This is a genomic window from Coprobacillus cateniformis, assembly GCF_009767585.1.
Lineage (GTDB): Bacteria > Bacillota_I > Bacilli_A > Erysipelotrichales > Coprobacillaceae > Coprobacillus > Coprobacillus cateniformis.
In genome coordinates this window covers 1,585,817-1,701,159 of record NZ_WSNW01000001.1, presented here as the reverse complement: position 1 = coordinate 1,701,159, position 115,343 = coordinate 1,585,817, and the positions used below count along the sequence as shown (strand labels likewise).

Below are 115,343 nucleotides of genomic sequence, written 5' to 3'. Positions count from 1 at the left end.
AAAAGAATGTGAACAAGGAGTGTTAAAAACATACATCTTAACATTGTTTTAGCATGATACCCACCACCATAATATCTAACCCAATAAAATAGAACGAGAAAACATAATGTCCAAAGCAATTGATGAAATAATAATCCCATGATAATAACCATTACAAAAGCCGCTAAATTTGATATGATCAATTGCAATCCATAATTATATAAATCTTGTTCATTAGGTAAGATCTTATGTTTTTTGATGAGACTATCTATTATCATTTGTGATATTTTCTGTAACATAGCATCACCTTTCTTATCTTATCATTATAAATTTTATTTTTCCTTTTGATGTGACACAAACCCCCAAAATCTGCTACACATTCATAAAATTAGTTGTGAAAAGAAATATAAATATAACTAATAAAGGTATCTTCTGTTATCTGTTTTTTATATATTCCATTATATAGATTAACTTTTTCTTGAATAATTGTTAGACCTAGTCCTTGATGTTCTCCACCTTTATGGCTTACCCAATCGATATTGTGATTAACAATAGGGTTTTTGACCTGTATAATTAATTCATTGAGAGAATACTCGATATATATATTGATTTCTTTTTGATTTGTTTTTAATGTTTCTTCTATTGCATTATCAAGAAGATTAAATAATATTGAACAGAGGTCTGTGACTTTCATATGTCCATCTTCAATACTTTTTACAACACAGTGAAATTTAATTTGATCTTTATATTGAGCGTATTTTGTATTAATAATGGCATCTATATATGGATTTTGAGTATGAATGAGTTTGTCAATGGATTTTAATTCTTGAATAACTTCATTATATAATTGATGACTATGTTCAAGATTCAGATATTGAATAGTTTCCAATTTGTTTTTAATATCATGTTTAAATTTCTTTATTTCTTCTTGATTCTTTATGTGAAGATTAATATTTTGAAGAATCATATTATTCATTTGGTTTTTTGTTTTTTCTACTTCTTTTTCTCTATATATATTCATTGTTTGATGAAGTAAGATATGAAAACAGGTGTAAAGAATAATAATGAAAAAGAAGATAAGAAGAACATGACTGTCATCATAAACAATATATTGTGATAATAACATCACTATCAAGATGACAATAATAATGATAAGGTTGTAGAAACATATATATTGTTGAGGAAGATAAGCATTTTTTATATTGGTTATTTTGATAAGATATTTCATTATCAAAAATGATATCATAACGATTATGAATATAATTATGATTCTCATAAATCCTACTGCATAAAGATCAGAAAAATCGAGATGAAAAATATGTATACTCATTCTATTTATGATTAAAGATATAAACCCATACAAACAATAATAACTACTTATTACAAAACCAACCAATGCATAATTATATATAATATTCTTATATACTTGTATTTCAATATAGAGCAAAATTAGATTCAATAATATTCCTAAATATGGAATATCATATACTACTAATTGTCCTAAGAGGTGACCAATAAGATATGTTATTATAAAGTTTATAAATGATAGAAACACGATTCTGATAATAATTCTTTGACTATCTTTTTTAATTAACTGATAAAAGATATAACCAATAACCGTTTCATAAATCAAACAATATAAATACTCTAAAACCATATCCCTCCTCTTCTTTCTACGTATTCATCTATTAATCTATAATATCTATTGCTAGATATGGGCAAACACCTATGTTTCCCCTTTAAAAGGACTCCCTTATCTTTAGTTATTGATAGGATATGCTTCCAATTTATATATGTATTTTTGTTAATACCTAAAAATTCATATTGATAATGTTTCATAAAAGCAGATAAACTGACTCTTTTCATGATATATTTATTTGATTTTGTATAAAGCCAGATATCTCTTTTTTCATATTTTACATAAATAACCTCATTAACATCTAATAGCGTAATATTACTATTATAATTAATCTGAATAAAAGAATCTTTTAGGCGAGTATATATATCTTGAAATTGATTTTGAAAGAAAACTTCTATATTCTCTTTTAATACGAACTTATAAACATTATGGTCAATACAATCCGCCATTCTATCTGCGTGAGAAGTTATGTAAATAATGGGAGTATTATAAAAATGCTTATGAACAAATTCTATACCATCGGTTTCTCTTAGATCTATATCCATAAAGATAAGATGGAAATTGATTTTCTCTTTTTCTTTTAATAGTTTTTCACATGTTAAAAACTTGTATATCTCTATATCATTATAGTAGTCTGTCTTAAGCATTTGTGAACTGATTAATTGAAGAAAAGCCCATTCATCATCAACTATTGCAATATTAAACATTCATTATCTTCCTTAGCATATTGAATTTTAAGTGCTTCATTAATATGTTTTAATGCTTCTGGATCAAGGGATAGAAGATATTGATTTATAAAAGGATATTCTGCAAGTACAGATATTGAACTTTCATGAACATACATATTATATTTTTTAGTATCTTCTCCTATTATATAATTGATTGGCACGTGAAAGTATTGACTAATGATTTTTAATGTTTTTATATCTAATGAGTCTATATTTTTCTCTATTCTACTTACTGTTTGCTGAGACATACCTATCTTGTCTCCAAACTCCTCCTGTGTCAAACCACATTGTTCTCTTAACTCTTTTATTTTCGACATACTTATTCACCTCATATTTCATTATAAAGTAAACACATACATCAATTTACTCACATTTATTGTTTTCGTACTCATAAAATGAGTATTCACATATATTCGTCAACAAATTGTATCTAATTGATAATAATTAAGAGCTGTCCTGTATTCTACTAAAAACTGTATATCTTTTTATACCATAATCACTAAATTTTTCATTACTTATAATTTTTATAGAATTTATTAAGATGATCATAATGCTTCACCAAACACCTTTACACTTTTCATATCAGATAATTTAAATATAAAAACTATGTCTTCAATCACACCATATGATTATTACAAATCAAGAATGTAATTCAATACATAGTTTATACCTAAGCTAATTGTTTCCTTAACTTTACTTCTTTTTCTTTCCACCTTGTTTTAATTAATATATTTATTAAATAAATAACAAATAATTCTCCCATATACACCAATCCAAAAGAACTTTTCAAAAATAAGAAAATCTTTCCAATATATGGTATATGGTAAATGTATTCTCCAATAATATCACTTCTTTTGGTTTCATAATTATCAAAGAAATCTTTACCTTCAGCTTGTGTCCTATAATAAGTATTCCCATCATTACCTATCTGTGTTTCCCTAAAATAGTGAGTTAATAAAATATTTTCACCAAATCGATCAGCTTCAAATGTTACAATTGTATCTGGTTGAATTGTCTTTTCAACAGGTATGAGTTTTGTAAGAACAAGTGAGTAAGTCGGAATTTTCGGCTCCATACTATCTGACAAAACAGTATAAAGACGATAGCCTGTTACTTCTGCCACTTTATCAGGAAAGTATATGATGAGTGTAAAACAAAAAATAAGTTCAATTATAAATACTTTATGTATAATTTGAAGAAATGGTTTGAAATAACGCATGATATACCTCCTTTCATGAGTAAAAAAACCGTCATAAGACGGTTGATTTTATTATTGTAATGTTCCTTTCACAGAAACTTTTAAAGTTTCACCTGCTAAAGATGCATCTTTGACTGACACCTTAACATTATAAGTATTTGTTGCTTCAACTTTAGAATCAACATTTCCAGTCAAACCATTATCAGCACCATCTTGTGTAATTTCTATTGTAGCTTTTGATGAATCTATAGGTTGATCACTTGAATCAGTTAATATTGGTTGAAGTGTTAATGTACTGACTTTACTATTATTATCAACAACATTAAATTCAACTGTACTTGTGTATGATGGAAGTGTATCACCTAAAACTCTACTTTCTTCACTAAAAGTTGTTAATGTTCCTGCTTGTACTGTTACTGGTGTTCCAACAACCAAATTTGCTACATCAGATGTATCTTCTAATTGATCCCATGCTGCGAATGTTCCTGCTGAAGTTGCAACAATTGCTACTGCTGTCGCGAATGTTAAAATTGTACTCTTTTTCATATTATTTTTTCTCCTTTTTTATACAAATGATATTAGGAATGTTATTCCTTAATACATCTTAATTGTATTCCAAAAAAGTTAGATTGTATAATACTTAAATTGAAATGCCTAGTTATATCAATTTATACATAACTAAATATAATCATAGTTTTCATGCAAAATATCTAAAAATACTTGACCTGCATTTGATATTGTATCACGTTTTCGTTTAATAATAACAAAGTTCATTGTGATTCCACTATTCTCTATTTCGATACTCTTTATATGCGAATATTTTAATTCCTCCACCTGCCATTTATTCCCTAACATCAAGGCATCTGCATGATTTATCATATTGATTATAGCATGATAATTGCTCATTATAATACTTCTTTTGAACTCTGATAAGGCAAAGCCATCTATCGATAATGATAAATTTAAATTTGAGAAAAAGTCATATGGTAAGTGAATACGTGGATATTCAAAAAATTCTTTTATATTTACAATTTCTTTATGTGCAAGGGGATTATTTTCACTTATATGTACATATAAAGGACCACTTCCTAATATTTGTACTTCAATATCTTTAACTTCAGCCATCTTTTTAAAGATTGATAATTGGTAGTTATTCAAGATTGTAATTCCTATTTCAGATTTCATATCAATTACATTTTGAAGAACCTCTTCAGCAGTTGTCTCTAAAAACTTGATTTCTGTTTCAGCACTGCTTATACGTTTATAAAAATTCAAAATCATATCATCTTTTAAAAATAAAGAATCTACAGAAATAGATAACTGACTATAAATTTGTTCAGCATCTAATTCCTTTAATCTTTCAAGGACCTGAAATTGATTCAAAATAGATCTTGCATAATAATATAACATTTTCCCAGTCGGTGTAAGTGTCACACCTCTATTGTTTCTTATAATCAATGCTTTCCCCATATCTTCCTCTAAAGCATGGATAGAGCGACTTAAATTAGGCTGAGATATATATAATTTTTCTGCTGCTTTATTTATGCTTCCACAATCTACAACTTCTATAAACTGAAATAACTGTTCTTTTCTCATGATATCCTCCTACATTTCATTTTCATTTTATCATATTTATGAAATACACAAAATAAAATATTCTCTTTAAAAAGAAAAGCAGGCTCATGAAATGAACCTACTTTCTCATTATTTAATTTTTGTTCCATTAGGTAAGCTTTCAACAGATACAAGTTCTAATAACTTTTTCTTAGAACCAGCTAAAATCATTCCTTGTGATTCTACACCACGTAAAACTGCTGGTTTTAAATTAGATACAACAATAACTTTCTTACCAATCATATCTTCTGGACTATAGAAATCAGCAATTCCTGATACAATTTGTCTAACTTCTTTTCCAATGTTAATTTGAGAAATAAGTAATTTATCAGCATCTGGATGCTTTTCACATTTTTCAACTGTTCCAACAGTTAATTCTATTTTAGCAAAATCATCAATAGTAATTTGATTCTCATCTTCTTTTTGTTCTTGTTTTTTAGGTTGTAGTGCTTCTACTTTCTTTTCAACCTCTTTTGGATCTAATCTTGCAAATAATTGTTGTGGTTTATCAGTCACTTTATTTCCCACTGGATATAATCCAAAAGTACTTAAATCTTTGAAATCTCTTAGATCAGTATGAATTTGATCTAAAATTTTTGTAGAAGTTGATGGCATAAATGGTTCTAGTGCAATTGCTGCAAAACGAATAGCTTCTATCAAATTATAAAGAACAGTAGCTAAACGTTCTTGTTTGTCAGTTTCTTTAGCAAGAGCCCAAGGCATTGTATCATCAATATATTTATTTGTTCTTCTTAACAAAACAAAAATTTCGTCTAATGCTTTAGATGCTTTGAACTCATCCATTAAATCTTGTACTTTCTTTGGCATAGCTAAAGCAATTTGCTTTAACTCATCATCAACTTCTTCATATACTTCTGGATTTGTCACAACACCATCAAAATATTTATTTGTCATTGCAATTGTTCTATTAACCAAGTTTCCTAAAATATTAGCTAAATCAGAATTAATACGCTCTACTAATAGATCCCATGTAATACTTCCATCATTATCATAAGGAATTTCATGTAAAACATAATATCTTACGGCATCTACACCAAAGATTTGAACCAAATCATCAGCATAAATTACATTTCCTTTCGATTTAGACATTTTGCTTTCCCCTTGTAATAACCAAGGATGTCCGAACACCTGTTTAGGCAACGGAATGTCTAGTGCCATTAGCATAATTGGCCAATAAATTGTATGAAACCTTACAATATCCTTACCAATTAAATGTAAGTCAGCAGGCCAATATCTTTTATACAGTTCTCCATGATTTCCATCCACATCATAACCAAGACCAGTAATATAATTTGTCAATGCATCAATCCATACATAAACGACATGTTTAGGATCAAAATCAACTGGAATAGACCAAGTAAATGTTGTACGTGATACACATAAATCTTGTAAACCAGGTTTTAAGAAGTTATTCATCATTTCATTCTTTCTTGAAACAGGTTGAATAAACTCTGGATGATTTTCAATATGTTGAATTAAACGATCTGCATATTTAGATAACTTAAAGAAATAAGCTTCTTCCTTAGCATCATGAACAGGTCCCCCACAATCAGGACATTTGCCATCAACAAGTTGTGATTCTGTAAAAAACGATTCACATGCTGTACAATATTTACCCTCATAGTGTCCTAAATAAATATCACCTTGATCATATAATTTCTTAAATATCTTTTGGACTTGCTTAATATGATACTCATCTGTTGTTCTCATAAATTTATCATATGATGAATCCATTAAATCCCAAATATTTTTAACAACCGCTGCTTTTTCATCAACAAATTGTTTAGGAGGGATTCCTGCTTCTTGCGCTTTCAATTCAATCTTCTGGCCATGTTCATCAGTTCCAGTTTGAAAATAAACATTATATCCTTCTTGTCTTTTACTTCTTGCAATAGCATCTGCTAATATAATTTCATATGTATTCCCAATATGTGGTTTTCCTGAAGTATAAGTAATTGCTGTTGTTAAATAATAATCTTTTGGATTTTTCATGTTTGTTCTCTCCTTCCAAATAAAAAAACGCCCCTATAAAAGGACGTTAAATACGCGGTACCACCTTTTTTACACCGAAGTGTCTCTCATTACTTTAACGCAGTTAACGTTTATCTCTAACTATTCAAGATAACAGCTCCCAGACCATTCTCATAAAATTTCTGTCCTGATTTTCACCAACCATCAGTTCTCTAAAACATCCTTTTAATCTCTTCTGTTCTTTGCTTTTTCTATCTTTAACCTTAACAAATATCACTTTTATTGTCAATATCATCTCATATATTTTTAACGCTTTTTTATCTTTTAGACAATTTATTAATTCTATTCAAGATATAAATGAATACCTTCTATTGAGAAACTGTATTTATCTTTGTACTTTGTTTTATATGCTTCATAATTGAAGATTTCATCATCAAGTCTTGTTGATAAGTCCTCAATTCTTATGTACAAAATCTTATCTCCTTTCAATAAACATTTTAACCTTGTTTCATCACCACGTTGTGGCGACAATATGATATCACTTATTTCATTTTGCATAAGTGTAGGAACATCTTTGAATCCTTCAGCGAATTGTTTTAGTAATTTTTCCTCTTTAAATTCACTGACATAAGGTAATGATTTTAATAAACTTATTCTATCTTGATCAGTCGTTTTAATAATATTTCCAATATTATTAATTTCATATATATCTTTATTTATTTTTGCATATGCAATTGGCTGTGCTTCTTGCACTTCAATCTTTATATTCCCTACCCAGTCACATTGAACTGTAGCTTCTTTAATAGCCGGTAATAGTTTTATTTGCTTTTCTATTTTATGAGTATTCATAAACATATAGTATGATGATTGACTGATTGTAATATGTTCAAGTATTTCTTCTTTCTCAGTAAGAGAATTACCACTTATATGTATAGATTTTACTTTTGAATAATCACTTATTAAATAAAATGCAAGTATGATCAAAAGACATAATACTAATAAGATTTTGACTTTTCTTTTCAGTTTCTTTTTCTTTCTTTGTTTTAATGTTTTACGAACTGGATTTTCGTCATATTCATGATATACTGCATTCATTCTTGTTTCACCCTTTCCTGTTGTTTTATTCTAACACAAATCGTTTTGAAAGACTATGCGAATTACGCTATAATGAAAATAACTATTAATAGGAGGAATATTATGGATATTACACAGTTAGTTGATTCCCAACGTCAATATTTTATGACACATGATACGAAAAATATTCAAATGCGTATAAAAACAATTCAGAACATAAAACAATGGATAACTCAAAATGAAGATAAGATTATAATAGCTTTAAAGAAAGACCTCAATAAGCATGCTACTGAATCTTATATGGCTGAAATTGGATTGGTTTTAAGTGAAATAAATTATCAATTAAAACATATAAAAAGATGGTCGAAAAATAAAAAAGTATGGACTCCCTTGGCTCAGTTTTATGGAGTTAGTTATGAAACTTATGAACCTTATGGCGTTACACTTGTTATGAGTCCCTGGAATTATCCTTTTATGTTATCAATCGAACCTGCTATTGGTGCTATTGCAGCTGGAAACACTGTTATTATTAAACCAAGCGCCTATGCACCTCATGTCTCTCATATTATTAAACAAATGATTCATGAAACTTGTCATGAGAAATATGTAGCTGTTGTTGAGGGTGGTCGAGAAGAAAATATAGCATTACTTGAGCAACGTTTTGATTATATCTTTTTTACTGGAAGTGTTGAAGTTGGTAAACAAGTGATGGCTAAAGCTAGTCGCTATTTAACTCCAGTGACATTGGAACTTGGTGGAAAGAGTCCTTGTATTGTTGATGATGCTCATAGTTTAAAATTAGCTGCCAAGAGAATTGCCTTTGGTAAGTTTTTAAATGCTGGACAAACATGTGTCGCGCCAGATTATTTGTTAGTGAGAGAGAACTTAAAAAAGCCGTTTATAGACTATATAAAACAATATATTTTAGAATTCTTTGGTGATAACCCACTTGAAAATGATCAACTTGTTAAGATTATTAACCAAAAACATTTTGAAAGACTCACCCACCTTCTTGAAAATCAAGATATTATTATTGGAGGAAAAGGAAATCTACAAACTTTGAAGATTGAACCTACACTTGTTGATCATATTGATAGTGATAATCCCTTAATGAAAGAAGAAATCTTTGGACCAATTCTTCCTATTATCACATATCATTCAATTGATGAAGTCATAGATTTCATCAACAAAAGAGAAAGACCTCTTGCCTTCTATATATTCTCAAGTCATAAAGATGTTCAAAACAAACTTTTAAACTCTTGTAGTTTTGGAGGTGGATGTATTAATGATACCATTATCCATCTTGCAACAAGCCAACTTGGATTTGGTGGTGTTGGACATAGTGGCATGGGTTCATATCATGGCAAAAAGAGTTTTGAAACCTTCTCTCATACGAGAAGTCTTGTTAAGAAAGCAACATGGATTGATCTCCCATTTAGATATTACCCTTATACGACATTTAAAGAAAAAATGATTCGTCTATTTGAAAAGTAAACGAAACCTTAAAAGCAGTTCAAAAATCTCTCAAATTGAACTGCTTTTTATATTAACTTACTTATTTAATTATTCACTTTATGATGTGGTGCATAGCTATTATCATCTATACCTTTAAAGGTATAACCTAACCCTTGATAATATTCAATAATCTTTGGTAAAGCCTGCACTGTTGTTGATTTTGCCTTTGTATCATGAGCAAGAATCATAATATTATGAGCATGACTTGATGTTGCTTCTTTGACCAATTTATGAACTGCAATATTGTTTCCATTGGCATCCCCTGTACTTGCATTCCAGTCATAATATTGATATCCTCTGTTTTGCACTTCTGACACAAGAACACTCATAATACCTGGTGTGTATTTTTTAGAAACCATGTTAGAACCTCCACCAGGAAATCTTATATACTTAGGAACAAAACCAATTAACCCCTTTACCATTTTTCCTACTTTATTCAAATCATTAAAATATGCATCAACTGAAGCATATACTTTAGAATAATTATGTGTATATGTATGTAGACCTATTGTATGCCCTTTATTATGTGCTTCTTTAATAAGGTTATTATACTTTTGTCCATTACCTGTCACAAAGGATGTTGCTTTGGCATTATATTTATCTAAAATATTTAATATTTGTGCTGTATTTTCAGATGGACCATCATCAAATGTCAGATAAACAACTTTATCTCCACTTTGACCATGATTTGCTACTGATTTCTGAGAAACAGTGACTTTTTTTGTATAAGAGTTGCTATTTCCTGAACGATCAGTAACTGTATATATAACATTATATACTCCTACCTGATTTGTATCAACCTGAGATGAGTTGACATCAATTTGAGGATGCGGATCACGATTATCTTTTGCTGTAACACCTGTTAAATAGTTAATTTTACCATTTTTAGTAACACTTATATCATGTAATCCGCTTAATGTTGGTTTTTCTTCATCTTTGACAATCTTTACATTCGCTGATTTTTCTGTCTTGTTACCACCTGCATCTTCAACAACCACAATGACTTCTTGTTCTCCTTCTTTACTAAAGTCATATGTTTCTTTAAAATATGATTTTGTTTCAGTTTGATCATTGATATTTTTAACAATATCTTCTACTGATACATTCCTACCAAGGTCTATATCCAATGAATTGACTTCAAACGTTGGAGCAACAGTATCTACAACTTCAACCTTTAAAATATATTCCTTATCATTTAATTTATAGATCAATTCATATGTACCTATCTTTTCTATATTGACTTGAGATTTATCAACATCTATATCATCAATATCATGACCTCTCACCTGAGAAATAAAACTTTTAGGATCATACTCCCCTTTAATCTCAATCTTTCCAATATCATCCTTAAATTCAACAACAGGCCTATCCATAAACATAAAAAAGATTACTGCTCCAATAATAGCTATAGCAATTCCTATGATGATATAAACCCTCTTTTTAATCTTCATAATATCCCAGCTTTCTTCATCTCTATTATACATAATTCGACAGTTAATGTATACTCATACATCCTTAATAAATTCCTATATCAACAATACTTTTTAAAATAAACTCAATCTTGTAAATGAAAAGAAGAAGTGCTAATTATGAACTTCTTCTTTTTACTCCATATCATTATTTTTAATCTCAAAACATCTTACCATAAGTATATCTACTTTTTATGTACTTGATCTACTATTCCTTTTGCAATAGCTTCACCTATCTGTTCTAATTTTTGATTATCACTCAAATAATTATAATCTTTTCCCTTAATATAACCTAATTCTACTAATATAGATGGGACAGTATTCGCTTTTAGAACAACCAAACTCTTTCCATCTTGAATACCCCTATTTTTAGAATAATTTAATTTTTCTATGTATGTACCAACAGAAGTTGCCAAAGCTGTACTTTCATCATTTTTAGTATAAACTTCAAACCCTGAAACATCAGTTGTTTTATCAAAATCATTAACATGTATAGATACAAAATACTTAGCCTGATTTGTTTTACTTATTGCTGCTCGCATTTCCAAGTCTGTTTTTTTATCATCATGTAACTCAATATCTTCTGTTCTTGTATAAATAACTTTAATATTTTGATTTTCTAAATACTTGCCAACTGCTTTAGCAGTCGTAAGCGTAATATCTTTTTCAAATAGATTTTTTGTATTTGCACCAGCATCATATCCTCCATGTCCTGGATCAATAACAACTGTTGCAATATATTCTTTCTCCTTTTGTTCAACTTGTACTGGCTTTTCTTTAGCAAAAAATCCAGAAACCTGATCTACTGCAAACATAATTCCTTTATATAGTCCAAAAAGGATTATTATTGCAATGATAGCAACCAAAATAACTCTGTCTATTCTTAATTTTAATTTCTTCTTTTTTGCCATTATCTCACATCCTCGCAAGTTTTATTCTAACATGTTTCGACACAATAACAAATCTTTTTTATATTTTGTTTAACAGATTATTGATTGTATTATCATCCTTTTGAGACTTATCCTGGTTTTTTTCTTATTTTCTTTCTCAATTTTTTAATAATCTCATACTCCTGTATTTTTCTAGATACTCTTTTTGTTCAGGATTCTCATGTTATATGACTTCTCATTGCAACATACTTACTTAACTTCTCTCTTCAATTTTCATCCTGCATAAACCTTATCTCTATATGTATCTCAGTCATTTTATTCTACCTAAATATCTGCAATATGTTCAATTATTTCCATAATCAGCTCATTTTCATTATAATGCAGGAAAGAAAAAAAGATTTGAACCAAATCAAATCTTAATTCCCATTTTTAACATGTATTCTAGTTATTGCTTTTCTCAAAGCCATTTCAGCTCTTAAAATATCGCCATCTTTATCTTGCAGACGTTTTTCTGCTCTACGTTTTGCTTCTTCAGCACGACGTAAATCAATTTCTTCTGGTGATTCTATTGCATTAGCAATAATTGTGGTTTCATCTTCATTGACATAAACAAAACCACCAGATAATGCAAATCTATTTCTTTGCCCGTTCGCATCTTTATAGTCCATTTCTGCAATTTCAAGTCCACTTGCAAGAGGCAAGTGGTTTGCAAGAATACCAATTTGACCTGCTGTTGTTCTTAAGTTGAGTAACTCTACTTCTGTTTCTTTGTAGATTCCTCTTGGTGTCACTATCTTCAGCTTAAACGTTTTCATCAGTTAAAGTCTTTGCTTTCTCAATAGCTTCTTCAATCGAACCTACATTATGAAATGCTTGTTCAGGTAAATGGTCACATTTTCCTTCTAAGATTTCTTTAAATCCTCTGATAGTATCCTCAACTCGAACATATTTACCTTCCATTCCTGTAAATTGAGAAGCTACAGTAAATGGTTGTGATAAGTAATTACGGATACGTCTTGCCCGAGCAACAGTTATCTTGTCTTCTTCACTTAATTCATCCATACCTAAAATAGCAATAATATCCTGTAATTCTTGGAATTTTTGGAGTATCTGTTGCACTCCATGCGCTACTTCATAATGAACTTGTCCTACAACTAAAGGATCAAGAGCTCGTGATGATGAGTTTAATGGGTCAACAGCTGGATATATTCCTAATGCTGCAATAGAACGATCCAATACAACTTTTGCATCTAGATGAGCAAAGGTTGTGGCTGGAGCAGGGTCAGTCAAGTCATCAGCAGGTACATAAACTGCTTGTACTGATGTAATTGAACCTTTTTTTGTTGATGTAATACGTTCTTGTAATTGTCCCATTTCTGTAGCCAGTGTTGGTTGATAACCAGCCTGTGAAGGAACACGTCCTAGTAAAGCTGATACTTCTGAACCAGCTTGTGTAAATCTAAAGATATTATCAATGAATAATAAGACATCTTGATTTTGTTCATCTCTAAAATACTCTGCCATTGTCAGTCCAGTTAATGCAACTCTCAAACGAGATCCTGGTGGCTCATTCATCTGTCCAAAAACGAGAGTTGTTTTATTTAAAACACCACTTTCTTTCATTTCATAATAAAGATCATTACCTTCTCTTGAACGTTCACCAACTCCTGCAAAAACAGACAAACCACCATGCTGAGTTGCAATATTATTAATCAATTCTTGGATCAATACTGTTTTTCCTACTCCAGCACCACCAAACAACCCAATCTTACCACCCTTAATATAAGGACAAATTAAATCAATAACCTTGATTCCTGTTTCTAAGATTTCTGTTTCAGTTCTTTGTTGTGCATAAGTAGGTGCACTTCTATGTATTGGCATAGCCATTACACTAGAATCCAATGGTTCTTTACCATCTATTGGATTCCCTAAAACATTAAACATTCTTCCTAATGTTTCATTTCCTACAGGTACACTAATAGGTGCTCCTGTATCAATCGCATCAAGTCCTCTGATTAATCCATCAGTAGGCCCCATTGCAATACAACGTACGATATCATCACCAATATGTTGTGCAACTTCTACTGTTAATGATTCACCTTGATTATCAATTTGAATCGCAGTGTTTAATGCTGGTAAAAAATCAGCATTAAATGCAATATCAACAACTGGTCCAACAGCACGTACGATTTTACCTATATTAGACATAAGGCACCTCCTTTTCTATTGAGCATTCGCTCCTGCAACGATTTCTGATATTTCATTTGTAATCGCTGTTTGTCTTGCTTGATTATATTTTAACAATAAGTCTTCAATTAATTCTTGCGCATTATCAGTAGCATTTTCCATAGACACACGTCTTGATGCATTTTCACTTGTTACTGACTCTACTAAGTAACCATATATTACTGACTGTAAATACATAGGTATCAGATGATTGAGTACATCACTTGGACTCGGTTCAAAGATAGTAAATTTCTTTGTGACCTCAATATCTGTAAAATCAGCAGTATCAACAGGTAATAATGTAATAACTCTTGGTGTAAAAGTTAAGTTATTAACAAATTGAGTATAAATAATCTTAATTTTAGAAATTTCCTGATCTCTATACATTTGTGTTAATTCACCTACAAGCCTAACAATTTCTCTAAAATCCATAGTTGAATTTAAATGTAAATAATCATGATTAAATTCAATTTGTCTATGTGTTAAATATGCTGCCCCCTTAGAACCAATCATATAAACAAGATCATTATCATCAATCTCATTTGCTATTGTTTTTAAAACATTAGCATTATATCCACCACATAATCCCAAACTTGATGTCATTGCAATATAAACAGTCTTTCCTTGAGTATTCTCTTTTAAATATGGATTATCAATTAAATTCTTATTACTGGCGAGAATCTCGGCAACTGTTTCTTGAACCATACTATAGTAAGGCTTGAGTTCTTCTAATTGTTTTCTTGTCTTTTGCAATTTTGAAGTGGCAACAAGTTGCATTGCTTTTGTGATTTTTTTTGTAGATTCAACGGACTTTATACGCCTTTTAATAGACTGCATATTACTAGCCATTGTTCTATCCTTCCTTATTCACTTTTAAAAATTTTTCTACAAATTCGCCCATAACTTCTTTTAATTGTTTTGTAAGTTCTTCACTAATTGCTTTTTGAATACGAATATCTTCAATCATATCTGCATGATTGAATTTCATTTCTTCATATAATTCACTCACAAATTGTGATACTTTTGCAACTGGAATAGCCTTTGTAAATCCATATTTTAATGCAAACAATGAAATCACTTGCTCTTCTACAGAACGAGGAGAATACTGAGCTTGTTTCAAAACTTCACGAACTTTCTCACCATGATCTAGGGTTGCTTTTGTTGCTGCATCTAAATCACTACCAAATTGGGCAAATGCCTGCATTTCAGCAAATTGTGCCAACTCAAGCTTTAATGATCCTGAAACTTGCTTCATTGCCTTAATTTGAGCAGAAGAACCTACACGACTAACTGATAATCCAGTATCAATTGCTGGTCTAAATCCAGCATTAAATAAATCCTGCTGTAAGAAAATTTGACCATCTGTAATCGAAATAACATTCGTTGGAATATATGCTGAGATATCTCCTGCTTGTGTTTCAATGATTGGTAGTGCTGTAATTGAGCCACCACCATTTTCTTCATTTAAACGACATGCTCTTTCAAGTAATCTAGAATGTAAATAGAAAACATCACCTGGATAAGCTTCACGTCCTGGTGGTCTCTTCAATAAGAGAGAGACAGTACGATAAGCAACGGCATGTTTAGATAAATCATCATAAACAATTAAAACATCTTTTCCTTGTGATAACCACTCTTCTGCCATTGCACTCCCTGCATATGGTGCAATATATTGAACTGGAGCAAGTTCACTAGCACCTGCTGAAACAATCGTTGTATATTCCATTGCTCCACCCTTACGTAATTTTTCTACAATTTGAGCAACAGTAGAATTTTTCTGTCCAATTGCAACATACACACAATAAATATTTTGACCTTTTTGGTTTAAAATTGTATCAATAGCAATAGCAGTTTTTCCTGTTTGTCTATCACCTATGATTAACTCACGTTGCCCTCTACCAATTGGAATAATAGCATCTATAGATGTAATTCCAGTTTGTAAAGGCTGATCTACAGACTTTCTTGTCATAACTCCACTCGCAACTCTTTCAATTGGTCTTGTTTTAGAAGAAACGATTTCTCCTTGACCATCTATTGGTTGCCCTAATGGATTCACGACACGTCCTAATAAACCATCACCAACAGGAACTTCAATAATCTTTCCTGTTCGTTTCACTTCATCGCCTTCCTTAATAGTTCCTTCACTACCAAGTAATACAGCACCAACACTATCCTCTTCAAGATTCATAACCATTCCATAAACATCATTAGGGAACAATAACAATTCTCCAAGCATAGCATTATCTAAGCCATGAACAAGTGAAACACCATCACCAATTGTCATAACTGTTCCAATATCTTTAGATTCAATCTGATCATTAAAATGCTTAATCTGTTCTTTAATTAATGCACTAATTTCATCTGGTCTTAGATCCACTACCTTCACCTACCTTCTTAATAACTCTTGTTTCAGTGATTCTAATTTATAAGAAAGTGAATCATCATAAACATGATTATCAATTTCTACCTTAATTCCACCAATTAATCGTTCATCAATAACCACACGTAACTTAACTTTCTTTCCTTCTTTTATACCAATAGCGTGTTCAATCTTTTGAAGTTGCTTATCATCTAAAGGATAAGCACTGACTACCTTACCCACTTTAATACCAAAGTAATCATTACATAAAGATTGGAACTGCTGACAAATCTCTCTTATATATTTGATTCTTCTTTTCTTAATAAGTAACAATAAGAAATTATAGACATATAAAGATACTTGTCCTTCAAAACTCTTTTTCAAGACATCAACTTTGATTTCATCTTGTAATGCAACATGGCTAAAGAACTTCACAATTTCTTCACTATCAAAAACTTCTTGAATTTTTGTAATATCTTTTTGATAAGTTTCAATGGTCTTTTCATCTTTTGCTAAATCAAATAATGATTCAGCATATCTCATTGCAATGATGTCCATTAATTAACAACCTTTTCAACAAAGTCTTCAACCATTTGTTGATTTTCTTTGCTATTCATTTCTTTACTTAGGACTTTTGCAGCAACTTCTATTGCAATACCAACCATTTCTTCTTTCATTTCTTCTTTAGCTTGTTGTTTTTCTGCTTCAATTTCTCTTTCAGCTTGTTTTAATTTATTAGCAGCTTCTTTTTTCGCATCTGCCACAATGTCATCACGTACTTTTAAAGCATCGGCTTTTGCTCTTTCAACAATTCCACGATATTCTTTAGCAGATTCACGTGCCTGTTCTTCGCTTTCTACCATAAATGTCTTTGCTTTTTCATTCATTTCCTTTGCTTCATTGATTGTTGATTCAATGAAATTAGCTCTTTTTTCAAAATAAGCCTGCATAGGAGTCCAAAGAAATTTCTTGAAAAAGAATAGCATTATTCCTGTTGAACACAATTGAATAATAACTGTTGTTATATTGGGAAATAACTTTCCAGCAATATCAATATTCATTTCTTGTTCCTCCTTCTTTATCTACTCATTCTCCAACTTTTATCCAATAAAGCTTGGGAAAACGAACATTAATAAGAAAGAAATTAATAAACCATAAATAGCAACTGTTTCAGATAAAGCAATACCTAAAATCATCATTGTACGAATTTTTCCTTCAGCTTCTGGATTTCTACCTACAGCCTCAACTGCTTTACTCGCTGCAATCCCTTCACCAATTCCTGTTCCTAAACCTGCACATACAGCGATACCTGCTGCAATTGCAATTAAACCATAATCTGTCATTTTTTTATTCCTCCAAATAATTTTTTGTTTTTTTATTCTTCACCAGTTATTCTGCTTCTATTGATATCAGAATACTAGATAAAGTCACAAATACCAATGTTTGAATACATCCTGCAAAAACATCAAAATAAGCATGTAATACAGGTGCTAAAATAGGACCCAAAATATTGACTGGTAAGATAAAACTTGATAACCAGCCAGTAAATTGATAAACCAGTCCCATTAAAATTGTTCCACTCAATATATTACCAAACAAACGCATTGATAACGATATTAATGGTGATACTGCTCCAAGTATATTGGTAGGTGGCCATATTAATTCTTTAACATATGTTAATCCACCTTTTTTCTTTAACGCATTATACTGAATTAATGTAAATGTAATTAATGTCATTGCCAAAGTAATCGAAAAATTTGATGTTGGTGCATCAAAACCAATCAAACCACTTAAATTAGCGACAATTAAATAAACAAACAACATCGCAAAATAAGGATAATAACGTTTCTCAAATCGTGATGGCATGATTGATTTCATATAGTTATAAACCATCTCTATACCTGTTTCACATACTAACACAATACCTTTTGGCTTCTCTAACGGATCAGCTGCCATAACCTTTTTCCCAGCAAATACAAAGAATAGAATTAACGCTGACATTATAATTAAAGAGAATACCAGTTCAACTTGTAATTGAATATGTACTGTAGAAAGTATTGTCGCACTAAGCATCAACTTCACCTCCTTTATGAATAAATCCTTCTACATATATTGTTACCTTGGTAACCATATATCCTAAAAATACACCGAGTAAATGAAACCATGGTGATTTTACAGATATATAAAACCCTAATGCATATAAAGCTAACTTTGCCAGAAACATAACTGCAATAATTGCAGTAGACATTGAAAACTTTAATATTCCTTCAGACATTTTCATAATCATTAAAAAGACAATGATATTTATAATATACCCCAAAATAAACCCTAATATATAAGATATATTTTGAATAAATAAACTTAGTAATCCGAGCCCTAAACATCCAACAAGAAAGACATAAATAGAACTTTTTAATACAGTTTTCTCATTCATGTTTACCCACTCCTAACAATAATCTTATAACATAGACAAAAGCCAATAATAGACATATTAATAATATAATTGGCTGACTATGAAAATACTGATCAAGTTTAACACCTACGAATGAACATATAATGAACGTTCCTATAACTCTTAAACCTAATTCTAATGCATAGACTAAGTCTTTTAACATCATTTTTTTATTCATCTGTTCCAAAAAGACGATCACCAGCATCCCCTAAACCTGGAACAATATAACCTTTTTCATTTAATTTTTCATCTAAAGCCGCAACAACTAAATCAACATCAGGATGATCGCGTTCGATAACTGCAATACCTTCTGGTGCAGCAACCAGACATGCCAGTTTAATATACTTTGCCCCTCGTTTTTTAATATTGACAATAGCAGCAGATGCACTTCCACCAGTTGCTAACATGGGATCAACGACAATAACATCAGCAGCATCTAAGCATGATGGAAATTTAGCATAATATTCTTCTGGTTCTAAAGTTGCTTCATTTCTAGCCATTCCAATATGACCTACTTTTGCAGTCGGTATAATTGTTTTGAAACCATCAACTAAGCCAAGACCAGCTCTTAAAATAGGAACAAGAATAATTGGTCTTACGAGTTCTTTTCCTGTCATTTGGCATATTGGAGTCACAACTTCGATATTTTTTGTTGGTAATCCTTTTGTCACCTCATAAGCCATCAACATGGCTATTTCATCTAAATTTTGTCTAAATTCTTTTGTTCCTGTATCTTTATTTCTCATAATTGTCAATTTATGATCAATTAATGGATGATTTAATATTGTTGTTGCCATAATTTGTCCTTCTTTCTATTTGATATAAGTGAAATCATGATACATAGTCACTTTATCAGTTAATGCTTTCACTCTTTTTATACACTCTTCTTTAATTTCGTCAGTTTCTTCATTCTTTAAACGATATGCTATAATTTTTCCAACTTCTTTGAAATCTTCTTCATTAAAACCTTTTGTTGTCATAGCTGGTGTTCCAACACGAATACCACTTGCCTTAAATGGTTTTTCGCTGTCAAAAGGTATAGCATTCTTATTTGCTGTAATATGAATTTCATCAAGTAATCTTTCAGCTTTTTTACCACTTATTCCACAACTTGCTTTCACATCAATTAATAACAAATGATTATCAGTTCCACCTGCAACCAATCTAAATCCCTCTTCTTTTAAAGATTCTTCAAAAGCCTTTGCATTTTTAATAACTTGAGTTGCATAATCCTTAAATTCAGGTTGTAATGCTTCATAGAAACATGCAGCTTTAGCCGCAATAATATGCATTAATGGGCCCCCTTGCATACCAGGAAAAACAGCTCGATCGATATCGGCAGCAAACTCTTCTTTGCACATAATGACACCACCACGAGGTCCTCTTAATGTTTTATGAGTGGTTGTTGTGACAATATCAGCATGTGGGAATGGTGATGGATGTAATCCAGCAGCAACCAAACCAGCAATATGAGCCATATCAACCATAAACAACGCTCCATTATCGTGAGCTACACGAGCCATAAATTCAAAATCAATTGTTCTTGAATAAGCACTCGCCCCAGCAACAACTAACTTTGGCTTGATGTCTTCAACTTTTCTTTTAAAATCATCATAATCAATTGTTTCAGTTTCTTTTGTGACTCCATAACTATGAAATTCATAATTAATTCCTGAATAATTTAATGGATGTCCATGAGTTAAATGTCCTCCATCAGCAAGTGACATTCCTAGAACTTTATCACCATGTTTTAAAACAGCTAAATAAACTGCTGTATTGGCTTGTGCTCCTGAATGAGGCTGCACATTTGCATGCTCACATCCAAATAATTCTTTTAAACGGTTTCTTGCTAAATCTTCTACTTCATCTACAAATTGACATCCACCATAATATCTCTTTCCAGGATATCCTTCAGCATATTTATTTGTTAAAACAGTTCCAGCTAATTCTAAAATTTGTTCAGAAACAAAGTTTTCAGAAGCAATTAATTCAATATTATTTCTTTGTCTATTTAATTCTCTTTCAACACTTTCAAAGACTTCAGTATCTCTCATTGTTTTATTCCTCCTCTAAAGCCATAACTTTTTGAATTCTTGCATCATGTCTACCACCTTCATAATCAGTACTTAACCATGCATTTAAAATTTCCAAAGCTAATCCTTCACCAATAACTCTTTGTCCCATTGCAATCATGTTAGAATCATTATGAGCTCTTGTCGCTTTAGCACTAAATACATCATGTACCAATGCACAACGAATTCCATTGACCTTATTGCATGTAATAGAAACACCAATTCCTGTTCCACATACAACAACACCCTTTTCACATTCCCCCAATGCTACTGCTTTTGCTGCTTTTGAAGCATAATCAGGATAATCACAACTCTCCTCATTATAAGTTCCAAAATCAACAACTTCGTATCCTTGTTTCTTCATCTCTTCAATAAGAACATTTTTTAATCGTAATCCTCCATGATCACATGCAACTGCTATTTTCATTTCAATACCTCCTGTATATCCTCTTTTGTTATTTTACCCTCACGTAATATTTTCATTTCATTTCTACTTACATCTACAACAGTACTTGCAACATTATCAGTTGTTTGTCCATCTACTACCAGATCAATCCGACCATCCAATTGATTCAAAACTTCCTTTGTTGATGTAGTATTGGGGTGATTTGATAAGTTTGCACTCGTGACTAGCATAGGTCCAGCTTTTTTCAGCAAAGTTAATACATATTGATCATCTGGTATACGAATTCCAATTGTTTCTTTTCCATTCGTCATAATTGGATCAACAGTGTCTTTTTTCTTAAAAACAAGTGTAATCATCCCAGGCATAAAGGCCTGAACAATTTTTTTTGCATCATCACTCACAAAAGCATATTTTTCAATATCTTTTTCATCCGCTACCATCAATGTAATAGCTTTAGAATAATCTCTATTCTTAGCCTCCATTAACTTATCTAAGGCTATTTTTGAGCCAAACTTCACACCAACTCCATAGACTGTTTCTGTTGGAAATGCAACCACACCATTACATTCAATAATATTACAAACTTCTTCAATTTCATCAACTGATACAACCTTTGTCATCACACATCACCCTCTGTGAAATATTCTACCATAAAACGGTTAAAAATTATAGAAATATAGGTAGAAAACAAGAAAATTCAAAATATAAAAAGAAAGACACAAAATTTTGTGTCTCTCCTCTAAATTCGTATTCTACAATCATAACTCCACATTGTACCACTTGTCATTTCTCTAACATTAAATGAGACCTTTACACTGTCTCCAGTTATTTTTTTACCAACCGCAGGGTCAGATTTGACTCCACCAATTGTTAAAAAAGGATACGCTATTGAAAAATGTGGTTCACATGTTGCTGATATGACAGTGTAACCTGGACCTAATGAACTATATTCAACAACAACTTTACAAGTCACATATCCCATATTAATGCCATTCTTATTTAAACCAACATCTTCCTTAACTGTGTATCTTTCTATATTGGCATATGGAGTTGCTTGATTGTCTAAAGCCCTCACTTGAGTTGTTGTAACTAGAGATATTATACAAATAAACATACAAACTAAACAAAGCAATATTTTTTTAAAAGTCATTGTTCTTATATTTTCCTTCTTTCTTTATTTTAATAAAAACTCTGGTGTATACCTCTTAAGAAATAAAATATAAATAATGAGATTAATAATTAATAGGATAGCTGCATTTATCAAAATAACCAAAATAAATATTGGTAACATCTCTAATAATTGGGATGCAAACAAAAGTGTCAGAACTGTAGATAAACTAAAGGCAATCAAACTCATAGTTAATAATGAGATGCTTTCTTCAAATATTTTCATATTTACTAATTGAGAATGATTAACACCTAAGGTTTGAAGTAATGCAATATTGCGCTTATCTCCAATGATTCTGTATATTTTATATATACTCAAAATAATAATCATAAATATCCATATAAAAACAAGATAAATTGAACCGAATACTTGAATAAATTGTGATTGACTAGATATATCTAAAGAAGTTGTAAAAATATAATAATCAGATAGGTTCTTTGAAATATCATGATAATCATCCAAAGAATTTAACTCTACTATCATTTTTATAACAGGTACGTTTCCCAATTCAACACTCTTGTTCGCTAATTTGTCCTTTAACATATTATAAGGAACATATATAGATTTCTCTTGATCATAATTGGGTTTCAATACACCTTTTACCTCAACTTAAGGTTGGCTGTTATTTGTGGCATTGTAAAAAATGCCAAGCTGTTTATTTTGGATGAGCCAACAGCTTATTTAGATGAAGAAAACTCATCCCTTTCATAAACTCATTTAAACACTATTAGATATAAATAGTATTATTTATATTTGAAAATTGAAAGTCATATACTTTACTAAAGTGCCAACTGTTTTCATTTGATATGTGATTTTTATGTAATCTCCTGTAATATGTCTATGACGTTCTGGAGTTGTAACTACATGAATAACTCTCCATGTTGGTGTTGTTGTAAAGTGTGTTTCATACGTCATATTGTTAAGAGTAAATACATGCGTCAATGGATAATATTTCATTGAAGCTGTCCAATTTATCTAGAGTTAGATTTAATTATTGGAAAGTATTCCATAGAATATAATATCTAAATATATCTACTTTTTTAATTTCATCTCTTTATAATATCAGATAATCCATTAAACCTAAAAATAAGTACAATTCTTATTTTAGTACTTTATAGTGTACTTATTACATCAACTTCTTTATCTTAGTTATTTATTCAAATAAGCTTGAAAGCATCCTTTGATATATGTTCCTCTAAGCATTATATATTATTAATTGTTCATTATACATTTTATAATGTATGTCATGAAAACAAACAAATCACAAAAAACAACTGACTTATTTCTCACAATACTCTAGTAATTTTCATAAACATCATAGCTCCTAATAAGAATATTGGTTTTTCTTTTTATAAACTTCTTGCTACCTGTTCTTAAAATAATAAACAACTGCAAAACCACTTATGACTAAAATACCTAGTATAAAAGCATTCTTAATTAAGGCTGCTAATATATCCATATTGTTTCCTCCTTCTATATTAAAGATAACTCATCTTATTCTCTTATAACTTTTATTTGATAAAGAAGAATTTATTTCTTTCTACTTATATTATAACAAATATATTATTTAAAGTTATGAAAATTTACACTTTTAATTATTTTATGATATGATAGGTACATACAGGAAAGGAATGTGATTGAAATGAAAAAGAAAACTCTTGCAACTGCAGCATTATTATCAGGAATTGCTGTTGGTTTTACAAGTATTATGGCAATTGATATTGCATGTAAGAAAAGACCCAAAGATGCTAAGAAACCAATTGATGAAAAAGACTCTCAATGGTTAAATCAACAAAATTTTGAAGATTTACAAATAACATCTCATGATGGGTTGAAATTACGTGCTAAACTATTGAAGGCTGAAACAGAAACTGATAAAGTTCTTATTGCAGTACATGGTTATCGTAATTATAATTTAAGAGAATTTGCTTATTATGTGAAGTTCTATCATGAATTAGGCTTCCATGTTTTATTGCCAAATAATAGAGCACATGGTGATAGTGAGGGAACATATATTGGTTTTGGTTGGTTAGATAGATTAGACTGCATTCAATGGATCAAAGAAATAAAAGAATATTTTCATAAAAATTTGCAAATTGTTTTACATGGTATTTCTATGGGAAGTGCGACTGTTTTAATGGCAAGTGGAGAAAAATTACCTGATGATGTCAAATGTATTATTTCTGATTGTGGTTTTACAAGTGTTCTTGACGAATTGGCACATAACCTCAAACAATCTCATATCCCACCTGCAATTATTTTACCTACTGCAACTTTATTAAGTAAAAAACGCATAGGATATAGTTTTAAAGAAGCATCTACGATTGAACAAGTTAAGAAATCTAAGACACCAACTTTATTCATTCATGGTGATCAAGACGATTTTGTTCCAACCTATATGGTATATGATTTGTACAATGCTTGTGCTGCTGACAAAGATCTATTAATCGTTGAAGGCGCAAAACATGCACAAAGTTATCTTGTTAATCAAGAACTATGTGAAAAAACAATTATTGAATTTATGAGTCAATATGTTCATCTTTAATTGTTGTCTCAAATATGCAAAAAAGAGTTTAGAACAAAAAAACCTAAACTCTTTTTATATTTACATATCTCATTATTAAATATTAAATAAACTTCCATCATTGACTAATTGTTTAAGAATAGCTGTTATTTTTTTATCATATTGTTCAGGCAGATTTTCTAATTCATTAACTGCCTCTAAGTATGTCATATCTTTGTGATAATTTCGATGACTTGTCATGGCATCAAAAGCATCTGCAACTGCTATAATTCTTACATCTAATGAAATTTCTTCTCCCTTTAGCCCATATGGATACCCACTTCCGTCTAATCGTTCATGATGTAATGAAGCCATTTTTGCAATATCTTCTTCAAAATATTCTTTTAATAATTCATATGTATCTATGGGATGTTTTTTAATAATCTGATATTCTTCTTGGGTTAATTTTCCTGGTTTTTGTAGGATTTCTTTGGGAACTTTAATTTTTCCAACATCATGAAGTCCTGCGGCTGTTGCTAGAGGAATAATATCATAAGCTGGATCTAATGCTAAGGCAATAGCACTTGAGTATTTACGTACTCTATGACTATGTCCGATTGTATAAATATCTTTTTGCTCAATTTCATTAATGATTTTTCGGAATACATTGGCAGCATCAATATGCTGTACTTTTTCTGTGTTTGTAAAAACGAGTAATTGAGATACTTCATTTGCGACTAACATATATGTATGCTGAATATTATCTAGAACTATGCTTGTATGAGAGGAAACTTTTATTTTGCCATCAGGTGTTGTTATATAAACACTTCCTGAAATCACATAGATGATTATAGTAACATCTTCAGTTTCGGCTGTGAAACCCATCATTCTATCTGGATTCACTTCATAATAAGCAAACTGTAGAGAATTATTACTAAATAATTCTTCTACAGTTTTATTTGTATCATGAAAAATTGGGTTGGGTATCACTTGAAATTCGGACATCTGCATAACCTCCTGTACTTATTCTTATAGTCATTTTAACACACAATGGGATAAGTTGCACAGATAAGATTATACCTATTTTCATAAACAATGTGAACCAATTAAAAACTCTAGATTTATTTTTATAAATCAAACATCTTTACAACAGTTCTTACCATAGCACCTGTTGCTGCAGTTCCATTGTTATCAGCTGTCCCTGCAATATCTAAATGTATCCATTCAGTACCCTCTTCGATAAATGCTTCTAAGAAATTTGCAGCCACACTGGCTCCAGCTCCAGGTTTCCCAACAGAATTCTTAAAGTCAGCACTTGCTGATTTTAATTTTGCAAAATATTCAGGATCAATTGGTAAACGCCAAGCCTTTTCATCACTTTCTTTTGCAATCTTTTCAAACATTTTATAGTAATCTTCACTATTAGAAAAAACGCCTGTATAAATATTTCCTAAAGCACTCACACAAGCACCTGTAAGTGTCGCTAAATCAATAAGATGAGTTGCTCCTAGTTGTTGAGCATAAGTGATTGCATCGCATAAAATCAAGCGACCTTCAGCATCTGTACTGACAATTTCAACTGTTTGACCTGAAAGAGTCGTAATGACATCCTGAGGTTTATATGCCTTATCACTGACTAAATTTTCAGTCGTTGGAATAATACCATAAACATTCGCTTTGGCTTTTGTTGCTCCAAGAATTCTCATGATTCCCAAAACATCAGCACCACCACACATATCATATTTCATTCCATAACTGTTTCCTTTAAGATTATAGCCACCTGAATCAAAAGTAAGTCCCTTTCCAATAACTGCTGAATAAGGTGTATTAGCATTTGTATATTTTAAACAAATCATATAAGCTGGAATATGACTACCTAAATTGACTGATAAAATCCCTCCTGCTTTCATTTCTTTTAACATTTTCTTATCCAAAATAGTACATTCCATACCATATTGTTGTGCAACTTTTTTAGCCTCTTCTACTAAATGTTCAGGTGTCATTAAATTTGATGGTGTATCAGCTAATTCTCTCGCATAATTAATTCCTTCACCATAAGCAATTGCTTTTTCAATATGACTTGAAACATCAATATCTTGTGCCATAATATCAACTTGTACAATATCTTTAATATCATGTCCTATTTTATGTTCTTGATATTGGGCAATAATATGACTTTCAACAAATAATTCTGTTATTTTTTCTATTGATATATTGTTTGTAACTGCCTTTTTAGCAATAAATACTGACTCTTTTTTTATTCCTTGAGAAACATGCCCAAAAGCTTTTCTCAATTTTGTTGTTGTTATATCTTGAGAAAATCCTAAACCAATAAATGTTATGGTTTCAAAAGGAAGTTTTCCTAATGTATGTATCTGTGTTATTTTATTAAACTCCTTATCAATACTATTGTTTAAATCATATCCTAGAGTTTCTATTAACCCTTTACAAATATCTTGATCTTTATAAATTGGATAAATGATATCCTTTTGACATTCTTTAATATTTTTATATTCTGATTGTTTCATAAATAATCCTCCTATATGCTATATATCGTAACACTTTTTAATAAGAAAGAAAAGAAAGAGGCTTTCCTCTTTCTAAATAACTTTATCTATCCTTTTTTTGATTTGAAAAGTGATCCAACCAGATGTTAGAACATAAACTATACTTCCAATACCAATAATTCCACCTAATAAATATCCAATTATAAAATAAACAGAATCAAAGATAAAATGAATTTTGATATAGCTTAAGTGAGTTTTTTCTACTATACCATAGATAAAAGCATCTGCTGTTGCCATGCCTGAAGATAATTTTTGCATGGATGCAAATCCAAAACAAAAACACAATTCAGCTAATAAAACACCTAAACATCTGACAAACAAAGATTGTTTGGTTAATTCTAAGGGAGTTATAAATAAACTTGCAAACATAATCAATATACCAATTGTCACTGTATGGATAATTGTACATATTCCTATATTATGTTTATTTATAAAATAGGCTGAAATAAACATTATAATGACTAGCATTTGATCAATTAATGAAATTGACAACCCAGTTGTTTTATTCATTCCATCTAAAAAGACTGTAATACTATCCGCACCTAACTGACAATCTGTATAGAGACAAATTCCTATAGCTACACAAAAAGTTGCACCTAGACATAACAGTATTTCTTGATGAAGTCTCATATCATTTTATTATAGTTCTTCACCATTACTAGCAATAACTTTTTGATACCAATAATAGCTATCTTTCAATGATCTTTTACCTGTTCCTTTTAATTCATTATCTAAATCAACATAGATAAAACCATAACGTTTTTCCATTTCTGATGATGAACAGCTGACAAGATCAATAGGTCCCCAAGGATAATACCCTATAACATTGACACCATCATGAATAGCTTCTTTAATTTGCATAATATGTTCTTTGATATAATTGATTCGATAATCATCATGCACTGTTCCATCTTCATTCATTTTTTCATAAAATCCCATACCATTTTCAGATATAATAATAGGAAGATGATAACGATCATAATATTGATTTAAAGCAATTCTTAATCCTAATGGATCCATTCCCCAACCCCAATCATTAGTGACTTTAATATGGCTATTGTGGAATCTTCCTTGACTTTGACTATTTATATTTGAAGTGTAGTAATATGAAAAACTGACATAATCAACAGTATTCTTTAAATCTTCTTTGTCTTGCTCTATAATTTCAATGTTAAGATCATTATCTTCATAGAAGCGATACATATAGTAAGGAATCTCACCATTGACTGCCATATCAGTGACATAATACTCTTGTTGACTATATTTTAAAGCAGCTAAATTATCTTCTGAACTTCCTGTTTCTGGATAGGGAATTCCATAACTTGCCATAACCCCTAATTGGAAATTTGGATTAATCTCTTTACCAATTTTAACTGCTCTTGCACAGGCAACCAGCTCATTATGCAATCCCTGATATTTAGCTTCCATTAAATTATCTACACGGTCACTAGGAATTCCTAAATGATTAAATGATTCTATATGAAAGAGATTAATCTGATTGACTAAAATCCAATATTTCACTTTATCTTTATAACGTTTAAATAAAACTTCACAATATTTTGTAAACATATCCATTGTTTTGCGATTATACCAGCCATTATATTGAATGGCTATATTGAGTGGCATCTCATAATGAGAGATTGTCATTAAAGGTTCTATACCATATTTTAAGAGTTCATCAATAAGGTTATCATAGAATTTCAAACCTTCTTCATTAGGTTCAGATTCATCACCATTAGGAAAGATTCTTGCCCAGTTAAATGATGTTCTAAAAGATTTAATATTTAATCCTGCTAATAATTGAATATCTTCTTTGTAGTGATGATAAAAGTCAATGCTATAACGTTTTGGAAAATTTCCATTTTTTTTATTTAATAATTGATTAACTTCCTCAAGAGACATTTCTTTATTCTCTCTTTTTTCTGGAGGCAGGTCTCCTTTAAACTCATTAATATCTGCAATACATAAACCTTTACCACCAACATCAAAAGCTCCTTCTATTTGGTTTGCAGCGACTGCTCCTCCCCATAAAAAATCCTTTGGAAATTTATGCTGACACTTTTTCATTTTCTAATCTCCCTTCTTCCTGTAAACTTTTCTTCTCATAGATTTTAAAGAATGGATAATAAATTGCAAAATAAACTAAGAAATTGACAACTACTAACGCAACTCCTGTCCATGAATTTGTGCACAAGAATCCTGCTAAGAAAGATGGGAAATTCCATGCTGCTGCAAGAGGATTACCCATACCTGCAGCAATCCCTGTTGTAAAAGCAAAATATGTGATAAAAACATTAACTAATGGTCCTAACAGTAAAGGAATAAAGAATGTTGGATTTAAGATAAATGGAACACCAAATAAGATCGGTTCATTAATATTAAATAGACTTGGTGCTATACTTAATCGACCTAAACTTTTGATAGATTGACTCTTGGAAAAACACATCATGAGACATAAGGCAAGTGTTCCTCCACCACCACCAATCCAAAGAAATGTAAAGATAAAGGGTTCAACTCCCACATGAGGAATAGGAGTTCCTGCAACAAATGCATCCATATTAGCAACTGCATTGATTGTCCAAATTGGTAAAACAATAGCTTTTAATACTCCTGGATGAATACCACCAAACCACATGAGGGCAGTTAAAACAACATAAATAATTGGTAATAACAATGAGTCTGCTGATGCACTCAACAAAGGTGTTAATGCAGATGCAATGACAGTGTTAATATCAAATCCTAATAAATGAACAACAATTGTGACAACACTCACAGAAATAGTAATTGGAATTAATGCATCAAAACTACTACCAATATTTTGAGGAATTGAATCTGGCATTTTAATTCTTAAATTATGTTTATCACAAAAACGCATAACTTCTACAGCAAATACTGAAGTGATAATAGCACTAAACATTCCCTCGCCACCTAAATATGCTTTATTAATATAAGATCCATCTTCAATAGAAGTCACTCCTATTGTTGTTAAAAAGCATAACGTTGCAGCAATTCCTCCAATTAATGGAGAGATATGATATGTTTTTGCTAATTGATAACCAATACTAAAACTCACATAGATGGATAATAAGCCTATTGTAAGTGTAAATGGGATCATTAAAGCATTTGTAAGTGCTGGATTGTTTGCCATAAAATCAACATAAGCCTGGGGAAATGGAAAAGTTGCAATTAATAAGAAAATAGCACCAATAATTGTTAATGGAATTGTTGCAACTAAGCCATCTCGAATAGCGGAAAGATGTCTTTGATTAGAAACTTTACTCATTATTGGTACAAGTTTTGCATCTAACATTGCAGATAATTTATTCATTGTATTCGTCCTCTCTCTTTTGATATTTGTATAATCATGATTACCACTATCATTATAGCATGTCCCTTGTTATACCTATTTTCCAGTTTTGGAAAATGAATATTATGAAATAAAATAGTGAGAAATATGTTATAATTTGTAGAGATTAAAAAAAGGAGGATAAAACAATTCTAAAAAAGGATTTTAAAAAGAGCGGATTACAAGTTATATTATCTGAATATCTCTTTAATATAAAAAAGTTTGATACGAATTTTATTATTGCCAAAGTAATGTTAGATCGTTTATCTGAATTCCCTGATATATCCATTGAAAAGATTGCCTATTTAGCAAATACAACTCCTGCTACAGTCACAAAATTCTGTAAGAAGTTAGGATATGATGGTTTTCTCGGTATTAAACAAGAAAATTACATTAACTTTTATGGTATTACACAAGAATTTATTAATGAGATCAATGATCCTATTGATCTTTATAATGCATACACAAATCAAATGAAGAATATCTATGACGACCTTTACCCACTTTATAATCACGAACAGATTTCAAGGATTGCCTGGCAATTATCATATTGTAAAAGAATTACTGTCTTAACAGGGCATCACGGTTTTACTGCAACCAATTTATTTAGTGAGATGTTGCGTTCATTTAATATCCTTTGTTATGAAATTGATCGTCATTCAGATATTTCAATAATTGAAAACACACTAGAACAATCTGATATGATTTTTATTATTAGTCTTTCTGGTAAATGGATGAAAAAAGAATTGATGGAAATTAATGAAAAAGTTTTTGAAAGAAATCAAAATAAAATTGTCGCTTTATCATATGATTCTTCTTTAGGTTTATCAAATTTAATAGATTTTTCTTTTATACCTGATTTTTTCGATTCTACATTTATATCAAATAACTCTATACAAGTTTTCTTTATCCTTTTGGTTTCTTATCTTGCTGTAGAAATGAAAAAAAGAAATAATTTATAATATCAAAAAAAGATTTTAAACAATTATATAACAGTTTAAAATCTTTTCTTTTACTTAAAAAATATTGGTTGTTTGAGATACATTTATACCTTCTTGGCTATCAAAAATAACTTGACCATCTTTAATTGTTTTTAAGACTTTAATATCCTTAATCTTCTTTTTATCAATTGTTAATGGATTTTCACTTAAAATAACCATATCAGCCTTCTTACCAATCTTTAAAGACCCTTTTTCATTTTCTTCAAAGTATTGATATGCTCCATGAATTGTTAATGCCTTAAGTGCTTCTAATGGTTCAATACATTCTTCTTTACCTAAAATATCACCACTTTGAGTTTCTCGATTGACTGCTATATGTAAACTTTCAATCATATTAGGTTGAATAACTGGAGCATCAGTATGCATTGTAAAGCAAAGATGATGTTTTAAGGCAGACTGTAAAGGGCTAATAGACTGTGCTCTTTGTACACCCATATTTTCCTTATGTATATCACCAAAATAATAAACATGTGATAAGAAAAATGATGGAATCATATGAAGATCTTTAGCTTGATTCATTTGTTCTGGTCTCATCATCTGAGCATGTATAATCACCGGTCTTATATCTTGTTGATGAACTCTTTGATACTGATCCATATAATGTTGAACAGCTTGATCACCATTACAATGTACAAGGACTTGCATATCTTCTTGAGCTGCTTTGATAAGATTGTTCTTGAGTTGTTCATCTGTTAATGTTGGATATCCATATGTTCCATCTACATAAGGTGAAATTGTCCATGCTGTTTTATTTTGTGGTGATCCATCTAAAAACATCTTATATCCACCGATTTTAAAGTTATTCATATATTTTTTAATATGATTTTGAAAATCTTTCATAAAATCATGAGCATCAAAGCCAGGATAACCAACAACATCTATATAAAATATATGATCTTGAATAAGCATATGATATATATTCTTTAAAGCATCAACAATCATTCCATCTTGAGCAGTTGTTATCCCATAACTCGCATATGTCTGTTGTGCTTTAAGATAAGCTTTTTTTAATGATTCCAGTGAAGCCATTGGTGCTTTTTGAAGATAATAAGTGAAGGCTGTCTCTTCTAAAAAACCAGTATCAAAATCAATTTTTCCACCTTCTGGACTCTTCGTTTTCTTTTGTATATTTAATTTTTTAAGTGCATTGCTATTCATAACACCACAATGTCCTGTTTGATGTTGAATAATAATCGGAATATCTTGAGAAAAAGTATCTAATTCTTGTTTTGTAATATGTCTTTTTTCTTTTAATTTATGATGATCATAACCTTTACACATAATAAACTCATCATTTTTTATTTGATTTTCCTCTATATATTTATGAATAACTTTCTGAACATCTTGAATACTTTGACAATCATCAAGAGCTACCTGTAACAAAGAAGTTGCATAACCACTTATATGACTATGGCTATCTATAAAGGCTGGAATTAATGTATGACCTTCTAAATCCACAACCTTCATACCTTTTTCATAAAGTTCCTGATAATTTCCAATATTTATAATTTTTCCATTTTCCTCAACAAGAGCATTTCCACTATAATCCTCTAAAGATATAATGACTCCATTTGTATATATTGTTTTCATATTATTGCCTCCATACAATGATTATCTTCTTTATTTATGAATGCAATATTAAAACAACCAATCAAATAAAAAAGATTTTGTTTCAATATCCTTTGTAGATTCACAATAATTAACTTTCATTTCACCACTTAGAGATTTTCCTTTTCCTTTACCAAGAACAATTTTATAAACACCTTGTTTATATGTTGCCTGATAATCACTTTGATGATCTGCTAAAACCTGATCCTTATTATCAACACCCTTAACCCAAGTTTTAAAATCTTCTAAAAGTTTTCCTTTAACTTCATACATTTCTTTTATATCAGATTCCTGATTAGAATTAGCTATTATTTTATATTGTGGTTCTTGACTCTTAGCATGAACACTTACACCTAACATGAATCCTAAAACAATAAATATATATACTTTTTTCATTTCTGTCACCTCATAATTGAGTATGAACAGCTTTTTTTATTTTATACAAATATTGGAAACAAATTAAACAGTCATTTTTCTTAGTTACTCTTTCTATAATGACAAAAAGGACTATTGATAGTCCTCATTTACATCATAATATATTAAATCATCAAATGTTTGCCTTCTAATAACTCGTTTAGATTTTCCCTTATAAGTAAAGACAACTGCGGGTTTAGGCAATTGATTATAGTTTGAAGCCATTGAATAATGATATGCTCCAGTAGAAAATTGAGCAAAAATATCTCCTGGCTCTGGTTTTGCTATTTTCACTTCTTTAACAACAATATCTCCTGACTCACAAACTTTTCCAGATATTGTTGCTTTTAATGTTTTTGGCTCTTCTGCTTTATTAACTATGATTCCATCGTAATCAGCATCATATAAACAAGTCCTAATATTATCGGTCATTCCACCATCAATACTCACATATGTACGAACATCAGGAATTTCCTTCACTGTACCTATTGTATATAAAGTGATACCAGCATTTCCAACGACATATCGTCCTGGTTCAACCAATACCATTGGCATATCCCAACCACGTTTCTCGTATCCTTCTTGAATTGTTTTCATAATTTCAGTTGTAATGACTTCAAAATCAAGAGGTTCATCCTTTTTAGTATATGCAATACCATATCCACCACCAGCATTGATTTTTGTAACCATAACCCCTAATTTATCATAGATTTCATAAGCAAATCCAACAAATCTCTTCATTGCACTTACATATGCATACAAATCAAAAACTTGTGACCCTATATGACAATGTATTCCTTCAAACTGTATAGAATGAGAATCAATAATTTTTTGAATGGCATCTAAGTAGATGCCATGCCTTGCACTAAATCCAAACTTTGTATCCTTATGTCCCGTTTGAATAAAACCATGTCCACCTGCTTTAATCTCAGGAACAACTCTTACAGTAGCATAAATTGTTTTATTTAATTTGGTTGCAATTTCTTCTACCAAATCAATCTCATGAAAATTATCAATAACAAAATGATCAACATCATGTGTTATTGCATATTCAATTTCTGAAGGTAATTTATTATTTCCATGAAAATAAATCTTATGTGGATCAAAACCAGCTTTTAAAGCAATTGAAATTTCACCAGCACTAACACAATCAATCCCAATTCCATATTCCTTAGCCAATTTATAAATTTCTAAACAACTAAATGATTTGGATGCAAATAAAGGCAATACATTTTCATATTTATCTAAAAATTTTTCCTTTAATTCATTCATTTGATAACGAATATGTCCCTCACTCATTACATAAAGTGGTGTCCCATATTGTTTTACCAAATCCATAGCATCTACATCATCTATGTATAATGTCTTATTTCTAATCTGTGCAAACTCTGTTTGTAAAACCATTCTTTTTCCCCTTTAATATAAATTTTTCAAAGTATACAATCCATAATCTTTATCTATAATTGTTTCACAAGCAGCAATAGCGCCTTGAACAAAAACATCTTTTGACAATGCTGTATGTTTAAGCTCAATAACTTCATCGTGTCCAGCAAGAAGAACTGTGTGTTCCCCAAAAATTGTACCTGCTCTCACTGATTGAATACCTATTTCATTTTTCTCTCGTTTATGATGAACTTGACTTCGATCATAGACTTCTTTTGTTTCATCTATCTCTTCATGAATAACATCATAAAGTAATTTTGCTGTTCCTGAAGGAGCATCAATTTTCTGATTATGATGCTTCTCTATAATTTCAATATCATATCCTTGATCATAAAATTCTTTAGCAGCTTCTCTCACAATTTTAATTAACATAGAAACTCCAAAAGAAGTGTTATATGATTGAAAGATGGGAACTTGAGAAGATGCTTCTTCAATTCTCAATAATTGTTGTTCATTAAAACCCGTTGTTGCTATAACAAGAGCACAATGATGCTTAATTCCAAACTTTAATAGATCATCTAAATTGTTTGGATGAGAAAAATCAATAATAGCATCAATATGATCATGAACCTCTTGAAAAGATGAATACATATTCTCCTTAATTGTCTCATCAAAGATTGGAGAAACAACACCAATAAGATTCATTTTTTTATTGTCTCTCACAGCCTGGACAACTTTTTTACCCATTAAACCAAAACCACATACCAATATATTCATACTAATATCCCTTTTCTTCAAATTTTATCATTGCATCAAATAACAATTTCTTATTTGCTTCTGTTGTTTTAATAAGTGGTCTTCTTACCATTTCACCACATACTCCTAATTTTGCTAAAGCAACTTTTGGCATAATCGGATTAACATCAACAAATAAATATTTGCTTACATCATTCAAATCATATGCCATTGCTTTTGCAAGCTCCATATCACCTTTTAAGACAGCCTGGGCAAATTTTTCCGTTTCTCTAGGATAAACGTTAGACAAGACTGAAATCACACCCTTACCACCAGCTGCAATAAATGGAAGAATATTATCATCACATCCACTATACATATCAAAATCCAAATCTCTCGTTTTTGATAGTACATCCATTGCATAAGCAATATTATCAGTAGCATCTTTCATAGCCTTAATATTCCTATGCTTTGCTAACTCAACAACAGTGTCTACTGCAATATTCATACCAGTACGTCCTGGAACATTATAAATAATCATAGGAATTTCCACTTGGTCAGCTATATACGTATAATGATCAATAAGTCCTCTTTGACTCGTTTTATTATAATATGGTGTCACAACAAGAATAGCATCTGCTCCAACTTCCTTTGCAAACTTTGCCTTTTTTAAAGCTGTTTCTGTATCATTCGAACCAGCACCAGCAATAACCTTTATACCTGTTCCTTTTGCCATTTCAATAACAATCTTTGTTAACTCAAATTCTTCTTCAATTGTAATTGTAGCAGTTTCACCCGTTGTTCCATTTACTAATAAAGCTTGTACGCCTCCATCAATCATTCTTTGAACTTGTCTTTTAAACCCCTCAAAATCTAAACTTCCATCATCATGCATTGGTAACACCAATGCTACTGCACTTCCTTCAAAAATTGGTTCCATAAATATCCTCCTTATAATTGATAAGCCTTTTTTATTTCTTGAACAGCAACTTCTTTTAATTCACCTGGAATAACAAATGATATAGATGTATCAGATGTTGTTACCTGACTAAATGGAATCTGGAATTGTCCAAATATTTCAAAAACATTTGCAGCAACACCAATTTCATCCTTCATCTTTTCACCCTCAACCATAACCTTAGCAACATTTCTATTCTGAAAAATCATTATTCTGTCATGTTTCCGCTTGATTTCCTCTAATGCTTCATTTAGTTTTCTTTGATCTGAAAGTGGACAAGTAAAATCAATTCTCATATCATCCTCTAACATAACTTGTGAAATCATATCAACATTAACACCTTTTAATGAAATCTGTTTAAAAATATTCCCAATAAATAAAGGATTTTTTTCTACATTTATAAACTTAACTTGAATAATTTCATGATCACTTTCAACCTTTGTAATTGGACTTTTATTCATCGCTTTCGCCTTCTTTCTATAAAAAAATTGCAATGAAACCATTGCAATTAATAAGTGTTTATCAACGCAATAGCACCCCACTTTAATATTATAAAGTGACAGTAGCATAGATATTCTCTATACTCCCAGGAAATAATAACATGCAAATCATTACTCCTTCGGCAATCGCCCCGCCTTCTTCACAGTTGCATCTTTTGAATGAAGAATTTTTGACTTTTGCGCCTCTATCTTGACATAATACTATCACAACACTTATGTGAAAGCAACCTTTATTTGATTAGCTTTTTTAGCACTTTTTTTATTTTTGTGATATACTTGTTGCCAAGAAATGAGGTATGTCTATGGAATTTATTTTTATTCTTATGTTTCTCTTTATTATTATAGCACCTTTTATTTATTTTCTTTATATATTTCGTCATCTTTCTAAGATTACCAAAATAAGTGCAGCAGGCATAACAATCTTTTCACTTATAACTATAATGATTAAGCTTTTTTTTCACCCTTATTCTACTGTTTTTTTAACACTCACAACAATTGTTCAATTTTATATAATAACAGTATTTATCATTTTTATTCTTTTTGGAATTTATCAACTTATTTGTTACTGTATTCACAAACCTTTTGTTTATAGAACCATCACTGGTTTAATCATTTTCTCAATTTTATTAACAAGCATAAGTTATTTAACACACTATTCTAAAGTAGAAACCAATTATGAAATAACTATTCATAAAGAAACAATGCTTAAAGAATTACATATTGGAATGATTAGTGATATTCATTTGGGAACTGGAACTTCTCTTTCTGATTTAAGAGTTCTGGTAGATAAGTTTAATCATAAGCAGTATGATTTGGTATGTTTTGTTGGCGATATATTTGATGAATCAACTCCAAAAGATATGATAGAAGATGCACTTAGTATATTCTCACAAATAAAAACAACTTATGGACTCTTTGCAGTTAATGGCAATCATGAACATTATGCAAATATTTTACAAACTGAACTTTATCAAAAATACAATATCTACCATCTAAGTGAAAAATATGTATGTGTAGATGGCTTATTTAATATAATAGGAAGAGAAGATGTTGTTGCACACCTTGACAACAAAATGAATAATATATGTCAGGGAATGAATACAAATTTACCAACAATTTTACTTGACCATAATCCTAAACGTTATCAGGATGTTCTTCATTATGCTGATTTACAGTTATCAGGGCATACACATGCTGGACAATTTTTTCCAGTAACCCTTCTAACTGCTCCACTCTATGATAATGTTTATGGATTACTTCAAAAAAATCATTTTTCTTTAATTGTCACAAGCGGTTATGGTTCTTGGGGATTCCCTATGCGTTTCTTAACAAATTGTGAATTTGTAGATATAAAAATAGCGTTTACAAAAAAGTAATATTTATTATGGACTTTTTCAGACAAATAATATATCATATGAAAAGCGAGGTAAGGTATATGGTTATAGAATTAGACAGTCAATATGAAAAAAGAAAACAAGAAATAGAAAAAATTGTGAAAAATGTTATTGAAAAACATAATATTGAAATTTCACAAACTGCATTTGATAATTTAATTATTCATTTATCACTATGTATTTCAAGGGAGTTAAATGGAACGTATATCCCAACAAGTGAAAGTCAAATTAATCATTTAAAGGAACATGAATACTATCCTGCTGCTGTACAAATCATTGAAATACTTGAAAAAGAGTTTGATGTGACAATTGATCAAAATCAAATTAGTTATACAACTATGTATTTAGCTAATATTAATTTATTAGATATTGATTTTAATTGTGAATTTGATTTATGTGATGATGAAATGGAAGAAGTCATCAATCAAACAATTGTAAAAATTAAAGAAATTTTAAATTTAGACTTGAGAAAAAATAAAGAGTTTTATACTGGTATGACATTACATTTCTATCCTGCATTAGATCGTTTACAAAATAATCAACAACTCTCAAATAATCCTTTAAAGGATCAAATTCAATCACAACATGAAACTGAATTTGAATGTGCAAAAATCTTTAACTCTATTGTTGAAGAACATTATAAAAAATCATTTAATGAGCATGAATTGGCATATATTGCATTACATTTTGGTACTGCATTTAGACAACAATAAAAAACTAAACGAAATAACTTACATTAAGTTGTTAATTCGTTTAGTTTTTCTTTTTAGATTAATGGATTTTTAATAATTAATATATCATTTGCTAACAATATTTCCTTGGCAATAAATATATTTATTTAAAAATTATATTGACTTATTTTTAAACACAATATAGAGTCCATATAAAATAAGACATTCAAATAAACATGAAAGCATAACAACCATAAAAATGTAACTAACGATTGTTAACGTATCATTATGAGTATTAAAAGCTGTAACTCCTAAAAAAATAACAAGACTAATTAATCCTATAGTCCTTAAATATTTAAAAAATCTATAAAACCTTTGTGATAATAAATTATATTTATTCATCTTATTTTCCTATACAAAAGCGTTTAAATAATTCATCTAATAAATCCTCTTTTGCTCTTTCTCCAAGTATTTCTTTTAAATTTTCCCAACTTTCATATAAATCAGTTACAATTAAATCAGTTGGCACATTATTTTCCATTGCTTCAATAGCATTTTCTAATGATTGTCTTGCTTTTTCTAATAATTGAATCTGCCTAGCATTTGCCAAAATATCTTCTTGACCTGCAGTTATTTTACCTAATTCAAACATTTTTTTAATTTCGTTAATTAAAGATTCTATTTCATTATCTTTTGCACTTATAAAAATACCATCTAATTCATATTTAATACCTTGGTCTTTTTTATTCATAACAATAATTCTATTGGTATCTTGAGATAATTCTATCAATTCATAATCTTCTTTTGTAAGCTCTGATGAACTATCAAGAACTAATAAAACCAAATCAGCCTTATGTATTAATTCTTTAGATTTATTAACACCAATATTCTCGACTATATCATTAGTTTCTCGAATACCAGCAGTATCAATCATATTTAATATAATATTATCAAGACGAATTGTTCCTTCAACAATATCTCTTGTTGTTCCTGCAATATCTGTAACAATAGCTTTATCTTCGTTAAGTAATGCATTTAATAAACTTGACTTTCCAACATTAGGTTTTCCTATAATAACAGTTGATATTCCATCCTTTAATAAATGGACATTTTGAGATGATTCAATAATATGATTCATTTTCTCTTTTAATAACTGACTTTTTGGAAGTAAAGAATCAGCTGTTAACTCTTCAACATCTTCATATTCTGGATAATCAATATTAACTTCTATTTGAGTTATAATTTTAATTAAATCTTCTCTTAAATCCTCAATAAAGTGACTAATATTACCTTGAATTCCTTTTAAAGCCAATTCAGTTGCATAATCATTCTTTGCTGTTATTAAATCACTAATAGCTTCAGCTTGTGACAAATCTATCCGACCATTTAAGAATGCACGCTTTGAAAACTCGCCATGTTCAGCCATTCGTGCCCCTTTTTTTAAACATAAATTTAAGACCTTTTGAGTAATAAAAACGCCTCCATGACAATTAATTTCAACCATCTCTTCACCCGTAAAAGTTCGATGGCCTCGATAAATATTAACCAGAACTTCATCTATTCTCTTTTGATCATCTTTTATATATCCATATGTTATGGTATGACTTTCCTTATTTTTAATTTGACCTGTAAAAAAACTTTGAACAAATGCTATGCAATCTTTACCACTCAAACGAATAATAGAAATCGCTGCTTCTAATCTTGAAGTTGCAATAGCAACAATAATATCATCATTCATAATTTCACCACTTCTTTCTTATATAGTATAACAATATCTCTCTAAAATATCTATAATCCAAAAGAATAATCTGGTTAAGATTATTCTTAAAATATACATAGAATCTAATTTATCTTTGATCTCTACCTTGTGGTACAAAATCTGCTGTTTCCATATAATAATATAGAATACGTTCCTTAAATTTTAAAACAATGTCTTGATATTTAGGATTATCTATTTGATTAACTAATTCTAATGGATCTTTATCCAAATCATATAATTCATCCTTCTCATACAATCTCATTGTATATTTTATATTTCCCATTCTACACATCAGTGCTTTTGTATGTTCTGGTCCTTCACTTGATTGAGTGCTTAGTCGTGGCCAGTATGGTGAAGTTGGATTATGACCTTTTTCCATTGCTTGAGTTTCTCCGTGAATACGACCACCTTCACAGAAGACAGCATCTTTGTGAATCTCATCTCCTGATAGAACATGCACTAATGATTTTCCAAATTGTGTATAAGAAAGATTTATATGACACATATCTGCTATAGTTGCAGGTATATCTAAAAGTTCTGCTAGAGCTTTTGTTTTTCGGGGTTTTACTTTTATATTTTTTGCAGGTTTTATTAATAATGGAATATTGCTTATTGGATTTTCAAAACAATTTTGAACTTTTTCTGTAATATTATAATCTCCAGTATAATCTCCATGATCACTATATACAAAAATATTTGTATTATCATAAAAATTAAGTTCTTTCAATTTGTTACAAATCATACCAAATTGATGATCAAATCTTGAAACCATTGCCAAATAGGTAGCTCTTAATTCAGTAAATCGTTCTTCACTCCAATTTTGAAGATTTTGTTTTGACTCTATACTATATAACATACTTGCACGATCTTTGAGAGTTGATATATTGGGTCTCCTTACTGGTACAAGATGTCTTTTTATCATTGAATACCAAGGATCTTCACATGCATAAGGTGGATGTGGAAATGAAATTGTACAATATAGGAAGAATGGTTTACTATTGGAATTTTTACTCTTTCTTTCAATATAATCTAAAGCACTTTGAATACAATTCCAATCCTGTTTTCCATAACCTTCACTATCTTTTAATTTTCCAATATAAAATGAATAAAAATTATCATTTTTTATATCATCATCAGTTACTTTTTTCAAATTATCTTTTGGAAAAAAGAAACTATTTGAATTATCTCTTTGATTTTCAAAAGTGGTACCATCATAATATTCATCACAGTAATTTGTTTTAGGTTTATCTCCTGGTATTACATCATTACGTCCTATCCAAATAACCTCATAACCATTTTGTTTCATTTCTTTTAATATATTTGGTTCATCTTCATGTCTTTGTAAATAATGCATTGTACGATGTCCAGTTGTATGAGGATAAAGTCCGGTTAAGAAACTGCAACGAGATGGAACACAGACTGGATTTTGACAATAAGCATTTTCAAAAGATATACCTTCTTTTAAAATACTATCTAAGTGAGGAGTAACAGATGCATCATTCCCCATATGATGCATTGAATCACATCTCATTTGATCTGCTACAAATAATACAATATTTGGTTTATTATCCATACAATAACCTCCTATTCTTCTGTTTTTATTGCATTTTCCTCTAAACAAGCCTGTTTATCAATAACTTTGAAAAATGGATAATAAATAATAAATGTTAAGAATAAACTAAAAACTTGATAAAGAGCAACTTGCCAACCCCCTTGAATAAATCCACTAATAACAGGTGGCATTGACCATGGAATCTGATATCCAATTAAGACTGGTAATACACCTACTACAGTCAATCCATAAGCCAAAATTTGAGTCACTAATGGAGCTAAAATAAATGGAATAATCATTGTTGGATTTAAAACCATAGGTGTTCCAAAAATAATAGGTTCATTAATATAGAAGATATTAGCCGGTAATGCTAATTTACCTAATGCTTTATATCTTTGTGATTTTGCTACAAAGATCATAAGAACACATAAAGAAATAGTCATACCTGCACCACCAAATTGGTATGTATTTTTAAATGCAGTAGTATAAATAAACTCAGGTGTACCCCCAGCCTGATAAACTGCTAAGTTTTCTAATGCCAATGGTAACAAAAACGTATTACTAATAGAGTTAACTATATTTCCACCATGGATACCAAAGAACCATAAGATATGGAGAGCTAATGTAAAGATAATCATACCTCCAAAACTTCCTCCTACTTTTTGTAAAGGTGAAGCAATAAAAGTATAAATTAAACTATGTAAACTGCCATATGATGTAAAGCTAAATAAATATGCAATGACTAAGAATAGACTTCCTACTAAAAACATTGGAATTAATGAACTAAATGATTTTGTAACCATTGGTGGAACACCTTCTGGCATCTTAATAATCCAACCCTTTTTATTAAAAAATATAAATAACAATGAAGACATGCAACCAATAATCATTGCTACAAAAAGACCTCTTGCCCCCAACCAGTCAAATCCAATTGCTGTTATTACACTTTCCTGATTTGTTGTAATTTGTAGTAATGGTGTAACAATAATAAATGAAACTAAAGCAGTTAATCCCCCAGCAAATCCATCAAAACCTTCTTCTTTTGTAAATACATAGCCTAATGAGACAACTGTATATAATGAAATTAAATCAATTGTAAATTTAGAAGGTAATGCTAGCCATGTTGCTAATCCAGTTTCATTCAACCAATTTGTCCATGCAGTGACTGGAAAACTAGAAACTAAAGTAAAAATAGAACCAAAAATTGTTAAAGGTAAAATAATCATAAAACTTTTATTAATAGCTTTTAAATATCTATTATTTCCTAATTTTATACCAATAGGCATAAGTTTAGCCTCTAAGATATTCATAAATTTTTGCATTTTCTCTTTCCTCCCTTAAAATGAACTTTTTTCAGCTGTATACAGTCAATTATGAAACTTGTTTCAATTATATTATACTAATTTTAAAACTATTTTCAATACTATTTAAAACTTTTTTTACTTTTTATATAAATATTTTGAAACTAATTTCATATTTTTGACATTATTCTTTTATTCTTGTATGATATATTTAAGAGTTATAATATTGGAGGAACTTTATGAACCCTTTTGAGCGCTTAGATTTTTATAAAAGCAACTATACAAAAAGTGAAAAAATTATATATGAATGGATTAAAAAAAATCCTTCTACTGTTGTTAAAGATAGTATTGAATCTTTAGCAGAGGAAATTTCTACGTCTAAAGCAGCAATTATAAGATTTAGTAAAAAGATTGGTTATTCAGGATTTGCTGAGTTCAAATTTGAATTATCCCGTTACATCATTTCTGGTATTAGAGAAAATAAAAATGAGAATATGGATATATCAAGGTCTATTACATCTTTATATGCTGGATATATTAAGCAAATTAATGATTTTATTGATTTAAAAAATATTAAAACTATAGCAAAAACATTATCTAATGCTAGACGTGTCAAAATATTAGGTAAAAATAGAACAGGTTTATCCGCTTTACAATTTCGATATCGTTTAACTAAAATTGGTTTTGATGCTGAGGCAATAACAGATGGTATATTAATGAACCAAATGCAGGAAAGCCTAACAAAAGGTGATGTTGTATTGATCTTTACAACTCGTGCTGAAGATTTACAATATTATGAGCTTATTAAAAATATTTCAAAAAATGGTGTTACAACAATTGTTGTAACATGTACTGAAACAAAATTAATTAAACAGTCAAATTATCATATTTTATTACCTTCTATTGAAAATGCATCAACTTCATCATTCTTAGATAATCAAACAATTATGTTTGTCTTTATAGAAATTTTATTAGCTGAATTGGCTTATATGGTTAATGGAAATTATAATCATGAATCAAGAAAAGAAATTATTTCTAATAATTCCACTGGTCTATCATCACAGTAGTCTAGTATCTAATTGACTGTATTCTCTATAATCTAGTTTCTTTGGTTAATTCTTTTGTTTGATAAATCAAAGATATAATCACTATATTGAATATCAAGTTCTATTGTTGCATAAATAATAAAGCATTCTCCCTTGTCCACCAGTGTATAAAACACTGCCTTTCCTGTTGTTGAATGTTTAAGATTGAGCACTCTTTGAAGCTCCTCTATAGGGAAAGGACAGTGAATAAGTGGAATAAAGAAAGGATAAAACAAAGATACATATCACATGCATATTCATTTCATTCTCGAAAACTTCCGTAACTATAGTATAATATATTACACAAAACACATGACGCATCTAAAATCTTAATAGACAAAAAAATCAGGTAAAATAAATGTATCATTACCTGATTTTTCCTTGACCAATACTATAAAATATTTGATAAGTATCTTTTAAAAATTCTTGATATCCACAATATTTATCATCAAAATAAACTATATTCATTCTTTTACATTGTCCATGACAGATATTTTTAAATTGACATTCTTTACATATTGATGAGAATCTTTTTTCTTCTTTTAGAAAAATTTGACCTGATTTGAATTGTCTTATTTCATCAATATTATTAACTGTTATATTTCCAAGGCAATACTGATCCAATGCATAAAAATCACATGGGTAGACTGTGCCATCTCCTTCTATAACCAATTGGATTTGACATTCCCCTAGCATTCCACATGTTCTTGGATAACGTCCTTGAAAAATCATTAATAAATCTTCAAAGAAAGATATGGAGATATAATGTCCATGTTTTAAATCTTCATACCATAATTGAAAAATGTCATGATAAAAATTATAAAAATCTTTTGGCTTTAAGTCATAATGTTCAGTTGAATGATCTAATTCAGGTAAACATGGGATAAACTGTATATATTCAAAACCCTGTTCTTTATAAAACTTATATATGTCTTTAGCAAATGGTACCATTTGTGATGTAACAACAGTCAAAATATTATAGTCAATATTTGTTTGTTGAATCTTTTGTATATGATTAAGTATCTTTTCAAAAGTAGGTTGCGTTCCTTTTAATCTAACTTGATCATGTATATTTTTATAACCATCAAGTGATATTCCCACTAAAAAATGATATTTATCAAAGAATGATATCCATTCATCATTTAAACAATATCCATTTGTTTGAATCGCATAATGAATAATATGTTCTTTTTTTAATTTTTCAACATATTCAACAAAATGAATAAAATAATTAAGACCAGCCATTGTTGGTTCTCCACCCTGAAATGCAAAAGTTATTTCTTGTGCATCAGCCAATGCCTTATCTATAAGCATTTCAACAGTTTCCTTAGACATTATTCCTTTTGAATAATTTCTTCTTTGTTTAGAAACATCGCTATAAAAACAATATTGACAATTCATATTACATATTGATGAGGCTGGCTTAATTAAATATGAAGCTGTTTTCATTTCATCACCTACTTTAGATATAGTATAACAATATCTTCATCAAATATCTATCAAATCATAAGAACTCTTTTCACATTAACAATATGATGATAAATACATCTGAGGATTATTTTTATACTTTTTTGCTTCTTCTTGCGTAAGAAAAACTGTATGGTGAATTTGCCTAGATGCAATAATATGTGGACCAGAACAACCAGCATATCCTTCAATACTAAAATTATAATCTTCATCATTTCCTTCAATATTTATAACTCTTCCTGACATTATATAACCATTTATTAAGAAAAACACTACAGTTTCTTCTTTTAACATATAATATACCCTTCTTTCTTAGATAATTATTTTTACAAGTTTTGCAACCTATAATTATTCATTTCAATTTCATATATGTGTTCTTAACTATAAACTTTTTTATAAATTTCATCAAAGCATATGCTTTTTAACTTATGACATAAGAAAATGACATATTCATAAAAACATGTCATTTATCATATTAATCTACATATGAAATTGTAATAAATCTATTTTTACCTTCGCCTTTACTTTCTGTTTTTAAATGATCAAATTCAGAAATAACTTGATGAATCATTTTTCTTTCATCTGCTGGTAATGGATCAAGTTTAACTTCAACCTTACTTCTTTGCACTTGTTTTGCAATTCTTTTAGCCATTGAAGCAACTTTCTTATAACGACTTTCTTTATATCCATTGATATCTACACTAATTTCAATTCTTTTCTTAAATTCATTTTGAACAGCATTCTTAGCAATAAAACTTAAAGCTCTTAAAATAATACCATTCTTTCCAATTAAGATAGAATTATTATCAGTATTCACATTACAATAAATACGACCATCTTGAACATAAGTCACTGTTTCAACAGTAAACTCCATATTAGATAGAGTTTTTCTTACAAAATTCTCTAAATATTCTTGAATCATACTTTGTGTATAACATTCAATAACAACCTTTTTAGAAAATAAACCTTTCTTTTCTTCAATGACTTCATAAGTTAATTGATCAGGAGTCACGCCCAAATCAAGACATGCAGTTTGGACTACTTCATCTTCAGTTTTTCCCTCATATGTTTTCATCATATTACCCGTCCTTATTGATCTTTTTTCTTTTCAACGTGATAAATTTGAATATATACTGTTCTAATAATTGTAACTAAACTTGTTGTTATCCAGTACAATGACATAGCAGTTGGCATTGATAAAGCAAACCAAACAATCATAGCTGTCATAACAATATTCATAGTTTTCATTGATTTTTGTTGTTTTGAAACTTTATAACGTGGATTTCTCTTTAACATAATATTATTAATTTCAATTGCTAAATATTGTGTAATACCTACAATTGCAACAATAATAATATATACCCAGTTTCCACTTGTAATTTGAGACATTGGTGTTGCTCCCAAATTTAATCCAAAGAAAGTTGCTTGATATAAAATTTCAATTCTTTGTACTGATTGCCACATAGCTAACATGATTGGTAATGTTAAGAATGTTGTGAATGAACTAAACATACTTACATCATGTTTTTTATATAAAGCCTGCATTTCAGCAGATTGTCTCATCTGAGAAGCCTGGTCTTTTCTACCAGCATATTTTCTTTGAATTTTTTCTAATTCTGGTTGAAGCATTTGCATCTTTTGTGTAGATACAGTTGATTTAATCATAATTGGTAAGATTAAAATATTAATAAATATTGTCATACCAACAACACCCCATGCAACATTACCTAAGATATCTGTAATAAATAAGATACCCTTAGCAATAGGGATTGTTAAAATAAAATCAAAGAATCCTGCATCCAAACTCCAAGGAGTTGCTGAATTGATTGCACGATCTGCTAAAAGATTTCCATTAGCATCTAAGTTTTGTCCACATCCTGTGAGGACGAAAACGAATGCTACTAGAGCAAACACTTTTAAAAATTTCTTCGTACGTTGATCTAAATACATTTATTTTTCCATCCTTTTATTTATTTTGTCATAGAGATACTTTAAATCTTCAATATTGTCTTTATATGAACTCTCTAAAAATTTATTTCTCACTATCACAATAAAATCCATTTTTTGAGTTTTATCAAAAACATCATGAACCATCATTCTGACTTGTCTTTTTGTTTTATTACGAACAACAGCGTTACCTAATTTTTTACTAACTGAGATTCCTACCTTGAGGTGACAATCATTAACTTTATAATATATAACAAACTTACGATTTGCAACAGATTTCTTATCTTTAATAATTGTTTGGAAGTCCTCATTCTTTTTTATTCGATATTCTTTTTTCATATTTTTTTAGAAAAAAAACCACATAAAGTGGAATTTTTGTTAGGCAGATAAAACTTTTCTTCCTCTTTTACGGCGACGAGCAAGTACTTTTCTTCCGCCTACTGTTGCCATTCTAGCTCTAAAACCATGAGTTTTTGATCTTTTTCTCTTGTTTGGTTGATATGTTCTTTTCATTGATTACACCTCCAAAATACTATATTTTTTTATACACAGTAACATATGCCCCATTATTATATGAGTTTTACCCCTATAAGTCAATGAAAATATCGAATTTTCTAAGATTTCATAAATGTTTTTCTCAAGTAAATTAGGCATATTTTTTATTTATGCACATATATATGAATATGAGCAATTATAGATATTCACGAGTTATTCACAATGTGAAATAAGTTATGCACAATTGTGAATAACTTATTCAAAACCCTTGATATATATAGGTTTAGACTGTGAATATTATAAGAATAACTTGTGAATGTGAATAACTTTTAAAAATAATTCACAATTATGCACAGTGCATAAAAAGTTACGCACATTCACAATCTATGAAATTTGTGTATAATTAAAAAAATACGCATATATCAATACTTTTTGATGTGCATAACTATGTGAATAACTTGTGCACAGTTTTTTTGTTCTTCTATTTATTCACAATTTCCTCTATAATATGAACTGAGAGAAGGTGAATATGTGAATAATCTTGATACTGATTGGCAAAAAACACTAAATATATTTAAAAATCAGATAGATGATAAAATTATTTTTGATTCTTTTTTCACAACTTTACAAGTTAAGGATATTATTGATAGTGATGTTACAATTACAGTTGATACACAATGGAGTTTGGATGGTGTTTCTCCATATTTAGAAAAGTTAGAAGAAATATATAACACTTTGACAAGTGGCCATTATCAGCTTCATTTAGAAACTGAGGATGAATATAATAAAAGTATTCAACAAAAAAATGATTTAATGCTTTTTAATGACAATTTAAATAGTGATCTTAAATTTGAAAACTTTGTTGTTGGAAATAGTAATCGAATTGCTCAAAATGCATCATTAGCTGTTGCCATGAAACCTGGTATTTCTTATAGTCCATTATTTATTCACAGTAATTCAGGACTAGGAAAGACCCATTTATTAAATGCTATTGGAAATTATGCAAAAAGCAAAGATCCATTTACAAAGGTTCTATTCACAACAAGTGAAAATTTTGTAAATGAATATATTCAATCATTATCTAATCATACTATTGATGAATTTAATTACAAATATAGACATATTGATATCTTATTAATAGATGATATTCAATTTATGGCTACAAAAGAATCATCTAGTGAAATTTTCTTTAATATTTTCAATAGTTTAATTAGTAATAAAAAGCAAATTGTTATAACATCAGATAAACCTCCTCGTGATTTAAGAGGTATGGAAAGCCGTCTTGTTAGCCGATTTGCATCTGGTTTAACAGTAAGTATTGATACTCCAGAGTTTGAAACATCAAAAGCTATCTTAAGAAAAAAGATTGAAATAGAAAATGTTGATTATCCAATTACTGAAGAAGTTTTAGATTTTATTGCCAGTCATTTTAATACAGATGTTAGAGAATTAGAAGGAAGTTTAAAACGTTTGCTTTTCTATAAATTAATATGTGAAGAAAAGCGTGATTGTATTGATCTTAATTTTGCTTTAGAGGCATTTAGTGATACATATAAAAACCAACCAATACAAAAGAAAGAATTAACTGTTTCAAATATAAAAAAATGTGTTGCTGATTACTATAATTTAACTGTATCCCAAATTAATTCAAAGTCACGAACATCTAATATTATAGTTGCTCGACATATTTCAATGTATCTCGTTAGAGAATTAATTAAAGATATATCATTTATACAAATTGGTCATGAATTTGGTGGTCGTGATCATTCAACAGTTATGAAAGCTTGTGATAAAGTTCAAAAGAAACTTGAAAAAGATCTAAACTATCGACAGGCTATTGATGACATAAAAAATAAGCTTGTGTAAAAGTTATGCACAGTTATCCACAACTTATTCACACATAAAAATTTAAAAAACAATGATAAAACCATTACTTTTATAAGTTATTCATATTGTGCACAACATTATTATTATGATATTATTTAAATAATAGTAAATAAAAGGAGAAAAATGATGAATTTTAAGATTAAAAGATTAGCATTATTAAATGCTTTAGCAAAAGTATCTAGAGCTGTCTCAATGAAAAGTCCTTTACCAGTCCTAACAGGTATTAAATTTGATTTAAAAGATAACGAATTAATTTTAACTGGTAGTGATAGTGATATTACAATACAAACAAGTATTAAAGAAAATATTGAAATTATTCAAACAGGATCTGTTGTTTTATCTTCTCGTTATATATTAGAGATTATTAAAAAGATTGATTCTGAATTTGTACATATCTATATTGTTGATGGAACATTGACAAGAATTGAAGGAGCAAACTCTAAATTTGATTTAAATGGAACTTCTTATATTGATTATCCAAGAATTGATTTAAATAAATCTGGTGTTCATTTACAGATGAAATCAACAGATTTAAAACAAGCCATTGAACAAACGTCATTTGCAACAAGTGAAAAAGAAACACGTCCTGTTTTAACTGGTGTTAATTTCAAAGCTAAAGATCATGTTTTAGAATGTATTGCTACTGATAGTTATCGTTTAGCAAAACGTATTTTAACAATTGATTCTGATGTATCATTTAATATTATTATTCCTAAGAAAAGTTTAATTGAAATTAGTCGTATTATTGAAAAAGATGAATTTATTGATTTATATGTATCTGATCGTAAAGTTTTATTTATTTTTGATTCAGTTTTAATTCAAACAAGATTAATTGATGGTTCTTATCCTGATACAAGTCGTTTAATTCCGCATGAACATAATTATTCAATGTCAGTTGACAGTGTAAGTCTTCTTAATTCCATTGATAGAGCATCTTTATTATCAAATGAACAGACAAATATTATAAAATTATCTATGAGTGAAGATCATGTTATGCTTTCTTCTTATTCTCAAGAAATTGGATCTGTTGAAGAAAATTTATCAAAAGCTTTTTATAAAGGTGATGAGTTGAGTATATCATTTAGTGCGAAATATTTAAATGATGCTATTAAAAGTATAAATGGAGAAAAAGTAAAAGTTTTATTTACTGGAGAGATGAAACCATTTATTATTATGGATTTTGAAAAGGATGATATTATTCAGTTGGTATTGCCAGTGAGAACATATTAATTTAAAAAGTATGATTTAGTCATACTTTTTCCTTATTTGTCGAATTCATTTTCTTGAATATATTATAGTTTATGATATAATAACGATGTTATAAAAATAGGCAAAACTATTGAAAGATAGTGACGCAAAGCTATAGGGCCTCTTTAACGTGGCAGCCAGTTGCACAAACGTACAAAAGCAGGCTGTTTTGTCTGTTTTTTTTATTTCATGAAAGGAGAGAATATGAGTAAAAATAAAACTTTCATTAAAATAGTAGTTATATTTTCTTTAATTATTATCTTATTTGGCTCGTTCTTTCATTTCGTTCAGCAAATTAGTGATATGAATACTCAAAAAATATTAAATCATTTAGAAGATGTTGGTAAAGAAACTGCTAATATATATAATTTAAAATTCAAATCGCTACAAAATGTAATTGTTAGTACTGCTGAAATTCTTGGTAGAGTAGATCATTCAGATGATGAAATTGGCAATATTCTTGATACAGTTGCTCAAGGCCAGGAATTATTTCAGCGTATTTGGTATATTGATAAAGATAAAACACTGCATAACTATAAAAAAGATATTATTTTAGAAGATCATAGTTCATATATTGATGAAGTTTTTAATGGACATACCGGTTTTACAAATCCATTGACTTCTTTATATGATAATAAGAGTTCTGTTGTTATTGTTTATACACCTATTTATAAGAATAATCAGGTTGTTGGTGGATTAGCTGGAATTGTTGAAGTGAATAATGAAAGTCATGATTATATTTATAATGATGTATTTAATGATGAGGCATATGTTTTTGCAACATCTGCTGATGGTCAAATTATTTCTAAAATAAAAAATAATAATACTCTTTATTTTGGTGATAATTATTTTGATTTTTTAAATAATAATGTTTATTTTATGAACAGTAATTATAAGTCTATTCTTCATAATATTCAAAAAAATCAATCTGGTTTTGCTTCCTATCGTTATAAAAATGATGAAAGAATGATTTATTATACACCTGTTAAAATTAATAACTGGTATATTTTTAATATTATTTCTAATGATATTATTGATGATTTAAATGATCAGATGAATGGTGAGACATTAAAATTAATCTTAGAAATTATATTTGTTTTTGTTGTTATGTTGTTTATTTTAATCCGTTATTTCATTAAGATTAATAAGATGAATGAAGAAACAAATAATCAATTAAGAACAAGTAATAAAAAGATTGAAATGATTTTAAAACAAACAAGTGATCGTATTTTTGAATATGATATAGATAATGATAGTTTAATACTTGATGCATGGAATGATTATCCTAAGATTATTTTAAATAGTTTCTTAAGTAATTTGCATAATTATAATTTTGTTTCAAAAGAACATGAAAAATTATTAAAAGAGAAGTTTCATGAGATTATTAATAATAAAGATAAGATAGTATTTGATGCTAAATTACCATATATTAGTAGAGATGATGAGACATGGTTCCATGTTTCAATGATTTATGTAAATCAAAATAAGCGATTAATTGGAACTTTAAGAAATAGTACAACAGAAATGAATGAATATAATTTGTTGTTGCAAGATCAAATGTTTAAAAATTCTGTTTATTCAAATGCTTTATTTATGTTTGCAGTCAATTTAAAAAGCCAAAAAGTTGTTATTTATCAAAAAAATGGTATATATCATAATGTTATTGATGTACAATATGAAAATAGTTTCTTAAAATCTTTTGTTGAAGAAGCTGCTGAGAAAGATAGAGAGCGTGTCGCTAAGTTCTTTAGTCAGGAGAATGTTCAAAATATCTATCATCATAATGGAAAAAGAACTATTGAATTTAGAACATGGAAAGCTGATAAAAATAGATATGAATGGGTCAAATTCAGAATACAATTTGAAAGACAAAGTAGTAATAATGAATTACTTATGATTGCATACAGTAATGATATTAATGATGAAAAGAGCAGGCAATTAGAGTATGAATATAAAGCACAAAGAGATGGATTAACAGGATTATATAATCGTCAGACATTTAATCAGTTTGTAGATGATTATTTGAAAGATAAAAAATCAGTAAGTGATTACTGTGCTTATATGATTGTTGATTTAGATAATTTCAAGTCAATTAATGATTCATTAGGTCATAGTACTGGTGATGAAGTTATTCAAAAAGTTGCGACTTTGTTAGAGTCTATCTGTTTTAATTCAGGATATGTTGGTCGTTTTGGTGGTGATGAATTTGTTATTTTCCTATATGCACAAGAATCATATGCTGAAATTGAAAATAAAGCACGTGAAATTATCAGACGTATCGAAGGAATAAAGATGGATAGTATTCATGATATTACTGCATCTATAGGAATCACATTTGTTACAGATGAAAAACATCATCGTATCTTATTTGATAAATCTGATCAAGCTCTATATGTATCGAAAAAGAGTGGTAAATGTAGATATTATGTCTATGTTAATGAAAAATAGAAAAATACTGGTCTATGAGAGATCAGTATTTTTTGTTATAATGATATTTGAGAATAATAAAGAGAAGAGGATTATATTTGTGAGAAAAGTAACTCTATTTATAGCAATGAGTTTGGATGGATATATTGCTGATAGTGATGAAAAGGTTGATTGGTTAGTAGGACATGATAAAAATATCGAAAATATGGAGGTTTATAATTCATTTATTAAAAATATAGATACTGTAATCATGGGATGGAAAACTTATCATCAAATTATAACTGAATTATCACCAAATGAATGGGTTTATGAGGGAATGACAAGTTATATTTTGACTCATCAAAATCATCAATCAACAAGTCAAATTTTTTTTACAGATGAAAAGCCCTCACAATTGATTCATCATTTAAAAAGAAAAGAAGGAAAAGGAATATGGATATGTGGTGGAGCGAATGTCATTCAACAAATTCTTCAGGAAGATATGATTGATGAATTTTATATATCAATTATTCCTACTCTTTTAGGAAAGGGTATCTCATTGTTTGGTATCTTAGATAAAAAAATAGATTTAAGGTTAATAAAAACTCAAAGTTATAATGGTATTACTGATTTAATATATCAACGAAGATGAGGGAGGATAAATTATGTATAAGATTTTATTGGTGGAAGATGATATCAATATTATAAATCATCTTTCTTCTTTTTTAGAAAAAGAAGGATTTCTTATCACGCATGTTGATGGTCAGAAAAAAGCTATAAATTTAATTAACAATCAACACTTTGATTTAGCAATTCTCGATATTTCATTAAAAGAAGGAAATGGTTATTCATTATATAATGAAATAAAGTCTTATAAAGATATTCCAATTGTATTTTTAACAGCAAATCAAGATGAATTTAGTGTTGTTACAGGATTAAATCTTGGTGCAGATGATTATATTTCAAAACCGTTTCGTCCTCGTGAATTGCTATCTAGAATCCAAAATATTTTAAGAAGATATCATAAACAAGAGACTTTTTATCAATATCAAAACATCAAAGTCAATCCCTTAACAGGAAAAGTCTTTAAAGATAATTATGAAATCTTCTTATCAGCTCTAGAATATCGTTTATTATTAATTTTCTTTTCTTATCCAAATCAACTTCTTACAAGGGAATTTCTACTAGAAGAAATTTGGAATATTACTGGAGAAGATGTTTCTGACAATACATTATCTGTTTATATGAAAAGAATTAGAAATAAAATTGAAGATAATCCACAAAATCCTAATATTATTAAAACAATGCGAGGATTGGGATATAAATTAGGTGATTAATATGATTTATATATGTATATTGCTTATTATCATTATGATAGCATTGATAATATGTATGATTTATAAAGAAAAACAAATTAAACAAATATCTCAACAGGTTAATGCTATTCTTTTTCAACAAAAAGATATTTATATTCCTTATTATAAAGAAGGAACTTTATCTTTTCTTGAAAGTGAAATTGTAAAATTAGTTAATCGTTTATCTGAACAGAATCGCTTATTATTAGAAGATAAAATAATATTAAAACAATCATTAGAAGATATATCACATCAAATGAAAACACCATTAACTTCTTTAAATTTAGTTCATGAAAGATTAAAGATGACTGAAGGAACAGATAAGAAAAAACTATTAAAAGAACAGCAGCTTTTATTAGATAAAATAGAGTGGCTTGTTATAACATTATTAAAAATAGCACAAATAGATTCAAATACAGTTACATTTCAGAAAGAAAATATATCTCAAAAAGAATTATATATCAAATTGGTAAAGCCATTTGAAATACAATTAGAATTAAAAGATATTTCTATTGAATTAGAAGCTGATCAAACATATATTGAAGATATTGATATCTTATGGACTTTAGAAGCATTATCTAATATTTTTAAAAATTGCATAGAACATACTGAACAGGGTGGAAATATCAAGATAATGATGAATAATAATCCTTTATATAGTGAAATTATTATCCAAGATAATGGAAATGGAATTGATTCAGAAGATTTAATACATTTGTTTGAACGATTTTATAAGGGAAAGAATGCAACTCAACAAAGTGTTGGTATTGGATTATCATTGAGTCATATGATTATTGAAAAACAAAATGGTACAATAGCAGTTGAAAATACATATCCAGGAGCGAAGTTTACGATTCATTTCTATAAAGAAGTGATCTAAACTTTTTTCTTAAATGACAATTTTGTCACGAATGAGTCATGGTCTTGTCACCTTGACATTATATAATAAATGGTGTAAAGGGGAGATAATGATGAAAATATTAGAAGTTAGAAATTTAACTAAAATTTATGGTCAAGATGATAATCAAGTTATTGCTTTGAAAGATGTATCATTTACAGTAGATAAAGGTGAATTCATTGCTATTGTTGGATCATCAGGTTCTGGAAAAAGTACTCTACTCCATTTAATTGGTGGGGTAGATAAAACGACAAGTGGTGATGTTATTATTAATGGTGTCAATGTATATCAGCAAAATGAAGAACAATTAGCTATATTGAGGAGAAGGGAAGTAGGACTCATTTATCAATTTTATAATTTGATACCAGTTTTGACAGTTGCTGAAAATATGACATTGCCAGTCTTATTAGATAATCAAAAAGTCAACCATGAAAGATTTGAAGAATTAATTCATATTCTTAATTTAGAGAATAGAAAAAATCATTTACCCAAAGAATTATCTGGTGGTCAACAACAGCGTGTTTCCATTGGACGTGCTTTGATGAATGCACCATCTATTGTTTTGGCAGATGAACCTACAGGGAATCTTGATTCTAAAAATAGTCGAGAAATAGTCGATTTATTAAAATTAACACAACGTAAATATAAGCAGACATTAATTATGATTACTCATGATGAAAGAATAGCTATGCAAGCAGATAGAATTATTGTTATTGAAGATGGTCAAATAAAAAAAGATGAGGTTCTTCATAAATGAAAATTATGAATAAATTAACATTAAGATATCTTCAACAAAATAAGAAAAGAACCATCTTAACAATTTTATGTATATCTGTTTCAGTGATTATGATATGTTGTATAGGAATTTCATTATATTCTGGTAAACAATTTTATAAACAATATATTGAACATACTTCAGGATATCATCATTATACTATTGTCAATAATAATAAAGATATTATTCAAATCATAAAAAATGATCCAGAAGTCAAAGAGTATTATTTTTCTAGTACATCATTTTATTCTGTTGATGATAAAAAAAATGATGTATCATTAAATTTAAAACAAGGAGATTATACTTATTTTGAAAAAGAAAACTTCGATGATTTGTTAATTAAAGGAAGATTACCAAATAATCATAAAGAGATTGCTATTTCACAAAAGTATTTAATTAATAACCATATTCAAAAGAATATGGGTGATACAATAAGTTTAAAAGAAGATGACACTGGAAAATTAAAAACATATTTGATTGTTGGTCTCATTAATGATTATGAAGCACAATCTTATTATAAAAAATCATTTAATGCTTTAAGTTATATTGATTTAAATGATCCGCAATTATATTATACTATGTATGTTATTGATAAGGATTTATCAACAAATATTTTTAAACATTGTGAAAAATTAAATCATGAAATTAATGAAATGTTAAATCAAACAAGTGATTTTAATAATATATTCTATAATTCACAATATTTAGGGATTCAGGATATCTTTGAAGAAAATTCTCAATCAGCATTTTTAACACTTTATAATATGGTCGCGATATTATTATTTGTTATTATATTTATTTCATTCTTTATTATTTATCAAGCTTTTAATCTTTCAACTCATGATAGAATCCAATATTTAGGAATGTTATCAAGTGTTGGAGCAACATCAAAGCAAAAGAAAAGATCTGTTTATTTTGAGGGCGCTATTTTATCTTTAATCTCTATACCTTTAGGTATTTTTATAAGTTATATTGGAATGACAGTAACATTCTTCTTCATTAATAAATTAGATGCTATTCAAATTATGGGTGTTGAAATTCATGCTCAAATATCAATATTTTATTTATTCATTGTTATTTTATTATCATTATTAACAATCTTTATTTCGCTTTATTTACCAGCTAGAAAAATATCTAAAATCTCAGTCATTGATGCATTAAAGAAAAATGATGAAATTAAAGTTAAAAAATATAAGTTAAAAACAAGTTCTTTTTCTAAAAGATTTTTAAATATTTCTCAACAGTTGGCAGTTAAGAATTATAAGCGACAGGGAAGACGTTCAAAAGTCATTGTCTTATCATTAGTTATTTCTATGGTTGCTTTTATTTCAATATTTAGTTTTGGTCAAAGATTAATGAAAGTATCAAATAATGCTAATCCTTTTCATTTATATGATATAGAAATGTATATTAATGGTGATCAAGTTCCTGAGATTACAAAATTATTAAGTACGCATGATAAAGTTGATGATTTTTATAGTATAAGTGGAGATATTCCAGTGAAAATGAAACTTGATAAGAAATACTTAAAAATACCTAAAAATAATCATGTTTATAATCAAAAAACAGATGAATATAATGTTGTTTTTATTGGAATGAGTGAGAATAAAAGGAAAGAGTTATGTGAATTAAATGGCATCAAATATAGAAATGATTTGGCATTAGTTTATAATGGTCATTTTACAGATTATGATAATGCTGATAACAAGACTTCTCATTATCAAGAGCGCTTTATCAAGGAGGATAATCTTTTCATAAAAACACCAATCTATTTTGAAAATGTAACTTATAATCAACGGGGTGAAGAAGAAAAAATAGAAAGATTGCAACTAGAACCATTAACATCATATGCATTCATTGATAATGATAAATATAAATCATTGTATGGAATTGATAGTCAAGGAAGTTTGTATATGATTGTTTCTACTGATTATGTATTTCAACAAAATTTGGATTATTATAGTTCTTTGAGAGTATTTATTGCATCTCAGCAGCATGTTGAATTAACAAAAGAATTAGAAGATTTAGGATATAATATTGAAGATCATACTCAAAATTTTATACAAGATCGTCAAATCTTCTTAATTATAGAAATTTTCATTTATGGGTTTGTCTGTATAATGATTTTCTTTACAATGCTTAATATTATTAATATGATGAGTGCTAGTATTGAAAAGCGTAAGAAAGAATTTGGGATGATGTTAAGTGTAGGAATGAGTCCTCATGGTATTCATAAGATGATATGGTATGAAAGTTTTATTTATGGAATGAAAACATTACTTTATGCAACACCAATAAGTATTTTTATTGAATGGTTGTTATATAATCAAATTCATATAGATGATTATTATTTTTCTATTTCATATATTGCATATATTATCTCATTTTTAGTTATTATGTTTGTTATGCTATTAACTTTTCATACTGGTTTAAATAAGTTTAAAAAACAAAATATTATAGAAACACTGAAAGATGATATGTAGGTAGAAATTTCTACCTACTTTTCATTTTTCTTCTTAATTTTCATTTTAAGAGACTTTTATATAAAAATGACTCTGAGTATGTTTTTGAATAAATATTGAATATGAGCCATAAAAACTATTATTTTCAATGAATTTGTGCTATAATGTTAACAGTTTGAAAAAGATAGGTGACTATAAATATGAAAGAAATAAGAATTAATACTGAGTATATTACTTTAGGTAAATTTTTGAAGTATGTAAATGCTGTTGACTCTGGAGCAATTGCCAAAATTGTCATTTCTGAAGGTGAAGTTTTCGTCAATCAAGAAATTGAAACCAGAAGAGGAAGAAAACTAAGAGATAATGATACTGTTTCTTATGACGGTGTAGATTATTTGATTCGTATAGACAATGAAAATTAATCATATTGAATTAAAGAATTTTAGAAACTATAAAGATTGCTCTGTTGATTTTGATCCTTTTATTAATATTTTTATTGGAAAAAATGCACAAGGAAAAACGAATTTATTAGAAGCTATTTATATTTTATCTTTATCTAAAAGTTTTAAGACAAAAGTTATTGAAGAGTTCATTTATTTTAATGAGGATTTTGCTAAGATTCATGGTCGTGTTAATTCTCATGAAAAAGATATTGATTTAGAAGTGGTCTTATCAAAATATGGTAAAAAAGCGATTATTAATCATAAAGAGATTAAAAAAACAAGTGATTATGTTGGATATTTAAATGTTGTTTTGTTTATTCCAGAAGATCTTATGTTGATAAAAGGAAGTCCTCGTTTAAGAAGAAAATTAATGGATATGGAGATTTCAAAGATATCTCCTATTTATATGTATAATCTTAATAAATACAATAAGCTTTTAAAAGAGAGAAATAAGTATTTAAAGATGTTGCATGAAAAGCATCGTAGATATGATGAATATCTTGATGTTTTATCTGAGCAGATGGCAAGACTTCAAGTTGATTTAATAAAGAAAAGAATTGAGTTTGTTGATTTATTAAATGATATTTCGTCTACAATGTATGATTATATTTCTTTACATAAAGAAAAATTGAGAATTGAATATAAATGTATATATAAAGATTTGAGTTATGAGGGAATCTTAGAGAAATATCAAAAGAATTATCAAAGAGATATTTCTTATAGTCAGACTGTTGATGGATTACATAAAGATGATATGTTAATGTCTTTAGATGATAAAGATGCTGTGGCTTATGCATCTCAAGGGCAACAAAGATCTATTGTATTAGCAATCAAGATTGGATTACTGGAATTGATAAAAAAAGAAATAGGAGAATATCCTATTCTCTTATTGGATGATGTTATGAGTGAATTAGATGATGTCAGAAAAACAAAATTATTGAATCTTATTCAAGGTAAAGTACAAACATTTTTGACGTCTACATCAATTGATGGTGTTCATCACCAAGTTATTGATATGGCTAAAAAAATTATGATAGAAGATGGACAGGTGAAAGGAGAAAGCAATGGAAGAGAATAAAGTAGAACATAGTTATGATGAGTCTGATATTCAGGTCTTAGAAGGATTAGAGGCTGTTAGAAAAAGACCAGGTATGTATATTGGTACAACTTCAGCAAGAGGTTTACATCATCTTGTATGGGAAATTGTTGATAACTCTATTGATGAAGCTTTGGCTGGATTTTGTAATGAAATTAAGGTTATTTTAGAAAAAGGTGACATTGTTAAAGTTATTGATAATGGACGAGGAATGCCAACAGGTAAACATGCAAAAACTGGTAAAAGTACAGTTGAGACGATTTTAACTGTATTACATGCTGGTGGTAAATTTGGAGGCGGTGGTTATAAAGTCTCTGGTGGTTTACATGGTGTTGGTGCGAGTGTTGTTAATGCTTTAAGTGAGTGGTTAGAAGTTCATGTTCATAGAGAAGGACATATTTATTATCAACGTTTTGAAAAAGGTGGAGTTCCTGTTGGTGATTTAAAAATTATTGGTGATTGTGATGATACTGGAACAATTGTTTCATTTAAAGCTGATCCACTTATTTTTAATGAAACGACTATTTATGATTATGATACATTAAATCAAAGAATAAGAGAGTTAGCATTCTTAAATAAAGGATTAAAGTTAATTTTAGAAGATCATCGCAACGAACCATATAAGAAAAATGAATACCATTATGAAGGTGGTATTAAAGAATATGTTGCATACTTAAATAGAAATAAGACAGCTATCCATGAGGAAATTATCTATGTAGAAGATGAAATAGATGATATTAAAGTAGAAGTGGGTATGCAATATAATGATGGGTATCAACCAAATATTTATTCTTTCTGTAATAATATTAATACACATGAAGGAGGAACTCATGAAGAAGGGTTCCGTCTGGCTTTAACAAGAGTAATTAATAATTATGCTAAAAATAACAATTTTTTAAAGAAAGATGATGAATCTTTAAATGGTGATGATTGTCGTGAAGGGTTAACTGCCATTATTTCAGTTAAGCATCCTGATCCGCAATATGAAGGACAAACAAAAACAAAGTTAGGAAATTCTGAAGTCCGTAAAATTGCTAGTAATATTATTTCTGAAGCTTTAGATAAATTCTTATTAGAGAATCCAGATACAGCATCAATTATTATGAATAAAGCAATTGTTGCGAGTCATGCGAGAATGGCTGCGAAACGTGCAAGAGAAATGACACGTCGTAAAACAGCTTTAGATAGTATTGCTTTACCTGGTAAATTGGCGGATTGTTCATCTAAAGATCCAAGTGAATGTGAAGTCTTTATCGTCGAAGGGGACAGTGCCGGTGGGAGTGCAAAGATGGGAAGAGATAGAAGAACTCAAGCTATCTTGCCACTTCGTGGTAAAATTTTAAATGTTGAAAAAGCAAGATTAGATAGAATTTTGGGAAATGCTGAAATTCGTTCTATGATTACTGCTTTTGGAACAGGAATTGGTGATGAATTTGATATTAGTAAATTAAGATATCATAAAATTGTTATTATGACCGATGCCGATGTCGATGGAGGACATATTAGAATCTTAATGTTGACATTCTTATATCGTTTCTTAAAACCATTAATTGAAGAAGGATTTGTGTATGCTGCTCAACCTCCATTATATTTATTAAAACATGGAAAAGAGGAACATTATCTCTATAGTGACTATGAACTTGAGAAATTAAAAGAAGATTTAGGTCCAAATGCTAAATATAATATTCAACGTTATAAAGGTCTTGGAGAAATGAATGCAGAACAATTATGGGAAACAACAATGGATCCTGAAAATAGACTTTTGTGGCAAATTGATTTAGATGATGCAATGCAGGCTGATGCAATGTTTGATACATTGATGGGAGAGAAAGTTGAACCTAGACGTGAATTTATACAAGAACATGCACAAGAAGCTGAGCTTGATTTATAGTAAAGGAGAGAAATAATGGAACAACGTGGAATTAAGAAAAGACTTCTGACAGAAGAAATGAAGAAATCTTTCATTAGTTATGCAATGTCAGTTATTGTACAAAGAGCATTGCCTGATGTGAGAGATGGACTCAAACCTGTTCAACGTAGAATTGTTCATGGGATGAATGAACTTGGATGTTATAGTGATAAACCATATAAGAAATCAGCCCGTATTGTTGGGGAAGTTATGGGGAAATACCATCCACATGGAGATTCTTCAATCTATGAAGCATTGGTACGTATGGCACAAGATTTCTCTTATCGTTATATGATTGTTGATGGTCATGGGAACTTTGGTTCAATTGATGGTGATGGTGCTGCTGCTGCCCGTTATACTGAAGCAAGAATGTCAAAGATTTCAATGGAATTGGTAAGAGATATCAATAAAGATACTGTCAATTTTATTCCTAACTATGATGGTGAAGAAACAGAACCAGAAGTTTTACCAGCCAGATTTCCAAATTTATTGGTAAATGGAACAACTGGAATTGCTGTTGGTATGGCTACGAATATACCTCCACATAATTTAGGAGAAGTTATAGATGCTATTTTAGCTGTTTCTCATAATCCAGATATTACAATTATGGAATTGATGGAAGATTATATTCAAGGTCCTGATTTTCCAACAGGAGCATATATATTAGGGAAATCTGCAATTAAAAAAGCTTATGAAACTGGTAATGGATTAATTATCATGAGAGCTAAAACGGATATTATTGATATTCATGGTGGAAAAAAAGCGATTATTGTTAATGAAATTCCATATATGGTAAATAAAGCAAGATTAATTGAAAAAATGGCTGAACATGTTAAAGAAAAGCGTATTGAAGGAATTACAGAGATTCGTGATGAATCTAACCGTGAAGGGATAAGAATTGTTATTGAATTGCGTAAAGATGTTCAACCTGAAGTGATTTTAAATCAATTATTTAAATTAACATCATTACAAACAACATTTGGTGTGAATACAATTGCTTTGGTTAATAATGAACCGCAAACATTGAATTTAAAACAAATGATTACTTATTATTTAGATCATCAAGAAGAAGTCATTAAAAGAAGAACTGCTTATGATTTAAAGAAAGCAGAAGATAGAGCACATATCTTAGAAGGTTTAAAGAGAGCTTTAGATCAAATAGATGCTATTATTGATTTAATTCGTACATCAAGAACAACTGAAATTATTCAACAAAGATTGATGAGTGAGTTTGATATGTCTGAAAGACAAGCCAAAGCTATTCGTGAAATGCAATTACAAAGATTAGCTGGTTTGGAAAGAGAAAAGATTGAAAATGAATTAAATGATTTATTAACTTTAATTGCTGATTTAAAAGATATTCTTGAAAATAGAGAAAGAATTTTAGCAATCATTGAAGCAGAATTATTGCAATTAAAAGATAAATTTGCTGATAAGAGAAGAACTGAAATTATTCAGGGAACATTTGATTTAGAAGATGAAGATTTAATACCAGTTGAAGATATTATTATTTCATTAACAACAAATGGATATGTTAAACGTATGCCAGTTGATACTTATAAAACACAAAACAGAGGTGGTAGAGGTATTAAAGGTATGGCTACGAATGAAGATGATATTGTTGATTCATTAATTAATATGAGTACTCATGATGATCTCTTATTCTTTACAAACTTTGGTAAAGTTTATCGTATTAAAGGATACAATGTTCCAGAGTTTGGTAGAACGGCTAAAGGGTTACCAGTTGTAAACTTATTGAATCTTGATAAAGATGAATATGTTAAATCCATGATATCTATTCGTAAAGAAGATATTTTAGAAAAGAAAGCTGAATATTTATTCTTTGTGACATTGAATGGACTTGTTAAGAAAACCCATATTGATGAATTTGAAAATATTAGACAATCTGGTAAGATTGCTATTGGTCTTAAAGAAGATGATCAATTGGTTTCTGTTAAATTAACAACAGGGAATGCTCAAATTTTAGTTGCAGCCTCTAATGGTAAACTTATTAGATTTAAAGAGAGCGATGTCCGTAAAATGGGAAGAACTGCTTCTGGAGTAAGAGGTATTAATGTTGATGGTGGACATGTTATTGGTATGACAACTGATCAGGAAGGTCAGTTTATTATGGCAATTAGTGAGAATGGTTATGGTAAAATGTCGCCATTAGATGATTATCGTGAATCACATCGTGGTGGTAAAGGTGTTAAGACAATCAACACAACTGCTAAGACCGGTCAACTTGTTGCATTAAGAGCTGTTAATGGTGATGAGGATTTATTAATTATTACAAGTGAAGGTATTGTTATTAGACTTCCAATGGATCAAGTCAAGACAGCTGGTAGAAATACCCAGGGTGTTCGTTTGATCAAGGTTGCTGAAGGTTCTACAGTTTCTAGTGTAGAAGTTGTGGAAAAGGCTGAAGAGGATAATGAAGAACCTTCTGATGAAATTAAGGAATAGTATATTTGAAAACTACAGATTCAATATGAGTCTGTAGTTTTTTATGTTTGAATTCAATATTATTGTAAAGATAATTGATTAATCATTTCAATGTAAATTTTAGTAATTATATATTCCATGTTTTATTAATGACTCTAATTGATTTCCATCTGAACCATATGCGGATACAGAAAGCACAGTATCACATGTGTAAATATCTAATATATACTTTTGATTAGATATTATTTTATTAATTTCATTAATGTTTGAATCATAAAGTTTATAATGGTCTATATAATTATTTTGATTATATCCACCTGCAACAACCAGATTTTGATTATCAATATGTATATTATAATAATATAACATAGTTTGATTTGAAGATATTGGATCAAAGAATGCAAATGTATGATATCTAGAAGAATTATCTTTTTTAAAGACCTGTAAATAAAGTTGATTTCTATATTCATACAAATACAATTTTATTATTTCTTCTTTATAATGATTTTCTTTTTTTATATATATTGAATTTTTATCTATTATATTGTTTGTTAATGCAATTTCTTCAATAACTTGATTATGATTTCTTAGAAAAGAAGAATCAATTGATCTTAAAAATAAACCATATTCGATACTAAGTATTGATAAAGTTATTGAAATAAAAACAATTATATATTTTTTATTCATAGAATACCTCCTACATATATACTATTATTCTAGCATATAAGAAAACATAAATTGACAAATTTAGAGATATTTCATACAATAAGTCTAAAGTGGGTGGAATTATGGCAAAAGAAAAAAAGATTCAAATTAATCAGACTTTTAAAAATATAATTATACTTGTGATTGTTGCAGCTATTTTCTTTTTGGTAGGGAAGATATGGCCTAGTGGTGAAGAACCAACAGTAATGACAAGTGATTTGTTATCACAGCAGATTAAAGAAATTAGTGAATTAGCAACTGTTGAATATAATTATACAAATATGGGTAAATTTGAAAATCAGGCAACATTTTATGGATGGACTGTTCCATTTACAACAAAGAGTTTTATTATTTCATATGATGGTAAGATTAAAGCTGGTATTGATATGAGTATTGTGGAAGTTAAATTAAGTGGTAAGAAGATAACAGTGACAGTTCCAAAAGCAAAAATTCTTTCTCATGAAATAGATGAAAAGAGTATTGAAGTTTTTGATGAAACAAAGAATATTTTTAATCAGATTAGCATAACAGATTATCATCAATTTGCGATTGATCAAAAAGAGAAAATGGAAACAAATGTCAAAGAGAAAGGCTTAATTGAGGAAGCACAAAAAAAGGCAGAAACGACAATAAAAACATTCATCACATCATCAAATAGATTATCAGATGATTATGAAATAATATTTAAAGTTAGTGAGTAGGAGAAATCCTACTTTTTCTATTGAAAAATGGCTAGAATATAGTATAATGTTAGCAATTTGGGTATTTTTTAGGAGGTTATTTATGAAGTCAGCAAATAAAGGAAAAAAACTTGCAATGAAAATGATTATTGCGTTGGTTTGTGGTTTAATTGTAGGATTCGCTTGTATTTTATTAAGAGAGAATCTAATAGCCAATGGACAATCAGAGACTTGGACTACAATTAATAATATCTTTTTTCAAGATATTACTGTTGAAGGAGCTACAAGTGCTATAGGTATATTTTATATTATTGGTCAGCTGTTTGTGAATTCTTTACAATTAATTATTGTTCCTATGGTTTTTGTATCTATTGCATTAGCTATTTGTGTAATTACAGATACAAAAAAATTAGGAAGAATATCATCTAAAACAATTCTAACTTTTTTTATAACAACTATATGTGCATTGATTTTTGCTGGTATTATTGGAGCTTTGGTTTATCAAATTAATGCTGTGAATGCATCTGATATTGTTATTAAAGAAGGAACTGTTGGAACAAATCCATTAGCTATTATTTTATCCATTGTACCTAATAATTTTATATCTGCTCTGACAAATAATGGTGGTGTTTTGGCTATAGTGTTTCTTGCTGTATCAGTTGGTTTAGCAATGAATCAATTAAAAGATAAAACAAAAACAATTAAAAAGTTATTTATTGAATTAAGTGATATTATTTCTGTTTGTTTATCATTTATAATTAATAAATTTGCTCCATATGCAATATTTTGCTTATTAACAAGGACATTTGCAGCATATGGCATTGATTATTTAAAGCCAGCATTGGCATATGTTATTACAGTATTAATAGCTTTACTTGTCTATTTGATTATAGCATATCCAATTTATATTATGGTTATGGCTAAATTAAGTCCTAAACCGTTTATGAAGAAAATAGCGAAAGTTGCTTTATTTGGATTTTCAACATCATCAAGTGCTGCAACACTTCCTTTAAATAAACAAACAACTGTTGATGAAATGGGAGTGAGTGAACAAATTGCATCCTTTACATTGCCACTTGGGATGACAATTAATATGGATGGAACTGCTATTATGCAAGTTATCGCTGCTATTTTTGTAGCAGCTAGTTCAGGTTATGATGTTACATTTACATCTATGGCTATTATTGCTGTATTAGCATTAATTGCTTCAATTGGAACTCCTGCAGCACCTGGAGCTGGAGCAGTTATCTTATTTACGATATTAACTGGAATGGGATATACAAACGATGCAGCTTTACTATCTTATTCATTGATTCTTGCTATTAATAGACCTATTGAAATGCTAGTGACATCTTTAAATGTAGTAGGCGATTCTTCGACATCTATTATTGTTGCTAAAAAAGAGAACATGTTAGATGAGGATTTATATCATAGATAGTCTATAAATGTAGATATAGGGTTTATACCTATATCTATTTTTTAATTTACTCTTATTTTAAGAGTAAATGTGATTGAACTTCTAAATGGTTGTGGTATAATCTATGTGTTAAATCGATGCGTTGGATAAGTAAATAATAGAGTTATTATAGAGAACTGATGGTTGGTGTAAATCAGGATAGTTTATTATTGAAATCTCCCAACAAGAGAAGTTAATCACTTCCGGATGAACCGTTATCTCATATAAAGATATCATATTGATATGAAGTAGGGTGGCACCACGAGATATTCGTCCCTTGAAGAGGTGTTTTTATTTTATAATAAGGAGAGAGATAAAATGATTGATATTGCAAAATTAAGAGAAAATCCTGAACTTGTCAAAGAAAATATGAAGAAAAAATTTCAACATGATCGTTTACATTTAGTAGATGAGGCTTTTGATTTAGATAAAGTTTATCGTGAAACTTTAACAAAAGCGAGTGAACTTCGTGCTATGCGTAATAAATTATCTAAAGAGATTGGTCAATTTATGCGTGAAGGAAAAAAAGATTTAGCTGAACAAAATAAGGAAAAAGTCAATGAAATGGCTAAATTATTAAAAGAGTTGGAAGAAAAAGAGATTGAATTAGGTCCAAAATTGAAAGAAATTATGATGAAAATTCCTAATTTTATTGATGATTCTGTTCCAGTTGGAAAAGACGATAGTGAAAATGTAGAGATTCAAAAATATGGAGAGCCTATTGTGCCAGCATATGAAATTCCATATCATGCTGATATTATTACTAAATTTAATGGATTAGATAAAGATGCAAGTGGTAGAACAAGTGGGAATGGCTTCTATTATTTAATGGGTGATATAGCAAGATTATCTTCTGCAATGATTTCTTATGCTCGAGATTTCATGATTGATAAAGGTTTTACTTATTGTATTCCACCATTTATGATAAGAAGTGATGTTGTTACTGGTGTCATGTCTTTTGAAGAAATGGATGCAATGATGTATAAAATTGAAGGTGAAGACTTATATTTAATTGGGACAAGTGAACATAGTATGATTGGTAAGTTTAAGGATCAAATTGTTAAGGAAGATGATTTACCAATTACAATGACTTCTTATTCTCCATGTTTTAGAAAGGAAGTTGGAGCTCATGGTATTGAAGAAAGAGGTATCTACAGAGTTCATCAATTTGAAAAACAAGAAATGGTTGTTTTATGTAAGCCAGAAGATGCAATGGAATGGTATGATAAGATGTGGTCATATACTGTTGAATTGTTTAGAAGCCTAGATATTCCTGTGAGAACACTAGAATGTTGTAGTGGTGATTTAGCTGATTTGAAAGAAAAGTCTTGTGATGTTGAAGCATGGTCTCCTCGACAACAAAAGTATTTTGAAGTAGGGTCTTGTTCAACTTTAGGTGATGCTCAGGCAAGACGTTTAGGTATTCGTACTAAAGGGCAGGAAGGAACTTATTATGTGGCAACTTTGAATAATACAGTTCTTGCAAGTACACGTGCATTAATTGCCTTTATTGAAAATAATTATAACGAAGATGGAACAATTGATATTCCTAAGGCTTTACGTCCATATATGGGTGGAAAAGATAAGATTTGTTAAAAGAGTGACATTTGTCATTCTTTTTCTTTAGAAATTCTTATAAATTTTTTCACAAGATATACACACGAGTCTGTTAATATTATAAATGCTTAAAGAGAAAGTAGGTGAATTGATGAAAAATATTTTAGAGTATTTAGAAGAATCATCAAATAAATATTTTACAAAATCAGTATTTACTGATCAAAATAGAGAATTAACATATGGAGAATGTATTCAATATTCTAAAAAAATCGGAACTCAATTATTAGAACTTCATAAAACAAGACAACCTATTGCAGTTCTTATGGATAAAACAGTAGAGAGTTTAACAGCTTTTTTTGGAGTTGTTTATAGTGGTAATTTCTATGTGGTTATTGATTCAATGATGCCATTAGATCGTATTGAAAAGATTTTTGAGACTTTACAGCCACTTGCTTTAGTATCAGATTATCAACATCAGGAAGTTGCACAAAAACTTCATGACAAAGTCTATTATTTTGAAGACCTCATCAATATTAATATTGATGAAGATGGGTTATCTCTTATTAGACAACAGATGATCGATACTGATCCTTTATACGCTTTGTTTACCTCTGGCTCAACTGGTGTTCCTAAAGGTGCTATTTTATCACATCGTAGTGTTATCAATTATGCGACTTGGTATAAAGAAACATTTGATATAACAGATCAAACTCAGTTTGGGAGTCAAACACCATTTTACTTCAGTATGTCTGTTTCTGATGTGTATAGCACAATTATGTCTGGAGCCACTTTGCATATTATACCAAAATCATTATTTTCATTTCCAATTAAACTGATTGAGTATATGAACATAAAAAAGGTAAACACCATTTATTGGGTACCTTCAGCACTATGTATAGTTGCAAATCTAAAAGTTTTAGATTATATGGCATTGGATTATGTAGATAAAGTTTTGTTTGCTGGAGAGGTCATGCCAACCAAGCAATTAAATTATTGGATTCACAAAATTCCAAATGCTTTGTATGCAAACTTATTTGGTCCTACAGAAACAACTGATATATGCACGTATTATATTATTGATAGGGAATTTAAAGATGATGAAATTTTACCAATTGGTAAGTCCTGTAATAATTGTGATATATTCTTACTTGATGAGAATAATCATGAAGTCTTGGATAATCGTGAAGGAGAATTATGTGTAAGAGGGTCATTCTTGGCAATGGGTTATTATAATAATGAAATGAAAACAAAAGAAGTTTTTGTACAAAATCCTTTAAATAAGGCTTATCCTGAAATCATTTATAAAACGGGTGATCTTGTTAAGTATAATGAAAGTGGTGAACTTATTTATATAACTCGTAAAGATTTTCAAATTAAACATATGGGTTATCGAATTGAGTTAGGAGAAATTGAGGCAGCTGTGAATTCTTTAGATAAAATTCAAAGCAGTGCAGTTATTTTTGATGAAATGAAAGATAAGATTGTTTTGATATATACTGGGAAAATTGATGATATTAGTATTATGGAAGGCATTTCGTTGAGAGTTCCAGACTACATGAAACCGAATGTTATTGTCAAAGTAAAAGTAATGCCATATAATCAGAACGGAAAAATTGATAGAAAATGGCTTAAGGGTCATTATGAAGAATTGGGAGGAAAATAAAGTGGAAGAATTATTAGATATTTTAAAGGGTTTGAAACCTGGAGTTGATTTTGAAAATGAGAAAAATTTAATTGAAGATAGGTTGTTAGATTCATTAGATGTTATGAATTTAACAGTTGAATTGAATGATGAGTTTGATATCGAAATCACACCTTTAGATATATTGCCTGAAAATTTTAAATCTATTGAAACAATTTATGCATTAATTACACGTTTACAAGACGAAGGATAGTATGGCTTATACAACTTATGTTTATTTAATACTCTTTTTAGGAAGCACTTTTCTTCTTTATACGGTGTTTCCTAAGAAGTATAAGTGGTTGGTTTTATTAAGTGCAAGTTATCTTTATTATATTGCTGCTAGTCGTTTATGGTTAATTGTTTTTCTTTTCATGACAACATTAACTGTTTATTTAAGTGCAATATGGCTAGATAAAATTAATGACTTATTTCAAAGTGTTAAGAAATTATTAGATAGAGATCAAAAGAAGTCATTTAAAGAGAAATTATTATGGCAAAAGAAAATGGTAATGATTTTAATGTTATTGATTAACATTGGAACATTAGCATTTTTAAAGTATTTTAATTTTTTTGGAGATGTACTCAATTTTGCTTTATTAGATCATATGAATATGCATATTCCAATGCTAAAATTATTTTTACCACTTGGAATATCTTTCTATACATTACAAGCAGTAAGTTATGTTATTGATGTTTATAGAGGTAAATATAAGGCTGATAGAAATTTTGGAAGAGTTGCTCTATTCTTAGCATTCTTTCCAACTATTGTAGAGGGGCCTATTGCACGATATGATCAAGTTGCTCAGCAATTGTTTGAAGGACATTCATTTCATTATGTAAATTTAACACAGGGTGCCCAACTCATTCTATGGGGAATGTTTAAAAAAATTGTCATTGCAGACAGAGCAAATATGTTAGTAAACCATGTTTTTAATGATTATACAAAATTTTCGGGATTAAGTGTGATTATAGCAGTTATTTTTTATACGATTCAATTGTATACAGAATTTTCAGGAGCAATGGATATTGTTAGAGGTAGTGCACAGATTTTTAGTGTCAATTTACCAGAGAACTTTAGACAGCCTTTCTTTGCCAAAAGTATTAATGAGTTTTGGCAAAGATGGCACATAACTTTAGGTGCTTGGTTAAGAGATTATGTATTTTATAGCGTTTCTTTGTCAAACCCTTTTAAAAAATTTAATCACTTTGTTAGAAAGCATTGTAATGAGTATTTTTCTAAGCTTTTGCCTGCCACTACGGCATTATTTTTTGTATGGATATGTAATGGATTGTGGCATGGAGCTAGTATAAAATATGTTATGTATGGTATGTATTATTATACGATTATGGTTATTGGAATGTTTATGGAGCCTGTTTTTATTAAGGTATCAGAGAAATTGCATATTTGTAAAGAAAGAAATTATTTTAGAGTTTTCCAGATTTTGAGAACTGTTTTTATTGTCAATATTGGGATGTTGATTTTTAGAGCTGATAATTTGTCTATTGCTTTTGATATGTTTATTTCTTGTTTTAGAAATATAAGTTTTCAAATTCATCCATTAACTCATCTTGGCTTAAGCAGTTTAGATATGTTAATTGTTATTCTTGGCATCATAGTTGTTTTTATAGTTGGAGTTATGAAGGAAAAAGGATTTCATATAAGGGAAAGTGTTGCAAAGTGGCATATTGTTCCAAGGTGGACTTTCTATATTGCTGGATTATTTATTGTTATTATTTTTGGTGCATATGGTAGAGGATATGACATTGCTAGTTTTATTTATGCACAGTTTTAGGAGGATATATGAATAAAAAAGAAAATGTTAAAAAAAATATTATTGATTTCTCTAAAATTGTTATCTTCTTATCTATCTGTGGAGTTTTATTATGGTGTATAACGCCTATCTTTGTACCAAAAAATAATACAAAAAAAAGTGGTATTAAATATGAAAATGCACGAGGGTTTTATGGTGAAAGACATAATAGCATAGATATTTTTGCATTAGGAAATAGTGATTTGTATAGTGCCATGAATCCTTTAGAATTATGGAATAGTCATGGTTACACGTCTTACGTTTGTGCTGAACCTTCACAAAATATATTTTCTGCATATTATTTACTAAAAGATATTTTTACCTGTCAAAAACCTAAACTTGTTATTTTAGAAGTTGATCAGCTTTTTACTCGCAATGAAGCAGATGATATTGATGATGCATTTAATAATATTCTTAAGAATAAGTTTCCATTATTTGAGTATCATAGTCGCTGGAAAAATTTAAAAACAGAAGATTTTACAAATAAGGTTTCTTATATTTCAAGAGTTGAGTCAAAGGGATATATCTATCATAATAAAGCAAGGCCAAATAAATTAGGATTCAAGTATATGAAAAATAAGAAGAATTCTACAATAACTATGACAACAAAAATGTATATGAAAAAAACAATAGAATTAGCCAAAAATCATGGAGCAGATGTTCTATTGGTTTGGTATCCTTCTGCAACGACAGGAACTATAGATCGTCATAAGGCAGTTCAAAAACTTGCTGATCAATATAATGTTCCTTTTATAGATTTTAATGTTAATCAATATGATACTGGGTTTAATTGGCTAACTGACACAAGGGATGGGGGCAATCATTTGAATTATAATGGTGCTAAAAAGATGACAAAGTATCTAGGTAAATATTTAATTGAGAATTATCATTTGATCGATCATCGTCAGGACAATGCCTATAATCAATGGAATTTAGATTACCAATCATTTATGAAAAAGAATAAATTATTATAGATATTGATTTGTTTATCAAATATGATATAATAAGTCTTGCCATTACAATAGGCGGCTTCGAACCATGTCAGGACCGGAAGGTAGCAGCATTAAGAATGTCCGTTTATGTGTAGTGGCTTTTTTAAAGGAGATTAATTTGTATGACTGATATTGAGTATATGAAATTAGCTTATCAAGAAGCAATAAAAGCAAAAGATATTGATGAAGTTCCTATAGGTGCTATTATTGTTAAGGATGATTGTGTTATCGCATCTGCTTATAATCAAAAAGAGTCAAAGCGAGATGTCACTGCTCATGCTGAGATGTTAGCTATTCAAAAGGCCTGTAAAATATTAGGAACATGGCATTTGGATGGCTGTACTCTTTATTCTACATTAGAACCTTGTATGATGTGTAGTGGAGCTATTATTCAAAGCCGTATTGCTAAAGTCGTGTATGGAGCAAGTGGTCAACGTTGGCACGGAATTTCTCAATATCTTCATAATCATACATTTAATCATTATCCTGATATTACATCTGGAATATTAGAAGAAGACTGTTGTCAATTGATTTCCGATTATTTTAAATCAAAGAGACATCGTTTTTAATCAAGATATCAAGAAGATATCTTTTTATTATCTTTTGATGATAAATAAAATATGCTATAATTGACAAAGGAGTTGATATTATGGCATATAAAACATTATATAGAGTTTATCGTCCACAAAGGTTTGACGAAGTTGCTGGACAAGAACATATTATTACAACATTGAGACATGCTGTTGAAGAAAATAAAATTGCTCATGCCTATTTGTTTTGTGGACCTCGAGGTACTGGAAAAACAACAATTGCAAAATTATTAGCAAAAGCAATCAACTGTACTGGTAATCCAAAACCATGTGATGAATGTGAGAATTGTAAAGAGATCGCTTCAGGTAATCATCCTGATGTTATAGAGATAGATGCAGCTAGTAATAATGGAGTTGATGAGGTGAGAAATTTGATTGATAAAGTCAAATATGCTCCTACTCAAGGTAAGTACAAGGTTTATATTATTGATGAGGTACATATGATGTCTACAGGTGCCTTTAATGCCTTATTAAAGACATTAGAGGAGCCACCAGCACATGTTGTTTTTATTCTTGCAACAACAGAACCTCATAAAATTTTGCCAACAATTATATCTCGTTGTCAAAGATTTGATTTTATGAAATTGAGTTTAACTGAAATCGTTAATCGTATGAAAAGCGTAGTTGAACAAGAAAACTATATTTGTGATGATGAAGCTTTAGAAATGATTGCAAAGCTTGCAGATGGTGGAATGAGAGATGCATTATCAATATTAGAGCAATGTTTGGCATATAATGATCAACATCTAACAGTACAAGATGTTAATCATATATATGGAATTGTATCATTAGAAAATAAAATTGATTTCATAAAGGTTCTTTTGTCTAAAGATATGAAGAAATCATTATTTATTTTGGATGAAATGAAAACAAATGGTATTGATATTAAGAGATTAACATTGGATTTAGTTGATATTTTAAAAGATATTATTATCTATAGAAATACAAGTGATAGTTCTATATTATTTGTTCTTTCACAATATTATTTAGATATGATAGTGCCTTATATATCATGTGATGAAGCATTTGCATTCATTGATGTTTTAATGGATGCAAGTGAAAAATATGCTAAAGTTATTAATCCAGCTATATATTTTGAGTTAGCCTTGTTAAAAATGTGTAATCAAGTTCAATCGAAAAATGGAGAACTCATTGATAAAGTAGATATTCCTCAAACAGAATCTATCCAATATGTGAACGAAACTCAAGAGGTTAATACAGAAGCAATGGGAGAAGTTATTGAAATGGATAAACCCATTTTACAATCTCAAAATAACAGTAATCAAGTTATCTATGAGGATATTGATGAACAAATAGGTGAACCATTAATTGAAGAGGAGCTAATCTTAGAAGAATCTCAAGATATTATTCAAGAGGATATTCCTACATTCGAGTTTGAGAAACAAGAGGATGTGGAACAAAGCATAGATAATGATATAAAAGTAGATCGTGCAGATATTATGAATATTCTTGTACAGGCACGAAGAGAAATACTGGAAAGTATTCAAGAGAGATGGCCAATTATTAAGCGCTATTTGGCTAACTTAAATACAGCTAAGAGTGCAGGTATGCTTTGTGATGGTACAGCTGTTGCTGCTTGCCCAGGTGGTTTTATTATTGCTTTTGAATTCCAACCAGCTGTTAATGCCGTTAATTATTATAAGAATTATAAACAGTTGAGTTCTTTTTTAACAGAAATACTTGGACAAGAATATCGGTTTGTAGCTATTCAGCAGGATGAATGGATTCAAATGCGTAGTCAGTTTATTGATTTAAAAAAGAGAGGACAACTCCCTGAACCACATAATTTAACTCTTAAACATATTGATTCTCATGATTTAGATCATGTTGATTTAAATGAGGCTCAAGAATTTGCAGTTAAATTATTTGGTGATATTGTAGAGTTTAAGGAGGATTAAAAATGAATTTTGCTAACTTAGTACAACAAGCCCAACAAATGCAAAAGAAAGTGGCTAAGGCAAAGAAAGAATTTGATGAGAAGGAATTTGATATTGCTTCTCAAAATGATATTATTACTGGTAAAATCAAAGGAAGTCTTGAAATAACAGAATTACATATTGATCAATCTATGATGTGTACTGAACATCAAGAAGATGTTCAAGATCTATTAATGATTACTTTGAATCAAATGATTAAAAAGATTAATGATGAAAGAGAAGATACAGTCAATAAAGTTACTAATGGCGTAGATGTATCTGCATTCTTATAATGGAATATCCTAATAGTTTTGAAGAGTTAGTTGAATGTTTTAAGATGTTACCTGGAATAGGAACAAAAGGTGCTGAGAGAATGGTCTATCATATTCTGGCAATGGATGACGATCAGGTACAAAGGTTCTCACAAGCATTAATTGATTTTAAAAGTAATATTCAATATTGTCAAAGATGTGGTCATATTTGTGAAGGTGAACTTTGTGAAATATGTCTAGACCAACAGCGAGATCAAACGACAATCTGTGTTGTGGAATCACCTAAGGATGTATTTGCAATGGAAAAACTAAAAGAATATCGAGGATTGTATCATGTTTTACATGGAACAATGTCGATAATGGATGGAAAAACAATAGATGACTTAAATATTCAGACTTTATTCGATAGATTAGATGAAAATATCAAAGAAGTCATAATTGCTACAAATCCGACAAGAGAAGGGGAGACAACAGCGTTATTCTTGGCTAAGTTATTAGCTAAACAAAACATACCAGCTTCAAGAATTGCAAATGGACTCCCAATCGGGGGGAATTTGGATTATGCTGACGAATTAACTCTATTGAAATCTCTAGAAGGAAGAAAGAAACTATAAATCATCTCATATAATTAATGAGGTGATTTTTTTATGAGAAAAATAACAACAATCTTTTTTAGATTGCTTTTTGCAACAATTACTATATTTATTATTAATGCATTTGAACCATTGACACATATTAATTTATCATTAAATATATTTAATATATTGATGATTTCAATATTTGATGTTTTTGGTGTTGCTTTATGTATTGTATTAAAATTTATACTCTAGACGATTAAAGAAATAATGCTTTATATCTTCTCTATTTTTTTATATAATAGAGAAAGAAACGAGGTGTTATTAGTGTCTGGGAAATTTATAACTTTTGAGGGTGGCGAAGGTAGTGGAAAAACGACTATTGCTGCAATGGTTAAAGAAGTTCTAGATAAAGAAGGTTATCGAGTTACTTTAACAAGAGAGCCAGGTGGAGTCGAAATAGCAGAAAAAATTCGTGATATTATTCACGATGTAAAATATACAAATATGGATAGAAAAACAGAAGCTTTATTATATGCTGCAAGTCGACGCCAACATTTAGTAGAAAAAGTCATTCCTGCATTGGAGAAAGGTGAAATTGTTATTTGTGATAGGTTTGTTGATAGTTCGATGGTATATCAAGGATTAGCACGAGGAATTGGTATTGATGAAGTTTATAATATGAATTTATTTGCTACTGAAAATATTTTACCTAATCGTACTGTATTTTTTGATATTAAACCTGAAGCTGGATTACAACGAGTTTATGCAAATAAGGAACGTGAAGTTAATAGATTAGACTTAGAAAATATTGATTTTCATGAAAGAGTGTATGAAGGATATTTAACTATTTGTAATAGATTTCCTGAGCGTATAGTGAAAGTTGATGCTAGCCAAGATATTGAAGACGTTCTATTTCAAGTCCTTGAAAAGATAAGAGAAATTTTATGAATTTAAAAGATAATTTAAAGAAAGAACAACCTATACTTTATCAGATATTAACAAAGAGTTTTCAAAATGGTAAAATACCCCATGCTTTCTTATTAGTTGGAAAGAATGCTAGTCTTCCTGCTCACTATATTGCTAAGAGTTTGATTTGTGAAGATGATTTACTTGCATGTGATAACTGCAATGATTGTAGACGTATTGGTCAACATAATTATGCTGATCTAATATATCTTACAGGGAGAGATGAATCAATAAAAAAAGGTGATGTTGAAAATATTCAAGAGCAGTTTTCTAAATCATCTATTGAGGGTAAAGCAAAGATATATATGTTGGAGAATATTGAAAATTCTACTGTAGAAGCAATGAATAGCCTATTAAAAATATTGGAAGAACCAATTCCCGGTATTTATGCGATTTTTACTTGCCAAAATATTAATCGTGTATTACCTACTATTCAGTCTCGATGCCAAGTTATACAATTATTACCTAATTCTAAATCTTTGCTAAAAGCAGAACTGATAAAAGCTGATATACCGACTGATGATATTAATGTTTTAACTGAATTGTTTGAAACATTTGAAGAATGTAAACCATATATTGAATCTGAGGTATTTGATAAGTTAAAACTTGAAGTTTATCATTTTATTGAGGATATGTATTTTCATAGGGATAATTTATTAATTAATGTTGAGACTCATTTGTTAAAAGATTTTAAGGATAAAGCATCAATTCAACTTTTCTTAAATATGCTAGTTTTAGGGTTAAGGGATTTGTTTCACGTGAAACAATCTATGGAACTTACCTATTCCTCATATAAGAGTTTATTTGAAAAGATTGAAGATAGTCCAGAAAATATTATTGAGAAAATAGATTTAGTTTTAAATACAGAATATTTATTAAGCACGAATGCAAATGTCCTTTTATTAATGGATAGTATGATGTGTAATATATAGAAAGGAATTAATATGGAAGAAAAATTAGCGCTTGTACGTTTTAATAATGTTGGTAAATCGTATTTTTTTTCAACTGATTTAGATGTACATAAGGGTGATAAAGTTGTTGTTGAAACAATTAGAGGATTAGAGTTAGGTGAATTAATATCTGAACTTAAAGATATTTCTGAGTTTAATTTAGATACTGAGTTAAAAAGAGTAAAAAGAAGAGCAAATCGTGCTGATCTTGATTTGTTTGAGTTTAATAAAACAAAAGCAATGAAATCATTAGAAATTTGTAAAACAATTGTAAATGAATATAAGTTAGATATGCATTTAGTCAATTGTGAATATACTTTAGATGCATCAAAAGTTATATTTATGTATACTTCTGAGAGTCGTGTGGATTTTAGAGAACTTTTAAAGGAGTTAGCAAGTGTCTTTAAATGTAGAATTGAATTAAGACAGATAGGACCAAGGGATAAATCAAAAATTGTTGGTGGAATTGGTTCATGTGGTTTACCATTGTGTTGTTCTTCATTTTTAGGAGAATTTGATGGTGTAACAATTAATATGGCTAAAAATCAAATGTTAGCAATAAATATTGATAAGATATCTGGGGCTTGTGGCAGATTGTTATGCTGTTTAAAATATGAAGATGAAGCATATACAATCGAGAAAAGACGTTTTCCAAAATTAGGATCTCGAGTAAGGTTTGAAGATAAGATAGTTAAAGTTATTGGCTTAAATGTTATTAGTGATTTAGTTAAAATTGATTATGATGGAAATATTTCATTTGTTTCATTAAACGATATCAAAATTTTACCACCAAAGGATCATAAAAATGAGCAACGAGGTCGTTAATTATTTACTAGCATATAATGATATGAAAATTATCCAAAGAAAAGATATGTTTAATTTTTCTTTGGATACTGTTTTATTAGCATCATTCTGTACTCTTAATAAAGATTTACATAAAATTATTGATTTTGGAACAAATAACGCTGCAATTCCACTATTATTATCAAGAAGAACAGATAAAGAAATTATTGGTATTGAAATTCAAAAAGATGCTGTAGAACTTGCAATTAAGAATGTAAAACTGAATCACTTGGAAAATCAAATTACTATAATCCATAATGATATTAAAGACTATGTACAGACAAGTGAGAAATTTAAACTTGTTGTATGTAATCCTCCTTTTTTTAAAGTAGGAGAGAGAAGTCATATCAATGAGAATGAATATCTTCAAATAGCAAGACATGAAATAAAAATCAATTTAGATGAGATTATTCAGTCTGCTGCTAGAATACTTGATAATAAAGGTCGGTTCGCAATGGTTCATAGGCCAGATCGAATGATTGAAATTATAAATATTATGCAAAAATATGATATTGAGCCTAAACGTATACGATTTGTATATCCTAAATTTGGTAAAGAGTCACATATATTTTTAATTGAAGGAATGTACAAAGGAAATAAAGGAGTTAAGATCGAATCTCCATTATATGCTCATGAGGAAGATGGAAGTTATACAAAGGAAGTCAGAAGAATGTTTGGAGAAAAAGATGATGATTAGACAGAAGAGTTTTGAAAACAAAAAACCTACTTTATTTTTAGTAGCAACTCCTATTGGTAATTTAAGTGAAATGACATATAGAGCAGTTGAAACTTTAAAGAGTGTACAGTTTATAGCTGCGGAAGATACAAGGAATACAATTAAACTTTTGAACCATTTTAACATTACAACAAAGCTAATTTCTCATCATGAACATAATATAGTTACATCTATCCCTAAAATCATTCAATTGTTACAAGATGGATATGATATTGCTTTAGTTAGTGATGCAGGATATCCAGCAATAAGTGATCCAGGCTATGAACTAGTGAAGGAAGTTATTTCAAATGGCTATAATGTTGTACCAATATCTGGAGCAAATGCCTGTCTTAATGCCTTAGTAGTATCTGGCATAACTCCTCAGCCATTTCTATTCTATGGTTTTTTAGATCATCAAGATAAAAAGAAGAAAAAGGAATTAGAAGATTTAAAGAATTATAAAGAAACTATAGTATTCTATGAAGCTCCACATCGTATCAAAAAAACCTTAAATCATATGCTTAATATTTTTGGTAATAGAAATATAGCATTATGTAGAGAAATAACAAAGAAATATGAAGAAATTAATAGAGGTTCTATAGAGGAAATTTTAACTGTTGTAGATGATATGAAGGGTGAAATGGTTATTGTTGTTGAGGGATGTCATGAATCTACTGAGGAAGTCGTTTTTGAACAGTCAATAGAAGAACATGTTAGTGAATATATAGCAAAAGGAATGTCTACAAAAGATGCTATAAAGGAAGTATCAAAACAAAGAAAAATATCAAAGAATATTGTGTATCAAGAATATCATAAAAAATGAGTATATTTATATATTCATTTTTCTTTTTGAATAAAGTATAATAAAAGTATAGTAAAGGAGAGGAAAAATATGATTTATACAGTAACTTTCAATCCATCTATTGATTATTTGGTTCATGTTGATCATTTTAAGATAGGTGAAGTTAATAGAACAAATTCAGAAAAGATATTACCAGGTGGTAAAGGTATTAATGTTTCAATTGTCTTAAATAATCTTGGAATTAAAAGTATACCTTTTGGTTTCATAGCTGGTTTCACTGGTCAAGAGATAAAAAGACGAATTGAAGATGATTTTGGTATACAGACACATTTCATTAAAATAGAAAATGGTTACTCGCGAATTAATTTTAAAATGAAGAGTGATGAAGAAAGCGAAGTCAATGGGAATGGTCCAGAGATCAATAAATATCATTTAAATGAATTTTACCAAAAACTAGATTGTTTAGAAGTGGGAGATATTCTTGTTTTATCTGGAAGTATTCCTAAATGCCTTTCCAATGATATTTATTATAGAATTATGGATTATCTAAAAGATAAGGAGGTTAAAGTTGTTGTAGATGCAACTGGAGACTTATTATTAAAAGTACTAGAACTTAACCCTTTTTTAATTAAACCAAATAAGCATGAATTAGAAGAAATGTTTCACGTGAAACTTTTTGATAAAAAAGATATCATAATATATGGTAAGAAATTACAAGATATGGGAGCAAAAAATATCCTTATATCTATGGCTGGTGAAGGCGCTATATATATTTGTGAAAATGGAAAAGTATATATGAGTGATGCTCCTGAAGGCATTGTTAAGAATTCAGTAGGTGCTGGAGACTCAATGGTAGCTGGGTTTATAGCAGGCTATATGAAAACAGAGAGTTATGTTCATGCATTTAGAATGGGAGTGGCAACAGGAAGTGCGAGTGCATTCTCAGAAGAATTAGCAAGGGAGAGTGAAGTTCTCAATTTATTGAATGAAGTCCATGAGGTAGAATATGAATATTAAAGATCTATTGAAAGAAGATAGTATCATATTAAATGAACATAGTTCCAATAAGGAAGAAGTTATTGATACATTAATTGATAAGCATTTCGAATGTCATCATATTACAGATAAAGAAAAATTCAAACAAGCGATTATGGCTAGAGAGAAATTATCAAGTACAGGTATAGGCCACATGATTGCTATACCACATGCACAAAATGAGACGGTAAAGTATCCATCATTAGTAGCAATGGTAGATAAGGATGGTGTTGATTTTGATTCTTTAGATAAAACTCCTGTTAAACTAATTTTTATGATAGCAGTGCCAAAGGAGGGAGGTACGAATCACTTAGAGATACTTGCAGAATTAAGTCAAATACTCATGGATGATAAAATTATTAAAAATCTAATTAACGCTCAAACACCTAAACATTTTATTAATATTTTAACTAGCAAATTAGACATAAAAAATAATAAACAAGAAAATGATAAATTTGATGTTGTTGCTGTAACAGCATGTCCAACAGGAATAGCACATACATATATGGCCGCTAAATCACTAGAAGAGACAGCATTAAAAATGGGTGTTAAAATAAAAGTTGAAACAAACGGTGCAAGTGGTGTTAAAAATAAATTAACTAAAAAAGATATTGAACATGCAAAAGCTGTTATAATTGCAGCTGACAAAAAAGTTGAAATGACAAGGTTTTCTAATAAAAATATAATTCAAGTACCTGTAGCTGAAGGAATACATGAACCACAAAATTTAATTGAACAAGCTATGAATTATAATGAAGAAGAACGACTCCAAAAGGATAAAAAGAAAGTAGAGAAAAGTTATAAAAAAATTAAAAATATCTATAATCATTTTATGAATGGAGTCTCTCGACTTATACCAATTCTAATGATATATGGTATTATTAGTCAAATAATGATTATGTTAGGCATTGATCAATCATATTACATATATAATGATGCAGAATTAGGATGGTTTATGAATTTAAATCTAGAAAATATCCCATGGCTAGCCATTATGTTTTCAGGATGCCTATTTTCTGCTTTTATAGCAGAAAGCATAAGTGAAGTACCAGGTTTCACGGTAGCATTATTCTCATCGTTTATTTATATGAATCACAATCTAGGAATAATTGGAATGATAGTTATAGGATTTGTATCTGGTTATCTTGTATTAGGATTAAAGAAATTATTTTCATATATTCCAGAGCTAATGGATAGTCTTGTTCCAAATTATTTGTTGCCATTATCAGGTTTTGCTATTATGACGATTATTTTAACTTTTCTACCTCAAAGAGCAATTGATTATCAATATCAGGATCAAATTTTAGTATTAAGTCCAATACTTCTGATAATTATAGGTTTTGTTCTAGGAGCAATGATGTCAATTGATATGGGTGCTCCAATAAATAAGATAGCATATAGTATAGGAATTATAGGTATTTTATTAAAAAGATTTGATTTCATGTCAGCGGTTATGGTTGCAGGAATGATTCCTCCAATTGTTATCTGGCTTTCTATTATGGTATATCCACAACTATTTAATGAAAAAGAAAAGTCAGGGAAATGGAGATGCTTGGTTAGAGGTTTATGCTTTGTAAGTGAAGAAGCTATTCCATATATGATTAATGATAAAAGAGGAATTCATTTCCCTTGTATTATTGCCTCTGGTATAGCTGGTGCACTATCTATGTTTTTTGGATGTAGCCAGATGTTTCCTCATGGTGGAATCGCTACTTTACCATTTATTACCAAGCCACATTTCTTTATGATTTCAATTTTTGCTTCTACTTTAATAGGTATGAGTTTTGTTTTATTATTCAAAAAGAATATAAATAATTCATAATAAGACATTTAAATAATTTATAGAAAAATTAATATACTAAAAATAAACTGATCTCCTTTTTTAAATTAAAAAAATTGCAATGTGCAATATACAATAATTAGAAATAAATGTATAAAGAGAAAAAAGTTTCATCATAATATATATGGTGATAAATAATGAAAGAAAGTAGAAAAGTCGTTCTAATTGGAACAGGAATGGTTGGTATGAGTATGGCCTATTCACTTATGAATACAGGAGGAATAGATGAACTTGTTCTTATTGATATTGATGAGGAAAAGGCAAAAGGTGAAGCCATGGATCTAAATCATGGAATTCCATATAGTACAAATAAAATGAAAATTAAATCTGGTAACTATCAAGAATGTAGAGATAGTGATATTGTAGTGATTTGTGCAGGTGCAAATCAAAAAGAAGGGCAAACAAGATTGGAATTAACAAAAATTAATACCAATATTGTAAAAGATATTGCTTTAAAAATTAAGAGCAGTGGGTTTAACGGTATAGTCATAGTAGCAAGTAATCCTGTTGATATACTAAGTTATGTTGTTTACAAAGTTATGGGTATAGATAAAAGTAAAGTTATTGGAACTGGAACGCTGTTAGATACAGCACGAATGGGATATTTACTGAGTGAATATATTGGTGTTTCAAGCGATGACATTGAAGCATATATTTTAGGTGAACATGGTGATTCGTCTTTTATTTCTTGGACAAATACTTATGTAGGATGTAAAACACTATTAGAATATGTTGATGAAAAGAATTTAGATATGAATGATTTAAATGAAATTTATGATGATGTTAGAAATGCTGCTTATGAAATTATTGAAAGAAAAAAGGCAACATATTATGGAATTGGTTTATCATTAAATAAATTGATTAATTCTATATTTAATGATACTAATAAGATTTTATGTGTGAGTGCATATTTGGATCATGAGTATAAACACAAAGATATTTATATAGGAGTGCCTTGTGTTATTAATAGAGAAGGCATTAAAGAAGTTATCCAACTTCCTCTTAATGGTGTTGATCAAGGTAAATTTGACGATAGTTATGAAATATTAAGAAAATTAAAAGTAGAGGTAAAAAAAGATTTGGGTTTATCTTAACCCAAATCTTTTCTAATACAAACGTCTATAATTATAAACATATTTTTCCCAATATCCAGCTAATTGTGAAGTTTTAACACATTGATTTGCATATTGTCCTCTTGTTCCAGAACCATTACCAGCAGCATGAACAAAACTTCCACCACCGATGTAAATACCAATATGAGCAACACCGCTACCATAACTAAAAGTAATGACATCACCTGGTTGTAATTGAGCTCTTGTCACTGCTTTACCACTTCTTGAATAACCAGCAGCAGTTGTACGTCCTATTTTGACGCCTGATTGGCGATGAGCCCATGCAACGAAACCTGAGCAATCGAAATATTTAGCATTAGGATTATCCAATCCCTGACCATCTCCAAAACCACCACCAGGAGCACCCCACCAATAACGTGCACCAAGTTTAGTTAAAGCCTTTTGGGCAATAGCATTTCCTTTCGCTGAAGAACCAGGAACATATGATCCTCCACCACCACTAGGGGCTTGTGACATCAATTGTTCAAGTGCAGCATCTATCTTTTGTTGAGCCGCAGATACTTTCTTTGCTTCTGCTTGGCTATCAGCAATATTTTTTTGTTGTGATGCTTTCAAATCAATTAATTTATCTTGTAGAGCTAATTGTGTGTTTTTTTGTGATTGTAATGCAGCTTTAGCATTAAGCAATGTTTCTTTTTGAGAATCAAGCGATTCTTTTTGTTTTGTTAAGTCTGCAACAAGTTCTTTTTCATAAGATGTAATATCATTAAGACTTGTGAGACGAGAGAAGAATGTTGTAAAATCTTCTGCTCCAAATAAGAAATCAAGCATCCAATTAGAATTATATGTTGTTTGCATAACATATAAGCGTTGTTTCATTTGTTCTTCTTTTTTAGTAATATCTTTTTTTACTTTCTCAATTGAAGAAAGAAGATAATTAATTTCACTTTCCTTAGATGAAATCTCTGAATTTAAAGTATTGATTTTAGAAGAAACCTGACTAATATCATTATTTGTATCACTGAGTTCCTTCTTTGTCTCCTTAATCTCATTTTTTAAATTACTATTTTTTTTACGAAGATATTCATTGAACTCTTCACAAGTTTTTTTATCTGATTTTTTAAGTGAAGATGAAGAACATAACTTTATGTACTTTGATTCATTACCAGCAAAATCATTAGCACCAACTTGATTAGATGAGACCGTCATTGTGAAAATAGAGCATATTACTAAAAAACTTAAAACTAATTTTTTCATTTGATCACCTCGCCTTCTCATTATAACATAAAATTTTGTAGAATGAACCACCAATATTTGTTAAAAGAAGAAATATATTGGGTTATTAGTATAAATAAAGATAGATTATACATAAGAATATGATTCTTTTTCATAAATTACAAATCATATCATATATATAAGAAAGTATAAAAATTGAGGCAAATGTAAAGACAATATAAAAAAATGAACATATAGTATTTTGAAGGAGGTGAATCAATGGTTAGAGATGGTATTGACGTATCCCAATATCAAGGACAGATTGATTGGGAGCTTGTACAAAAACACATTGACTTTGCAATTTTAAGATGTGGTTATGGACAAGACATTCCAGGACAAGATGATCCTACTTTTAAAAGAAATGCTGATGAATGTACAAGATTAGGTATTCCTTTTGGAGTCTACCTATATTCTTATGCAACAAATGAAAGAGAAGCACTTTCAGAAGCTAAACATGTTATGAGATTAATCCAAGATTATAAAATGGAATATCCAATTTATCTTGATTTAGAAGATCCAAGAGTTGGGAGATTAACAAATGAACAAATTGAAAGAAACTGTAGAGTATGGGCAGATGAATTAGCTAAGAATAACTATTTCCCAGGTTTCTATGCTTCATATTACTGGTGGACTTCTAAATTAACTGGTGCATTCTTTACTCGTTATACAAGATGGGTAGCACGTTATGCTGAAGAGTTAGGTGCTGAAGGTTTTGATATGTGGCAATATACAGATAATGGTTTTGTTGAAGGTATCAATGCTCCAGTTGATAGAAACTTTGCTTATAGGGATTTTCCAGCTGAAATCAGAGCAGGTGGTTTTAATAACTTTGAAGCAGAAGGACCACAACAGCCAGAACAACCTACAACAAATTATGAAGTAGGTGATCATGTGACATTCGATCATGTTTATATTTCTTCAGAAAGTAGCATACCTTTGATTCCATATATGAATCATGGAACAATTACAAGAATTGTTGCAGGAGCAAGAAATCCTTACCTAATAGGAAATGGGTTAGGTTGGGTTAATAATGAAAGTATTACAGGAACAATGCGTTATCTATCTAATCCGACATATAGAGGAGACTCTTTAGTAGATGCCTTAACACAAATAGGAGTAGATGCTTCTTTTGCATCACGTCGTGATTTAGCTAGAAAGAATGGTATTGAAAATTATACAGGAAGTGCAAAACAAAATTTAGAACTCTTACAATTGTTAAGAGAAGGTAGATTAAGACAATAAAGGAATTTCCTTTATTGTCTTTTTGTATGTACAATTGTTAATTTGTTAAAAAATAAATTTATATAATTTATTTTGGGATTAATAAAAAGAAAAAAATCATATTGTATTCATGTTTGTACAAGCGTATAATGATTGCGTATTAACGGAGGAGCAGTATGGTTTACGCAAAAACAAAAGATAAAGAAGAATGGAAAAAGCACGTAACTTCAATGTGTTGTGTTTTAATAGCTTCACTGATTATGTCAGTGAATATCAAATCATTTGTCAGAGCAGGAAATTTAATTCCAGGAGGATTTACAGGTCTTTCATTATTATTGCAGAGATCTGCCCTTGAATTTTTAGGAGTCAGTTTGCCTTATTCATTTATAAATATTGCTTTAAATGCAGTCCCAGCTTTTATTGGATTTAAAATGATTGGAAAGAAGTTTACAAGTTACTCAGTTATCATGATTATTTTAAATTCGTTTCTTGTTGATTTAATTCCAGTTGCACCAATTACATATGACCCATTGCTAGTATCTGTATTTGGAGGAATTCTTAATGGTATAGCGATTGTTATTGCATTATATGGAAAAGCATCTAGTGGGGGGACTGATTTTATTGCAGTTTATTTATCAAATAAATTAAAAAAACCATCTTGGAATTTTGTCTTTGGAATTAATGTTGTTATTTTAATGGCTGCTGGATTGTTGTTTGGATTCGAAGAAGCTATGTATTCTATTATTTTCCAATTTGTATCAACACAAATTATAGAAAGGTTTCATCAAAGAGACCAAAGGGTTACTCTGTTTATTGTTACAAGCAAAGCTCAACTCTTAGAACAAGAATTAATGAGTTATACTCATCATGGAGTTACACGTTTAGAAGGGCAGGGATGTTATTTAAAAGAAAATAAAGCATTATTATATACTGTTGTTGGAGCAGATGAAGTCAAAGATGTTGTTCATCTTGTAAAAGCATTAGATTCAAAGGTATTTATTAATACAGTAAAATCTGAAGGAATAACAGGAAGATTTTATCAAGAGCCTTTAGAATAGTTAAAAATATTATTTAAGTTCATATTAATAATTTCATGTAAAACAAAAAAAACAGATTAAATATCTGTTTGTAAGTTGTGGTTATATTCATAAAGAAAACTTTCAAGTATTTGAACATGTAATTGTTCATCTTTAATAATTCTATTTAAGACATCTTGAATAATAGGTTCATGAATGCATGAAGCCTGATGCTGATAAATTTGAATCGTATTTTGTTCTTGAATAATGGCATTTTCAAGCATTGTGTTAATCTGACGTGGATAGACATTATATCCAGGAGACCAATATTCTAAAAAATCATTTTGACAATCCCATAAACGAGGATCAACCCCAAGATGACAACACATTTTGGCAAAAATCTCTAAATGATGCATTTCAACAATACTAATCTTATGCATAGCTTGTGATAATTCAGGCCAAAGTTGTTCTAAAATAACATGGTTATAGAAGTATAAACTGACAGCATTCATTTCACATTGTAATCCACCAATATTAGAAAGAAGAATTTGTCCATAGGCAATATTCATGTCTAAATTGTCAATTGATGGATAGGGTTCATTGATATAATATTCCATATAAAAACCTCCATATTCTTATATATGAAGGTTTTTCTTATTTATTCAATGTTTTTTCAAACGCAATACGTGGTGCACCACTTTCAAGCATAATCTGGCCACATAATTCAAATCCATTTTTAGTGAGAAAACGTTGCATAGATTGATTATCATGGTGAGTATCAATACGAATACTATAAATATGATTTTGAAGACATTGTTCAATTGCAAAATCAAGAAGTTGTTTTGCAAGATTTTGTCCTTTATAATTTTCATCAACAACAATTCTATGTATGACAGCATAAGTCTGATTATTAGTTAACCATTGACCATCAATATCTTTATAACATGGATCGTCTTCAAAAGCAAAATACATAGTAGCCATAATATTATTTTGAAACAAAACATAGCTATGTCCCTTATCAATATCAGAATAGATATTTTCATCCTTTGGATAACCATCCTGCCATTGGTCAATACCATTGTTTTTAAAATAAAGTTGTGCTTGATGCACAAGCTTCATAATTGCTTGTACATCATTAACACTAGATTTTTTAATACTCATATTCTTCCTCCCTTAATCCATATATAATTAGATCATGATAGTTATTATTTTTATAGACATGTTTTTTTAAATAGCCTTCTTTTTGGAATCCATTTGCTTCTAAAACGTGACATGATGCAATATTTTCACTATAGATTTCTGCATATATTTTGGTAATTGTAAAATGACTAAAAAGATAATCACAAAACATTTTAACAACTCGCTTTGTAATTCCTAATCCCCAATATTGACTACCAATCCAATAACCAATTTCACAATTTTTTATAAAAACATCTTTATGAAATGTAGCACCTACACAACCAATACAAATTCCATCAACAACAATTCCAAAATCCAAAGCATTATGTTCTAAAGAATGAGTTATAAATCTCATTGCATGATCTAATGTATATGGAAAAGGAAAAGAATTCTTTAAATAGCGATTGACCAAAGGATCATTAGCATGAATTGCTAATTGGCAAGGGTCAATCTCATCTAATGATAAAAGTTCTATTTTCATATATCTCCTTAAGGAAGAGGCTTATCACTTGCAAGATACAGATCATACCATTCTTGCCTTGTCAATTTTATATTACAGGCAGCAACACTTTCTCTTAAATGTTTTATTGAAGTTGTTCCTAAAATAGGTTGCATACATGCAGGATGACGCAATAGCCATGCAATCGCAATAGCACTCTTTGTTACATGGTATTCATCAGCAAGCCTTTGCATGACATTATTTAATTTTAGATAATCAGGATTATCTAAAAATGTTCCTTCAGCCCATGAAGCTTGTACAACACTCCATGGCTGAATAGTTATATCCTTAAGACGACAATAATCTAAAACACCACCATCTTTATCTTGAGCCCAATTTTCTTTCATATTCATATTTAAACCAGCATCAATCATGACAGAATGGACAATGGACAATTGTAATTGATTGATAATAATAGGATGTTTCGTATACTTTTGTAAAAGTTCAATTTGGAATGGAGTATGATTAGAAACTCCAAAATATTTCACTTTCCCTGATTCATATAATTCATCAAATGCTTCAGCAACTTCCTTTGGATCACATAGAGCATCTGGTCTATGTAATAGTAGGATTTCTACATGATCAGTTTGTAATCTTTCTAATGAAGCATAGACGCTATTAATAATATGCTCTTTTGAAAAATCGTATCTTTTTCCTGGTATAATTGCACATTTTGTCTGTATAACCATTTGTTTTCTTAATTCAGGATTCCTACTTAAGACTTGTCCAAAAATTTCTTCAGATTTTCCACCACCATAAATATCAGCATGGTCAAAAAAATTAATTCCCTCATCTAAAGCAGTCTTCACTAATTCCTCAACTTCTTCAACACTCTTATTTGCAATTCTCATACAACCTAATGCTACTCTTGATACTTTCAGATCTGTATGAGGTAAATCAAAATATTCCATAATAATATCCTCCTATGTAGTTATTGTACTAAATTATGACTCTAATGTAAAAGAGGAAAAGAATGGTTTTTATAAATAATCAGGAAAATGATAGATAAAGACTGATATCTATATCTCAATTGTCTGACTTTACTTTTTAAGTTATAACTTATACAATAGAAGTATCATTATTGTATAATGGTTTATAGTAAAATATGAAAAATGAGTGAGGTGAAGAATATGGTTTATCATATTGTTAATATTGTTGTTTATATTATTTCTATTGCCCTGGCAATGATTGGTATGAGTTGCTTTAAATTTGAAGAATATATAAAAAGAACAAAGATTAGAGAATTTTACATATTTTATATTGTCACTTCAGTAGCCTTAGGATATTTATTTGCATCATTTGTTTTAACTTTTGGTTCTATGAGTTTTCAATTCTAAAATAAGGAGCAGAGCATATATTATATTATGAAAACAATATATGCTAAGCTTCTTTTTGTTTTTGTATTGATATTCATGATTGGGTGTTTACATTATCAGGATGCAATAACTTTCATAAAATCTAACTATCAAGCACAAAATAATCAAAAAGATTATATCGTTAAAGTGAAGACAAAATCAAAAACGTTAGAAATTCCATTAGAGGAATATCTGGTTGGTGTTGTTGCTGGAGAAATGCCTGTAAGTTTTGAAGAAGAGGCCTTGAAAGCACAAGTTGTTGCTAGCCGTACATTTGTATTATCTAGAAAAATGAATGTAGATAATACTACAAATTCTCAAGTCTTTTTAACTGATAGTCAAATGAAAAAGAATTGGGGAAATCAATATAAGGAGAATAAAGAAAAAGTTGAAAAAGCAGTCAAAGAAACAAGTTATGAAGTGATGACTTATCAAGGAAAATATATATCAGCAATGTTTTTTTCAAGCAGTAATGGGAAGACTGTTAATTGTGAAGATTATTTTAATGGTGAAGTTGCGTATTTAAAATCAGTAGATAGTCATTGGGATCTAACGATTGACCCTGGAAATATTAGATATAAGACGTTTACCAAAACACAATTGGCTAATGCATTTGGAGTTAAATCTCCTAATATTGAGGTGACTTCTCATACAGAAAGTGGATATGTTAAAAATGTAACAGTTAATGGAAAAACTTATACCGGTAGAGAAGTGAGAGAAAAACTTGGATTAGTATCATCCTGTTTCCAAATTGATTTAACGTCAAAAGGTTATAAATTTACAACCAAAGGAAGTGGACATGGTGTTGGAATGAGTCAGTATGGAGCACAAGCAATGGCTAAAGAAAATAAGTCATATAAAGAGATTCTTCATCATTATTATCAAAATGTTGAAATTAAACGTATAGACTCGTAACTTTTGTTCATACTTAGATTGAGGTGAAAGTATGAAGAAAAGATCATTTAAATACAAAAAAGCACTTGGGATTACATTAGCATTAGCCGTATTCTTAGGTGGTATTGGTGTTGTGCAAAGAATTTTAGATAATCACACAAGTGACTTTGAGGATGAATCAGTTGTTAAAGTTGAAGAAAATAAAGACAACAAAGATAAGAAAGAAGAAAAAACAATTGAAACACTCAAAGCACCTGTTAAAGATGGTGTAGGAATTGTTAGATATTTTTATAATAAAGATGATGATGCAGCAAAACAGGAACAGTCATTAATTTTATTTGAAGGTGTATATAGACCTAACCAAGGAATTGATTATTCTAATAAGAATGAAGCATTTGATATTCTTGCTGCTATAAGCGGAACTGTAACAAAGAAAACAAATGATCCTGTTCTCGGTTGGATTGTAACAATTACAAATGGTGATAAGATTTCAACAACATATGAATCTTTATCTAAAGTATCTGTTGAATTGAATCAAACTGTGAAACAAGGAGACGTTATTGGGACAAGTGGAGAGAATGTTTATGAAGCTGATTTAAAGAATCATTTACATTTCATTTTACAAAAAGAAGATCAGTTATTTAACCCAGAAAAATATCTTGGTCAGGCCTTAAATACGATTAAATAGCGATTTTCAATCGCTATTATTTTTTTCTTGTATTTACCACAAAAAATGTTACAATAGAAATGCTTATAGGAGGAATGTTTATGAAATTATCAAAAGAAATTGGTATTGACTTAGGAACAGCTAACATTCTTATTTATGTTAAAGGTGAAGGAATCGTTGTAAATGAACCTTCTGTTGTAACAATCAATACTGAAACAAATAGACCAATCGCTGTAGGTGAAGAAGCAAGAGATATGCTAGGAAAAACTCCAGGTAAATTTCAAGCTATTCGTCCTCTTAAAGATGGTGTTATCGCAGACTTTCAAATTACTGAAATTTTAATTACTCATTTTATTAATAAATTAAACTTAAAAGGAGTTTTCTCAAGACCAACAATCTTAATTTGTTGTCCTTCTAATATCACTTCTATTGAAAAAAGTGCTATCCAGGATGTTGCTTTAAGATGTGGAGCAAAAAGAGTTTACATTGAAGAAGAACCAAAGGTTGCTGCTATTGGAGCAGGATTAGATATTTCTAAACCATCAGGAAATATGGTTATTGATATTGGTGGGGGAACAACAGATGTCGCTGTTCTATCATTAGGTGATATTGTCACAAGCACTTCTTTAAAAGTTGCTGGTGATAAGATGGATGCAGAATTAATCAAATATGTTAAAGATAAATATAAGTTATTAATTGGTGATCGTACTGCTGAAGAAATTAAAGTGAATATCGGAACAGCATATGGTGCATCTGCTGAAGATATATTAGATGTAAGAGGTAGAGATTTAGTAACAGGATTACCTCACACAATTCAATTAAATGCTAAAGAAACTCAAGAAGCTTTAGAAGAATGCTGTTCAACTATTTTAAGAGCAACAAAACAAGTTCTTGAACAAACACCACCTGAATTATCAGCTGATATCGTTAACAAAGGTATCTTCTTAACTGGTGGAGGAGCTTTACTTCATAATTTAGATAAATATTTAGAAGAAGGATTAGGAGTTCCTGTATTCGTAGCTGACAATGCACTTGATTGTGTTGCGGAAGGTTGCGGAATTATGTTAGAAAATACACAATACTTAAAATAATGCTTAAGAGCATTATTTTTTTCTTATCCTGCAAATTTAAGAATAATTTTTCAATTTCTGATAAAATGGTGCACGAGGTGAAAAAAATGGGTAAAAGAAAATTTTTCTTCTTTGATATAGATGGAACATTAGCAGTTGGGACACCAGGTGATCAGTATGTTCCTGAATCAACAAAATTAGCATTAAGGAAATTAGAAGAACAAGGACATTTTTTAGCAATAGCAACAGGCAGAAGTTATGCGATGGCAAAGAATCATATGGAAGAATTAGGTTTTAAAAATATGGTTAGTGATGGTGGAAATGGAATTACAATAGATAGCAAGTTATTAGAAATTAAACCACTTGATTATGACAAATGTTTACGATTAATTGATGAGTGTAAGGAAAAGGGATTTATTTGGGCTATTTCTCCAGATAATGCAACAAGAAGACTTGCTCCAGATGAGCGTTTTTATGATTTTACACATGATATATATATGGACACGGTTGTTAAAGAGGGATTAGATCCTAGAGATTATGATGAAATATATAAGGTTTATATTGCTTGTTATAGTCCTGAAGAAGATCAATTAGAATCTTTAAAAGAATTACCATGGTGTCGATTTCATAAAGAATTCTTATTTGTGGAACCTGGAGATAAATCTATTGGTATAAAAGCGATTGTTGATCATTTTGGTGGTGACTATAAAGATGTGGTTGTTTTTGGTGATGAGAAAAATGATTTGAGCATGTTTACTGGAGAATGGACATCAATTGCGATGGGAAATGCTATTGATGAGTTGAAGGCCAAAGCAACTTATGTTACAGATGATGCTGATAAAGATGGAATATATAAAGCATGTCAATATTATGGGTGGATAGATTAATATGGAAAAGAAGATTATATTTTTTGATGTAGATGGAACTTTATACACAAATGAATTAGGTGGGATTACAGATAATGTTAAAAAAGCTATTGCTGCTACAAGGGCATTAGGACATTTGTGCTTTGTTGCGAGTGGTAGACCATATGGATATATTGCAGATAATGTGAAAGACATTGGATTTGATGGATATGTTCTTGCTAATGGGGCAAATATTAAATATCAGAATCATGATTTAGAAAAAAGATTTCTTAACTATAAAGATGTCAAAGAATTATGTCAAAAGCTTAAAGAAAAGAATATTGAATATGTCTTACAAACATCAACAGTTTGCTGTCTAGATAGAAATTCTCAATGTTTATTAGATTTTTATAAAAAATGTAATATAGATTTTGAGAACTTTTGTTTTGATTATGATGAAGAGGAAATTATGCATAAAACTGTTAAAATAGAAGTTTGGGTAAAAGATCAAGAAGAATTAGATTTTGCTATATCTTGTTATGGGGCATTTCAATATGAATTGCATCCTGATAATCATAGTATGGAAATTTATGCAAAAAATGTATCGAAGGCAACTGGGATTTTAGATGTTTTAAGATTATTAAACATTGATATCAAAGATAGTTACTGTTTTGGAGATGGACCAAATGATGTAGAAATGTTTGAAACAGTAGGACACGCAATTGCAATGGGAAATGCTATTGATATTATAAAAGAAAGAGCAGAAAGCATTTGTTTAACTGTTCACGAAGATGGTGTTGCTCATAAATTAAAAGAGTTATTTGATTTATAACTATGAAATATATAAACAAAAAAAGGGTTATAATGAGTTAATCATTATAATCCTTTTAAATAAGTTTTGCTATTTGAGAAGTTAACAAGTCAACATAAACAAAAAAAACAATTTGATTTTCTAAATATTGATCAAAGTTTTGATTAGATGATGAAGGTAACCAAATATAATAATCACTTATTTTCTTGACAAAAAGTTTATCATGCATAGTGATAAAAGCAAGTTGGAATTGGTTTTTTTCTTTTTTTTCTTTAATATTATTAAATGTAGATAATCCATTTCCTCTATTTGTAAAAACAACGACAAGATCATTCTTATTAGCAATTTGATCAATATCATGAAACTCATCTGTTGCTAAAAAAATAACCTTTTTATGTATTTTAAATAAATTATATTGTAGCATCTTCGCAGGTAAAGAACTTTTGTGGGAGCCAGTGACAATAATTGTATCTGCATGAATAATACTTTTAGCAAATCGTTCCATCATTTCATTATCAATATTTTCATTTAAAATATTTAATAAACGACAATAAGAATCAATAGTAGAAAGATTATTGTTTTGTTCTTGTCTACCTTGTTTTTCTGATCTAAAAACATCAAATTTAAATTCATTAAAACCATCATAACCAATTTTTTGACAAAAACGTGTTATTGTAGACTGTGAAACCTGATAATCTTTAGCTAGAGAAGTTATTGATCCACGTAAAATAAGATCAGGATTTTTTTGTAATATATTATAGACAATCATCTCTTTTTTTGTGAATGTATCTTTTTTTAGTTCAATCTTTTCAAAAGGGTTCATAATATCACTCCATTCCCTTATATTATAAACATAAACCTCATTCAATGAAAGAACAATTTGAATGAGGTTTACGAATTAAGCATTAATTAACTGATTTGTTTCATTGATAATACTTTGAATAAAAGTATCAGCATTTCCCTTGTTTAATCTAGAAATATATGTTTCAAAATATTTCCCATAGTCTTCTTCACAAACAAAATAATTAGAATAGTTTTCACAATAACCAATTAAGATAACAAGATAATCAGAAAAAGCATCCTGAATTCTTTTTCCTAAAATCGCTGTAATATCACCAGGTAAAGATATAAAAATAACTTTACCCATAATAACAATATTAGATTTTAAAGATAATGTCATAGGACTCATTTTAACCTTTAGCAATAGACTCTTTAATAATGTTTCAGCCATAAATGCATCTTGAGAATCGGGGTGCTCCTGAATTGTTTTTTGAAGTTCTGATATTTTCATTTGAGTAAATTCATGAGTCCTCCCATCAAAAGTATATTCCTGAACAATATGTGAAGATTGAATTTGAGTCATAGGATAATAAATTTCATTAAGATTATTGAATTGATCTATTATTTCATGAGAAACCCGTGTTAGTTCTGCTTCACCAGAAAGTTGACGGTAAAAACGAGTTGATACATCTCCACAACAGCCATTAATAATCATACATTCATGCTGATACTTTTCTTGATAGAGTAAGCGAATTGCACCAATTAAATCAGCGGATAATTTTAAATTTGTTCCATTAAGAATAGTTGGGTGACAAGCCATTGATAAGAGTGTAAAGAATGGTAGAGTTTCATTGTTTTTGATAAAATGAATTGCAATGACATCCTTATTTGAATAGCCATTCATTTCATTCCTATTTCCATACAACCCTTTAATTGTTGTTTTTTCTAGTTGATAAGTTGCATCTTCTAATGATGTCATAGCTTGATTTATACTATCAATAAATTGAATGATTAGAGATTGCTGAAGTTCTTCTTCAATTTCAACATTTTCAAAGAAAGGCTTAAAATAAGCGGGTGCAGAATGGGTATGAATGCAACCAATAATAATCTGATCTTGAGAGATGTTATACTTTTCACTTATTGCATTTTTTACTGGAATAATCACACTATTCTCCATAATAATAGAATCAAGAATAGAGAGAATAAAGAATTGATTTTGAATAGATATCACTAATGTATTGATTTCTATAGGATCAAGAATGCCTGTTGATTTTTTCTGGCGTCCATATCCAGCCATATGGACAGCACCAGTAGGTGTAATTTTATATTTATGATAACCAATTTTCATAGTAAGTACCTCCAAATAAAGTATAGCATATTTTAATATAAAATGAAAGAATATTCAAAATATAAATATTTTTCATGCATAACCATTCATAAAATGATATGCTATTTATGTCAAATGAAACCGGTTAACAAAAATGACATATGATAAGGGAGGAAACTTATGGAAACAACAAATAAGGGGTTTATGGCTAAATTCCAAGAATTATTAGAAAAATATGTTGTACCAGTTGCAACAAAGATATCACAACAAAAACATTTAGCATCAGTTCGTGATGGATTAACTGTTTTGGTTCCCGTTACAATTATTGGAGGGTTTGCTATTCTTTTGGCTCAACCACCTATTAATGCAACAATGCAACCAACAAACTTCTTTTTCTCATTTTTATGTATGTGGCGTGATTGGGCAGCAGCAAATGCTGGCACATTACTGACTCCATATTATTTAACTATTGGAGCAATTTCTATTTATGTCGTTTTAGGTGTTTCATATCAATTATGTAAAACATATAAAATGGATGCTATTTCAAATGTTATCTCTGCTTTGCTAGTTTTCTTATGTATTTCAGGGGTACCACAGGCATTTGCATCTGGAGAGACAAGTGTCACAGCAATTCCATTAACAAATTTAGGTGCTTCAGGAATGTTTACAGCTATTGTTATTGCATTAGCCGTTATTGAAATTAATCACTTATTTATTAAGAAAAATTTAGTTATTAAATTACCATCTTCAGTACCACCTAATGTGGCTGCACCATTTAATGTATTGATTCCAGGAATCTTTAATTTGATTTTCTTTATGGTTTTAAACATTTTGTGTACTTCAGCATTTGGAACTGGTATTCCTGGATTGATCTATGCAGCATTCCAACCATTAATTTCAGCAACAGGATCATTACCATCAATTTTATTAATCAATGTTTTAATGACAACATTTTGGTTCTTTGGTATTCATGGTGGGAATATGGTTGGTATTGTGACAACACCACTAACAACTTTAGGATTAACTTTAAATGCAGAAGCTTATGCTGCTGGTAAAGAATTACCTAGTATTTTTGCAGGAGCAGTTAATAGTGTTTATGGTGGATGGATATCATATTTTGCAGTTGTTATTGTTGTTATTGTTTTCTGCAAATCTTCACAAGCAAAGTCAATTGGTAAAATTGCATCTGTTCCAGCATTCTTTAATATTAATGAACCTTTAATCTTTGGATTACCAACAGTTTTAAATCCATTTACACTCATTACATTCTTAATTTGTAATAATTTAAATTTTGCAATTGTTTATTTTTTAATGGATAGTGGCTTTTTAGGAAAATTCTTTGTGACATTGCCTTTTACAGTACCAGGACCACTTCAAGCATGGTTGGCATCTATGGATCCTAAGTCTATACTTGTTTGGTTAGCGTTATTGATTTTAGATATTATTATTGCTTTACCGTTCATTAAAGCATATGATAAACAGTTATTAGCAAATGAGGAGGTAAAGAGTGCTGATTAACAGTGCTCTTTTCTCTTATATGAAAGTGATTATAAATGCAGATGATTTTGGTTATACAAAGGCAGTAACTGAAGGTATTATCGAAGGATATCATAGAGGAATTATTCGTTCAACAACAGCTTTATGCAATATGGAATATGTTGAATATGGTAAAAAATTATTAAAAGATTGTCCTAATCTAGCTGTCGGTGTTCATCTGACACTAACACTAGGAAAGTCTCTCACACAAAATCAGACACTTACTGATGAATTTGGGTATTTCTATAAGCCAGAAATGCTGCAAGAACATATGTTTGATCCTCAGGAAGTCTATCTTGAATTTAAAGCACAGATAGAAAAATATATTGAAATATTTGGGCGTAAGCCAAGTCACTTAGATAGTCATCATGGTATGCATGATTTTCATGATAATTATCTTGCAACAGAAAGATTAGCCAAAGAATATCATTTACCTGTGAGAAGATATAGTGATTATTTATTTGTTAAAGAATTTGTGAATGAAAAGATATCAGTTGAGGGATTGATTGATATATTAGAAAAATATAAGAATAAAAATATTGAAATTATGACTCATCCAGGAAATTGTGATTTAGAATTATATGAAAAAAGTTCTTATTCTCTCAATCGAGTTGTAGAATTATCAATTTTATGTCATCAAGATATAAAAGATTATATTAAGGAAAACAAAATAGTAGTTACAAACTACTTAGGAGAATCATATGAAGAAAATACGTATAGGTAGTGGAGCTGGGTATGCTGGCGATAGGATTGAGCCGGCTATTGATTTAATTGAACAAGGGCAGTTAGATTATATTATTTTTGAATGTCTTGCTGAAAGAACAATCTCACTAGCTCAAAAAGCAAAACAAAGTCATCCAGCGTTAGGATATAATGAATTATTTGAATATCGATTTGAAAAAATATTAGATGCATTAAAAGAACATAAAGTTAAAGTTGTTACGAATATGGGGGCTGCTAATCCAGCGGCTGCAGCAAGAAAATGTGCAAAAATGGCTAAAGAGAAAAATTTAACACATATTAAGATTGCTTATGTTGAAGGTGATGATATTAGTTGCCAATTGCAGAATTATATGGATTATCAGGTTATGGAAACAGGACAACCTCTTATGGCTATTGATGGAGATATCTTATCTGCTAATGGATATATTGGAATCAAAGGGATAGTAGAGGCTCTAGAAAATAATGCTGATATTATTATTACGGGAAGAGTTGCTGATCCTTCATTAGCATTAGGACCGTTGGTCTATGAATTTGGTTGGGCAATGGATGATTATGATAAATTAGGTAAAGGAACATGGATTGGTCATTTATTAGAATGTGCAGGACAAGTGACAGGAGGGTATTACGCAGATCCTGGTTATAAAGATGTTCCAGAATTGTGGAATCTTGGTTTTCCAATTATAGAAGTAGATGAAACTGGAGATGGTATTGTAACGAAATTACCTCATACTGGTGGTATAGTGACAACTGAAACAGTGAAGGAACAAACATTATATGAAATTCAAGATCCAGTTCAATATTTTACACCTGATGTCATTGCTGATTTTTCACATGTAAAAGTAGAACAACTAGAAAAAGATATTGTTAAGATATCTGGAGCAACCGGACATGCACCTAATGGCTATTACAAAACAAGTGTAGGTTATCATGATTGTTACATTGGTGAAGGCCAGATAAGTTATGGGGGATGCAATGCGCTTGCAAAAGCGCAACTTGCAAAAGAGGTTCTAAAACATCGCTTTGAAATGATTGGATTTAATGCAGATGAAATCAGATATGATTATATTGGTCTGAATTCATTATATCAAGATCATATTTCAAATCAATTGTTACAGGGAGTGTCATTTGAATTAAGATTAAGAGTGGCAGCACGTGTAAAAGATTATGCTCAGGCTCAGATTGTTGGTAATGAGGTAGAAGCATTGTATACAAATGGACCATCTGGTGGTGGTGGCGCAACTAAAAATATAAAAGATATTATTAGTATTGCATCTATTTTGGTTCCAACAGATCATTTTGAGATTACTGTTGGATATTTGGAGGTTTAGAATATGTTACTTAAAGAGATTGCTCATTCAAGAACCGGAGATAAAGGAAATATATCAGTTATTTCTGTTATTGCTTATCAGCAAGAGGATTATAAGCTTATTAAAGAAAAAGTCACTGTAGAAAAATTAAAGGATTATTTTAAAGATATTGTTCATGGAAAAATAACTAGATATGAAATAGAGAGTATTGGAGCTTTAAATTTTGTTATGGAAGATGCCTTAGGTGGTGGAGTAACAAGATCATTAGCTATTGATATGCACGGAAAAACTCTTGGAAGTGCATTATTAGAAATGAAGATTTAAAGATGAACATACAAGAAATTGTGATTGCAGGAGCAGGAACAATGGGATATTCTATGGCTCAAATTTTTGCAAAATATCATTATAGTGTTATTATTTATGATCTCAATGAAGAAGCACTATCAAATGCAAAAAAACATATCCAAGATAATGTTTCTATATTACTTAATGAACAAGAATTGACTAGTCAGCAATCACAGGATTTGTTCAATCATTTATCCTATACAACAAATAAAGATTGTTTTAAAGAATGTGATTTAGTTGTTGAAAGCATTATTGAAGATCTTAAAATAAAAAAATCATTTTATCAAGATATCTCTCAATTTGTTAAAGATGAATGTATTCTAGCAACAAATACATCAGGAATTTCTATTAATGAATTAGCAAGTGCTGTATATAAGCCAGAAAGATTTATTGGAATGCATTGGTTTAATCCGTGTCATTTGGTGCTATTAATTGAAATTATTAAAGGAAAAGAAACTCATGATTCAATTGCCGATGCTATTTATCAATTAAGTCTTTCAATTGATAAAAAGCCAGTTATTGTCAACAAAGATGTTTTAGGCTTTGCTGCCAATAGGATTCAATTTGCAGTATTAAGAGAAGCACTGTATCTTGTTGAACAAGGAGTTATATCAAAAGAAGGAATAGATGATGTGATGAAATATGGCCTTGGTTTTAGATATGCCTGTTTAGGCCCATTAGAAGTTGCAGATTTTGGAGGATTAGATACTTTCTATCATATTAGTGATTATTTAATGAAAGATTTATGTGATAGCCACGAAATTCCTTCAGAGTTAAAAGAACACTATATGAAACATGAATATGGTGTTAAATGCCAACAGGGATTCTATGATTATCATAATGGAAAAGATGTTGAAGCCATAAAGCAAAGAGATGAAAATTTAATTAAAATATTTCATGCTTTATATAGATAGTTAAGATATCATAATTGTATTGACTATTTTCCTTCCTTTTTTAGGATTTTGAAATCAGCAATCATTATCCAAATATAAATACAATAATATGATATTTTATCTAAAGAAAGATATTTGACTTTTAGTTGAATATCTTTTTATCATATAATAAAATAAATGTTGGGAAGTGAAATCATGAAAATTATTGCATGTGTAGATAATGATATGGGTTTAATGTTTCATCAAAGAAGGCAAACACAAGATCGTATTGTTAGAGAGAATATAAAAGCATTAAAAGAAAGAATCTATATGAATGAATATTCTTATCAATTATATAAAGATACTTTAGATGATGTGATTGTTGATAATGATTTTATAAAACATGGAGAAAATCATTATTGTTTGATTGAGAATGTCAGTGTTAAGGATTGTGATATTGATGAAATGATATTATATAGATGGAATACGATTTATCCGTGTGATTATTATTTAGATATTGATTTATCAAAATTCCAATTGGTTAAACAGGAAATGTTTAAGGGATCATCCCATGAAGTTACAAAAGAGATTTATCGAAAGGAAAAAGGATGAAAAAGAAAGATAAAAAAAGATTAATTCAATTAGTTATTGCAGGATTGATTGTCATAGGTGGATATATTACAACAGAATATTGGAGTGATGATTTTCATTCTCCAATGAAGATAGAAAGTGATGATATTGAAACCTATAGTGGTAAGCCATATGTTGTTGTCAATGACAATGAACCTTATTTTACAAAAGATGATCTTACAACAAAATCTTTTGAAAGATATAGTGAATTAGATGAATTAGGAAGATGTGGTGTGGCTTATGCAAATGTATCTGAAAAGACGATGCCAATAGAAAAAAGAGGTTCTATTGGACAGGTAAAACCGAGTGGCTGGCAAACAATAAAATATGATTTTATAGATGGAAAATATTTGTATAATCGATGTCATCTGATTGGTTATCAGCTGACTGGTGAAAATGCTAATGAAAAGAATTTAATTACAGGAACAAGATATATGAACACCGAAGGAATGTTACCTTTTGAAAATCAGATTGCTGATTATGTGAAAGAGACAGGCAATCATGTTTTGTATCGTGTGACACCTATATATGAAGATGATAATTTAGTCGCAGATGGTGTTTTAATGGAAGCAATGTCAGTTGAAGATCAAGGGTTAGATATTGAATTTAATGTTTTTGTCTATAATGTACAGCCTGGCGTTACAATTAACTATAAAAATGGTGAAAGTCATATTACAAAATAGGTCTGAGATTTTTATCTCAGACCTATATATTTTCTATTTTAAAATTTTAAAATGATGTCCTGGTTTAATGAAATCTAATAGCATTAACTCTTCAGGTTTAATAGTCGCAACTAAATTACGTTCACCATCATTTGGAATTTCTGTAAGTACGATTTCTAGTTCACCACGATAATGAGCTAGGTTATCATTAACAATCAAGACGTCTCCACGTGTAAAGACTTTTTTACCTGGATCTCTATAAGGAATTGATTGTGATTCAATATTTTTATCAGTTGCAGTTGCAACTGATGCATCTTGAATACTCTTTTGTTCTTTAAACCAAACTCTTGGCATAGAAGAACGTAACATAAATGAAGAATGATCATAACGATCCCAATGTGGTGCATAATCAAACATAATCATTTTTTCATTATCTGAAATACCTTCAGCTTCATCTACTTTCATTTCAATTGCTTGAAGATTAACTTTAGATAAAGCTTCTAATTCTTCATCACTTGCTGGATAATTTCCAATAAGAATATCATCAACATCGCCAGTTGCTAATAGATAACGAGCTTGTAAATCAATTGGTAAACCTCTCATAATTTCAACTGTTGGTAATCCACAGAAAACTTGCCAAGGTCCAATTGTATTTTCATTATTTGATGAAACAAATGCAGCAGTGTGTAAATTTAATTCTTTCCAATAACTGTTATACTCCATAAATAAGTCAAAATCCATACCAGTATAACGTTCTGGGAAGAAGTTATGACACATAGTCATTTGGTCTTTGTTTCCACCCTTATTAATTAAAAGTTCAACACCCATATCCATACTTGCATTAAATTCAATTTTAATACCATATGGATTACGTGTTAATTGAATATCTCCTTGTGTCCCAAAGTTTCCATCCATTCTAATAATATCAAGTCCTAAATCATAAAAAGGTTTTAAGTTATCAGGAGTTGCTCCAATTAAAGTAAAAACTTCAGGATTTGTATCAGCAGCAACTTCAAATCCTAATTCATGAGCTTTATCCATGAATTCTTTAAATTCAACCAAATATGTTTCCCTTTGATCTTCAGGAATAGATAAAAAACAAGTGAAAATTCTGCTATATCCCAATTGAGCAGCTTTTTCTAAATATGTGTATACCTCATCACGTGGTGTTTTATCTGGGTATACAGAAATACCTAATTTATGCATTTTCGTTTTCCTCCTTGTGCAACCACATTATAGCATTTTTACTTGAAATATTTAAGCGTAAAAAAGATTTTCTATAAATTTCTTTCATTTTGTACTATAATACATAGAGAAAGGAGCAATGATATGAGTTTAGAAATTTGTTTATCATTTATTATGACTTTTATTGTCAGTCTTATACTAGTACCATTTGTCAGCAAAATATCAAAACAACTTGGTATCATTGCTCATACAAATAAACGTACTATTCATAAAGGAACAATAGCAAGAACAGGAGGTTATGCTATTTATGCCAGTTTCTTAATTGGAACTATGATATTCTTAAAAACAGATACTCAAATTAATGCAATTCTTATTGGTGGTTTTATTATATTTTTAACTGGATTTTATGATGATATTCATGACTTATCACCTAAACTTAAAATGTTGGGACAAATTGTTGCAGCACTGGTTGTTATTATTTATGGTGATATTTCATTAAAGGGAGCAATTATACCTTTTCTCCCATCAAATATATCACATGTGATTGCTATTATAGTCACAATTGGATGGATTGTTGGGATAAGTAACGCAGTTAATCTGATTGATGGATTAGATGGTTTATGTGGTGGTATTTCAATTATAGTTCTTGTGACAATCTCATTAACCTCTTTGACTTATGGTCGTACAGATATCTCATCATTATCTCTATTATTAGCAGGAGCTATTGGTGGTTTCTTAGTCTATAATTTTCATCCTGCCTCTGTATTTCTAGGTGACTGTGGAGCCTTATTTATAGGATTTATGATTGCAGTTATTTCATTGTTAGGTTTTGGGTATAAAAGTTCATCTTTCTTTACATTAGGAGCTCCTATTGTTGTATTAATGGTTCCTATTATGGATACAATTATAGCAATTATTAGGAGAAAGGTTCATCATAAAAGTTTTAGTGAAGCAGATAAGAATCATTTACATCATAAATTAATGTTCTCTTTAGAATTAGGTCAAACAAAAAGTGTTTTGATTTTATATACTGTGACAATTCTTTTCTCATTATGCTCATATATATATTTATATGATAAGATTGCTGCCACAATCCTCTTTTTAACATTAATGTTATTCTTTGAAGTCTTTGTTGAAGCAACAAATATGATTGATCGTAAATACAAACCAGTATTAACAATCATGAATATCTTTATAAAGAGTGAGTATTTGCCATCCATTAAAGATACAAAACCATATCGTCGTATTGTTGAAAAAGCTAAAAAGAAATACGCTGTAGTCTTTCTGATAGTGGTTGCTATTGTTTTTTCATTAGTATTCTTTATTAATAAAGATAATACTCCTAAAACAAATAAACCTGAACAAACGATCGAATACAAAGAAGTTGCTCATGAAACCCCTTTAATGAGTAATATATATAATCAGTTAAAAACTGCAGTCAGTAGAAATAAAAAAGAAGATATTAGACAATTGGTTGCTGCATATTTTATAACAGATTATTTTACACTCTCTAATAAGGTAGTGAATCAAATTGGTGGAATTGATTATTTTTATACGGATAAGAAAGATGATTTTACTGCTTATGCAAAAGCTGCATATTATAAGAATGTAAATACTTTGATTACAAACAAAACAAATACACAAGAAGTCATTAAATATAGTATTATTTCTAATGAACCTTCAAATGTTGCTTTATCAGGTCTTGAAGATTATAGTTATTATGATATAAAAATAACTGTATATTTTGAAGAACTGAATTCTATTTTGAATGTTGAAGAGTATACAACAACAGTGACTCTCATTGAAAAAGATCAAAAATTTAGTGTGGTTGTTATGGAGGAATAAATGATGATTTTATTCCTTTTTTCTATATTGACAAAAGCATATAAAGACCTTTATACTATAGCAAGGGAATGAATGTCTCCCTTAGTTTAAGAACTAAAACCGCTACATGCTGATGACTTCTGCATTTTTTTAATGTGGAAATCATCAGTTTTTTTGTATGATAAAGGAGGAAATTTATGTTATTAAGTATTGCTTATATATTATTATTAGGAATGTTTACAGGCTGGATTTGTAAAAAACTGAAATTACCAAGTCTACTAGGAATGATTTTAACTGGAATGATTTTAGGACCATATGTGTTGAATCTGATAGATAATTCTATTTTAAATATATCATCAGATTTAAGAAGAATTGCATTAATTATTATTCTTATGAGAGCAGGTTTATCCTTAGATCTCAATGATTTTAAAAAAGTAGGACGTCCAGCCATATTCATGTGTTTTGTTCCAGCATGTTTTGAAATGATAGGAATGGTTATACTTGCACCTCAGTTATTAGGAATTTCAGTCATTGATGCAGCAATTATGGGAGCGGTTGTTGGTGCTGTTTCACCAGCAGTTATTGTTCCGAAAATGCTTAAGTTAATGGAAGAAGATTATGGAACTCAAAAGAGTATACCACAATTAATCTTGGCAGGAGCTTCAGTTGATGATGTTTTTGTGATTGTTATGTTTTCAGCCTTTACAGGCTTAGCACAAGGAAATTCAGTATCTATACAAAGTTTTATTAATATTCCAATCTCAATTCTATTAGGTATAATTATTGGCTGTGTTATAGGTTTTATTTTGGCTAAATTCTTTGAGAAAATAAATGTTCGAGATACTGCGAAAGTGATTATTTTGCTATGTCTAGGCTTTGTTCTTGTTTCATTAGAGGATAATTTTTCTTCTGTTATTCCTTTTTCAGCATTAATTTCTATTATGGGAATGGGGATTGCTTTGCAAAAAAAGCGAGAAACTATGGCTATAAGATTATCTATCAAGTTTAATAAATTATGGGTTGCTGCAGAAATCATTCTTTTTGTTCTCGTTGGAGTGACTGTCGATATTTCCTATGCTTTGTCTGCAGGAATAACTGCTGTTATCTTAATTTTAGGTGTATTGCTTTTTAGGATGATTGGAGTTTTGATATGTCTTATAAAAACAGACTTAAACGTAAAGGAAAGATTGTTTTGTGTAATAGGTTATACTCCTAAAGCAACAGTTCAAGCTGCAATTGGTGGAGTTCCACTGGCTATGGGATTGTCTTGTGGTCATATCGTTTTGACAGTTGCTGTTTTAGCTATTTTAATCACTGCGCCTTTAGGTGCCTTTATGATAGATAAGTCATATAAAAAGTTATTAACTAAGAAAGAATGAGTTATTTTGCGTTCTTTTTCTTTATTAAATAAGAGGGATATTATATAATGAGCACGTAAAAGTTTATAAATTTGTTGGTTATCATATAAACAATATGAGATTAAATTGGAATCAGGTGGAAAACCTGAGCTGTCCCGCAGCCGTAAGAGGGAGTTAATGCAAGCATGTCACTGGGAAACTGGGAAGACGCAAAGACGTAGAACTTGAGCCGGAATACAAGCCAACATCTAAGAATACACTTTACGGAGTATAAAGTAGTTCTAGAATGACCTAGGACGAGTGCGTCCTATTTTTTAGTCTAGACCTATTTATTAGGGAGGAAGACATGAAAAAAGTATTATTAGTTATATCAACGTTTTTATTTGTATTAAGCAGTACATTAACTTTTACATATGCGGCTAATACAAAATCAGAGGCTTATCTCAAGCTTAAGAATTATTATCAGCAAAGTCATGTATTAACAACACCAGAAGAAATTATGGCTGTTGAGGCACTTGGATTAGAAGTAGAAGATTATTTTTCAATTCTTGATTTAAAAAATCAAGATTTTAAAAAATTAAAATTCTCTGATTTATCAAAAAGTATTATTGCTATGTCAGTAAGTGGCATTGACCCAAGAGATGTTAATGGAATAAATGTCGTAGAGACTTTAGAAACTTACATACAAGATGATGGCTCTTTAGAAAATGCAGGTTGGGTAATTGATGGGTATACATTGCCATGGGTTGTGTGGGCATTATATATTGTTGAATCATCACATCTAGAAAAAGTTTGTGATTATCTTGTTTCACAACAAGCAAGTGATGGAGGTTTTGGTGGCTATGGATATACAGATGTTGACACAACAGGACAAGTTATTCAAGCCCTATGTTTAGTTAATAAGAACAAATACGAAAGTGTTATACAGCATGCAATACAATTTATGAAGTCATTGCAGCAAGATGATAGTGGATATAAGGCATATCAATATGGAAGTGGAAACCCTGATACTCAGGCATCAGCAATTTTAGGCTTACTTGCATATGATGAGACAGGTCTTAAAGGCATGAAATATAGTGTGAATGGAAATCATCCATATGATTATCTATTAGATTATCAAGCAAGTGATGGAAGTTTTTCAAAAAGTTCATTTAATGCCAGAACAACAGCTACAGCAGCATTAACAATTGGTAGTTATATGAATGGTGATTTTTTTAAACATGCAAAACAAGAATATGAAGAGCTTGTTGAAAAAAATAATCAAGAGAATATGAAAAGAAGAAAACAAAGTTATCAATCTCTTTATTCATCTTATAAAAATAAGGATACTATAGATGATTATTATGATTATATATCTATTGAAGCTTTAGGATTGAATATAAAAGACTTTCAAACTTTGGATTTAGAATCTATGAAATACGAAGAATTATATGAATCTGAATTGGCTCAAATCATTTTAAGTTTGTTAGCAGAAAATAAAAATCCAAGAAATGTCAATGGAAAAGACTTGGTTGCACTTTTAGAATCATATGTGCAAAATGATGGCACAATTTCAAAGAAAACGCCTATTACTGCTAATTTTCAAGTTTGGTGTGTCTATGCTTTATATGCAGTCAATTCAGAGAAATTAGATATTGCTGCAGATCAACTTGCATTAATGCAAAATCAAGATGGAGCATTTGGATATCCTGGTTTTGAGGATTTAGATACAACAGGGTGGGTAGTTGATGCTTTATCGTTGGTCAATAAAACAAAATATCAATCAGTTTTACAAAAGTCAATTCAGTATTTTCAATCACAACAGCAATCAAATGGTACATTTGGAATAGAGAAAAATGATTGGGATGTTTTTCCAAATACAAATACGCAAGCAAATGTTTTATTGGGACTTATTAGTTATGATAAAAGAGGGTTAGACAATGGTATTTATCATAAGGATGTTGTTGATATCTTATTAAAGTTTCAAAATAGTGAAGGAACTTTTGGCTGGAATAATCAAATATATAATCAATTTGCAACTCAGCAGGCAGCTTGGACATTAGGAAATTATTATAATGGTAATGTTATGACAAAACTTAAACATACATATCTCAGTTTACAAGATTCGATTAAACCTGATGAGAAACCAAGTCAAGACATCCCAAAGCAAGAGGATAATGTGGAAAGTTCTTCATCAAAGAAACCAATTCAGAATTTGATTATAAAGTCTCCACAGATTAATAAACAAATATCAAATAATCATGAATTACTTGAAATAAATGATTTGTCAAAAACTCAAGACAATAGTCAACCATTGGAGAAAAAATATACTGTTGAAAACAAACAAGAAGTAAGTAATGAGAATCCATATTTTAAATATGGACTGATTGTTGCTGGTGGTGTCGTTGTTTTAGGAATGTTAAAAGTTGCTATATCAATATTTAGGAAGAAGGGCTAGCAATGAATAAAACAAAAAAGTATGTTATACAGTTTGTTGTATTGGGATTTATGCTGATTGGAATTATAACTTTATATAATATGAATGCTCAATCAACAAAAACATTAACTACTAGCAAAGAAATAACAGAATCAATTCCTCAAGATCAAGAAAAGATTGTTGAAAAAGAAAATCAGAGCGAAGATCAGTCTTCTCATGAACAAAAGCCTACTCAACCATCAACCACTAATAAGAGTTCTGTGGAAAATACTCATCAATCACAACAGAACCCACCATCAGATAATAAACAACAAAATGAATCTCAGACTGGTATAAATGTTTCAGTTGTTGGTGTTGATGGAACTATAGCAGCAGGAGTTATTGAATATAACAATCAAAATGCATTTGATGTATTAAAAACATTATGCACCAATAAAGGCATTTCTCTCAAAACGACTGGAGCGGGGATAACTGTATATGTCAAAGCAATTAGTGGTCTCTCAGAAAGAGATTATGGAGTTATGTCAGGATGGAAGTATAAAGTGAATGGAGAGTATCCTGGTGTTGGAGCTGGACAATATCAATTAAAAGTTAATGATAAGGTTGAATGGATTTATGACAAAGCTGAGTAAAGTTCAAGAGATTAGTTTAATTGGCATACTTGCAGCAGTTAATATAGCTTCAAGAATAGCACTTCAAGCACTTCCTAATTTTAAGCCTGTTACATCTATCATTATTATATCAGTAATGATTTTTGGCTTGGCTTTTGGTATTAAATTAACGATTGTAACAACTGTTGTCTCTAATGTTTTCTTAGGGATGGGAACGTGGACATTTTTTCAGATTTTTGCATGGATTATTATTTGTTTATTAACTGAGATTATAGTTGATTTTTATAAAAAAATAAAAACAGACCCTTCTCTTTTAGTGATGTCTATTTTTGCATTTTTTATGGGATACGTTTTTGGTTTTATTGTTTCATTAGAGCAGTTAATGATAGGAGGACCAGGTTTGTTTTTTGCTTATTATACAACAGGTATTTTATTTGATACATTTCATGCAGTAGGAAACTTGTGTTTCTATTTGGTATGTGCACCAATCTTAATGAAAATATTTATGAAGGAAATAAAAGTCTTTTAAAGTATTGTTCTCTTTAAGAAAACTTCAATAAAAATATATTGTATTTTTATAAGGCTTATGGTATCATAGCAATGCTAGTGTATAAAAAGTTTTAAGAAAAGGAGGTACTCAAATGATTTTAAATATATTATTAATGATTGTTTCAGTTGCTCTCATTATTGTATGCCTATTACAAAGTGGTAAATCTGATGGTATCGTCAATGCCTTAACAGGACAAAGTTCTAATCTTTTTGCTCAACAGAAAGAAAGAGGAGCTGATTTGGTACTTTCTAGAATGACAGTTGGACTTGCAGTTGCGTTCTTCGTGCTTGCAATTTTAATTAGAATGGGTTAAATCAATAGGGCACTATGTGTCCTATTTTTATTTGATTTGGGTAAACTAACTAAGGAGGTGAATTTATGAAAGAAGAAATTTTACAATTATTAGAAGATCAAACATATACAAGAAGAAAAATGGATGAATTAGCTGAACATTTTGGTATGACTTCTACAGAAGACTATATTACTTTTATTAAATTAATCAATAGTATGGAAGATGAAGGTCTTATTATGAGAAGTCGATTGAATGATTATTATTTAATTAATCAGTTACATTTTTATAGTGGTACAGTCCAAATGAATAAGAAAGGATTTGCTTTTGTCAAAGTAGATGAAGAAAGAGAATTCTATATTCATGAAAACAACATGAAAGATGCTTTTGATAAAGACACGGTATTAATTGAAAAAATACCTTCACATGGGAGTCGTGAAGAAGGTCGTGTTGTTCGTGTGATTAAGCGTGGACAAATGCGTTATGTTGGTGAAGTGAAAAGAGGTAAAAGGGATTGTTATGTAGATGTTGATGATGCAAAATTTAATCAACCAATATTCGTAGATTCTGCCCATCTTCATGGGGCAGTTCCAGGACATAAGGTTGTAGTGGAAATTAAAACATATAAGCCACAGATTAAAGGGAATATTGTTAAAGTTATTGGGCATCGTAATGATCCAGGAGTAGATATTTTATCTATTGTTCATGCTCATGATGTTGATATTGAGTTTCCAAAAGAAGTGTATGAACAGATTGAGGCAATTAATGATGAAATTGATCCCACAGATATTCAAAATCGTGTAGACTTAAGAAGTGAAATGATTGTAACTATTGATGGTGATGATGCTAAAGATTTAGATGATGCAATTTCGTTAAAGAAACTAGCTAATGGTCATTATCAGTTAGGTGTACATATTGCAGATGTTTCATACTATGTAACAGAGGGTTCGCCTTTAGATAAAGAAGCTGTTAAACGTGGAACTTCGATTTATTTGGTTGATAGAGTTATTCCAATGTTACCACATAAGTTATCTAATGGGATCTGTTCATTAAATCCAAATACTGATCGTTATACAATAAGTTGTATTATGGAGATTGATAACAATGGTGAAGTTGTGAATCATGATATACAACCAACAGTTATTCACTCTTCATATCGCATGACATATAATAATGTGAATAAGATTTTAGATGGTGATGTTCATGTTCAACAACAATA

118 protein-coding genes, 1 other RNA gene, 4 riboswitches and 2 other annotated features (2 of these 125 running past the window's edge) are annotated in these 115,343 nt (G+C 29.5%); of the genes, 61 read left to right on the top strand and 58 right to left on the bottom strand.

The genetic code is table 11. The annotated features are described in order from the left end of the window. The 9 genes from GQF29_RS08610 to GQF29_RS08570 all read right to left on the bottom strand — a co-directional run. Window positions 1-278, bottom strand: partial view of an accessory gene regulator B family protein gene (locus GQF29_RS08610; RefSeq protein ID WP_054325227.1) — the 5' portion only. Its footprint begins 274 nt before the window's first position; only the first 278 of its 552 coding nucleotides appear in the window; it begins with the start codon at window positions 276-278; its stop codon lies beyond the left edge, outside the window. Window positions 279-367: 89 nt separating this feature from the next. Continuing rightward, window positions 368-1,636 (bottom strand): sensor histidine kinase, encoded by a 1,269-nt coding sequence (locus GQF29_RS08605; RefSeq protein ID WP_054688820.1) that lies wholly within the window; start codon window positions 1,634-1,636, stop codon window positions 368-370. Further along, window positions 1,627-2,325, bottom strand: a complete 699-nt coding sequence (locus tag GQF29_RS08600; RefSeq protein WP_054325226.1) for a LytR/AlgR family response regulator transcription factor — start codon at window positions 2,323-2,325, stop codon at window positions 1,627-1,629. Before GQF29_RS08600 ends, GQF29_RS08605 begins: the two co-directional genes overlap by 10 nt. Continuing rightward, entirely contained in the window at window positions 2,307-2,663 is a 357-nt protein-coding gene (locus tag GQF29_RS08595; protein WP_008788973.1) for a helix-turn-helix domain-containing protein, read from the bottom strand. Before GQF29_RS08595 ends, GQF29_RS08600 begins: the two co-directional genes overlap by 19 nt. A 353-nt stretch (window positions 2,664-3,016) precedes the next feature. Continuing rightward, window positions 3,017-3,565 (bottom strand): S24/S26 family peptidase, encoded by a 549-nt coding sequence (locus GQF29_RS08590; RefSeq protein WP_008788974.1) that lies wholly within the window; start codon window positions 3,563-3,565, stop codon window positions 3,017-3,019. 51 nt (window positions 3,566-3,616) lie between these two features. Continuing rightward, window positions 3,617-4,090 carry a hypothetical protein gene (locus GQF29_RS08585; protein WP_008788975.1) on the bottom strand — a complete coding sequence of 158 codons (474 nt, stop codon included), beginning with the start codon at window positions 4,088-4,090 and terminating at the stop codon, window positions 3,617-3,619. 132 nt (window positions 4,091-4,222) lie between these two features. Next, complete coding sequence (locus tag GQF29_RS08580; RefSeq protein WP_054325225.1) at window positions 4,223-5,140, bottom strand: LysR family transcriptional regulator; 918 nt, start codon at window positions 5,138-5,140, stop codon at window positions 4,223-4,225. A gap of 108 nt (window positions 5,141-5,248) precedes the next feature. After that, entirely contained in the window at window positions 5,249-7,171 is a 1,923-nt protein-coding gene (metG, locus tag GQF29_RS08575; protein ID WP_008788977.1) for a methionine--tRNA ligase, read from the bottom strand. Window positions 7,172-7,207: 36 nt separating this feature from the next. Beyond that, window positions 7,208-7,402, bottom strand: a binding site (T-box leader). 90 nt (window positions 7,403-7,492) lie between these two features. After that, window positions 7,493-8,245 carry a cell division protein FtsQ/DivIB gene (locus tag GQF29_RS08570; RefSeq protein ID WP_008788978.1) on the bottom strand — a complete coding sequence of 251 codons (753 nt, stop codon included), beginning with the start codon at window positions 8,243-8,245 and terminating at the stop codon, window positions 7,493-7,495. Between the two features lie 72 nt (window positions 8,246-8,317). Between GQF29_RS08570 and GQF29_RS08565 the strand changes: the two genes are divergently transcribed. Then, window positions 8,318-9,718 carry an aldehyde dehydrogenase gene (locus GQF29_RS08565; protein WP_083806996.1) on the top strand — a complete coding sequence of 467 codons (1,401 nt, stop codon included), beginning with the start codon at window positions 8,318-8,320 and terminating at the stop codon, window positions 9,716-9,718. Window positions 9,719-9,783: 65 nt separating this feature from the next. Here the strand turns inward: GQF29_RS08565 and GQF29_RS08560 are convergent, their stop codons facing one another. The 19 genes from GQF29_RS08560 to GQF29_RS08470 form a co-directional block, all read right to left on the bottom strand. Beyond that, complete coding sequence (locus GQF29_RS08560; RefSeq protein WP_008788980.1) at window positions 9,784-11,190, bottom strand: polysaccharide deacetylase family protein; 1,407 nt, start codon at window positions 11,188-11,190, stop codon at window positions 9,784-9,786. 203 nt (window positions 11,191-11,393) lie between these two features. Continuing rightward, window positions 11,394-12,119, bottom strand: a complete 726-nt coding sequence (locus tag GQF29_RS08555) for an N-acetylmuramoyl-L-alanine amidase family protein (RefSeq protein WP_008788981.1) — start codon at window positions 12,117-12,119, stop codon at window positions 11,394-11,396. Between the two features lie 395 nt (window positions 12,120-12,514). Further along, window positions 12,515-12,913: a F0F1 ATP synthase subunit epsilon gene (locus GQF29_RS08550; RefSeq protein ID WP_008788982.1), complete on the bottom strand. Its 399-nt coding sequence runs from the start codon at window positions 12,911-12,913 to the stop codon at window positions 12,515-12,517. Further along, window positions 12,900-14,306 (bottom strand): F0F1 ATP synthase subunit beta, encoded by a 1,407-nt coding sequence (atpD, locus tag GQF29_RS08545; protein ID WP_008788983.1) that lies wholly within the window; start codon window positions 14,304-14,306, stop codon window positions 12,900-12,902. The genes GQF29_RS08550 and atpD overlap by 14 nt, the downstream gene beginning before the upstream one ends. Before the next feature lie 15 nt (window positions 14,307-14,321). After that, window positions 14,322-15,173 (bottom strand): ATP synthase F1 subunit gamma, encoded by an 852-nt coding sequence (gene atpG, locus GQF29_RS08540; RefSeq protein ID WP_008788984.1) that lies wholly within the window; start codon window positions 15,171-15,173, stop codon window positions 14,322-14,324. Window positions 15,174-15,177: 4 nt separating this feature from the next. Further along, complete coding sequence (atpA, locus tag GQF29_RS08535) at window positions 15,178-16,701, bottom strand: F0F1 ATP synthase subunit alpha (protein WP_017144010.1); 1,524 nt, start codon at window positions 16,699-16,701, stop codon at window positions 15,178-15,180. 9 nt (window positions 16,702-16,710) lie between these two features. Further along, window positions 16,711-17,241 (bottom strand): ATP synthase F1 subunit delta, encoded by a 531-nt coding sequence (gene atpH, locus GQF29_RS08530; RefSeq protein ID WP_008788986.1) that lies wholly within the window; start codon window positions 17,239-17,241, stop codon window positions 16,711-16,713. Continuing rightward, window positions 17,241-17,744 (bottom strand): F0F1 ATP synthase subunit B, encoded by a 504-nt coding sequence (atpF, locus tag GQF29_RS08525; protein WP_117598997.1) that lies wholly within the window; start codon window positions 17,742-17,744, stop codon window positions 17,241-17,243. The genes atpH and atpF overlap by 1 nt, the downstream gene beginning before the upstream one ends. 39 nt (window positions 17,745-17,783) lie before the next feature. Further along, window positions 17,784-18,026, bottom strand: a complete 243-nt coding sequence (gene atpE / locus GQF29_RS08520) for an ATP synthase F0 subunit C (RefSeq protein ID WP_008788988.1) — start codon at window positions 18,024-18,026, stop codon at window positions 17,784-17,786. Between the two features lie 46 nt (window positions 18,027-18,072). Continuing rightward, the gene (locus GQF29_RS08515) at window positions 18,073-18,756 is read right to left on the bottom strand and encodes a F0F1 ATP synthase subunit A (RefSeq protein WP_008788989.1); all 684 of its coding nucleotides are present in this window, start codon (window positions 18,754-18,756) and stop codon (window positions 18,073-18,075) included. Next, on the bottom strand, window positions 18,749-19,117 hold the full coding sequence (locus GQF29_RS08510) for an ATP synthase subunit I (protein WP_054688812.1): 369 nt from the start codon (window positions 19,115-19,117) through the stop codon (window positions 18,749-18,751). The genes GQF29_RS08515 and GQF29_RS08510 overlap by 8 nt, the downstream gene beginning before the upstream one ends. Continuing rightward, window positions 19,110-19,334, bottom strand: coding sequence for an AtpZ/AtpI family protein (locus tag GQF29_RS08505; RefSeq protein WP_336603413.1), 225 nt, complete (start codon window positions 19,332-19,334; stop codon window positions 19,110-19,112). The genes GQF29_RS08510 and GQF29_RS08505 overlap by 8 nt, the downstream gene beginning before the upstream one ends. Next, on the bottom strand, window positions 19,306-19,932 hold the full coding sequence (gene upp / locus GQF29_RS08500; protein WP_008788992.1) for a uracil phosphoribosyltransferase: 627 nt from the start codon (window positions 19,930-19,932) through the stop codon (window positions 19,306-19,308). Before upp ends, GQF29_RS08505 begins: the two co-directional genes overlap by 29 nt. 15 nt (window positions 19,933-19,947) lie before the next feature. Next, window positions 19,948-21,189 (bottom strand): serine hydroxymethyltransferase, encoded by a 1,242-nt coding sequence (locus GQF29_RS08495; RefSeq protein WP_008788993.1) that lies wholly within the window; start codon window positions 21,187-21,189, stop codon window positions 19,948-19,950. Window positions 21,190-21,193: 4 nt separating this feature from the next. Beyond that, on the bottom strand, window positions 21,194-21,634 hold the full coding sequence (gene rpiB, locus GQF29_RS08490; protein ID WP_008788994.1) for a ribose 5-phosphate isomerase B: 441 nt from the start codon (window positions 21,632-21,634) through the stop codon (window positions 21,194-21,196). Further along, entirely contained in the window at window positions 21,631-22,233 is a 603-nt protein-coding gene (locus GQF29_RS08485) for an L-threonylcarbamoyladenylate synthase (RefSeq protein WP_008788995.1), read from the bottom strand. Before GQF29_RS08485 ends, rpiB begins: the two co-directional genes overlap by 4 nt. A gap of 119 nt (window positions 22,234-22,352) precedes the next feature. After that, window positions 22,353-22,763 carry a hypothetical protein gene (locus tag GQF29_RS08480; protein WP_008788996.1) on the bottom strand — a complete coding sequence of 137 codons (411 nt, stop codon included), beginning with the start codon at window positions 22,761-22,763 and terminating at the stop codon, window positions 22,353-22,355. Window positions 22,764-22,787: 24 nt separating this feature from the next. After that, complete coding sequence (locus GQF29_RS08475) at window positions 22,788-23,372, bottom strand: ABC transporter permease family protein (RefSeq protein WP_008788997.1); 585 nt, start codon at window positions 23,370-23,372, stop codon at window positions 22,788-22,790. A gap of 156 nt (window positions 23,373-23,528) precedes the next feature. Continuing rightward, on the bottom strand, window positions 23,529-23,738 hold the full coding sequence (locus GQF29_RS08470; RefSeq protein ID WP_017144011.1) for a hypothetical protein: 210 nt from the start codon (window positions 23,736-23,738) through the stop codon (window positions 23,529-23,531). A gap of 685 nt (window positions 23,739-24,423) precedes the next feature. On the opposite strand from GQF29_RS08470, the gene GQF29_RS08465 reads away from it, so the two are divergent. Further along, window positions 24,424-25,326 (top strand): alpha/beta hydrolase, encoded by a 903-nt coding sequence (locus GQF29_RS08465; protein WP_202086291.1) that lies wholly within the window; start codon window positions 24,424-24,426, stop codon window positions 25,324-25,326. A gap of 75 nt (window positions 25,327-25,401) precedes the next feature. Here GQF29_RS08465 and GQF29_RS08460 read toward each other — a convergent pair whose 3' ends face one another. From GQF29_RS08460 to GQF29_RS08440, 5 genes are all read right to left on the bottom strand, one after another. Then, window positions 25,402-26,289, bottom strand: coding sequence for an HD-GYP domain-containing protein (locus GQF29_RS08460; RefSeq protein ID WP_017144013.1), 888 nt, complete (start codon window positions 26,287-26,289; stop codon window positions 25,402-25,404). 122 nt (window positions 26,290-26,411) lie between these two features. Further along, entirely contained in the window at window positions 26,412-27,812 is a 1,401-nt protein-coding gene (locus GQF29_RS08455; RefSeq protein ID WP_008789001.1) for a M17 family metallopeptidase, read from the bottom strand. A gap of 72 nt (window positions 27,813-27,884) precedes the next feature. Then, window positions 27,885-28,481 carry a DUF6198 family protein gene (locus GQF29_RS08450; protein WP_008789002.1) on the bottom strand — a complete coding sequence of 199 codons (597 nt, stop codon included), beginning with the start codon at window positions 28,479-28,481 and terminating at the stop codon, window positions 27,885-27,887. A 9-nt stretch (window positions 28,482-28,490) separates the two neighbouring features. Then, window positions 28,491-29,918, bottom strand: a complete 1,428-nt coding sequence (locus GQF29_RS08445; RefSeq protein ID WP_117598996.1) for a glycoside hydrolase family 1 protein — start codon at window positions 29,916-29,918, stop codon at window positions 28,491-28,493. After that, window positions 29,899-31,179 (bottom strand): PTS sugar transporter subunit IIC, encoded by a 1,281-nt coding sequence (locus tag GQF29_RS08440; RefSeq protein WP_008789004.1) that lies wholly within the window; start codon window positions 31,177-31,179, stop codon window positions 29,899-29,901. The genes GQF29_RS08445 and GQF29_RS08440 overlap by 20 nt, the downstream gene beginning before the upstream one ends. 167 nt (window positions 31,180-31,346) lie before the next feature. Here GQF29_RS08440 and GQF29_RS08435 point away from each other — a divergent pair, with 167 nt between their 5' ends. Next, window positions 31,347-32,159 carry a MurR/RpiR family transcriptional regulator gene (locus GQF29_RS08435; protein WP_336603416.1) on the top strand — a complete coding sequence of 271 codons (813 nt, stop codon included), beginning with the start codon at window positions 31,347-31,349 and terminating at the stop codon, window positions 32,157-32,159. A gap of 54 nt (window positions 32,160-32,213) precedes the next feature. Here GQF29_RS08435 and GQF29_RS08430 read toward each other — a convergent pair whose 3' ends face one another. The 6 genes from GQF29_RS08430 to GQF29_RS08405 all read right to left on the bottom strand — a co-directional run bounded on the left by GQF29_RS08430 (window position 32,214) and on the right by GQF29_RS08405 (window position 37,757). Continuing rightward, complete coding sequence (locus GQF29_RS08430; protein WP_054688807.1) at window positions 32,214-33,788, bottom strand: amidohydrolase; 1,575 nt, start codon at window positions 33,786-33,788, stop codon at window positions 32,214-32,216. 48 nt (window positions 33,789-33,836) lie between these two features. Next, on the bottom strand, window positions 33,837-34,202 hold the full coding sequence (locus tag GQF29_RS08425; protein ID WP_008789007.1) for a hypothetical protein: 366 nt from the start codon (window positions 34,200-34,202) through the stop codon (window positions 33,837-33,839). Window positions 34,203-34,313: 111 nt separating this feature from the next. Beyond that, window positions 34,314-35,624 (bottom strand): diaminopimelate decarboxylase, encoded by a 1,311-nt coding sequence (gene lysA / locus GQF29_RS08420; RefSeq protein ID WP_054688806.1) that lies wholly within the window; start codon window positions 35,622-35,624, stop codon window positions 34,314-34,316. Window positions 35,625-35,636: 12 nt separating this feature from the next. Beyond that, entirely contained in the window at window positions 35,637-36,380 is a 744-nt protein-coding gene (gene dapB, locus GQF29_RS08415; RefSeq protein WP_008789009.1) for a 4-hydroxy-tetrahydrodipicolinate reductase, read from the bottom strand. Between the two features lies 1 nt (window position 36,381). Next, complete coding sequence (gene dapA, locus GQF29_RS08410; protein ID WP_008789010.1) at window positions 36,382-37,278, bottom strand: 4-hydroxy-tetrahydrodipicolinate synthase; 897 nt, start codon at window positions 37,276-37,278, stop codon at window positions 36,382-36,384. An 11-nt stretch (window positions 37,279-37,289) separates the two neighbouring features. Further along, the gene (locus GQF29_RS08405) at window positions 37,290-37,757 is read right to left on the bottom strand and encodes an ACT domain-containing protein (protein ID WP_008789011.1); all 468 of its coding nucleotides are present in this window, start codon (window positions 37,755-37,757) and stop codon (window positions 37,290-37,292) included. 62 nt (window positions 37,758-37,819) lie between these two features. Then, window positions 37,820-37,992, bottom strand: a riboswitch (Lysine riboswitch). Between the two features lie 106 nt (window positions 37,993-38,098). Here GQF29_RS08405 and GQF29_RS08400 point away from each other — a divergent pair. Beyond that, the gene (locus GQF29_RS08400) at window positions 38,099-39,172 is read left to right on the top strand and encodes a metallophosphoesterase (RefSeq protein WP_008789012.1); all 1,074 of its coding nucleotides are present in this window, start codon (window positions 38,099-38,101) and stop codon (window positions 39,170-39,172) included. A 59-nt stretch (window positions 39,173-39,231) separates the two neighbouring features. Further along, entirely contained in the window at window positions 39,232-39,903 is a 672-nt protein-coding gene (locus GQF29_RS08395; RefSeq protein WP_008789013.1) for a BglG family transcription antiterminator, read from the top strand. Window positions 39,904-40,264: 361 nt separating this feature from the next. Here the strand turns inward: GQF29_RS08395 and mnmE are convergent, their stop codons facing one another. The 3 genes from mnmE to GQF29_RS08375 form a co-directional block, all read right to left on the bottom strand. Then, window positions 40,265-41,599 (bottom strand): tRNA uridine-5-carboxymethylaminomethyl(34) synthesis GTPase MnmE, encoded by a 1,335-nt coding sequence (gene mnmE, locus GQF29_RS08385; RefSeq protein WP_008789015.1) that lies wholly within the window; start codon window positions 41,597-41,599, stop codon window positions 40,265-40,267. 109 nt (window positions 41,600-41,708) lie between these two features. Further along, window positions 41,709-43,193, bottom strand: coding sequence for a sulfatase family protein (locus GQF29_RS08380; protein ID WP_008789016.1), 1,485 nt, complete (start codon window positions 43,191-43,193; stop codon window positions 41,709-41,711). An 11-nt stretch (window positions 43,194-43,204) separates the two neighbouring features. Next, a complete protein-coding gene (locus tag GQF29_RS08375; protein WP_008789017.1) occupies window positions 43,205-44,494 on the bottom strand; it encodes a PTS sugar transporter subunit IIC in 1,290 nt (429 codons plus the stop codon). Between the two features lie 218 nt (window positions 44,495-44,712). Here GQF29_RS08375 and GQF29_RS08370 point away from each other — a divergent pair, with 218 nt between their 5' ends. After that, window positions 44,713-45,540: a MurR/RpiR family transcriptional regulator gene (locus GQF29_RS08370; RefSeq protein WP_117769130.1), complete on the top strand. Its 828-nt coding sequence runs from the start codon at window positions 44,713-44,715 to the stop codon at window positions 45,538-45,540. A gap of 32 nt (window positions 45,541-45,572) precedes the next feature. Here the strand turns inward: GQF29_RS08370 and GQF29_RS18370 are convergent, their stop codons facing one another. The 7 genes from GQF29_RS18370 to rpmH form a co-directional block, all read right to left on the bottom strand. After that, window positions 45,573-45,731 carry a hypothetical protein gene (locus GQF29_RS18370; protein ID WP_181987826.1) on the bottom strand — a complete coding sequence of 53 codons (159 nt, stop codon included), beginning with the start codon at window positions 45,729-45,731 and terminating at the stop codon, window positions 45,573-45,575. A gap of 193 nt (window positions 45,732-45,924) precedes the next feature. After that, window positions 45,925-47,007, bottom strand: coding sequence for a radical SAM/SPASM domain-containing protein (locus tag GQF29_RS08365; RefSeq protein ID WP_054688800.1), 1,083 nt, complete (start codon window positions 47,005-47,007; stop codon window positions 45,925-45,927). A 75-nt stretch (window positions 47,008-47,082) separates the two neighbouring features. After that, on the bottom strand, window positions 47,083-47,319 hold the full coding sequence (locus GQF29_RS08360) for a hypothetical protein (protein WP_160340786.1): 237 nt from the start codon (window positions 47,317-47,319) through the stop codon (window positions 47,083-47,085). Between the two features lie 181 nt (window positions 47,320-47,500). Further along, window positions 47,501-48,103 (bottom strand): Jag family protein, encoded by a 603-nt coding sequence (locus GQF29_RS08355; protein WP_008789022.1) that lies wholly within the window; start codon window positions 48,101-48,103, stop codon window positions 47,501-47,503. 11 nt (window positions 48,104-48,114) lie between these two features. Beyond that, on the bottom strand, window positions 48,115-48,975 hold the full coding sequence (locus tag GQF29_RS08350; RefSeq protein WP_008789023.1) for a YidC/Oxa1 family membrane protein insertase: 861 nt from the start codon (window positions 48,973-48,975) through the stop codon (window positions 48,115-48,117). Further along, window positions 48,976-49,311, bottom strand: coding sequence for a ribonuclease P protein component (gene rnpA / locus GQF29_RS08345; RefSeq protein WP_008789024.1), 336 nt, complete (start codon window positions 49,309-49,311; stop codon window positions 48,976-48,978). Between the two features lie 39 nt (window positions 49,312-49,350). After that, window positions 49,351-49,485 carry a 50S ribosomal protein L34 gene (gene rpmH, locus GQF29_RS08340; RefSeq protein ID WP_003535525.1) on the bottom strand — a complete coding sequence of 45 codons (135 nt, stop codon included), beginning with the start codon at window positions 49,483-49,485 and terminating at the stop codon, window positions 49,351-49,353. A gap of 513 nt (window positions 49,486-49,998) precedes the next feature. On the opposite strand from rpmH, the gene dnaA reads away from it, so the two are divergent. The 12 genes from dnaA to gyrA all read left to right on the top strand — a co-directional run bounded on the left by dnaA (window position 49,999) and on the right by gyrA (window position 66,412). Then, the gene (dnaA, locus tag GQF29_RS08335; RefSeq protein ID WP_008789025.1) at window positions 49,999-51,333 is read left to right on the top strand and encodes a chromosomal replication initiator protein DnaA; all 1,335 of its coding nucleotides are present in this window, start codon (window positions 49,999-50,001) and stop codon (window positions 51,331-51,333) included. 147 nt (window positions 51,334-51,480) lie between these two features. After that, a complete protein-coding gene (gene dnaN / locus GQF29_RS08330) occupies window positions 51,481-52,584 on the top strand; it encodes a DNA polymerase III subunit beta (protein ID WP_008789026.1) in 1,104 nt (367 codons plus the stop codon). Between the two features lie 89 nt (window positions 52,585-52,673). Then, window positions 52,674-52,751, top strand: a riboswitch (cyclic di-GMP riboswitch). 55 nt (window positions 52,752-52,806) lie between these two features. Next, window positions 52,807-55,050, top strand: a complete 2,244-nt coding sequence (locus GQF29_RS08325) for a sensor domain-containing diguanylate cyclase (RefSeq protein ID WP_008789027.1) — start codon at window positions 52,807-52,809, stop codon at window positions 55,048-55,050. 79 nt (window positions 55,051-55,129) lie between these two features. Beyond that, a complete protein-coding gene (locus tag GQF29_RS08320; RefSeq protein ID WP_008789028.1) occupies window positions 55,130-55,660 on the top strand; it encodes a dihydrofolate reductase family protein in 531 nt (176 codons plus the stop codon). Window positions 55,661-55,673: 13 nt separating this feature from the next. Further along, window positions 55,674-56,345 carry a response regulator transcription factor gene (locus tag GQF29_RS08315; protein ID WP_008789029.1) on the top strand — a complete coding sequence of 224 codons (672 nt, stop codon included), beginning with the start codon at window positions 55,674-55,676 and terminating at the stop codon, window positions 56,343-56,345. A gap of 1 nt (window position 56,346) precedes the next feature. Further along, window positions 56,347-57,243 carry a sensor histidine kinase gene (locus GQF29_RS08310; protein WP_054325223.1) on the top strand — a complete coding sequence of 299 codons (897 nt, stop codon included), beginning with the start codon at window positions 56,347-56,349 and terminating at the stop codon, window positions 57,241-57,243. Window positions 57,244-57,334: 91 nt separating this feature from the next. Then, window positions 57,335-58,018, top strand: a complete 684-nt coding sequence (locus GQF29_RS08305) for an ABC transporter ATP-binding protein (protein WP_117769102.1) — start codon at window positions 57,335-57,337, stop codon at window positions 58,016-58,018. Then, complete coding sequence (locus tag GQF29_RS08300) at window positions 58,015-60,519, top strand: ABC transporter permease (protein WP_160340785.1); 2,505 nt, start codon at window positions 58,015-58,017, stop codon at window positions 60,517-60,519. Before GQF29_RS08305 ends, GQF29_RS08300 begins: the two co-directional genes overlap by 4 nt. 179 nt (window positions 60,520-60,698) lie before the next feature. Next, window positions 60,699-60,920: an RNA-binding S4 domain-containing protein gene (locus GQF29_RS08295; protein ID WP_008789033.1), complete on the top strand. Its 222-nt coding sequence runs from the start codon at window positions 60,699-60,701 to the stop codon at window positions 60,918-60,920. After that, window positions 60,910-62,019: a DNA replication/repair protein RecF gene (recF, locus tag GQF29_RS08290; RefSeq protein ID WP_160340784.1), complete on the top strand. Its 1,110-nt coding sequence runs from the start codon at window positions 60,910-60,912 to the stop codon at window positions 62,017-62,019. The genes GQF29_RS08295 and recF overlap by 11 nt, the downstream gene beginning before the upstream one ends. Continuing rightward, window positions 62,006-63,928, top strand: a complete 1,923-nt coding sequence (gene gyrB / locus GQF29_RS08285; RefSeq protein ID WP_008789035.1) for a DNA topoisomerase (ATP-hydrolyzing) subunit B — start codon at window positions 62,006-62,008, stop codon at window positions 63,926-63,928. Before recF ends, gyrB begins: the two co-directional genes overlap by 14 nt. Window positions 63,929-63,943: 15 nt before the next feature. Next, entirely contained in the window at window positions 63,944-66,412 is a 2,469-nt protein-coding gene (gene gyrA, locus GQF29_RS08280) for a DNA gyrase subunit A (protein ID WP_008789036.1), read from the top strand. Window positions 66,413-66,511: 99 nt separating this feature from the next. Here the strand turns inward: gyrA and GQF29_RS18625 are convergent, their stop codons facing one another. Then, complete coding sequence (locus GQF29_RS18625; RefSeq protein WP_236916407.1) at window positions 66,512-67,078, bottom strand: hypothetical protein; 567 nt, start codon at window positions 67,076-67,078, stop codon at window positions 66,512-66,514. Between the two features lie 101 nt (window positions 67,079-67,179). Between GQF29_RS18625 and GQF29_RS08270 the strand changes: the two genes are divergently transcribed. The 21 genes from GQF29_RS08270 to GQF29_RS08170 all read left to right on the top strand — a co-directional run bounded on the left by GQF29_RS08270 (window position 67,180) and on the right by GQF29_RS08170 (window position 86,898). Next, window positions 67,180-67,797 (top strand): DUF4230 domain-containing protein, encoded by a 618-nt coding sequence (locus tag GQF29_RS08270; protein ID WP_017144017.1) that lies wholly within the window; start codon window positions 67,180-67,182, stop codon window positions 67,795-67,797. 82 nt (window positions 67,798-67,879) lie between these two features. Continuing rightward, window positions 67,880-69,214 (top strand): dicarboxylate/amino acid:cation symporter, encoded by a 1,335-nt coding sequence (locus tag GQF29_RS08265; protein ID WP_160340783.1) that lies wholly within the window; start codon window positions 67,880-67,882, stop codon window positions 69,212-69,214. 107 nt (window positions 69,215-69,321) lie between these two features. Continuing rightward, window positions 69,322-69,513: a binding site (T-box leader), on the top strand. A gap of 37 nt (window positions 69,514-69,550) precedes the next feature. After that, window positions 69,551-70,828, top strand: coding sequence for a serine--tRNA ligase (gene serS / locus GQF29_RS08260; RefSeq protein ID WP_008789041.1), 1,278 nt, complete (start codon window positions 69,551-69,553; stop codon window positions 70,826-70,828). A gap of 112 nt (window positions 70,829-70,940) precedes the next feature. Continuing rightward, a complete protein-coding gene (locus GQF29_RS08255; RefSeq protein ID WP_008789042.1) occupies window positions 70,941-72,452 on the top strand; it encodes an AMP-binding protein in 1,512 nt (503 codons plus the stop codon). Window position 72,453: 1 nt separating this feature from the next. After that, window positions 72,454-72,684 carry an acyl carrier protein gene (locus tag GQF29_RS08250; RefSeq protein WP_008789043.1) on the top strand — a complete coding sequence of 77 codons (231 nt, stop codon included), beginning with the start codon at window positions 72,454-72,456 and terminating at the stop codon, window positions 72,682-72,684. Between the two features lies 1 nt (window position 72,685). Then, a complete protein-coding gene (locus GQF29_RS08245) occupies window positions 72,686-74,266 on the top strand; it encodes an MBOAT family O-acyltransferase (RefSeq protein ID WP_160340782.1) in 1,581 nt (526 codons plus the stop codon). 8 nt (window positions 74,267-74,274) lie between these two features. Next, on the top strand, window positions 74,275-75,258 hold the full coding sequence (locus GQF29_RS08240) for a hypothetical protein (RefSeq protein ID WP_117769108.1): 984 nt from the start codon (window positions 74,275-74,277) through the stop codon (window positions 75,256-75,258). Between the two features lie 35 nt (window positions 75,259-75,293). After that, window positions 75,294-75,381, top strand: an RNA gene (gene ffs / locus GQF29_RS08235) — signal recognition particle sRNA small type. 17 nt (window positions 75,382-75,398) lie between these two features. Next, window positions 75,399-75,845, top strand: a complete 447-nt coding sequence (locus tag GQF29_RS08230) for a nucleoside deaminase (protein ID WP_008789046.1) — start codon at window positions 75,399-75,401, stop codon at window positions 75,843-75,845. Between the two features lie 80 nt (window positions 75,846-75,925). Continuing rightward, complete coding sequence (gene dnaX / locus GQF29_RS08225; RefSeq protein ID WP_008789047.1) at window positions 75,926-77,785, top strand: DNA polymerase III subunit gamma/tau; 1,860 nt, start codon at window positions 75,926-75,928, stop codon at window positions 77,783-77,785. 2 nt (window positions 77,786-77,787) lie between these two features. Next, complete coding sequence (locus GQF29_RS08220) at window positions 77,788-78,096, top strand: YbaB/EbfC family nucleoid-associated protein (RefSeq protein ID WP_054688798.1); 309 nt, start codon at window positions 77,788-77,790, stop codon at window positions 78,094-78,096. Next, window positions 78,096-78,689, top strand: a complete 594-nt coding sequence (gene recR / locus GQF29_RS08215) for a recombination mediator RecR (protein ID WP_054325221.1) — start codon at window positions 78,096-78,098, stop codon at window positions 78,687-78,689. Before GQF29_RS08220 ends, recR begins: the two co-directional genes overlap by 1 nt. Before the next feature lie 33 nt (window positions 78,690-78,722). After that, a complete protein-coding gene (locus tag GQF29_RS08210) occupies window positions 78,723-78,905 on the top strand; it encodes a pro-sigmaK processing inhibitor BofA family protein (protein WP_008789050.1) in 183 nt (60 codons plus the stop codon). A gap of 72 nt (window positions 78,906-78,977) precedes the next feature. Further along, on the top strand, window positions 78,978-79,601 hold the full coding sequence (tmk, locus tag GQF29_RS08205; protein ID WP_117769109.1) for a dTMP kinase: 624 nt from the start codon (window positions 78,978-78,980) through the stop codon (window positions 79,599-79,601). After that, window positions 79,598-80,551, top strand: coding sequence for a hypothetical protein (locus GQF29_RS08200; RefSeq protein WP_117769110.1), 954 nt, complete (start codon window positions 79,598-79,600; stop codon window positions 80,549-80,551). The genes tmk and GQF29_RS08200 overlap by 4 nt, the downstream gene beginning before the upstream one ends. 12 nt (window positions 80,552-80,563) lie before the next feature. Beyond that, window positions 80,564-81,394 (top strand): PSP1 domain-containing protein, encoded by an 831-nt coding sequence (locus GQF29_RS08195; RefSeq protein ID WP_008789053.1) that lies wholly within the window; start codon window positions 80,564-80,566, stop codon window positions 81,392-81,394. Next, the gene (locus GQF29_RS08190) at window positions 81,375-82,109 is read left to right on the top strand and encodes a tRNA1(Val) (adenine(37)-N6)-methyltransferase (protein ID WP_054325219.1); all 735 of its coding nucleotides are present in this window, start codon (window positions 81,375-81,377) and stop codon (window positions 82,107-82,109) included. Before GQF29_RS08195 ends, GQF29_RS08190 begins: the two co-directional genes overlap by 20 nt. Next, window positions 82,102-82,950, top strand: coding sequence for a 16S rRNA (cytidine(1402)-2'-O)-methyltransferase (gene rsmI / locus GQF29_RS08185; RefSeq protein WP_008789055.1), 849 nt, complete (start codon window positions 82,102-82,104; stop codon window positions 82,948-82,950). The genes GQF29_RS08190 and rsmI overlap by 8 nt, the downstream gene beginning before the upstream one ends. Window positions 82,951-83,019: 69 nt before the next feature. Then, the gene (gene pfkB, locus GQF29_RS08180) at window positions 83,020-83,946 is read left to right on the top strand and encodes a 1-phosphofructokinase (RefSeq protein WP_008789056.1); all 927 of its coding nucleotides are present in this window, start codon (window positions 83,020-83,022) and stop codon (window positions 83,944-83,946) included. Next, a complete protein-coding gene (locus GQF29_RS08175) occupies window positions 83,936-85,786 on the top strand; it encodes a PTS fructose transporter subunit IIABC (RefSeq protein ID WP_054688794.1) in 1,851 nt (616 codons plus the stop codon). The genes pfkB and GQF29_RS08175 overlap by 11 nt, the downstream gene beginning before the upstream one ends. Before the next feature lie 155 nt (window positions 85,787-85,941). Beyond that, window positions 85,942-86,898, top strand: coding sequence for an L-lactate dehydrogenase (locus tag GQF29_RS08170; RefSeq protein ID WP_008789058.1), 957 nt, complete (start codon window positions 85,942-85,944; stop codon window positions 86,896-86,898). Window positions 86,899-86,910: 12 nt separating this feature from the next. Here the strand turns inward: GQF29_RS08170 and GQF29_RS08165 are convergent, their stop codons facing one another. Beyond that, on the bottom strand, window positions 86,911-88,134 hold the full coding sequence (locus GQF29_RS08165; protein WP_160340781.1) for a coiled-coil domain-containing protein: 1,224 nt from the start codon (window positions 88,132-88,134) through the stop codon (window positions 86,911-86,913). 237 nt (window positions 88,135-88,371) lie between these two features. On the opposite strand from GQF29_RS08165, the gene GQF29_RS08160 reads away from it, so the two are divergent. Both GQF29_RS08160 and GQF29_RS08155 read left to right on the top strand, forming a co-directional pair. Then, window positions 88,372-89,394, top strand: coding sequence for a glycoside hydrolase family 25 protein (locus GQF29_RS08160; protein ID WP_008789060.1), 1,023 nt, complete (start codon window positions 88,372-88,374; stop codon window positions 89,392-89,394). A 155-nt stretch (window positions 89,395-89,549) separates the two neighbouring features. Beyond that, window positions 89,550-90,431, top strand: coding sequence for a YitT family protein (locus tag GQF29_RS08155; RefSeq protein ID WP_008789061.1), 882 nt, complete (start codon window positions 89,550-89,552; stop codon window positions 90,429-90,431). A 56-nt stretch (window positions 90,432-90,487) separates the two neighbouring features. Here the strand turns inward: GQF29_RS08155 and GQF29_RS08150 are convergent, their stop codons facing one another. The 4 genes from GQF29_RS08150 to GQF29_RS08135 are packed head-to-tail and all read right to left on the bottom strand — an operon-like array spanning window position 90,488 to window position 92,978. After that, the gene (locus GQF29_RS08150; protein WP_008789062.1) at window positions 90,488-91,006 is read right to left on the bottom strand and encodes a ferritin-like domain-containing protein; all 519 of its coding nucleotides are present in this window, start codon (window positions 91,004-91,006) and stop codon (window positions 90,488-90,490) included. Between the two features lie 37 nt (window positions 91,007-91,043). Continuing rightward, on the bottom strand, window positions 91,044-91,550 hold the full coding sequence (locus GQF29_RS08145; protein ID WP_054688791.1) for a GNAT family N-acetyltransferase: 507 nt from the start codon (window positions 91,548-91,550) through the stop codon (window positions 91,044-91,046). Continuing rightward, window positions 91,540-92,049 carry a GNAT family N-acetyltransferase gene (locus GQF29_RS08140; RefSeq protein ID WP_008789064.1) on the bottom strand — a complete coding sequence of 170 codons (510 nt, stop codon included), beginning with the start codon at window positions 92,047-92,049 and terminating at the stop codon, window positions 91,540-91,542. The genes GQF29_RS08145 and GQF29_RS08140 overlap by 11 nt, the downstream gene beginning before the upstream one ends. Before the next feature lie 8 nt (window positions 92,050-92,057). Then, the gene (locus GQF29_RS08135; protein WP_008789065.1) at window positions 92,058-92,978 is read right to left on the bottom strand and encodes an aldo/keto reductase; all 921 of its coding nucleotides are present in this window, start codon (window positions 92,976-92,978) and stop codon (window positions 92,058-92,060) included. Between the two features lie 219 nt (window positions 92,979-93,197). Here GQF29_RS08135 and GQF29_RS08130 point away from each other — a divergent pair, with 219 nt between their 5' ends. The 6 genes from GQF29_RS08130 to GQF29_RS08105 all read left to right on the top strand — a co-directional run bounded on the left by GQF29_RS08130 (window position 93,198) and on the right by GQF29_RS08105 (window position 97,730). Next, the gene (locus tag GQF29_RS08130) at window positions 93,198-93,404 is read left to right on the top strand and encodes a DUF1146 domain-containing protein (protein ID WP_008789066.1); all 207 of its coding nucleotides are present in this window, start codon (window positions 93,198-93,200) and stop codon (window positions 93,402-93,404) included. A 27-nt stretch (window positions 93,405-93,431) separates the two neighbouring features. Continuing rightward, window positions 93,432-94,337, top strand: coding sequence for a stage II sporulation protein D (spoIID, locus tag GQF29_RS08125; RefSeq protein ID WP_117769112.1), 906 nt, complete (start codon window positions 93,432-93,434; stop codon window positions 94,335-94,337). A gap of 31 nt (window positions 94,338-94,368) precedes the next feature. Next, entirely contained in the window at window positions 94,369-95,004 is a 636-nt protein-coding gene (locus GQF29_RS08120; protein WP_008789068.1) for a M23 family metallopeptidase, read from the top strand. A gap of 80 nt (window positions 95,005-95,084) precedes the next feature. Further along, window positions 95,085-96,074: a rod shape-determining protein gene (mreB, locus tag GQF29_RS08115; RefSeq protein ID WP_008789069.1), complete on the top strand. Its 990-nt coding sequence runs from the start codon at window positions 95,085-95,087 to the stop codon at window positions 96,072-96,074. Between the two features lie 86 nt (window positions 96,075-96,160). Continuing rightward, on the top strand, window positions 96,161-96,940 hold the full coding sequence (locus tag GQF29_RS08110) for an HAD-IIB family hydrolase (protein ID WP_008789070.1): 780 nt from the start codon (window positions 96,161-96,163) through the stop codon (window positions 96,938-96,940). Between the two features lies 1 nt (window position 96,941). Beyond that, window positions 96,942-97,730, top strand: a complete 789-nt coding sequence (locus tag GQF29_RS08105; RefSeq protein ID WP_117769113.1) for a Cof-type HAD-IIB family hydrolase — start codon at window positions 96,942-96,944, stop codon at window positions 97,728-97,730. Between the two features lie 55 nt (window positions 97,731-97,785). Here the strand turns inward: GQF29_RS08105 and GQF29_RS08100 are convergent, their stop codons facing one another. Continuing rightward, a complete protein-coding gene (locus GQF29_RS08100) occupies window positions 97,786-98,532 on the bottom strand; it encodes a MurR/RpiR family transcriptional regulator (RefSeq protein ID WP_017144020.1) in 747 nt (248 codons plus the stop codon). A 75-nt stretch (window positions 98,533-98,607) separates the two neighbouring features. Further along, window positions 98,608-99,837, bottom strand: a complete 1,230-nt coding sequence (locus tag GQF29_RS08095; protein WP_008789074.1) for a neutral/alkaline non-lysosomal ceramidase N-terminal domain-containing protein — start codon at window positions 99,835-99,837, stop codon at window positions 98,608-98,610. Window positions 99,838-99,996: 159 nt separating this feature from the next. On the opposite strand from GQF29_RS08095, the gene GQF29_RS08090 reads away from it, so the two are divergent. From GQF29_RS08090 to GQF29_RS08060, 7 genes are all read left to right on the top strand, one after another. Next, window positions 99,997-101,334, top strand: coding sequence for a PTS sugar transporter subunit IIC (locus GQF29_RS08090; protein ID WP_008789075.1), 1,338 nt, complete (start codon window positions 99,997-99,999; stop codon window positions 101,332-101,334). After that, window positions 101,324-102,076 carry a carbohydrate deacetylase gene (locus GQF29_RS08085; protein WP_017144021.1) on the top strand — a complete coding sequence of 251 codons (753 nt, stop codon included), beginning with the start codon at window positions 101,324-101,326 and terminating at the stop codon, window positions 102,074-102,076. The genes GQF29_RS08090 and GQF29_RS08085 overlap by 11 nt, the downstream gene beginning before the upstream one ends. Beyond that, window positions 102,054-103,403: an acyclic terpene utilization AtuA family protein gene (locus GQF29_RS08080; protein WP_008789077.1), complete on the top strand. Its 1,350-nt coding sequence runs from the start codon at window positions 102,054-102,056 to the stop codon at window positions 103,401-103,403. Before GQF29_RS08085 ends, GQF29_RS08080 begins: the two co-directional genes overlap by 23 nt. Before the next feature lie 3 nt (window positions 103,404-103,406). Next, complete coding sequence (locus GQF29_RS08075; protein ID WP_008789078.1) at window positions 103,407-103,706, top strand: AtuA-related protein; 300 nt, start codon at window positions 103,407-103,409, stop codon at window positions 103,704-103,706. Window positions 103,707-103,708: 2 nt separating this feature from the next. Further along, window positions 103,709-104,641 carry a 3-hydroxyacyl-CoA dehydrogenase family protein gene (locus GQF29_RS08070; RefSeq protein ID WP_008789079.1) on the top strand — a complete coding sequence of 311 codons (933 nt, stop codon included), beginning with the start codon at window positions 103,709-103,711 and terminating at the stop codon, window positions 104,639-104,641. A gap of 174 nt (window positions 104,642-104,815) precedes the next feature. Next, window positions 104,816-105,211, top strand: a complete 396-nt coding sequence (locus GQF29_RS08065) for a hypothetical protein (protein ID WP_017144022.1) — start codon at window positions 104,816-104,818, stop codon at window positions 105,209-105,211. Beyond that, a complete protein-coding gene (locus GQF29_RS08060) occupies window positions 105,208-105,912 on the top strand; it encodes a DNA/RNA non-specific endonuclease (protein WP_008789081.1) in 705 nt (234 codons plus the stop codon). The genes GQF29_RS08065 and GQF29_RS08060 overlap by 4 nt, the downstream gene beginning before the upstream one ends. 33 nt (window positions 105,913-105,945) lie before the next feature. Here the strand turns inward: GQF29_RS08060 and GQF29_RS08055 are convergent, their stop codons facing one another. Beyond that, window positions 105,946-107,097, bottom strand: coding sequence for a DUF871 domain-containing protein (locus GQF29_RS08055; protein WP_008789082.1), 1,152 nt, complete (start codon window positions 107,095-107,097; stop codon window positions 105,946-105,948). A gap of 123 nt (window positions 107,098-107,220) precedes the next feature. Between GQF29_RS08055 and GQF29_RS08050 the strand changes: the two genes are divergently transcribed. From GQF29_RS08050 to rnr, 7 genes are all read left to right on the top strand, one after another. After that, a complete protein-coding gene (locus GQF29_RS08050) occupies window positions 107,221-108,921 on the top strand; it encodes an MraY family glycosyltransferase (RefSeq protein ID WP_008789083.1) in 1,701 nt (566 codons plus the stop codon). Between the two features lie 55 nt (window positions 108,922-108,976). Beyond that, window positions 108,977-109,050: riboswitch (Fluoride riboswitch) on the top strand. Between the two features lie 47 nt (window positions 109,051-109,097). Continuing rightward, complete coding sequence (locus GQF29_RS08045) at window positions 109,098-110,279, top strand: cation:proton antiporter (RefSeq protein ID WP_054688779.1); 1,182 nt, start codon at window positions 109,098-109,100, stop codon at window positions 110,277-110,279. 58 nt (window positions 110,280-110,337) lie between these two features. Then, window positions 110,338-110,518: riboswitch (cobalamin riboswitch) on the top strand. An 86-nt stretch (window positions 110,519-110,604) separates the two neighbouring features. Continuing rightward, on the top strand, window positions 110,605-112,695 hold the full coding sequence (locus GQF29_RS08040; protein WP_117769114.1) for a prenyltransferase/squalene oxidase repeat-containing protein: 2,091 nt from the start codon (window positions 110,605-110,607) through the stop codon (window positions 112,693-112,695). A gap of 2 nt (window positions 112,696-112,697) precedes the next feature. Further along, window positions 112,698-113,306, top strand: coding sequence for a DUF4430 domain-containing protein (locus tag GQF29_RS08035; protein ID WP_054325215.1), 609 nt, complete (start codon window positions 112,698-112,700; stop codon window positions 113,304-113,306). Continuing rightward, complete coding sequence (locus GQF29_RS08030; protein ID WP_008789087.1) at window positions 113,290-113,814, top strand: hypothetical protein; 525 nt, start codon at window positions 113,290-113,292, stop codon at window positions 113,812-113,814. The genes GQF29_RS08035 and GQF29_RS08030 overlap by 17 nt, the downstream gene beginning before the upstream one ends. 112 nt (window positions 113,815-113,926) lie before the next feature. Next, a complete protein-coding gene (secG, locus tag GQF29_RS08025; protein WP_008789088.1) occupies window positions 113,927-114,148 on the top strand; it encodes a preprotein translocase subunit SecG in 222 nt (73 codons plus the stop codon). A gap of 65 nt (window positions 114,149-114,213) precedes the next feature. Beyond that, a protein-coding gene (rnr, locus tag GQF29_RS08020) for a ribonuclease R (RefSeq protein ID WP_054325214.1) crosses the window boundary here: on the top strand, window positions 114,214-115,343 show its 5' portion. 1,075 nt of this gene lie beyond the right edge of the window; the window shows 1,130 of its 2,205 coding nt (coding positions 1-1,130); its start codon is at window positions 114,214-114,216; the stop codon falls past the right edge of the window.

Coding starts and splice junctions, on each gene's coding strand:
- GQF29_RS08605 (WP_054688820.1), bottom strand. CDS start 1,636: ATGGTTTTAGAGTATTTATATTGTTTGATTTATGAAACGGTTATTGGT.
- GQF29_RS08600 (WP_054325226.1), bottom strand. CDS start 2,325: ATGTTTAATATTGCAATAGTTGATGATGAATGGGCTTTTCTTCAATTA.
- GQF29_RS08595 (WP_008788973.1), bottom strand. CDS start 2,663: ATGTCGAAAATAAAAGAGTTAAGAGAACAATGTGGTTTGACACAGGAG.
- GQF29_RS08590 (WP_008788974.1), bottom strand. CDS start 3,565: ATGCGTTATTTCAAACCATTTCTTCAAATTATACATAAAGTATTTATA.
- GQF29_RS08585 (WP_008788975.1), bottom strand. CDS start 4,090: ATGAAAAAGAGTACAATTTTAACATTCGCGACAGCAGTAGCAATTGTT.
- GQF29_RS08580 (WP_054325225.1), bottom strand. CDS start 5,140: ATGAGAAAAGAACAGTTATTTCAGTTTATAGAAGTTGTAGATTGTGGA.
- metG (WP_008788977.1), bottom strand. CDS start 7,171: ATGAAAAATCCAAAAGATTATTATTTAACAACAGCAATTACTTATACT.
- GQF29_RS08570 (WP_008788978.1), bottom strand. CDS start 8,245: ATGAATGCAGTATATCATGAATATGACGAAAATCCAGTTCGTAAAACA.
- GQF29_RS08565 (WP_083806996.1), top strand. CDS start 8,318: ATGAAAATAACTATTAATAGGAGGAATATTATGGATATTACACAGTTA.
- GQF29_RS08560 (WP_008788980.1), bottom strand. CDS start 11,190: ATGAAGATTAAAAAGAGGGTTTATATCATCATAGGAATTGCTATAGCT.
- GQF29_RS08555 (WP_008788981.1), bottom strand. CDS start 12,119: ATGGCAAAAAAGAAGAAATTAAAATTAAGAATAGACAGAGTTATTTTG.
- GQF29_RS08550 (WP_008788982.1), bottom strand. CDS start 12,913: ATGAAAACGTTTAAGCTGAAGATAGTGACACCAAGAGGAATCTACAAA.
- atpD (WP_008788983.1), bottom strand. CDS start 14,306: ATGTCTAATATAGGTAAAATCGTACGTGCTGTTGGACCAGTTGTTGAT.
- atpG (WP_008788984.1), bottom strand. CDS start 15,173: ATGGCTAGTAATATGCAGTCTATTAAAAGGCGTATAAAGTCCGTTGAA.
- atpH (WP_008788986.1), bottom strand. CDS start 17,241: ATGGACATCATTGCAATGAGATATGCTGAATCATTATTTGATTTAGCA.
- atpF (WP_117598997.1), bottom strand. CDS start 17,744: ATGAATATTGATATTGCTGGAAAGTTATTTCCCAATATAACAACAGTT.
- atpE (WP_008788988.1), bottom strand. CDS start 18,026: ATGACAGATTATGGTTTAATTGCAATTGCAGCAGGTATCGCTGTATGT.
- GQF29_RS08515 (WP_008788989.1), bottom strand. CDS start 18,756: ATGCTTAGTGCGACAATACTTTCTACAGTACATATTCAATTACAAGTT.
- GQF29_RS08510 (WP_054688812.1), bottom strand. CDS start 19,117: ATGAATGAGAAAACTGTATTAAAAAGTTCTATTTATGTCTTTCTTGTT.
- upp (WP_008788992.1), bottom strand. CDS start 19,932: ATGGCAACAACAATATTAAATCATCCATTAATTGATCATAAATTGACA.
- GQF29_RS08495 (WP_008788993.1), bottom strand. CDS start 21,189: ATGAGAGATACTGAAGTCTTTGAAAGTGTTGAAAGAGAATTAAATAGA.
- rpiB (WP_008788994.1), bottom strand. CDS start 21,634: ATGAAAATAGCAGTTGCATGTGATCATGGAGGATTACGATTAAAAAAT.
- GQF29_RS08485 (WP_008788995.1), bottom strand. CDS start 22,233: ATGACAAAGGTTGTATCAGTTGATGAAATTGAAGAAGTTTGTAATATT.
- GQF29_RS08480 (WP_008788996.1), bottom strand. CDS start 22,763: ATGACTTTTAAAAAAATATTGCTTTGTTTAGTTTGTATGTTTATTTGT.
- GQF29_RS08470 (WP_017144011.1), bottom strand. CDS start 23,738: ATGAAATATTATCCATTGACGCATGTATTTACTCTTAACAATATGACG.
- GQF29_RS08465 (WP_202086291.1), top strand. CDS start 24,424: ATGAAAAAGAAAACTCTTGCAACTGCAGCATTATTATCAGGAATTGCT.
- GQF29_RS08460 (WP_017144013.1), bottom strand. CDS start 26,289: ATGTCCGAATTTCAAGTGATACCCAACCCAATTTTTCATGATACAAAT.
- GQF29_RS08455 (WP_008789001.1), bottom strand. CDS start 27,812: ATGAAACAATCAGAATATAAAAATATTAAAGAATGTCAAAAGGATATC.
- GQF29_RS08450 (WP_008789002.1), bottom strand. CDS start 28,481: ATGAGACTTCATCAAGAAATACTGTTATGTCTAGGTGCAACTTTTTGT.
- GQF29_RS08445 (WP_117598996.1), bottom strand. CDS start 29,918: ATGAAAAAGTGTCAGCATAAATTTCCAAAGGATTTTTTATGGGGAGGA.
- GQF29_RS08440 (WP_008789004.1), bottom strand. CDS start 31,179: ATGAATAAATTATCTGCAATGTTAGATGCAAAACTTGTACCAATAATG.
- GQF29_RS08430 (WP_054688807.1), bottom strand. CDS start 33,788: ATGAAAACAATATATACAAATGGAGTCATTATATCTTTAGAGGATTAT.
- GQF29_RS08425 (WP_008789007.1), bottom strand. CDS start 34,202: ATGAAAAAAGTATATATATTTATTGTTTTAGGATTCATGTTAGGTGTA.
- lysA (WP_054688806.1), bottom strand. CDS start 35,624: ATGGTTTTACAAACAGAGTTTGCACAGATTAGAAATAAGACATTATAC.
- dapB (WP_008789009.1), bottom strand. CDS start 36,380: ATGAATATATTGGTATGTGGTTTTGGTTTAATGGGTAAAAAAGTTGTC.
- dapA (WP_008789010.1), bottom strand. CDS start 37,278: ATGGAACCAATTTTTGAAGGAAGTGCAGTAGCATTGGTGTTACCAATG.
- GQF29_RS08405 (WP_008789011.1), bottom strand. CDS start 37,757: ATGAATAAAAGTCCAATTACAAAGGTTGAAAGTGATCATGAAATTATT.
- GQF29_RS08400 (WP_008789012.1), top strand. CDS start 38,099: ATGGAATTTATTTTTATTCTTATGTTTCTCTTTATTATTATAGCACCT.
- GQF29_RS08395 (WP_008789013.1), top strand. CDS start 39,232: ATGGTTATAGAATTAGACAGTCAATATGAAAAAAGAAAACAAGAAATA.
- mnmE (WP_008789015.1), bottom strand. CDS start 41,599: ATGAATGATGATATTATTGTTGCTATTGCAACTTCAAGATTAGAAGCA.
- GQF29_RS08380 (WP_008789016.1), bottom strand. CDS start 43,193: ATGGATAATAAACCAAATATTGTATTATTTGTAGCAGATCAAATGAGA.
- GQF29_RS08375 (WP_008789017.1), bottom strand. CDS start 44,494: ATGCAAAAATTTATGAATATCTTAGAGGCTAAACTTATGCCTATTGGT.
- GQF29_RS08370 (WP_117769130.1), top strand. CDS start 44,713: ATGAACCCTTTTGAGCGCTTAGATTTTTATAAAAGCAACTATACAAAA.
- GQF29_RS08365 (WP_054688800.1), bottom strand. CDS start 47,007: ATGAAAACAGCTTCATATTTAATTAAGCCAGCCTCATCAATATGTAAT.
- GQF29_RS08360 (WP_160340786.1), bottom strand. CDS start 47,319: ATGTTAAAAGAAGAAACTGTAGTGTTTTTCTTAATAAATGGTTATATA.
- GQF29_RS08355 (WP_008789022.1), bottom strand. CDS start 48,103: ATGATGAAAACATATGAGGGAAAAACTGAAGATGAAGTAGTCCAAACT.
- GQF29_RS08350 (WP_008789023.1), bottom strand. CDS start 48,975: ATGTATTTAGATCAACGTACGAAGAAATTTTTAAAAGTGTTTGCTCTA.
- rnpA (WP_008789024.1), bottom strand. CDS start 49,311: ATGAAAAAAGAATATCGAATAAAAAAGAATGAGGACTTCCAAACAATT.
- rpmH (WP_003535525.1), bottom strand. CDS start 49,485: ATGAAAAGAACATATCAACCAAACAAGAGAAAAAGATCAAAAACTCAT.
- dnaN (WP_008789026.1), top strand. CDS start 51,481: ATGAATTTTAAGATTAAAAGATTAGCATTATTAAATGCTTTAGCAAAA.
- GQF29_RS08325 (WP_008789027.1), top strand. CDS start 52,807: ATGAGTAAAAATAAAACTTTCATTAAAATAGTAGTTATATTTTCTTTA.
- GQF29_RS08315 (WP_008789029.1), top strand. CDS start 55,674: ATGTATAAGATTTTATTGGTGGAAGATGATATCAATATTATAAATCAT.
- GQF29_RS08310 (WP_054325223.1), top strand. CDS start 56,347: ATGATTTATATATGTATATTGCTTATTATCATTATGATAGCATTGATA.
- GQF29_RS08305 (WP_117769102.1), top strand. CDS start 57,335: ATGAAAATATTAGAAGTTAGAAATTTAACTAAAATTTATGGTCAAGAT.
- GQF29_RS08300 (WP_160340785.1), top strand. CDS start 58,015: ATGAAAATTATGAATAAATTAACATTAAGATATCTTCAACAAAATAAG.
- GQF29_RS08295 (WP_008789033.1), top strand. CDS start 60,699: ATGAAAGAAATAAGAATTAATACTGAGTATATTACTTTAGGTAAATTT.
- recF (WP_160340784.1), top strand. CDS start 60,910: ATGAAAATTAATCATATTGAATTAAAGAATTTTAGAAACTATAAAGAT.
- gyrB (WP_008789035.1), top strand. CDS start 62,006: ATGGAAGAGAATAAAGTAGAACATAGTTATGATGAGTCTGATATTCAG.
- gyrA (WP_008789036.1), top strand. CDS start 63,944: ATGGAACAACGTGGAATTAAGAAAAGACTTCTGACAGAAGAAATGAAG.
- GQF29_RS18625 (WP_236916407.1), bottom strand. CDS start 67,078: ATGAATAAAAAATATATAATTGTTTTTATTTCAATAACTTTATCAATA.
- GQF29_RS08270 (WP_017144017.1), top strand. CDS start 67,180: ATGGCAAAAGAAAAAAAGATTCAAATTAATCAGACTTTTAAAAATATA.
- GQF29_RS08265 (WP_160340783.1), top strand. CDS start 67,880: ATGAAGTCAGCAAATAAAGGAAAAAAACTTGCAATGAAAATGATTATT.
- serS (WP_008789041.1), top strand. CDS start 69,551: ATGATTGATATTGCAAAATTAAGAGAAAATCCTGAACTTGTCAAAGAA.
- GQF29_RS08255 (WP_008789042.1), top strand. CDS start 70,941: ATGAAAAATATTTTAGAGTATTTAGAAGAATCATCAAATAAATATTTT.
- GQF29_RS08245 (WP_160340782.1), top strand. CDS start 72,686: ATGGCTTATACAACTTATGTTTATTTAATACTCTTTTTAGGAAGCACT.
- GQF29_RS08240 (WP_117769108.1), top strand. CDS start 74,275: ATGAATAAAAAAGAAAATGTTAAAAAAAATATTATTGATTTCTCTAAA.
- GQF29_RS08230 (WP_008789046.1), top strand. CDS start 75,399: ATGACTGATATTGAGTATATGAAATTAGCTTATCAAGAAGCAATAAAA.
- dnaX (WP_008789047.1), top strand. CDS start 75,926: ATGGCATATAAAACATTATATAGAGTTTATCGTCCACAAAGGTTTGAC.
- GQF29_RS08220 (WP_054688798.1), top strand. CDS start 77,788: ATGAATTTTGCTAACTTAGTACAACAAGCCCAACAAATGCAAAAGAAA.
- recR (WP_054325221.1), top strand. CDS start 78,096: ATGGAATATCCTAATAGTTTTGAAGAGTTAGTTGAATGTTTTAAGATG.
- GQF29_RS08210 (WP_008789050.1), top strand. CDS start 78,723: ATGAGAAAAATAACAACAATCTTTTTTAGATTGCTTTTTGCAACAATT.
- GQF29_RS08200 (WP_117769110.1), top strand. CDS start 79,598: ATGAATTTAAAAGATAATTTAAAGAAAGAACAACCTATACTTTATCAG.
- GQF29_RS08195 (WP_008789053.1), top strand. CDS start 80,564: ATGGAAGAAAAATTAGCGCTTGTACGTTTTAATAATGTTGGTAAATCG.
- GQF29_RS08190 (WP_054325219.1), top strand. CDS start 81,375: ATGAGCAACGAGGTCGTTAATTATTTACTAGCATATAATGATATGAAA.
- rsmI (WP_008789055.1), top strand. CDS start 82,102: ATGATTAGACAGAAGAGTTTTGAAAACAAAAAACCTACTTTATTTTTA.
- pfkB (WP_008789056.1), top strand. CDS start 83,020: ATGATTTATACAGTAACTTTCAATCCATCTATTGATTATTTGGTTCAT.
- GQF29_RS08175 (WP_054688794.1), top strand. CDS start 83,936: ATGAATATTAAAGATCTATTGAAAGAAGATAGTATCATATTAAATGAA.
- GQF29_RS08170 (WP_008789058.1), top strand. CDS start 85,942: ATGAAAGAAAGTAGAAAAGTCGTTCTAATTGGAACAGGAATGGTTGGT.
- GQF29_RS08165 (WP_160340781.1), bottom strand. CDS start 88,134: ATGAAAAAATTAGTTTTAAGTTTTTTAGTAATATGCTCTATTTTCACA.
- GQF29_RS08160 (WP_008789060.1), top strand. CDS start 88,372: ATGGTTAGAGATGGTATTGACGTATCCCAATATCAAGGACAGATTGAT.
- GQF29_RS08155 (WP_008789061.1), top strand. CDS start 89,550: ATGGTTTACGCAAAAACAAAAGATAAAGAAGAATGGAAAAAGCACGTA.
- GQF29_RS08150 (WP_008789062.1), bottom strand. CDS start 91,006: ATGGAATATTATATCAATGAACCCTATCCATCAATTGACAATTTAGAC.
- GQF29_RS08145 (WP_054688791.1), bottom strand. CDS start 91,550: ATGAGTATTAAAAAATCTAGTGTTAATGATGTACAAGCAATTATGAAG.
- GQF29_RS08140 (WP_008789064.1), bottom strand. CDS start 92,049: ATGAAAATAGAACTTTTATCATTAGATGAGATTGACCCTTGCCAATTA.
- GQF29_RS08135 (WP_008789065.1), bottom strand. CDS start 92,978: ATGGAATATTTTGATTTACCTCATACAGATCTGAAAGTATCAAGAGTA.
- GQF29_RS08130 (WP_008789066.1), top strand. CDS start 93,198: ATGGTTTATCATATTGTTAATATTGTTGTTTATATTATTTCTATTGCC.
- spoIID (WP_117769112.1), top strand. CDS start 93,432: ATGAAAACAATATATGCTAAGCTTCTTTTTGTTTTTGTATTGATATTC.
- GQF29_RS08120 (WP_008789068.1), top strand. CDS start 94,369: ATGAAGAAAAGATCATTTAAATACAAAAAAGCACTTGGGATTACATTA.
- mreB (WP_008789069.1), top strand. CDS start 95,085: ATGAAATTATCAAAAGAAATTGGTATTGACTTAGGAACAGCTAACATT.
- GQF29_RS08110 (WP_008789070.1), top strand. CDS start 96,161: ATGGGTAAAAGAAAATTTTTCTTCTTTGATATAGATGGAACATTAGCA.
- GQF29_RS08105 (WP_117769113.1), top strand. CDS start 96,942: ATGGAAAAGAAGATTATATTTTTTGATGTAGATGGAACTTTATACACA.
- GQF29_RS08100 (WP_017144020.1), bottom strand. CDS start 98,532: ATGAACCCTTTTGAAAAGATTGAACTAAAAAAAGATACATTCACAAAA.
- GQF29_RS08095 (WP_008789074.1), bottom strand. CDS start 99,837: ATGAAAATTGGTTATCATAAATATAAAATTACACCTACTGGTGCTGTC.
- GQF29_RS08090 (WP_008789075.1), top strand. CDS start 99,997: ATGGAAACAACAAATAAGGGGTTTATGGCTAAATTCCAAGAATTATTA.
- GQF29_RS08080 (WP_008789077.1), top strand. CDS start 102,054: ATGAAGAAAATACGTATAGGTAGTGGAGCTGGGTATGCTGGCGATAGG.
- GQF29_RS08075 (WP_008789078.1), top strand. CDS start 103,407: ATGTTACTTAAAGAGATTGCTCATTCAAGAACCGGAGATAAAGGAAAT.
- GQF29_RS08070 (WP_008789079.1), top strand. CDS start 103,709: ATGAACATACAAGAAATTGTGATTGCAGGAGCAGGAACAATGGGATAT.
- GQF29_RS08065 (WP_017144022.1), top strand. CDS start 104,816: ATGAAAATTATTGCATGTGTAGATAATGATATGGGTTTAATGTTTCAT.
- GQF29_RS08060 (WP_008789081.1), top strand. CDS start 105,208: ATGAAAAAGAAAGATAAAAAAAGATTAATTCAATTAGTTATTGCAGGA.
- GQF29_RS08055 (WP_008789082.1), bottom strand. CDS start 107,097: ATGCATAAATTAGGTATTTCTGTATACCCAGATAAAACACCACGTGAT.
- GQF29_RS08050 (WP_008789083.1), top strand. CDS start 107,221: ATGAGTTTAGAAATTTGTTTATCATTTATTATGACTTTTATTGTCAGT.
- GQF29_RS08045 (WP_054688779.1), top strand. CDS start 109,098: ATGTTATTAAGTATTGCTTATATATTATTATTAGGAATGTTTACAGGC.
- GQF29_RS08040 (WP_117769114.1), top strand. CDS start 110,605: ATGAAAAAAGTATTATTAGTTATATCAACGTTTTTATTTGTATTAAGC.
- GQF29_RS08035 (WP_054325215.1), top strand. CDS start 112,698: ATGAATAAAACAAAAAAGTATGTTATACAGTTTGTTGTATTGGGATTT.
- GQF29_RS08030 (WP_008789087.1), top strand. CDS start 113,290: ATGACAAAGCTGAGTAAAGTTCAAGAGATTAGTTTAATTGGCATACTT.
- secG (WP_008789088.1), top strand. CDS start 113,927: ATGATTTTAAATATATTATTAATGATTGTTTCAGTTGCTCTCATTATT.